This is a genomic window from Enterococcus sp. AZ163, from assembly GCF_050498925.1.
Classification (GTDB): Bacteria; Bacillota; Bacilli; order Lactobacillales; family Enterococcaceae; genus Enterococcus_A; species Enterococcus_A ferrettii.
Genome location: NZ_JBIPAO010000001.1, coordinates 332,672 through 448,014, shown reverse-complemented (window position 1 = coordinate 448,014; position 115,343 = coordinate 332,672). Strand labels below are relative to the sequence as shown.

Here is a 115,343-nt window from a genome sequence, read left to right as displayed (position 1 = left end):
AAATGGCTTCAAGGTGCAAAATCTCGATGGAGCGTTTTCTCTTTACAAAACGGTTCGGCCAGAGGAGTTAGTGTATGTATAGATCAATAATTATGGATGAGTTTTATAGTAGCGATGGACCGATTATTGATGTTCGCGAAGCACATGAATATCAGATGGGCCATGTTCCTGAAGCAGTTAACCTACCGTTAAGCGATCTTGGGAAAAATTTTCAGCAGCTGGATTCAACAAAAGAATATTATGTGATTTGCCAATCAGGTGCGCGTTCTGAAATGGCGTGTGAATTTTTGAGTACCAAGGGATATCAGGTAGTGAATGTTATGGGCGGAACCTCAGCTTGGAAGGGGAAGCTGGTTTTATAGAAGGAACAGTCTAGTTAGAGAGCAATCATCTAACTAGGCTGTTTTTATTTTGAAGGCAAGACTAAGTCCTCTCAAACATCCTTCAACAGAGTTAGTTTTTCCAAATTTACGTATTCAAGAAAACGTTCAACAGCAGGTGATTTGTACCGTGAAGGGTTTTGCGCCAAATAAATAGTTTGAAAAAGAAAAGGTTCATTAATGCTGATTTCTTTAATTCCAAAATTATTAAGAATACTTGATTTAGGAAAAATTCCAATGCCCAGGTTCTTGCTGGCAAAGCTGAGCAGCGTCAAGTCATCCAATACTTCATAAGTCATTTTGGGTGTTAGGTTTTTTGAGGCAAAGTAAGTATTTATTAATGGACGAAGGGTACTAGGTTTTTGAAAAGTAATAAAATCATAAGCCATCAAGTCCTCAATCGCATAGCTTTGGTTGCTTGAAAGAGGGTGATCCATCCCGACAACAAAAATGACTGGTTGTGTATGGAAAGGAGTAATTTCCACATCAGGGAATTGTTCCATATCGGGAAAAGAATCATTACCTGCAAAAAAAACGACATCGTATTTACCATCCTGCAGCTGAGACAGCAGATTAACTGTATTATTTTGATTTCCTCTAATTTTTACGGGACTGATTTTTGAATACTCTGCCAGCAGATTGGTAATAAAGATTGGTCCTAAAGAATACACAAAACCTAAATCAATCCGGCCGCTTAAAGCATTAGTAAGGGCATAAATTTCTTCCTTCCCCACCTCCAGCTCGTTTAGTGATCGATAGGCTCTTTTTTGAAACAGTGCGCCATATTTATTCAGCTGAACCCTTCTGCCAATTCGATCGAAAAGCTGAACCTCTAGTTCTTTTTCCAAATTATTGATTGATTTGCTTAATGCTGGCTGACTAATAAATAAATCCTCTGCGGTCTGCTGCATATTTTGGGTCTCTGCTAAATGCAAAAAATAGTGCAACTGTTGGATATTCATTAAATCCCTCCTCGCTTCTAGTATAACTCAACCGATAACTTGAAGTTATTAAAATCAGAAAAAGTGCTATTGGATTATATGAAAACGCTCGCTTATGATAAATAAAAAAGGATACCCGTTCTATTTTTTGAAGTATATAAACGTCCAACGAGGAATGAAATGAAGCCTATGAGCTACTAAGTAGAAGGGAATACGGCGTTAAAATCAGAATCATTTCTCAAAAAGGAAGACCAATAGATTAATAAGGAGGAAGCAGATTGGGTAAAACAAGCAAGTCAAAGATTATGACAGCAGAGGCAGCTGCTCAATTGGTTAAGGATGGTGATGTAGTTGGCTTCTGTGGTGCCGGTGGGGGAATTACGGAACCAACCACAGTCATCACAACCTTAGCAGAACGGTTTAAAGCAGAACAGCATCCGCAAGATTTAACCTTGATCCATACAACGGGGTTAGGGGATCGAAATGATCGAGGGATGTCACCATTGGCTCAGTCAGGTATGGTTAAGCGCATCATTGGCGGCCATTGGGCTCAGTCGCCTAGATTAGCTGAAATGGCTGAAAGGAATGAAGTCGAGGCTTACAATTTCCCTCAAGGAGTCATTTGCCAGTTAACGAGAGCAGCGGTTTCCAAGCAACCAGGGATTTATACTCATGTAGGTTTGGGAACCTTTATTGATCCAGATCAGGCTGGCGGCAAGCTAAACGAAAAGACACAAGAGGAATTAGTAAAAAAAGATACCATTGATGGCAAAGAGTATCTGTTTTATAAAGCAACGCCGATTGATGTTGCAATCATTCGTGGAACCACAGCCGACAGTGACGGCTATATTTCGATGGAGGATGAAATCATTTATGCGGATGCCTTAGTTTTGGCACAGGCTGCTCACAATAATGGAGGAAAAGTTATTGTTCAGGTTCAAAAGGTAGTGAAGGCTGGAACATTGCATCCGCGACAGGTGAAGATTCCTGGTTTTTATGTAGATGCATTGGTAGTAGACGAAAATCAAACGCAGCTGTACAGTGGCGGCGTAAATCGGTTTTTGTCTGGTGATTATACAGCTTGTACCGATTCAACCGAGCTGATTGCCTTGAATCAACGAAAGGTTATCGGACGCCGAGCGCTGTTCGAAATCTCTGCTGGCAATGTTGGCAACGTCGGTGTCGGAATTGCGGACGGGATCGGTATTATTGCTCGTGAAGAAGGACTGCAGGATGAATTTACCTTAACCGTTGAAACCGGGGCAGTTGGTGGCGAATCGGCGCAAGGAATCTTCTTTGGAGCGACTTTAAATAGCCGGGCATTGATGGAAATGCCTGCTCAATTCGATTTTTATGATGGCGGCGGCTTGGACGCCTGCTTCTTAAGCTTCGCCGAGGTAGACGCTAAAGGAAACGTTAACGTGCATCGCTTCAATGGCAAAATTGTCGGTACCGGCGGTTTTGTCGATATTTGTCAAAATACTCAGAAGGTGGTCTTCTGCGGCACTTTAACGGCTGGCGGCTTAAAAACTGAAATTAGTGAAGAAAAAATTGAGATTCAACAGGAAGGCCGCTTCAAGAAGTTTATTGAAGAAGTTCCAGAAATTACCTTTAACGGAACCGATGCGATTGCTCGGGGACAGGAAGTCTATTATGTGACTGAACGAGCAGTCTTCAAATTGACGGAGAAGGGTTTAGAGCTGATTGAGATTGCTCCAGGAGTGGATCTTGAAAAAGATATTATGCAGCAAATGGCTTTCCGACCAAACATTGCGGAAAATCTGCAAGTGATGGACGGGCGCCTATTTAATCCAAGGGTTATGGGAATTCAAGAAGAATGGTTAAACAACCAATTAGGAGGAAAATAAAATGACAGAACTACCATTGAAAGTCGGCGATACGTATTCTTACACTAAAACGATTAGCGAGTCGGATGTTTACATGTATGCAGGGATTACTGGTGACTTCAGCCAAATGCATATGAATGCGGAGTTTATGAAAACAACGCCTTACAAAGAAAGGATTGTTCATGGGGTACTAACCTTTTCCTTTGGCTGCACCGCCTCAACCATGATTCAACAACAGGCAAAAGCTGATATACCAAGTGTTTCCTATGGCTATGACAAATTGCGCTTCATCAAGCCAGTCTTTTTTGGCGATACGGTTACGGCGAAATATACGGTGAAGGAAGTCGATACTGAAGCAATGAAGACCTATGCTGATGTGGAAATTTTTAACCAGCATGATGAGATATGTGTCTATGCACTGCACATTTTGAAATTCATTCCTGAAGAGGAGCTGGATCGATGAGAATTTGTTTTTTAGGCGCAGGAGCCTTAGGCAGCTCGATTGGCGGAACCCTCGCTAGAAATGGCAAGGAAGTCTATCTGGTTGACCAATGGCAGGAGCACGTGGATCAAATCAATCAGCATGGCTTAATCTTTCTTGAAGACGACCAGGAAGTCAGCATTCCGATTAAAGCAGTCACTGATCCCTCTACATTAGAGGAGATGGATATTGTAGTTGTTCTTGTAAAATCCTTTGCAACTGAACAGGCAATGAAGCAGGCTATCCCTTTAATTGGAGAGCAAACGGTCGTTTTGTCGCTGCAAAACGGGTTAGGCAATGAAGAAATCATTGAACAACAGGTAGGCAGGGAAAAGATTATTGGCGGCAAAGCCTACGTTGGCGGCGTATTAGTTGCTCCTGGCAAAGTCATTCCAGGGGTGGTAGGTAAAGAGATCTGTATCGGTGAGATGGATGGTCAACAGACCGAACGGATTCAAAAAATTGCCAATGAATTGAACGACGGCGGCATCATCACCAAAATCAGTGAAAATATCAAAGGCATGATTTGGGATAAATTGCTGATCAATGTTGCTACTGGGGCTGTGGCTGGGATTACAGGTCTGCCCTATGGGGATCTCTATCAAGTTCCAGAGATTGAAGAGACAGCGTTTGCGGCAATTGAAGAAGCCATTGCGGTGGCTAAAGCTAATAATATTACTCTTTCAACGGAAAATCCACGAACGGTTTGGGAAAAGGCAGCAGTCGGCTTGCCGTATGGCTTCAAGACGTCCATTTTACAAAGTCTTGAAAAGAAACAAAGATCCGAAATTGATTTTATCAATGGTGCCGTTGTACGCTGGGGTAAAAAAATGAGTATTCCAACTCCGTTTAATCAAGCGCTAACTGCTTGTGTGAAGGGAATTGAAGTGAGAAATGAGGGCGGTTTTCATGAATAAAGCATACATTGAACACGTGGCCGTTTACGTCACTGATATCGACTGGTACATTGAATTTTTTGCGAATACTCTGAACTTCACCGAACGCATGCGCAAAGAAGAAGCCGGACAACCAAGACAGGTTTGGTTGTATGGCGGCATTCAACTAATTGAAGTTCCGGAAAATCATACTGCTGGCAAGCTGGGACATTTAGGTATTATGGCTGAAGATCAGCAGACTGCCTTGGAAAAAATTCGCACTTATGAAGTGAAAACCTTGCCTCAAGGTGAAAATTGGTTAGAGCTGCCAGATGGTCTATGTCTGGAGATTCTGCAGGCAAAAACAGGAACTGTAGAAAAAGCCTTGCAGGTGGCTCCTTGGCAATAATTATTGAAGGAGAAAGAACATGAAAAAGATTTTAATGCTGCATGGAGTAAATCACAACATGTTTGGCCAACGTAATCCGAAACATTATGGAACCGTGACTCTAGATGAAATTAACCATAACATGGCCAGCTTAGCCAAGGAGCTGCAGGTTGACATTGCACACTACCAAACTAATAATGAAGGCCAGATGGTAGAACGAATCCACCAAGGCTATCAAGAAAAGGTTGACGCGGTGATTATCAATGCAGGAGCTTGGACTCATTATAGCTACGCAATTCGCGATGCGTTGGAAATATTAGAGGTGCCGTTCATAGAAATGCACATGTCCAATGTGCATGCTCGAGAAGAGTTTCGGCATCATTCAGTCCTTGCCGAAAAAGCAGCAGGCGTCATCTGCGGCTTTGGCTTTGAAACCTACCAGCTAGCTTTGCGAGCAGCTGTGTCGATTAGTCATTAGAGCCTTTTTAAAGCAAGTTAGAAATACTGATTAACAAAAGCGCATCGGTTAAATAACCTGCTGAAGAGGTAGGAAATCGCCATACAGTTTTCAGCCGTGTACAGATATTTCATCAAATTATTAAAATTTTGTTCTTAAAGATGCATTTTTGCTATACTGTATGCATAAGAGAGGTGCAATTTTTTGGATAAATTATTTATGACGTTTATTGTGTATGCCTTTATCGGCTGGCTATGGGAAAGTATTTACTGTTCGATTAAAGCTCGGCATTTTGTCTATCGCGGCTTTTTGCTTGGACCCTATTGTCCCGTATATGGCTTTGGTGTTTCTGCTGTGCTGCTGCTAGTTCCTAGCAATGCAGGGACACTGCTTAATCTGTATTTCAATATTGTAGTAATTGTGACCATCATCGAATTTGTCACCAGCTGGCTCTTGGAAAAGCTGTTCAATATGAAATTGTGGGATTATACTCACGTTCCGCTGAATATTGAAGGTCGAGTAGCTGTGCCAGTTTCCCTGTTTTGGGGTGTTGGCTGCTTATTGCTGATTAAAATTATCAATCCAATGATTCAAGATGCAATTCATGATTTTATTACTGCTACCAACCATCTAGGTCCCATTATTTTGGCTGCTTTGTTCGCTAGTGATGTCCTTTCCACACTCTTTTTCACTCTTACGACGAAAAAAGAAGTGGAAACTGTGGTGGATACCTCTGATCCTGAAAATGCCGCAATAAAAGAGTTCCGCTTGAAGCATTTGGTGACCAATCACAAATCTTCTGCTGGCCGAAATAAAGTGTTGAAACTGTTGGAGAGCAGACCAAAACAGCTCAAGCACCATAACTTGAGTCGAATCATCAAAAACTACCCGAACTTGAAGTTCCACAAATAAACGCAGGATGACCTAAAGTCAATGAATACCCAATACAAAGGGGTTCATTGGCTTTTTTTAGGCGCCTTCCAAAAGACTATTTCCGTTTATTCCGTTTGCGATTCTTTTTCTTACCGGTTTTCTTTCGTACCACCTTTTCTATTTCAAGGTCCTTTTCTTCTTTTGGTTTTTTACCATAGGCAGTTGAATTTTTCCAGCTGGGCATTCGATCCGTCGGTGTCTTGCCAGTCTTTTTCTTCTTCGACTTGTCTGAAGGTTGTCTCTGCTCCAGCTGATCAGCAGGCGGTTGAGCGGACGTAGTTGACTGAGCGGTATTCGAGTTTTCTTTGACACCATTCTTCGGCACGGATTTTTTTGTTGATTGTTTGTTAACTGGAGCTTCTTTCGGTTGGTTTTGGGCTGATTCTTTTGGTTTATGGAAGGGATCTTCTTCGTTTCGAACGTCAAAGTCGCGGAAGCGTTCATCAATGGCAAAATCCACCCAAACGACTTCGGTAAACTGGCGCAGGCCGTCCTTTTGGAAAATGGTCAACTCGCCAAAAATATTTAAAAGATCGATGCGTTCCTTGGTTGTAAGACAAGCGACGACATTGCTCAGACTCCAGGTGTGCATTTTATTCTTTTCGTCCAGGAAAGAGGCCTTCAAGTTTAACTTTCTTTCACCGATTTGTACGCCAGAAGTAAGTGCTGGGCGCAGAGGTTTTATGTGTAGACGAGTTTCCTCGGTAAGCTGGTGGTATTCTTTTTGGTTTTTATATAAATGGCTGATAACCAGTTGCCACTCTTCTTGTGTAAAATAATCCTCAAAATAAATGCATAGATGGCGAACGGAAGCCGGAACTTCTCCCTCTAAAAATATCTTACGAATCAAATTCTTCGCCAAATAAGAAAAATCACCCACATAAAAAGCATTGCGAACCATAACGACTACAGCCGCTTGGATTAGATGCGCCACATTTTTTGAATGATGCGTCGCCTCCTCTTTTGAAGCTTGATAAGCTTGTTCAAATTTTAATTCAAGATTTTCCCGTTTTCGAGTGCTAAAGATCGTCCGTTTTTGAAGTTCAGTTGTTTTCATAGGTAAGGCTCCTCTTTTTAAGTAATTATTTTTTAGTAGACAAAATGAATAGTTGCTTCTTATCAAGTTTACTATATGAAAAGTCTCTGAATTAGCAAATATTTTTAAAAAAATTAAACGAAAAAAATAAAAAACGATTGACTGATTTTTCAAATATCCTTTTGCACGAAATAAAGGGTTTTCGGTAGTTTTAAAATAACGATTTCAGAATAATTCGGTTAAGGTAATTATTTTTATTTCAAGAAAAAATAGATATGTTCTGAATGGATAGCCTATTTTCACCTATAATCAAAGAAGAATATTTAGAGGAGGAGACTTATGAAGTGGATCAAACGAGTGTCAGCTGGCTTATTAATAGCACTGACTACAAGCATTCTTCTTTATATTGTTAGCTTTATACTGATCTGTCCTACAATAAACGATGCCAGAGCAAAAAAATTCGAAAAAAGCTATGCCTCAATAGCATTGCCTCCCGAAACAGAACGGATTGAAACCTACAGCTTTTGCGGGAATACAACTGGAACCGGCAATCACGTGGAAATTTGGGCTGGAGTTCTAGTCAAATCAGAGCTTTCTGTCCCAGAGATAAATCGGTGGTTTGAGACGACGGCACTTCCTGAGCCAGCTTATGAGCGATTGGTTTGGTCTGTGGCAGAGGATCTGTCTGCTAACTATCCAGCAATGAATAGTTTGATCAAATTTTCTCAACTGGAACAGCTGGAAAAAGCAGAAGGGTATTACATCCTCGGGAGTTTTCATGACGCAGCCACACAACATGACAGCAGAGGACATTGAGTATGGTTTTGCTAGAGGGTATCAAGAGCGCATTTAAGTATTTAGACAAACTTTGGATCTTAAATAACAAATGATATAATAATTGCAATTAAGAACTGGAGGGGTCTAAGCATGAGCAAGAACCGAACGTTCGAAAAAGTAGAGGAAGCTGCGTATTTAACTGGTGTCTAAGAAAGTGCGAAAAACGCAAAAGCACTTCAGACAATTAGGTTCAATTAAGGAACCACAGCTGTTGGGTGTTCGGGAGCTTGATTTAAGATCACGTGAAAAGGTGAGGGACGTATTAGGTGAGTGAGAAGAAAGAAGTCAAACGGATTGTTGAAAAATACCATAAAAGTATATTTGAGTTATCGGAAAATGCAACGATTGAAGAGTTTAAGACGGTGATGAAGTATGTAGTTGAGCAAACGAATTTAAAGCAAGAAGATTTAAGAGACATGGAAAAGTAAAGGATTCGCAACATCATACTTAGTTTGACAGGAAGAGCACACTGCTTTTTATTGAAAGGGAGATTTCTATATGAGAAGAATAACTTTATTATCTTCGGTCTTAATATCCATTTTCTTGCTGACCAGCTGTAGAAATGTGGATGAAAAGGATAGCAGCAGTTCGGATAGTCTGGTCTCTACTCAAGAAGTATCATCAATAAGCCAACATTCAAGCTCTAAAGAAACAGCGGCTGTTAGCACTACCAGCACCTCGGAGACAAGGGAGTCTGTCGTGGATACTAGCAATCTATCTGCTGATCAAATGAAGCAGTGGGTTGCAGCCATATGGCGTAAAAGGACCAACGTGGATCTTTTACAGGATTCGAAATACGAAATTATTTTAGAAACCAAAGAGGACCAGCTATTATATGCTAGAGTTGAAGCAGCAGATGTCCAGATCGACACACTAGATGTATTTAGAGTGAATAGTGACGGATTTTTGGAAGAAGCAGGATATTACTTGAGCCAACCGGACCAAGATTGGATTGTAGTATCCAAAAAATATTTAGATACCAGCATGGTGGAGCGGAAAGCACCGGCTGAAGAGACTAGTCAGCAGGGAGGACCATCTGATCATGAAAGAGCCGAAATGGTCAGAACAACAATGCAGCAAAATCAAGGCTTTGACGAAAATGTTTTGGCTGCCATCCCGGATGAAGAAATACTAGCTGCTAACGCTGGCAACGCAACGAACAGTCAAATTGCTCAAACTGCAGACAATTTACTAAAAAAATATCCTGAATTGCAGCAGCCTTAGGATAGAAAGTATAAATTAAACGGATTGTAGAGAAAGGGCGATAAAAGGATGACTGACCAACAGATATGATTGCAAAAAAATTTGAAATCTGTTGGTGAATAGGCTCTGTAGCAACGAAATTGGTTGAGATAGAAAATTAAGAGCAGCGAAAGCAGTTATTAACTATTTTTTGAAATAGATGCTTTTTGAAAAATCTTTTCCGGTTTTCGAGAAGCGTCTATTACGTTTATTTATGAAGTGATGTATTGATGTTGCTAGACGAAATCGTCTAAAAGCCAAGATGATTTTTGCTTCAGCAGCAAGAAAGAAGGAGAAAATGAAATATTTTATTGCGGATCTTCATTTTTATCATGAAGCTGTGATTACGTTTAGCGATCGTCCATTTCAGGATGTCACCGAGATGAATAAACAGTTGATTACTAATTGGAATAAGGTGGTGAAATCACCAAAGGATGAAGTTTATATTTTGGGCGATTTCGTTTACAGAGGAACGGGTGAACAAGCGAATCGAATCCTAAAAAAGCTGCGTGGCAGAAAATACCTGATTAAAGGAAACCACGAAAACTATTTAAAGGATGAGGATTTTGATTCTACGCTGTTTGAATGGGTGAAGGATTACTATTCGTTTAAATACAATAAAAGAAGATTCGTCTTATTTCACTATCCTATTTTGGAATGGGATGGCTTTTATCAAGGAGCCATTCACTTATATGGTCACGTTCATAATACGCGTGCGGCTTACTTCAAAGATATGTTAGGAGTAACTGCTATGAATGTCGGAGTAGATATGATTGGCTACAAACCCATCAGCATTGATGAGGTGGTACAGGTTGTGAGTCAAAGAGAACTGGCTTAGCAGCACATTTTGCAACCATCAATGATAGGAAAAAGTCATCGCACACCTTTTTGGTCTGCGATGATTTTTGTTTATGTAAATAGGTTTCTACTGTAAATTATCCACTGATTCCTCTAATGCTTGGAGATTCTAGAATAATTTCGCGGTTTTTTTAAAAGGAATTAGGAGGGAAATCCCAGGTAGCGGATGAGTATTCAATGAACCGAATAGTCCAGAACTATAAAAAAAATCCTTTACTTTTCTAATGTTACCGATTACAATTAACTTGTACCCGGTTGTACATGCTGTGATAGTCTTGTACACTGTTGATTATGCTTGTACATTTACAGCGGGAACAAAACGAATATCGGAGGTGATCAAATGATCATTAACAGAGAGGTTTCAAAGCCAGTTTATCTTCAAGTAGCAGATTATTTGCGAAACAATATTTATGCTGAAGAATGGGGGAAGGGAGAACAAATACCGTCTGAAAATCAAATAATGAAATCTTTAGAGGTTAGCAGGGGAACAGTAAAAAAAGCAGTGAATTTACTGGTAGAAGAAGGTTTGCTGTATCAGATTCAAGGAAAGGGCACGTATGTAACCGAGGACAATATTTCTTACTCTCTCGGCAAAGGATTGCTCTCATTCGCTGAATCCTTGGAGGGTCAAAAATTAGCTTATGAAACCGAGGTCATCACTTCTGAGTTTCGCAAAGCAACGAAAGAGATCGCTTCAAGGTTGAATCTTTCCGTCGGAGAAGAGTATTTGTACATGAAACGAATTCGGTCTGTTGAAGGTGAAAAGGTAATGCTGATCGAAAACAGGATCAACAGCAAGCTGTGTCCTGGAGTGGAAAACCATGATTACAACAAAGAAAGTTTGTTTAAAGTGATGGAAGAGGTCAGCGGAAAGCACATTGCTTACTCTGAAAGTAGATATGCTGCCAGAGTGGTCGGGGAAAAAAGAGGCAAAGAGCTAGAGGTTGCTCCAGACTCACCGGTCCTACATCTGGAACAATTAGTCTATTTAGAAGGAGGATTGCCGGTAGAATTCGGAAATGTATGGCTGAAGGCGAACAAGTACTACCTTGGAACGGTACTTCAAAGGGAGGAAATGTAAGCATGCCGTTAGTAAATGGTTATACACTATTAGACATTATCAAAGAAAGAAAAGTGATCGCAGGTGCTTTTAATACCACGAATCTGGAAACAACAGTAGGAATTTTAAGAGCAGTTGAGGAAAGTGGCATCCCCACCTTCATTCAAGTGGCACCGACCAATATTAGCTTGGCTGGTTATGAATATATCGTGGATATGGTTGCTCGCTATGCTGAAGATATGGACACACCGGTGGCCTTGCATTTGGATCACGGGAAAAAATTTGAAGATGTTAAACGGGCAACTCGGGCTGGCTTTACATCGGTAATGATTGATGGTGCAGCCTATGATTTTGAAGAAAATATTGCATTTACCAAAAAAGCAGTCGATTTTGCCAAAGCCTATGGGATTCCGGTAGAAGCTGAGTTAGGTGCTATTCTTGGAAAAGAAGATGATCACGTCAGCGAGGCGGATTCGAAAACCGATCCGGCCCAAGTCAAAGAGTTCGTGGAACGAACTGGCTGTGATATGTTGGCTATTTCAGTAGGAAATGTCCATGGTTTGGAAGATGAACCGCGAATTGATTTCGCTTTACTAGAAGAAATCAATGAAGTTTCACCAGTACCGTTAGTCATCCATGGTGGATCAGGGATTCCTGACGAACATATTCAGCAAATGGTTCATTTCAATGTTGCCAAGATCAACATTGCCAGCGACTTGCGGCAAAGTTATATTAAAAGCGTTGGAAGAGCGTACGAAGAAAACAATCAGGAAGCGAACTTAATCAAAGTCCTTCAAAACGCAGAGGATGCGGTATTTGAAACTGTGTATGCCAAAATTTTGAGCATGAATGCCGTGGAGGTTTGCCAATGAGTGAAGCACTAACTAATGTAAAAAATATTTTTGTGAACATTGAAGCGAAGGATTTTCCTGAGTTAATCAACATCATTTCTCAACCATTGATTGATGATCAAGATGTTGTGACAGAGTATCCAGAACAGGTAATTAAGCGAGAAGAAGGCTTTCCGACCGGCTTGCCAACTGAACCGATCGGCGTGGCAATCCCACATACCGATGCCAAATTTGTTCATAACAATCGCGTAACAATTGCTACCTTAAAAACCCCAATACAAATGGAAGTTATGGGCGGGATGGATGACACAAAGATTGAGGTATCAATTGTCTTTTTATTGGCGTTGGGTCAGTCAAATAAGCAGTTAAATATTTTGCAAAAGCTGATGGCTATTTTACCAAAAGCTGAATTATTGGAGCGGATTAAACAAGGAACAAAAGAAGAAATTTATCAAATAGCAAGAGAAGAAATCAACCTTTAGGAGGAAAAAAGATGGCTAAAAATTTATTGTTTGTGTGTGCAACAGGTATCGCAACGTCAACCGCGGTAACGGAAAAGGTAATGGAGTTCTTGAATGAAAAAGGAATGAATGATGTGAACTATTCTCAAACAAATGTAGCTTCTGTACAGCAAAATTCAGATGATGCGGATTTGATTGTTTCAACTACGAAAATTCCATATGAATTAGAAACACCAGTGATCAATGGTTTGGCGCTAATTACAGGTGTGGGTGAAGAGAAGGTATTAAACGCAATTTACGCTCAATTAAAAGGAGAATAGTATGGAGAATATCTCGCAAACTTTATATGATGTGGTACAGTACATTCTGGGGTTTGGACCGACTGTAATGCTGCCTCTCGTTTTGTTTATCTTAGCACTAGTTTTCAAAATAAAACCAGCGAAGGCATTGCGTTCATCCTTAACTGTGGGAATTGGTTTTGTCGGTATTTATGCAATTTTTGATATTTTGACCAATAATGTAGGTCCTGCAGCGCAAGCCATGGTTGAGCAAACAGGAATCAATCTTCCAGTAGTTGACTTAGGTTGGCCGCCTTTATCAGCAATTACTTGGGGATCTCCTATTGCACCATTTGTTATTCCGTTAACCATGCTGATCAATATTATCATGCTGGCAATTAACCAAACGAAAACTGTTGACGTGGACATGTGGAATTACTGGCACTTTGCGCTTGCAGGAACACTTGTCTATTATAGCACAGGAAGTTTCTGGTTGGGAATCCTAGCGTCAGCAGTGATTGCGATTATTGTCTTGAAAATGGCTGACTGGGCAGCTCCTATGGGGGAAGAATATTTTGGACTGGAGGGCATTTCGATGCCAACCGTTTCTTCTATTACATTCTTTCCGATCGGTTTGCTGGGCAATCGGATCATCGATATGATTCCAGGAATCAGAAAAATTGATATTAATCCGATTAGTATCCAAAAGCGTTTTGGTATTTTTGGCGAACCGATGATGGTTGGTACCATTTTGGGACTATTACTGGGTGTAGCAGCAGGATATGATTTGAAAGATATTTTATCAACAGGGATCAGTATCGGAGCAGTTATGTTTATTTTACCGCGGATGGTCCGTATCTTAATGGAAGGCTTGCTTCCAATTTCTGAAGCTATCAAAAAATTCTTAAACAGTCGCTATCCAGATCGTGACGATTTGTATATTGGATTAGATATTGCTGTCGCAGTAGGAAATCCAGCGATTATTTCAACAGCTTTGTTATTGACACCTATTGCAGTAGTATTGGCCTTCATTTTACCGGGAAATACCGTGTTGCCATTGGGTGATTTGGCGAATTTGGCGGTTATGGCTTCGATGGTGGTTCTTTCTACTAAAGGAAACGTGTTCCGTGCCGTTTTAATTGCTATTCCAATCATGATTGGCGATTTGTATATTGCTTCGGCGATCGCACCATTTATCACAGGGATGGCTAAAGATGTGAATTTCAGTTTTCCAGAAGGTTCCAGTGGTTTGGTTTCCAGTTTCCTGGATGGCGGAAATCCCTTGCGCTTCTGGCTGATGCAGATATTTAATGGCAACATACTTGCTCTGATTTTAATTCCGGTTGTTGGCATTGCTTTGTTCTGGTTGTACAAAATTACCTACAAGCAAACGCATATGGTGGAAGAGCCTTCAGCAGCAGAAGGGAAGTCAATAAATGGCTAAAAAGTTTTCCATAACAATTGATATCGGAACGACTAATTCTAAAGTCTCCCTTTTTGAGATCGCCACTGGTAGATTGGTTTCTCGTGAAAGCTTTCAAACAAGTAAACAACAGGATCAGTTTGGTGAATTATTTGATTTAGACAAAATTTGGCATCAATTGTTGGAAATCTTGACGACTTTTGTAGCAAACAACACTGGAGACATTGATTCGATCAATATCTCCAGTGTCGGTGAAGCTGGTGTATTGGTGAATTCACAGGGGCAGGTAGTGACACCGCTAATCGCTTGGTATGACAAGCGTGCTGCGGAGTATGTAAATGCCCTGACCGAAAAGCAAAAGCAGCGTATCTATGAAATTACTGGATTGCCGGCCCACACGAATTATAGTCTGCCTAAAATCAAGTGGTTAGTGGATCATTTCGCCCTTTCTGAGGAGCAAGCTTTGACCTGGTTAAACATTCCCGACTTGTTTTGCTTCTATTTGACAGGAGAAATGAAGACGGAATTTTCGATGGCTAGTCGAACGATGTGCTTTGATTTGCAGCAGCGATGTTGGTCCCAAGAAATTTTGGCCATTTATCAGCTGCAGGAGCAGATTTGTTTTCCGCAGGTGATTGGTTCAGGAGAGATTGTTGGCTGGACTTCTACAGGGCAATCTGATTTATTGAAAGAAGAACGCATATCGGTACGAATTGCGGGCCATGACCATATGGTAGGGGCTTTGGGAATCGATATTCACGAGAAGGATTTGCTGAATTCCACTGGAACGACTGAGGGATTACTGTTGATCAACAACCAACCGTATTTAGAATTAAAATCGTTTCAGGAATCGTTGTCGAATGGTATTTTTACCGATCCGCATTATTATACGCTGTTCTCTTCGATGCCGACCGGCGGCAATGCCTTTGAATGGTATCAAAACTTTTTCAACATTAATCAGGCTGACTTTGAACAGGACTGCAAGGAGTTGTATCAGCAGTATTTGCAGGACCAAATTTCATTGGAGGATCCTGTGATCTTGATTCCTCATTTGAATGGGTCAGGTGCCCCTTTTAAAAATGGTCGATCTCGTGGGTTAATGTATGGGATTAGTTTGGAGACCCGCAGAGAAGATGTCTTGTTGGGGATTATTTTAGGGCTGTGTCTGGAGATGAAGCAGGTCGCTTCTTGTTTCCAAATGGAGCAGGTTAATCGGGTAATCGCCATTGGTCCGGTAATAAAAAATCCTTTGTGGGTTCAATTAAAGGCCGATGCCTTGAATAAGGAAATCAGTGTTACCAAGATGGAAGAAGCAGTTTCCTTTGGGGCTTTGAAAGCAGCATACCCAGACTTCAGCTATCCAACGGATTATCAAGTTATAAAGCCTAATGCCAAGCAAGTTGAGTCCTTTAATAAATTATTGGACAAGTATTCCTACTTGTATGAGTCTAAACGATTTTTAGTAGAAGAAAATTTTCACCAAGGGTCTTTGGATGAACAAACAGCTCTTGGGAAAAGTTTATAAATCAAACAGTTTTTTCAAGCTTTCTCAAAAACGAAAATAGTGTAAACTAAGTCAGCCATAAGAAATGTTTTCTTTTGGCTGACTTTTTATGTACAAAGGTTTTAAAATTCTACTGCGTCGAATGACTTAAATTATCCGCTAATTCCTCTAACGCTTGGCGATCACGTATAAGGTAATAATTTTTTTGTTTCTCTAAAATCTGTGCATCACGAAAATTAGTGATTGTTCGTAAAAGGTGGCGATAGCTGACATTTAAAATGGACGCGCAGGTAGTCAGGCGGGTTGAAAATTTCCCATTGTCATGATGGGCTAAGATAAATTTTGCAAGCCGAGTTTCGACTGGCTCAGTTAACGAATTAGCTAGATTAATGCCTGAATTTAGACGGTAGCTCAGCAGTTGGCAAATATTTTGTAAAAAACAAACATCCTGCTGCAAGGCACTGCGGTACTTATTCAAAGGAATGGAGACACAAATACATTTAGTGACTGCTTTGACACTGCTTTTCGGTAAAAGCCCCCATAAAGAAGACGCTTCTCCCAAGGGTGTAGCTGGTGTGGCAAAATCAATACAAATATTTTGAGTGTCGGAAGGATAGGAATAGACCATCACACTGCCTTCCACTAAAAAGTATAAAAAGTCCGAGGTGGTTCCTGTTTGAATTAAGTGCTCATCCTTTTCAAAGGACTGCAGAGAAGCCATCGCTAAAATGTCTGAATCCATATAATTTTGCAGGTCATGCAGCTTTACGTAGGCAGTCAGCTGCTGAACGTCGCGAATCTTCTTCATGAAAAACCACTCCTAAAGCATTCTTTTCCTCATTATAGCTTAGAATAGATAAGGGCTCAACACGAACGATTATTCTTATTCCTTTGTAAATTGTATGTAAAAATCGTGTAAAATAGGACGCATGTCACTTCTTTATTTTTGAGAACTTGCTATGATTTAGAAGTAATAGAAATTATTTCCAACAGGGGGAGAAAAAATGCAGTTCAAACAGTTAGCAAAAGGCTTCATGGGTGTGATGTTACTAGCAGCTTTATCTGGTTGTGGTTCAGGAAATACAAGTGACAGCTCAGAGGATGCAAGCAAAGAAAAACTGGTTGTCCAGTTCGTACCAACCAATAATGATGGCAGTATGGAGGCAAAAGCAAAACCCTTTGCTAAATATTTATCGAAAAAGTTGGATCGTGATGTAGAGGTAACTTTGGCGACGGATTATTCAACCATTGTTGAAGCCATGTCCTCAGGTCAAGTAGACGTAGGTATCATGCCGCCAGCGGCCTATGTACAAGCGAAAGATATGGATGCAGCTGAAGCAATTTTGACTTCACAGCTAGGTGATTATGACCAAGAAACGGGCTTGCCGTTAAAAGATAAGCTAACCAACACCTTTAAGGGAGAAGTACTGGTTAAAGCAGACAGCGATATGAACAAGCTGACGGATCTAAAAGGAAAAAATATTGCCACACTGAGCCCGAATTCAGCCAGCGGCTACATTTATCCCGTGGCAGAATTAAAGGATGCTGGAGTTGATCCAACCACTGATGCCAAAATGACAACTGTTAATGATATTCCAAGTGAAATCACCGCTGTTCTAAATGGACAAATGGACGCGGCGTTCGTATTTGAAGGAGCCCGTAATATTTTTGGTTCAAGCTTTTCTGACAATGATCTAATGAAGGATTTGAAAGTATTGTATTTGACTGAAGGCGATATTCCCAACGATGCAATTGCCGTTCAGCCGGATATGGACAAAAAATTAAAAGATGAAATCAAAAAAGTTTTCTTGAGTATGAAGGATGACGAAGAAGGAAAAGAAGCGATGTCTTTATGGAGTCATCAAGGCTATGAAGAGGCTGCTGATTCAGCCTACGATACCATCCGGGAATACACTAAAAAAGCGGCAGAATAAAAGAGCAGCGAGTGTCGACGAACTTGTCGACACTCGTTTAAAAATGGAGAACGAGCATGATTATTTTTGAAAATGTTTCAAAGGTTTATCCCAATGGGGTGGTTGGCCTGCAAGATATTCATTTAACCATTGAAGATGGTGAGTTTGTTTCAATCATCGGGCTAAGTGGCGCGGGAAAGAGTACCTTACTGCGGTCAATTAATCGGTTAGTCCCGATTACGGATGGCAATATTCAAATTAATGGAACATCCATTACTAAAGCCAACAAGCGTGAGCTGCGAATGATTCGCCGTCAGATCGGTTTGATCTCTCAGAGCTTTAATCTGGTGAAACGCAGTACGGTTCAGAAGAATGTTCTATCTGGCAGATTGGGCTATTATTCCACTTGGAAAAGTATCATCGGGTTGTTTACGCAAGAGGATTATCAGCGAACAAAGGAAGCGCTGGAAACGGTCGGTCTATCGGATAAGCTGCAAACTCGGAGTGATGAACTTAGCGGTGGACAGCAGCAAAGAGTTTCGATAGCCAGGGCGTTGGTTCAACAGGCGCCGATTATTTTAGCAGATGAACCGGTGGCCTCTCTAGATCCTATCACCACTCAAAAGGTAATGGAGGATTTGAAAAAAATTAATCAAACGATGGCGAAAACGGTCATTGTCAATCTTCATTCGGTGCCCTTAGCTCGTGAGTTTTCCACCCGGGTGATTGCTTTAAAAGCAGGACAGGTAGTGTTTGACGGCTCACCAGAAGCTTTGACGGATGAACAATTAACGCAAATTTACGGCAAAGCAATTTTTGAAGAAAAGGCAGGAGAAAGCGATGAGATTGAAAGAGACCGTTCACTTTAATTGGTACAAGCATCTGCTGGTTCTGCTATTTTTAGTCCTTTGTTTTTCAGCAAGTGTCCATCTGACCTCAGCTGATTTTTCAGTGGTAGTTACTAATTCCAGCCAAATGACTGCTTTTTTGGCTCGGTTCATTCATCCTGATTTTAGTTATTTACCAAAGCTGGTGAGTCCGATGCTTAAGACTTTGCAGATGTCTTTAGTAGGAACAGTGATCGGAGTAGTTCTAGCTATCCCGATTAGTTTTTTAGCGACTACTGTAGCGACTGAAAATCGGTGGTTGTCAACGGTTTTTCGCTTCCTGTTAGGGTTAATCCGAACGATTCCGAACTTATTATTAGCAGCACTTTTTGTGGCGATTTTTGGGATCGGAGAAGCAACTGGGGTACTAACAATTGCTGTGTTTACCTTTGGGATGGTCTCTCAGCTGATGTTTCAAGCGATTGAAACAATCGACTTTGGCCCAATTGAATCGGCTGCTGCAGTAGGAGCGACTAAACTGCAAATCGCAGTCTGGTCAATTGCACCACAGGTTTTGAGTCAATTTGCCAGTTATGCATTTTATGCTTTTGAAGTGAATGTGCGGGCATCGACTGTGCTGGGTTATGTAGGAGCTGGCGGTATCGGAGTGATTTTGAATTCCTCGCTGGCCTTGTTGAATTATGAACGAGTGTCGATCATTATCCTAACAATCTTAGTGACAGTAACCTTAGTGGACAAATTGAGTGAAAGAGTAAGGAGGTCGTTACTATGATGATTCGCGAGATGAATAGAAAACCCCTGCTTTCTTTCGCCGTTTTACTGCTTCTGATTGTATTATCAGCATTCAATTTAGACTATTCTGGCTTAAGTACCTTTTCTCTTTCAATGGGGATGGATGTGTTGCGAGGACTTGCTCAACCGGATTGGCATTTTCTATACGATGGCAGCGGGGAGGATTTAGTGAGTTTGCTGCTGCTGACGATTGGCATTGCCTGTCTGGGTACGATGATTGCGACCGTTTTAGCCATTCCGCTGACGTTGCTAAGTGCTGTGAACTTATGGAAGGCCCATCCTTTGGTAACTAAAATCGGAAAATTTGTTTGCAATGTACTGCGGGCTTTTCCTGAATTAGTCTTTGCAATTATCTTTGTTAAAGTGGTTGGACCGGGTCCTTTTGCTGGTGTAATGGCAATCGGCGTCCATCAAATTGGGATGCTGGGCAAGCTGTTCACCGAAGAAATGGAAGCGATGGATGAACGTTTAACCGAAGAGGTGGAAGCTGTCGGAGCAAACTTCTGGCAGACGATTTTCTTTGTGCGGGTTCCTTATTTAATGCCGATCTACAGCTCTTTAGCTTTAAACCATTTTGAAATTGCGGTCAGAAGTGCAGCGACTCTTGGTTTAGTTGGAGCTGGGGGGATTGGGGCACCGTTGATTTTCGCAATTCAAACCCGATCTTGGAGCAAGGTTAGTATTATTTTGATCGGTGTAGTTGTCACCGTGTTTATTTTAGACCAAATAACCGGAATTATAAGAAAGAAATTGAGATAAGCTATGAACATATTGCATATATCAGATATACATTTTCGCAGAGAATACGAAGCCAGTGAAGAAGGCTATAAGGGGATGCTGGCAACTATGCAAAGTCCGCTTATTCCGCTGGGCGAGTGTTTGAAGCACCTGAAAAAGCACACAACCCTCGATTTGGTAATCATTAGCGGGGATTTGACTGAGGATGGCGAGATTGAAGACTATCGCTATTTGAAGGAATGGCTGCAGGGGGCTCTAGGCGAGACCAAGATGATTGTAACTTTAGGCAACCATGATATTAAGGAAAACTTTTGGGTTGGCTGGTTTGAGGAAGCAGCAACTTCCAAGCCCTACAATCAAGTAGTGGCGTATCCAGAGTTCACGGTGATTTCCTTTGATAATTCCAGCTATGGTTATGCGGATGGGATTGTTGATGAGCAACAGTTTCAATGGCTGGAAAAGACCTTAGACGAATGGAAGGATCAGCCGATTATTTTAGTGACGCATCACCATTTATTGCCGCAGCAAAGCAATATGCCTAAATGGCCGGGAACGGAACGGTTTTTATCCTTGATTGAATCCTACGATATTCGCTGCATTTTAAACGGACATACGCATCATTTTTTTATCGATGAAATTAATGGGATTCCTTATTTTACTGTAGCCAGCATGTCCTTTGTTGGAGAAGATGTAGGGGAAGGGCTAGTACGTTTTGAAGAGCGGCATGGCTACAATCTCTATCAGTTGGAGCAGGGTAGAGTGACTCGGCAAACTTCAGAGAATTTTTTGTCCGGCCATGTCTTAAAAATTCTCGATATGCGTCAATAAGAAATGAACGTCAAGAGACCGAATCGTTTGTCCTTCGGTCTCTTCAGCATGAAAAATGAATAGGAGCGATACGATTGAAGATAACCTTTCTTGAGACCAGTGATATGCACGGCTATGTCTATCCCACCAATTATGCTGGCGAGCGTGATCTAGCCTTTGGTGCAGCCAAGGCAGCAATGAGATTGAAGGAATTGCGGTCACAAGCTGAGGGACCCGTTATTACGATTGAGAACGGCGACTTTATTCAAGGCTCACCGTTAAGCTATTACATTGCCCAAGGAGAGCACTCAGTAAGTGCTTTGACCAAAGTCATCAACTTAATGGATTACGATGTTCAAGTTATCGGTAATCATGAGTTCAATTATGGTCGAGACTATTTGCAGTCGGCTATTACCAGCTACAAAGCACCGATATTAGCAGCCAATATTTTGAATGAAGCGGGAGAGCCCTACTTTGGCAAAGCTTATACTATTATTGAAAAATCCGGAATAAAGATTGCTGTTTTAGGATTGGTCACCCAATACATTCCGCATTGGGAGAAGCCTGCCACCCTCGAAGGAATTACCTTCGAAAGCATTGTTGAAACAGCTAAAAAGTATGTGCCAATGTTAAGGCAGCAAGCAGATCTGGTGGTAGTCAGTTATCACGGTGGTTTTGAAAGAGATTTGTCGACTGGTGAACCAACAGAAGCGTTGACTGGAGAAAACGAAGGGTATCGATTAGTGAAGGAAGTATCAGGTATTGATGCTCTTTTCACGGGGCATCAGCATCGAACCATCGCTGCAACGGTTAAGGGTGTGCCGGTAGTACAGCCAGGATATCGAGGAAGTCAGATTGGCGAAATCCAATTAACTGTTGAAAAAAAAGCTGGAAAGGTAATCGTTACGGATAGTTATACTACTTTGCATTCGCTTGAAGAGGTCACAGCAGATCCGCAAATTCTTGCTGCTGTAGAGCCAGTCGAGGCGGAATTAGAAAACTGGCTGGATCAAACCTTAGGACGAGTTGAAGGGAATATGCAAATTGTTGATCCAATGGGGGCGCGTTTAGTAGAGCATCCCTATATCGAATTTATCAATCGGGTACAGCTGTCCGCCAGTGGTGCACAAATTTCTGGGACCGCCCTGTTCAACAATGAAGGAAAAGGCTTCGGCCAAACAATTACCATGCGAGATGTCATTACGAACTATATCTATCCTAATACCTTGGCTGTAATTAAGGTCAGTGGAGCAGATCTGCGCGCAGCATTGGAGCAAACTGCCAATTACTTAGCTGTTGAAAATGGAAAAATCGTCTTCAATCCAGCTTTTATCAAACCGAAGCCACAATACTATAACTATGATATGTATGAAGGGATTAACTATACGATTGACATGAAACAACCGGCTGGTCAGCGAATTACTCATCTGACATTCCAAGGCCAGCCAATCACGCCTGAACAAGAGCTGGAAGTAGTCATGAATCAGTATCGGGCCATCGGTGGTGGCAATTATGCCATGTTTGCTGCTGAGAAGATCGTACGAGAGATTCAAGTAGATATGACAGAACTTATCGCCGATTATTTGAAACAGCATCCAGTGATTAAGGCTGAGACCAACCAGAACTTTCAGGTAGTTTTGTAAAAAAAGAAAAACAAGTTATATGTACAGCAAAGGGGAAGCGAACGAATGCTTCCTCTTTTTTATGGCAGAACTACATTAGGAAAATAGATACGAAGTTCTTTTTTTTGTAGTTTGTTGTCAGTATTCAGTACAATAAATACAAAATATTGAAATGTAAACGGTTTTATTGTATCCTTAGGGAAAGAAAAATTGTAGGAGTAATTGATATGAATAAAGAACATATGAAGTATTTTGATGACATAGACTATCACATCATCAAACTACTTAAGGATGACGCACGAATGTCTTCATCGAAAATTGCGAATAAGCTGGGAATCAATGAACGAACAGCACGAAGAAGAGTCGATCGTCTGCTTGAAACAGGGGCTATGCGAATCACAGCAATACTAGATCCTAATGACTTTGGCTATACAAACATAGTGGACATGTATATGCATGTCGAAGAGGAAAAGTATGAACAGACCCTTACGCAGTTTAAAGCGAACTCTTCCGTTGCTTATGTGGCAAAAGGGTGGGGAGACGACAATCTAATCATTCAATCACGATTCAAAAGCAGCGAGGAAATGAATTCATTCTTGAATGAATTTGTCGCAAACCTGGAAGGGGTGAAGCTGTCTCATTACGTTATGGTACCTAAAATTCTATCCAATATTGATTCCTGGATGCCGAATGAAGAAGATTTTAAACAAACCAATAAATTGGATCAAAAATAGTTTAATGAGTGGAAATAGAGCTGGCGTATACCGTCAGCTTTTTTTATTTACCCTTTTTTATTTAAATAATGAAATGGGGATATTTTATATATTTTTCTGACAACTCACGTCTAACTCTTATTGACAGCGTTTGCAAACGTATGTATAATACGTAATATATTAACAAAAGTACATATATGTATCTATATCATGTCCGATTCGGACATTAGGTATTTTGATCAAATACCTAAAAAATTTGGAATGAATGGGGAAGGGGTAAAAAGAAATGGTAAGACACTTTTTGGATTTAATGGATTTTTCGAATGAGGAAGTTTACAAAATGATTGATCTTTCTCGCAAGCTTAAACGTGCAGACAAGCTGGGTGCTTGTCCTAAGATTCTTGAAGACATGAGTTTAGGAATGATTTTTGCTGAATCATCGACACGCACACGGATATCCTTTGAGGTTGCGATGACAAAGCTTGGTGGTCATGGACTGTACCTGCGACCAGGAGAAATTCATCTGGGTAAATCTGAAACAGTTAAGGATACAGCTTTGGTTATGTCGCGATTGCTGGATGCGGTAGAAATCAGAACCTGCGAGGATGAGGATATTGCTGAGCTGGCTGAGCATGCAGATGTTCCGATTATTAACGGAATGGGAACGTATTTACATCCTGTCCAATGTCTTTGCGATCTAGTGACAATGAGTGAACACCTGCCAGAGGGCAAAGAACTTTCTGATATTACTTTGACGTTTATTGGCGATGCAACTATTTATGAAAATGTGGGTACAGCGCTCTCTCATATTTTGCCGCGATTGGGTGCGAATTTTATCTACGCGGTTCCAGAAGGCTATGAAGCAGAAGAAAGCTTTTATGCACCTGTCCAAAAAGCAATTGAAGAAGGCGGAGGCACCTTCAGCATTATGCATGATCCAGTTGAAGCAGTAAAGAATGCTGACTACATCTATTCTTCTGTTATGTGGTACGAAGGCTTTGATTCGGATCGAGAAAAACGGACAAAAGATTTTCTGCCAAAATATCAAATAAACGAGGAGCTGGCTGCACAGGCCCCAGATCACGCGATGTTTATGCATTATCTACCTGCACAACGAGGCTATGAAATGACTGATGCGATCATGGATCATGAACGCTCACTACTTTGGGATCAGGCAGAGAATAGATTGTACGGGGAAATGGGCTTGCTGGTTTATTTGTTGGAGCCTCTGAAGAAAAAGGCTTCCGCGGAAGTGAAGGCGCAAGAAACTGCACGAATAGAAACATGGATCGCCGAAAACATGTAACGATCCGGAAAGGATTAAAAAAATGGAACAGGAAAATAGTACAAAAGCGTTAGGAAAAGTAGACGTGTACTTAGGGATTATTTGCGCAATACTTTTCGCGGATGTTATCGTCTCGAATACGTCGCTGGGTCCTTCTGTAATAGCTTGGTGGCTTATTATCGGTATTCTATTTTTTATCCCCAATGGCTTGGTAACCGCCGAATTAACTGGAACCTATCCAGACAAGGGAGGAATTTACGGCTGGATTAAAAAGGCATTCGGCTCGAAATGGGCTGCCCGGACCTCCTGGTTTTATTGGATTAATTGTGCTCTTTGGATGCCTTCCGCTTTCATTTGGGTTAGCGGTGCATTATGCAATACATTTTTCCCAAATGCCGGCTATTTTGTAGAGGTACTAATTAGTATTGTGATCACTTGGGTGGTGATCTGGCTGGCAACACGACGGATGTCGGAAAGCAAGTGGATTGTAAATCTGGGTGGTGTTAGTAAAATACTGATTTTCTCATTAGTTATTCTTGCTGGAATTTTCTATTTAGTTAATGGAAATGCAAGTCAAAATGTTGTTACTGCACAAACGATGATGCCGACAGTCGGCGATGGACTAGTTTATCTGCCGGTCATTTTGTATTGCTGCTGTGGAATGGAGATATTGGCGGCCAATGCGCATGAAATGCAAAACCCAAGGAAGGATTTGCCTAAAGCTGTTATGCTTGTGGTTATCCTTACCATTGTGTTTAATATGTTTGCTTCATGGTCTATTCTGCAGGTAGTCCCAGTTGGTGAGTTGGATCTAGTCACTGGTTTGAATCAGGTGTTGCGGGTTGCTTTTCAGGCGGATTGGATTGTCATGTTAAGTTCACTAGTTCTTCTATTTAGTGTAAGCGTCCAGATTATTACTTGGTCGCAAGGAGGAGCTAGAGGGGCATCGGAGGCTGCACAGGAAGGTGAGCTTCCGGCTTCCATGGGGAAAGATAGTCCGAAAACGGGGGCACCAACAGGAGCATTGATTGTCACAGGAATTGTCTCAACGGTAGTAATTGTTATCTATGGCTTTATGGCAAGCAGCGCAGCAGATTTGTTCTTTACACTTCTGGCGTTCAGCTCTATTCTGTTTTTTGTCCCTTATGCAATCATGTTTCCGGCTTATATGAAGCTGAAAAAGATTGATGCCCATGCTGACCGTCCTTTTACGGCTCCGGCCGGTCCGGTTCTTGCCGTGATTTGCGAAGTTGTTTTGATTATTGGAATGGTCCTGTTTGTTTGGGTACCCGGACAACCCTTTGATACAGCTTATTCTTTGCCGATTATTATTGGCTTGATTATCACGGTATTGATTGGCGAGTATATTGTAAACAGACAAATTAAAAAGAATACTAAACAAACCGACATGCTTAAGGAGGTAGAATAACAATGGCGAAAACAATCAGTAGTACACCCCAAAAAGATGGATTCCGAATGCCCGGTGAATTCGAGCCGCAAGCAGGAATTTGGACAGGCTGGCCCCTGCGGCCGGATGTCTGGCGTGCCAATGCGCGACCTGCGCAGCAAACCATGCTGGAGGTCATCAAAGCAATCGCAAAATTCGAACAGGTTACCGTTATCTGCACCGAGGCATATTATGACTATGCTCGAACAGCCTTGCCTGAAGATGAAAACATACGTCTGATAGAAATGTCCTATGATGACTGTTGGCTTAGAGATTGTGGGACTACCTTTGTGGTGAACGACAAAGGAGCCTTGCGAGGTGTAGACTGGGATTTCAATGCATGGGGCGGGTTAGAAGAAGGCTTTTACTTTCCATGGGACAAAGATGACAAAGTAGCGAAAAAAATGTTGGAGATCGAAAACAAGGATAGATACAAAGCGCCATTTGTTCTTGAAGGAGGCTCTATTCACAGTGATGGCGAAGGAACCATTTTAACTACTGAGGAGTGTTTGCTGGAGCACAACAGCAATCCAGAAATGGGAAAAGAAGAATACACGGAAGCCTTAAAAGACTATTTAGGAGCCGAAAAGGTAATTTGGATTCCTAAAGGGATTGCTTATGATTCTGTTTATGGTCATGTAGACAATATTGCTTGTTTTGCAAAGCCTGGTGTAATCTTGATGAGCTGGACAGATGATGAAGCAGATGAACAATATGCCATTTCGCGAGAGGTATATGAATTTTTGTCAAAACAGACAGATGCAAAGGGAAGAAATTTCGAGATTCATAAAATTACGCAGCCAAATCCAATCTTTTATACAAAGGAAGAAGCGGAAAGCTACAATTTCACAGATACAACCACTTCTTATGTAGAAGGGGATCGAATTGCTGCCTCGTATATTAATTTCTTAATTGTGAATGGGGGAATTATTTATCCGACCTTTGATGACGAAGAACAGGATGCAGAGGCCAAACGAAAGTTAGAAGAAGTTTTTCCGGGTCGAGAAGTAGTTGGAGTGATGTCGCGGGAACTGATTATGGGTGGCGGAAACATCCATTGTATGACCCAGCAACAGCCTAAAGTCTAAAGCTGGAGGGAGAAGCAATGTCTAGAATTGTTGTCGCTTTGGGAGGCAATGCGTTAGGAAACACACCTAAGGAGCAGGAACAGCGAATTAAAAAAGCAGCGGCTGCATTAATTGGCTTGATTGGTTCAGAAAATGAGATCATCGTCAGCCATGGAAACGGTCCTCAAGTAGGAATGATCCATTCGGCTTTTGATCTAGCCAGTAGGCAAGATGACAGTATTCCAACCATCGATTTGCCAGAATGTACAGCGATGAGTCAAGGCTACATCGGCTATCATTTACAACAAGGACTAAAAATGGAGTTGCAGCGCCAAGGGATGCCCTGGAATGTAGCAACAGTTGTAACTCAGATCGAAGTTTATAAAGACGATCCTGCTTTTAAACATCCAACAAAGCCAATTGGACGTTTTTACGATCAAGCAACCGCCGAGAAAATAATGAGCAAAGATCCGCAGCAACGATTGGTTGAAGACTCTGGACGAGGGTGGCGCAGAGTCGTCGCCTCTCCTAAGCCCATTGATATTGTTGAAAAGGATTCCATTCTAAATTTGCTTAACAATGAGTATATCGTCATTGCTTGCGGTGGAGGAGGGATTCCAGTTATCGAAGAACAGAATCAGCTGGTTGGAATTCCAGCCGTAATCGATAAAGATTTTGCGTCAGCTAAGCTAGCAGAGTTAGTAGCTGCTGATTGCTTGATCATTCTTACCGCAGTTGATCAGGTAGCTATTCATTTTGGAAAACCAGAGCAAGAAAATATTGGTGAAATGTCGGTTGCCCAAGCCAAAAAATATTGCGAAGCAGGCCATTTTGCAGCAGGCAGCATGCTGCCCAAAATTCAAGCAGCCATCGAATTTGTCGAAACTGCGCCAAGACGAAAAGCTATCATTGCTTCATTGGAAAAAGCGCCATTGGCAGTAAAAGGAGAATCCGGTACCTTGATTTATCACTGACGCCGGACCTCTATCAAGACGGAATTTTGGTAGAGCAGACTATTCGTTTATGGGTCATTCGGATACTGACAGACAAGCAGTCTCCGAATTTATAGAATAATTTGAAAGAGGGAACGATCTTCTGTTCCTTCTTTTTTTGTTTTCTTTTTGCTGGCAAAAGAGTACTCTATAGTCAAAGAAACGCATTGTTTTCTTAATTTTGTCATCATAAGGAGTGGTAGAATGTGCACAAGTCTCACTTTAACCAGTCATGCAGAACATCATTTTTTAGCTAGAACAATGGATTTTGGGTTCCAGCTTGACGGCAGACCGGTTGTAATTCCTCGAAATTATGAATGGAAATCTCAGCAGGGAATACAAAAAACAAAGTATGGCTTCGCTGGTACAGGTAGAAATTTGGAAGAATACTTTTTAGCAGAGGGTGTTAACGAAAAAGGCTTCGCTGTGGCAGAGCTGTATTTTCCAAATGAAGCGAAGTACAATACAACGACTCAGAAGGAAAAAGTAAATTTAGCTCCCCATGAATTTATTATGTGGTTATTAGGTCAGATAGGAAGTATCTCTGAACTAAGAGAAAGAATTACGGAAATTAATTTAGTGGAAGAAGCCATCCCGATGCTGGGCTTTATCCCGCCGCTGCATTTCATTGTTACAGATAAAACGGGAGAGACAGTGGTTCTCGAATCCGATAGTGGGGAGATGGTGGTTAAAAGTAATCCAGTGGGAGTCATGACCAACAGTCCTGATCTTAGCTGGCATTTGAAAAATTTGAATAATTACTTGAATATTCAACCCACTAATTTTCCAGCCAAGAAAATTGACGAGTATGTGATTCAACCTTTCGGGCAAGGATCAGGAACCTTTGGCTTGCCAGGAGGCTATACATCGCCTGAACGTTTTGCTCGAGCAACCTTTTTACGAGCGTTGACCGATACGGGCGAAACGATCGAAGAAGGAGTAAACGCAATTTTCAAAATACTTAACAACGTGACGATTCCTAAAGGTGTGGATATTAAGGACGATGGTTCCAGTGATTACACGCAATATCGAGCGGCGCTTGATGTGACTGAGTTAACCTACTATTTTAACCCTTATGAATCTCCAGAAGTATTCAAGCTTACTTTAGATGAAACGTTGCTAGCTAAGAAGGAACCGACAGAATTTGCTTATGCTGCGACCTTCAAGACGACCGACTTAAATACAAAGAATACTTGAGTTAAATAAGAACGAAAATCAATATAGACTAACAAACAAGCGACTTACTCGTAAGAAGAGCAGGTCGCTTGTTGTTGTTACTCGTTTGAATTTGCAAAAAGAATCTATGCTCTAAAACTTTTACAAAATTGGAATATAAATGTCTGTAAGACTTTTGTCCCTCATATTTTTAGGCGGCTCAGTAATGTACATTTCAAAGGGTACGGCATCTCGTGGTTTAGCCTTGTCTTTAAACAGCCATTCTTGATACATATATTGCCATGCCTCGCCGTACTGAGCGGCTGACAGCTCAAAGTGTCCCACACCAAATTTACCAGAAATACTGGATTCGCAAATCGATCCACTTTCGGTTACTTCAGCATCAACTGAAATCGTCATTGCGACACTTGTGCGCAGATTTTTACCATCTGTAATAAAAGGATTGTCGTCATAAATGGTTAAAACCTTTGTTTCGTCAGGAATAATTAGATTCTGAGCAGTTGCAAAGTCAAATAGTTCTTTGAATAGCTTTCTACTCTGCTTTCTAAATTCAGCATAGCTTCCTCTAAAACGAACGTAGATAATTCTTTGGTCGGTTAATTCTTCGGTAGTAATAGTGATTGGTTCAAGCATAATCATTGTCCTCCTTGTATTTACTCTGTCTTACAAAGACTATTATTCCACGAACCAGTGAGCAGTTCTTGACGATTCTTGCTGTTTTCGATAGTTTAAGGGGCTTACGCCAAAATGTCTTTTAAACGTTCGGCTGAAGGAACTGGAATCATTATACCCATAGTCCAGCGCAACAGTTGTTATGGAAGTCTTCGGGCTGACACATAAAAAAATTGCAGCCCGCTCTATTTTGAAACGGGTAACAAATTCGTTCACAGTTTCCGTGGAATACAGTTTAAAAATCCGATGAAAATGAAATTCAGACAAATGAGCATTGTTTGCTAAATCCTTTAAGGATAAAGGTTCCTTTAAGTGCTGTTCAATGTAATCCTCGGTTTTATTGATGAGTCGAATGTAGGTCTGTTTAGAAATTGCTTCGTTCGTTTGTTTCGTCATTTCACTAGTTCCTTATCTATTCATTCGGCAGGTGGGTTACCCACTCTAGATGATTATAGCAAATTCATTAACTTGATTAAATTTGGAAAGGACTCCTTTTCGCTGTTGCTGTTTAGCTAAGGGGATTGACTTAAACGAAATATACTATAAAGTTTAAGCTATTAAACTACCTGATTTGAGAGGAGTGAACGTTATGACACCTACTGGAAATTTTCCCTTTGCCATTCATGGCATCATTGGTCAGCACTGGACTTCCAGCAGCGACAGTAATTTGCGTATTTTATTTGGCATTCGCGGCAGCTGGCAAATTCTAACCGAAGAGTCTGTTTATGAGATGTCAGCAGAAGATGTGCTGGTTTTAAATGCTTTTCAGGCAGCGCAGGTTACGGCAACCAGCGTAGACTCGGCCCTTTTTTTAATCGAAATTTACCGAGAAGAAATAGAAAATCAGTTAAATATTCAGTGGACTCCGGTTTTTGATTGCAATTCAATGGCCGAAAAACAGTTTGCCTACCAGGAAAAAGAATTCAGCCAGCTTAGGGAAAAACTGCTGGCCTGTCTCGCCACCTTTTATGATTTAAAGGAGCAGAATCAGTTTGCTGTTTACGAAAAATTCTTCAGCATGCTGAGCTTTCTTAAAAGCCATTTTCAGAGATCCGATTTCCAGATTCCGGCAGCTTATGATGAAAAAATTCAACAGGTCTTAACCACTATTCATTTAAATTACATGAAGCCGCTGACCCTGCAGCAAATCGCCGAGGAGACTTTCTTGTCTTACCATTACTTATCTCGCAAGTTCAAAGAAGAGGTGGGTGTTTCGTTTAAAGAATATCTGACGACCTATCGGTTAAAAAAATCGGCAACTGCTTTGCGAATTTCGGAGCAGTCGATTTTAAAGATTGCACTGGAAAATGGCTTCACCAATAGCAAAGCCTTTCATTTAGCATTCAAAAACTATTACGGAATCACTCCCAATGACTATCGCCATCAGCAAGCTTCTGAGATGCTCGAAGTTGGCGATGGAAAGAAAGTAAAGGCAGATAATTTTGAGCTGTTGGAGATTGAAGCAGCCATGCTGGTATTATCCAATTTTATGGTACAAAAGGATCCAGAGGAGTTTCTAGAGCCGAAGCAGCTGGAACGACAGATTCCCTTAACTAAACCATTAAAACCGCGGAGCACCCTGCCGAAAATTTTAAATATCGGCCATTGCAGCAATTGGTTGCGAGGGGATGCTCAACAGGCGCTGTTAGAAACCTGTCAGGGAATCAGTTTTGACTACCTGCGTTTTAACGATGTACTGATTGAAAATCAGCTGATCATCGATACCTTTGACATTTTACCGAACCATGCACAAATGAGCCGTTTAATCAGCTTTGCGATGGAAAATCACTTGACTCCAATCATCCACTTTAAGATACCTAAAGACAATCAGATTGAATTTTCGAGTTGGCTGGAACCTCGTTTGAAGGTACTTCAGCGATTGGTGGATGAGTTTGGCGACAGTTCGAATACGTGGCATCTGGAATTTGATCTTGATCCGCTGCCAGTCAATTTAAAGGAAAATTTCTTATTCTTTTACCAGCAGATGCAACGTATTTTTGATCAGCCGACGATTGGTTTAAATGTAGGGGCTTTGTATCGGTCACCAGTCGTTGATCAGTTAGAAGAATTTTTAGCGGATCTGAATGAACAGCACCTAACGATTGCGTTTGTTGATTACCGCAGTGACCCTAGTGATGACTATTTATGGGATGAGCTTCCCAAAAATTTATTGAAGGATTACCAGGAATACAATTTGACAACGTTAAAGGCTTTGCTGGAAAAATACCATTGCGGTGGAAAAGTTTTCCTCAGTGAATGGAACACCTTAATTGGTAAAGGGACTACGCTGAGAGGAACCTTCTTCCGATCTGCTATCATGCTTAAAGATATTCTTTATTTAGCGGAAGAAATTGAAGGGATCGGTTTTTGGCTAAACAATAGTATTCAGTCAAATAGTCCGGAACAACCTCTTACTGGGCAAAATCGCTTAACCTTATATGTGGGCCATCAATTGAAACGGCCGGTCTTTTTCGTTCTTCAAATGTTTGATCGAATCAAAGGATCGGTTTTGTATCAGGAGGAATCCATTTACTTGACGCAGCAAGGACGGACACGCTATTTATTGTTACTGAACCCTACGTATTTTAACCCGGCGATGAGTATCGATGAGACGTACATGATGTATCAATCGCAGCTGATCAAGCTAGAGCTGCAGCACCTGGAGTCAGGACTGTATCAAATCAATACCTATACGTTAGATAAGGATCATGGTGGGATTTATAATGAAGTTTTAAAAACCAGTGGGCTGGAATTAGTGGATCAGGAAGCAACCGATTATTTAAAACAAGCAATCCTGCCTCAATTGGAAATTTCTTGTATCGAGGTGGAGGAACAGTTGACGTTCAAAGAGCTTCTCAGCTTCAACGCCTGTCGCCTTATTCAAATAAAGCCGTTGCACAATTAAAAGTGTAACGGCATTTTTTGTCTTCGAGAATATTTTTGTCAAATTCCAGCAAATAAATCTTATTTATGAGACAAAATGTGCAACTCTTTGTGAATCCGCTTTCTTTATACTTTAGATATACCAAACGGGGCCCTAAAAAAATAAAGAGGTGTAGTAGATGGACAGAAAGGTTCAAGAAACAACTGAAGTATCCGCCGTCTCCAAAAAAAGCAGTGTAGGCATTGTGTTTGCATTAATGGCAGGCTATTCCATGGTTTATATGGATAAGTCGATGGTTTCCACAGCAATTATTCCCATTTCACAACAGTTTAATTTAGATTCTGGTCAAACAGGATTGATTATGTCGTTCTTCTTCTTAGGTTATTCCTTAATGCAAATTCCTGGTGGCTGGCTAGCGGATAAGATAGGTGCCAAAAAAGTGTTGATGCTGTCGTTAGCGATTATTTCTTTCTTTTCCTTTGCTTTTGGCATGGTCAGCGGCTTGATGCTGTTTATGATGATTCGCTTTTTTGCTGGTGTCGGTCATGGCGGCTATCCGCCAAGTGTTTCTAAAGCCGTTGCCAATAATTTTCCGCAGGAACGACGGACATTTATTCAATCCATGATTTTATCAACTTCAGGGATCGGCGGCATATTAGCCTTCACTCTAGGTGCGAATTTAATTAGTCAAAGCTGGCGCTTAGGCTATATCGTTTTGGGGAGTCTATTTGCAGCAGCGTTTATCTTAGTCGGCATTTTTGTGCCAAAGGATCTTCAGCTATCTAAGAAGGAACAGGCCGCTAAAATTCCATTTAAAGAAGTCATTGCTAATCGGAATGTGTTGACGTTGTTTGTTGCGATGCTTTTATTGAACTTCCTGCTTTACGGAAATATTTCCTGGCTGCCAACGGTCTTAGCCCAAAAATTTAGCTTAGAAATCACGCAAGTGGGTTATTTACTGGCGGTTAATGCAATTTTCCAAACGATCGCTACTATGTTTGCTGGAGTCCTGCTGTCGAAATTATTCTTAGGCAAAGAAAAAATCTTCATTCTTGGGGCAACCATTATCTCAGCGATCTTTGTCGTAGTGTTTGTTTTATCTAGTAATTTAATAGTAGCGATGGTGGCGTTGATTCTGTTAAGCATGATTTCAGTTTCTGCCTTTACCGCTATCTTTACTCTGCCGCATAAAATCATGGATGGTTCAATTATCGGCTCGGCCATTGGCATCATTAATACTGGCGGAACATTGGGCGGCTTTTTGGCACCAATGATTCTAGGTCAATTGATTAATCTAGGCGGCGGTTCGTTCACTATTCCATTCGGTTTTATGGCATTGGCAAGTATATTGTGCGGATTAACGGTATTAACATTAAAAGATAGGAGTCAAGAATAATGACAAATCCCAAAGAACAAATTTCCCAAATGATTGAAGCAAAACGTGACAAATTTATTGCAGCAGCTGACCGTATTTGGAGCACGCCAGAGACGCGTTTTGCCACTGAAAAATCAGTTCAGCCCTTCTACGAAATTTTAGAAGAAGAAGGCTTCGAAGTTGAAAAAGGCTTAGCCGATATGGATCATTCCTTTGTTGCAACATATGGCTCTGGCAAACCGATTATTGGTATTTTGGCTGAATATGATGCACTTAGTAACTTAAGCCAAGTTGCTGATTTGGGTGAACAAAAAGCAGAAGTACCCGGCGGCAATGGTCATGGCTGCGGCCATAACTTATTGGGAACAGGTGCGCTAGCAGGAGCAGTCGGCATCAAAGACTATATTGCGGCCAACCAGCTGGAGGGGACTATCAAATTGTTTGGTTGTCCAGCAGAAGAAAGCGGCTATGGGAAGGCTTATATGGCTAGAGCAGGTTTATTCGATGAATTAGATGTGGCTCTATCCTGGCATCCTTGGGATATTAGCGGGGCATGGTCCATTAGCAGTCTGGCAGTTTATCAAGTGTATTACCATTTCAAAGGAATTTCAGCTCACGCAGCAGCTGCACCAGAACAGGGCCGTAGTGCGTTAGATGCAGCAGAGTTGATGAATGTCGGTGTACAATTCCTAAGAGAACATATCATTGATGATGGTCGTGTACATTATGCCTTTACAGATGCTGGCGGAGAATCAGCGAATGTCGTGCAGCCAACGGCAAGCTTGTATTACTTTATTCGGGCACCTAAGATTGAACAGGTGGAAGAAATTTATCAACGGGTAAACAAAATTGCGCGAGGCGCAGCGATGATGACCGAAACAGAAGTAACGATTGATTTTGATTCTGCCTGCTACAACTATTTACCAAATCATGCAGTAACCACAGCGATGTACGAAAATCTTTTAACTGAAGGAAAAATGAACATAGGCCAAGAAGACCAGGATTATGCACAGCGCTATTACGACAGTTTAACCGATGCAGCAAGACAGTCCTTAGTCACTCGCGCAAAACAATTTGCACCTGAAGCAGATGAGGCGGAAATCCAACGCTTGGGGTCATTACCAATCGCTGAACAAATTCAGCCCCTCGTTTTCTCTAGTGCGACTGCCGGATCAACGGATGTGGGGGATGTCAGCTGGGTTTGTCCAACTGCTCAAATCTTTGTCGGCTGCGAACCGCAAGGAACACCTGCTCACAGCTGGCAATGGGTAGCAAATGGCACATCTTCAGTGGCTCATGAGGGCTTATTAGCTGCAGGGAAAACGATTGCCGCAACAGCCTATGACTTGCTGACCAAACCGGAATTAGTTCAACAGGCTAAAGAAGAACATCAAAAAACATTGGATGGTGAAGTTTACAAATCGGCCATTCCAGCTGAGGTTTTACCAAGATAAACAAAAAGGGGCTATTCAATGGAACAATTAAAGTATTCAAGTATTTTTGATATCATAGGCCCCATCATGATCGGTCCCAGCAGTTCGCATACTGCTGGGGCTGCTCGTATTGGGAAGGTTGTACGTAAAATTTTTGGCGAACGACCAGATACGGTCGATATTTATTTGTACGAGTCCTTCGCCAAAACCTATCGCGGGCATGGCACTGATATCGCACTAGTGGGTGGTCTATTGGGAATGGAGCCCGAAGATCCGCGCCTCAGTGATTCCTTAAAAATTGCTCATGAAGAAGGCATGGAAATTCTATTTGTACCGAAGCAGGAAAAAGCTGAACATCCTAATATGGTGCAGCTAAAGCTCACTCGAGGGACTCACGTCTTAACTGTTACCGGTATTTCCATCGGCGGCGGAAACATCCAAATTTCTGAAGTGAACGGCTTTAAGCTATCTTTATCCTTAGGAATGCCGACCTTTGTTATTGTGCATCAAGATGTACCAGGGATGATTGCTCATATCAGTCAGCTCTTTTTTGATGCCGAGGTCAATATCGGTACGATGTCCGTTTCCCGCGAAGCAGTCGGGGAGAAGGCTATCACAGTTATCGAAACCGATGAACGCAACGAAGCAGTCCAAAATAAAATAAAAGCGATCGATTCAGTATTCAGTGTTTCTTATTTCGAATAAAGGAGGCTTTCGATGTTTTACAGTATTGAAGAGCTGGTGGAAAAAAGTCAGGACTATGAGAATATCAGCGAGCTGATGATTGCTACCGAAATCCAATTAAGCGGCCGTACACGGGAAGAAATTATTCGTTTGATGGAGAAAAACCTGATAGTCATGGAACAGTCCATTGACGAAGGTGTAGCCGGGGTTAAGTCAGTGACCGGACTAACTGGCGGCGATGCGACTAAATTGAACAGCTACCTTGATTCAGGAAATTTTCTAAGTGGTGAAACGATCTTGACTGCGGTTAGAAATGCGGTTGCTGTCAACGAAGTGAATGCAAAGATGGGCTTAATCTGTGCCACGCCAACTGCTGGCAGTGCTGGAGTGGTTCCCGGTGTTTTGATGGCCTGCCGCAAGCGTTTAAATTTGAGTCACAGCCAACAACTCGAATTCCTGTTTACTGCTGGTGCATTTGGTTTAGTCATTGCCAATAATGCCTCAATTTCCGGCGCAGAAGGCGGTTGCCAGGCAGAGGTTGGTTCAGCCAGCGCGATGGCTGCAGCAGCCTTGGTTCAAGCCAATGGCGGCACAGCCCACCAAGCGGCCCAAGCTGTCGCAATTACTCTGAAAAATATGATGGGCTTGATCTGTGATCCAGTCGCGGGTCTCGTTGAAGTTCCTTGTGTGAAGCGAAATGCTTTAGGCTCCTCACAGGCCTTTATTTCAGCCGATATGGCCTTAGCTGGGATCGAAAGCGTTATTCCTCCCGATGAAGTCGTTGAGGCGATGTATCGGGTGGGGCGCCAAATGCCTAGTATCTTCAAAGAAACCGCAGAAGGTGGGTTAGCAATGACACCAACCGGTCAAAGACTGGCCAAAGAACTGATGGTCAAGGATTAAAAAATGAAAGCATCGAAGTTTATTGTTTCGGACAATGGACTTTGGTGCTTTTTTTAGATTCTTTTAAATGAATTATTCTATCATTCTTCAGTTTTTTTATGGTGCGATTAATCAAACAAAATAATTGCAAGCCTTATCATTGCTGAGGTATCAGCTCTCGTCTGAATTACCAAAAAAAACCTCGACAGATAGCTAAAGTTTTTCAAAAATTATCAGACAAAACACTTGCATCCGAAAGGAAAGAGCGTATAATGACAAGTTGTCACATGACAAGGTGTCATTTGTCATTTAAAAGAATTTTTTTAAAGGGAGGAGGGAAAGATCGTGCCTAAAGAAACCTTTTATCATCTGTCGGAAAAAAAGCAGCAGCGGATCATGACTGCCGCTAAAAAGGAATTCTCTAGAGTACCGATGGGTGAAGCTTCGATTGCACAGATTATCAAGGATGCAGAGATTCCTAGAGGCAGCTTTTATCAGTACTTTGAAGACAAGGAAGATTTGTATTTCTACTATTTTCAAAGTATGCGCAGAAATTTTCAGCAGGAATTGAATCTGGCGATTGAACAAGCAGAAGGAAGTTTGTTTGATGGATTTGAGATTTATTTCTCGAAAATGGTCCGGGAAGTTCTTCAAGGAACGAATGCAGCTTTTTACAAAAATATGTTCATGAGCATGGACTATCGCTCGTTTCATAAAGTTGCACCACATTTTGGAAAAAAGCCCCATGCCGCATGTCCTCCAGATCAGCGTCATAAAGAAAATCTTCAGGAGTTTTACGACAGAGTGGATCTGTCCCTTTTAAAAGTAGCCAATCAGGAAGAACTGAAGCTTTTAGTCAAAATGCTGATGCATCTAGTTTTTTCGACGATTGCAGAGGGCTATCGGCAAATGAAGGAAAATGGTGACCACTCCATTGAAGAAGTCATGGCAGAGTTCACCTTGAAATTAAATTGGTTAAAAAGCGGCGCCACAAAAGAAAGCCGGTAAATGAATAGACAAGGAAGGTAATAAACGTGAAACTATTTAATTATTTACGCAAATACTGGTATGCCATCCTCGCGGCGCTGATTCTGTTAGTTGTCCAAGCGCACAGTGATTTGACATTACCAGGTATTACATCAGACATCGTGGATGTAGGGATTCAACAAGGTGGATTAGAGACAGCTACTCCAGATACCATCCGAGAATCAACCCTTTCAGCGATCGAGCTCTTCATGACCGATGCTGAAAAAGAAACAATCAAAGAAAACTACAAAAAGACGACAGAAACAGTTAAAGGAAAAGACATTCCTGTCTATGAGCTCCATTTAAAAGATGGTATGACTAAAGAAAAGCTAGCTAAAATTTTTGAATTGCCAATGTTTATGCTGGCTACGTCCCAATCAAAAGAGTCAAAGGATGGACAGGAAGCTAAAGAAATTTTAGACGAATACAAACAATTAGGGACAGAGGGCAAGCAAGCCCAAGAATTGGGAAAAGAAGCCCAAGAGTTAGCGCAAGAAGCCCAAGAAGCTGGAGCAGCAGCACAAACGGCAGCAGCCTCTGGTGATCTGGCAACCGCACAGGCAAAGGGTGCTGAAGCAACTCAAAAAGGTGAACAAGCGCAAGAAAAAGGCGAGCAAGCCAAATCGATTGGTGATTCTATCACCCAAACACAAAAGGAATTACCTGCAAAAGTCGAAGCTGCTCGAAAGGAAACGAAAAAGGGCTTAGGCGATGTCGGGCAAGATTCTTTGAAGACGGTTGGGGTTCAAGTAACCTTAGCTGAATACAAAGCACTCGACAAGGACACCAAACAAATTCAAATGGATTATATGATCAAACGAGGAACAGAAATGCTGATTCTGACGTTGATTTCAGCAGTCGCAGCCATTTTGGTTGGTTTAATCGCTTCGCTGGTTTCTTCTTCAGTCGGTAAGAGACTTCGGGTGGGGCAATTTGACAGAATCCTGCAATTCTCAAACACGGAAATGGAGAAATTTTCTCCAGCATCCTTGATTACACGTAGTACAAACGATATTCAACAAATTCAAATGGGTCTGGTAATGACGATTCGGCTGGTTCTGTATGCTCCTATTTTAGGAATTGGCGGTGTTTACGAAGTCTATAAAACCGGAACAGGCATGGGTTGGATTATCGCATTAGCTGTCGGATTAGTTTTGATTTTAGTGTTAACTCTATTAGGCTTTACTATGCCAAAATTCAAGAGTTTGCAAAAATTAGTCGACCGAGTGAACTTGGTTTCTCGGGAAATCATTACTGGCTTACCAGTTATTCGGGCCTTTTCTCGTGAAAAATACGAAGAAAACCGGTTCGACGTTGCCAATACAAACCTTATGAAAACCCAAATGTTTGTGAACCGCAGCATGTCAATCATGATGCCAATTATGATGCTGTTAATGAACGGGATTTCTGTATTGATTGTCTGGGTCGGTGGTCACAATATTGATTCTGGTCAATTACAAGTTGGGGATATGATGGCATTCATTACCTACACGATGCAAATTGTTATGGCCTTTATGATGCTTTCAATGGTTTCAATTATCTTACCTCGTGCCAACGTTTCTGCAGGGCGTGTAGATGAAGTCTTAGCAACAGAACCAACAATCATTAATCCAGAACAACCGCAAGACGACCATGATTTCAAAGGCCAAGTGAAATTTGAAGGAGTAACCTTCCGTTATCCAGATGCAAATGAAGATGTGCTGCATCATATCAATTTTACTGCTAAACCGGGAGAAACCACGGCCATAATCGGTTCCACTGGTTCAGGGAAATCGACAGTGGTCAACTTGATTCCAAGACTATTTGATGTAAGCAGCGGCAGAATCACTATTGATGGTGTCGACATTCGTCAAATGAGCTTGCATAAGCTGCATGACCTGATCGGCTTTGTTCCACAAAAAGGGGTTCTATTCTCTGGAGATATTGAATCCAACATCAAGTTTGGGAACATCGAAGGTATATCCGATGAACAAATGAAAAAAGCGGCTCAAATTGCTCAAGCAGAAGAATTTATTAATGACAATGAAGCTGGCTATGAACGCCACATCTCTCAAGGCGGGACCAATGTCTCCGGGGGACAAAAGCAACGTTTGTCTATTGCACGGGCATTAGCAAAAGATCCTAAAATTTTAATCTTCGATGATTCACTTTCAGCTCTAGACAACAAGACCGACATTGCTTTGCGTCGTGCTCTAGCTGAAAACGTCAAAGGCATCACACAAATCATCGTTGCACAAAAAATTTCAACCATCCTTCATGCGGATAATATTATCGTTCTAAATGAAGGTCGTATCGTGGCGCAAGGAACCCACGATGAACTGATGGAAACATCACCTGTATACCAAGAAATCGCTTCTTCACAGTTGAGTAATGCCGAATTAGGCTTGGAAGCAGAATAGGAGGGGAAGGAAATGGCAGAAAATAAACAGCAAAGCCCGCAAGGCGGACGCGGGCCAATGGGCGGCGGCCGAGGAATAGCTCCTGGCGAAAAAGCCAAGGATTTCAAAGGCACCATCAAAAAATTAGTTTCCTATATAGCAAGTTATAAGATCCCCGTCTTCTTCGTCATGATTTTTGCGGCGGCATCGACTATTTTCAATATTTGGGGACCAAAAATTCTATCAAAAGCAATTACCGAATTATTCAATGGCTTGATTAAAAAATATCAAGGCACCGGAAGTATCAATTTTGATAAGATTGGACATATCTTACTCTTCATGCTGGGACTTTACTTAGTCGCTTCCGTTTTCGGAATCATGCAAGGTTGGATTATGTCCACCATTACACAAAAAATCACGTACCGTATGCGGAAAGAAATTTCAGAAAAAATCAACCGCATGCCAATGAACTACTTTGAAAGCCGGACAACCGGTGAAGTCTTATCACGTATCACGAATGATGTGGATACCTTAGGACAATCCTTGAACCAATCAGTTACTCAGTTGATAACATCCGTCTTCACCATTGTCGGAGTCATTGTCATGATGTTATCAATCTCCGTACAGATGACCGGGATTTCCATTTTAATCGTACCGATCTCCTTGCTTTTGATTACAGTAGTCATTAAGTTCTCACAAAAGCATTTCAAAACCCAACAAAAATACTTGGGGATTATTAATGGTCAAGTCGAAGAAACAGTTGGCGGCTACAACATTGTGCATCTCTTCAATGAAGAAGAAAATGCCCTAGCTGAATTCAAAAAGCAAAATGAAGTCCTGTTTAAATCCGCTTGGAAATCTCAATTCCTTTCTGGATTGATGCAGCCAATCATGAACTTTGTTGGTAACCTAGGGTATGTAGCCGTAGCGATTATCGGTGGGATTTTAGCCTACAATGGAACCATCACAGTTGGTGATATCCAAGCCTTTATCCAATATGTACGTAACCTAACACAACCAATTGCTCAGCTGGCACAAGTATCAAACATGCTGCAATCCATGGCAGCAGCAGCTGAACGTGTTTTTGAATTCTTAGGTGAAGAAGAAGAAGCTCAAACCGTCGAAAACCCAGTCAAAATCGGCAAGGTTAAAGGTATGGTTGACTTCGATCACGTTAAATTTGGTTATACACCAGATAAAATTATTATTAACGATTTCAGCAGTCACGTCGATCCAGGACAAACCGTTGCAATTGTTGGACCAACCGGTGCTGGTAAAACCACGATGGTTAAACTGCTGATGCGCTTTTACGATGTTAATTCAGGAGCAATCAAAATCGATGGGCACGACATTAGAGACTTCAACCGCGCAGATCTACGCGAAAATATCGGGATGGTTCTCCAAGATACTTGGTTATTCAAGGGAACTATCATGGACAACCTGCGCTACGGAAGACTTGATGCGACGGATGAAGAAGTATACGCAGCAGCCAAAGCCGCTCACGTAAACCACTTCATCGAAACCTTGCCTGGCGGCTACAACATGGAATTGAACGAAGAATCATCCAATATCTCTCAAGGGCAAAAACAATTGCTGACGATTGCACGTGCTATCTTAGCAGATAAACCAATCCTGATCTTGGATGAAGCAACCTCTTCAGTCGATACCAGAACCGAAGTATTAATCCAAAACGCCATGAACAACCTAATGGCCGGCCGGACGTCCTTCGTTATCGCTCACCGTCTATCGACGATTAAAGATGCAGATAAGATCCTTTATATGCAAGACGGCGATATCAAGGAACAAGGAACACACGAAGAACTACTAGCCAAAGGCGGCTATTACGCTGCGCTTTACAATTCACAGTTTGATGAGTTGGCTGGATAGAGAATAGTAAATAGAAGCCAGTGAAATGACGCAAGCCGTTCATTTCACTGGCTTTTTTTATAAGCATTTTTGGAATAGGATAGATTCAAATCTGAGCACAGAATTTTACTTACTAATAGTAAGATGTTATGGTGGACTTAAGAAACGAATAACGACATTCGATGGCGTTATTTCATATAGGAGGTTTTCAACATGACAGTTATTATTCCTACTTTTCAACTAAGTGCTACTGCACACATTGGTCGGGTGGCTTTGAAAGTAGCCAATTTAGAAAAAATGACTCGATTTTATCAAGAAGTGATTGGACTGCAGGTCTTAGAACAAAACCCAAGCAAAAGTATGTTAGGCGTTGATAATACAATATTACTAGAATTATCTAAGGTGCAGGAACCGATGCCTGTGACTCCTAAAACAGGGCTGTATCATGTGGCTTTTTTATTACCAACTCGAAAAGATTTAGGGAATGCGCTGCTGCACTATTTAACGATCGAGGCACCTTTGATTGGTGCGAGTGATCATGGCTACAGCGAAGCCCTCTATCTAAATGATCCCGAAGGTAACGGAATTGAAGTCTATTATGACAAGCCACAAAGCGAATGGGATATCCGTGACGATGGTGAAATCGTTGGCGTGACTCTCGAGATGGATGCTGCAGGGGTTATCGCTGCCAATGATGGCAGCCGAGATGGTTTTCCAACGGGAACGACGGTTGGTCATGTTCATTTGAAAGTAGCAGATCTGATGCAGACAGAAAACTATTTTACTGAGGTTCTAGGATTATCCTTGAAAAATAATTTTGGCAATCAAGCTAAATTCTTCGCTGCGGGTGATTACCATCACCATATCGGATCCAATATTTGGTTAGGAAAACATATTCCAGCGATGACAGAGAAGGATCTGGGATTGGATTATTTCAGCTTCGTCGTACCAGACCAAGCAGAGTTGGATCGTCTGGAAAATCACTGGAAGACACAGATCGATTATAGTAAAGACGAAAGCGGCAATTTAACAATCGTCGATCCAAATGGCATTACCATGAAGTTTGAAAGATAGAACAGGTATAAAGCTGACGGATAGCCAGGAGAAAAGTATTAAAAGAAGAAGTGGTTGCAGATTTATGGCAGCTGCTTTTTTCGTTAGTAGGCTAGAAAATGAAATTACCAGCGGAATGCTGAGAGGACATTCTGCTGGTAATTTTTGGTGAGCTAATATTCTTCCTCTTCCTTTAGACCGAATACAAAGCTCTCAAAATCCTTGGCTAGAAAAGTAATCGTATAATCAAATTCTTGATCAATATGAACGACCGCAGGCTGTTCCTGAGTGCCATATTTTTTGTAATCTAAGAAAACCATGTCGTGACCAGCAGAAGGACAGTCACAGATGGCAATGCCAATATCTGGATACCCCCATTCCTCGATCCAAAAGCGACTGCCAAATTCTCCCAGCAAGGCATTTTCCCCGGCCAATCCAATGTTCAAAAAACCATTAATCGCAATTCCTGCATCGGACCAGCTTGTCGGTGTCTTTGTTTCAAATTCTGTCCTAGTTGGGATTCCCCCATTATGTTTTTGCATGAAAGCAACATAGGAATCTGGTAATTTATAACCTAACTGGTCCTCAATAATTTGTCTATCAGATACAGTGAAGTCGCCTCCTTCATAATGTTCTTTTGCATAAGTTGATTCTTCCCAAAAGGATTGAAAGTCGAAATTTGCCCAAACGTCCATGGGTGAAGCCTCCTTAATTAATTATTTTTATTGCTAGTAAAAGACAATGGATTCAGCATCTTATCCACGGATATCAATTTGACGCTTCGTTTTCGATAAAAGCACAGGTGAAGGAGATAAAAGAATGGATCATATTCTTATCATTGTTTTTCAAAGAAGCAAATCCATAAACTAGATCGGTTTTATAATCAAATGGAATTATCGACAGATCTGTGTAATGCTGGTAGCCTGAAAAATTAGTGATAAAGTTTGGCATGACAGAAATCCCCAGTCCGCTTTGTACCATTGTGTGGGATAAAAGAATGGAATCTGCATAGCAAAATATTCCTTCAGGACAATTTTCTTTGATCAACCGTTGAACCTCCGCTTGCTTTGGCGGGCACTGATAAGAATTGAATAGAATAATATTTTCATTGGCTAAATCAGCAAATGAAATCATTGCTCGAGTTGAAAGCGAGTGTTTTTCTGGAAGTACACAAACAAATTCACCTGACATTAAAGGAGTGAATTGTACATTAGAAAGAGTTTCTACGCTATCCAATGTTTGAAAGATAATATCGCAGCTTTTAGAGACAAGGTCCTTTTTCAAAATGTTGTGGTTGAAGTTTTCTAGATGTATATGAATAGCTGGATACTTTTTTTTGAATTTACTGATTATCTTCGGAAGAATATTCATCTCGAAAGCGGTACCAGAAAAACCGATAGTAAACGTATGGTTAGCTTGCTGGGCGATCTCTTTGACCTGTTCGACAGAAGAATCAAATTTTTTTAGTAGCAGCTTCGTATCATTATAAAAAACAATTCCAGCCTGAGTAAGCCGAACGCGTTGTTTTGTGCGATTGAAGAGCTCAACGTTTATTTGAACTTCCAATGATTTAATTATCTGTGTCACAGCAGGCTGAGTCAAGTTCATATTTTCAGAGGTTTGTCTAAAATTGAGCGTCTCAGCTAAATCAACAAATGTTCTTAGGTGTTCAATTTGCATTAAAAGGTCCTCCCTCATTTGCGTAATAAGTAATGCTTATTAAATATAATAACAAGTGATTTCAAGAAGATCAAATATTGTGATAAATTGAACATGCAGTAAATAATAGTTAGGAGTGTGAAAAATATGCGTTATATTGTTACAGGTGCAGATGGAAAATTAGCTGGTCGAGTTGCGGAAAACATGTTAAAAGAAGTGGGTGGAGAAAACTTAACCTTCACTGTTTGGAACATGAAATTTGTTCCCGACGAAAAATTGAAACGGTGGAAAGATGCTGGCGTACAGGTTTTTGAAGCCAATTATGACGATACAGAAGCCTTGAATAGAGCATTCAAGGGAGGCGATAGAATTTATGTTGTTTCTGGTTTACAAGTTGGAAAACGTGTTCAGCAACACAAAAATGCAATTGATGCAGCTATTAACCAAGGCGTAAGTCATGTGACTTATAGTTCAGGGTACGGAGCAACGGATCCTAAATATGCACATTTGGATGTAACTCCGGATCACACCGCTACTGAAGTATATTTAAAAGAAACCGGACATCCCTATACTACTGTAAGAAATAGCTTATACATTGAAAATTATCTTACGATGTATCCAATGCTAGCTATGATGGCAGATAACGTTTGGGCAAGTACGGCAATGGAAGGCAGAGGGGCATTGATTGCCAAAGATGATGCAGCAGCTGCGGCAACAGCTTCTTTACTTGGAAAGGGAGAAGACTATCGGGGATATAACATCTACGGTGGAGAATCAATTTCTGTACGAGAATTATGCGAACTGGTGAATGAAGTGTCTGGTATGAATTTAGTTTATGATCCGGTAGATGAAGAAAGTTATTATCAGTATCTGGAAAAATTACACGTCCCTCGTCATATTACCGGAGACTTTTCAAAATCTCCAGTTCCATTTTCTGGAGATGACATTGTGACAAATGATGCAGCCATTCGTGATGGATTACTGGATGTTGTTTCTCCTGATTTCGAACTCTTGACTGGTCAGAAGCAAAAAACAGCTAGAGACATTATTCATGAATCCAGTTATGTATGGGAGGAACGAATCAATAATTGGTCAGGGATGCGCTAAACAAAATAAATAGATAAAAAGAAGCCGAACAACTGACTCTTATCATTAGTGATGAGAGGATAGCGTGTTCGGTTTTTTGTCTTAGAAAAAATCAAACAATCAGCCCTTTTACCAAACTTTATAACACTGCCTTAACACTTTCATGATTAATGATGAAAAAAGGCGGCCTTTTATCAAAGATAGAAATCTACTATGATAAATATAAGAGATAGTGAGAATGTCAGTTTAACATTCGAATCAAACGATTTTTTTCTCTTAAGGAAAATTATTACGTTAAGCCGAGGAGGTGAAAAAATGGAAAAAAGTATGCGACGACGAAATCAATTACTCTCCTTATTGCTTTCGGAAAGCGAATATAGAGCAACAGATTATTTTAGTGATAAGCTGGAAGTTTCAACTCGAACAATTTTGAACGATGTTAATTTTTTGAATAAGGAATTAGCCAAAAAAGAGATCGAGATCGTCAAAGTCCCTCGACATGGAATTAAGCTAGTTGGGATTGATGGAAATATCAGCCATATCTGGGACATTTCTTTAGAGAACGAGGGAGACGTTTATGATGTTTTAGGCAGGAGAGAAGCAATTCTGCGGCAATTATTTATGCGTCCGACAGGGCAATTTCTCGAAGTGATGGAAAAGCATTTCTTTATCTCTGATTCGACGCTAAAAAAAGATTTGGATTATTTACAACATTATCTGCGCCACTTTGAGGTAAAAATTTGCCAAAACAAAGGAAAAGCGTTCCTTAAAGGGCCCGAAGCCAATATCCAACAGTCTTACCAGAACTTTTTGATGACAAAATTCCCCGATACCTTGCTGGTAAACAACGATGAGTTGATCGTTCAATTAAGCAATTATTTCTCGAAGAACTTGATTCAGTTAGTCAAAGATACGTTAGAAAAATTTTCGGATATCTTTTACAGCGACATTTCAAATAAATATTTTTCAGCAATTTTTCTTACACTTTTATGTTTGCTTACTCGCGCAGAAAAGGGCTGCCACATGACGATCGAAGAGAAGAAGAAGAATGAACTGGAGGATTTGGCACTTTATACTCAATCCTATGAAATTTGTTCCTTCATTTCTGCGAATAGTTCAATTGAGCTTTGGTATCCTGATATTTACCATTTGTCTGAAACGTTGTATGCCATGAACGTCAAGCCGTACCATAAATCAACGAAAAGTTATGACAGCTGCTATCAGGAAGTTGTAGAAGAATTGACGTCTGACTTGGGCAATTTATTAAATATCGATTTTTCTGGCGACCAAGAATTACATGATTCATTGATGAGTCATATTGTTCCGATGATTTATCGTTTGCGTCGCAACATATTGATCAAAAATCCTTTTATGGAGGAAATAAAAAATCGGTACCTACTATTATATTCCATGATGTGTTATGCCACGAGTAGTTTAGCTCAGCGCTTTTCGATTGAAATTACAGGTGATGAGATTTCTTTTTTAGTAATTTATTTTCAAGTTTCCTTGGAACGAAAGTATGGGGTGAGTTTTCGCAATATCTATGTGATTCTTTCGCGAGGCTTGATCACAAGTGATTTGATTTATACGAAAATTCGTCGAATCATTCCTCATACCGACAAAGTGATTCAACTAACTACGAAAGAATTTGAGCAGGTGACCTTGAATTTTCATGATGTTGTCGTTACTACGGACAATACCTTAAAAGCAAGAAACATCGTATACATCTCTCCAATGATCAAGGACGAAGAGATCAGTCGAATCGTTCATACTTACTATAAACGTTACAACGCAACCGCAAAAGAAAATTCTCACGTTCAGCACCAATGGATCAATCCAGAGCTTATTTTCCTCCGGCAGCATGTGGAGAATAAGGAAAAATGTTTGAACTTTATGATTGAAAAATATCAGGAGCTGGGAATTGCGAAAGAAAATTTTGGTGAATCCGTTTGGGTTCGCGAAAAATTAGGAGATACCAGTTTTTCTGTCAGCGTTGCTATTCCCCATGCAGATCCTAGTGAAGTCAATCAAACATCAATTGGAATCATGACGTTAGATAAGAAAATAAATTGGGGAATCAACAATGTTAATGTGATTCTGTTTTTCGCTATTTCGGATACGGATATTGATACGGCGAAGAGTAAAATCACCGGTTTGCTTGAATTTATCGAGAAGGAGGAAAATGTTGAAAAGCTGATTCAAGTAACGGATAAGCAGACTCTTTTAGAATTAGTGATGGGTGAAGGGAGTGCGATCTAGGTGGCTGATTTTTGGGATGAAATGTACTTAGATGAACATTTAGTAGATTTAGAAATAAACGAAGCAGACAATTTTTCTTCATTGGCGGCATTAGCCAATCGTCTTGAAAAAAATCAGTGTGTGAATGGAGAGTTTAGTCGAGCAATTCAGGACCGGGAAAAAGAATTTTCGACGGGTTTGCCCCTAGAAAATGTCGGGGTTGCGATTCCTCATACTGATTCGGAGTATGTTTTTAAGCAATCGATGGCCATTGGTATTCTGAAGAATCCAGTGATGTTTGAAATGATGGGCTCACCGGAAGTCTTAGTTCCAGTAAAGATCATTTTTATGCTGGCGATCAAAGAGCCTAAGAAACAACTGGAATTTTTACAGGCATTGATTGATATGTTTCAAAAAGATGAAAAAGTCTTAGCAATTGTTCAAGCCAAAACGGCAACGGAAGCCGTCAAAAAAATGAAGCAGAATTTAAAATGAGGACGTGGAAAAGATGAAAAATATTCTATTAGCTTGTGGTTCAGGCATTGCAACATCAACGGCAGTAAACGGAAAAATTTCAAAAATTTTGGATGAAAATGGGTATAAAGGAAAGTATAAAATTACCCAATGCAAAATTTCAGAGGCACCAAATAAAGCAGCAAATTATGATTTTTTGATTTCTACAACCGTGATACCTAAAGGCTTGGACTGTAAATCTGTTTCGGGTGTGTGTTTTTTAACGGGGGTCAATACGAAACCAACGATTGACAGAATTATTGAATTAATGGAAATGTAATTGGTAGTTAAGAATACGAGTACGAGGGGGAATAGTCATGGATGCTATTATCAATGTGTTTCAATTTATTCAGGGCCTGGGTGTATCTGTTGTAATGCCCGTTGTAATCTTTATCATTGGTTGTGCCTTCAGAACAGGTGTGGGTCAGAGTCTTCGCGCAGGTTTGACGGTAGGGGTAGGTTTCATTGGTTTGAACTTGGTCATCAACTCGTTATTAGGAACCAGTCTTTCGCCAGCGGTGCAGGCGATGGTGGATCGTTATGGATTAAGTTTATCGACGATTGATGTGGGATGGCCGGCCTCTGCGGCGATTGCAATGGGCTCAACGGTGGGACTGATCATCATTCCATTAGGCTTATTGGTAAATATTGTGATGCTGTTGACAAATACAACGCAAACAGTGGATGTGGATATTTGGGATTACTGGCATTTTGCTTTTACTGGTGCTTTGGTAGCCATTATCACCGATACTTTGTGGTTGGGAATTTTTGCGGCAGTTGTCAACATGGTCATCATTATGGTTTTGGGCGATGTTACCGCTCCAGAGGTGGAAAAATCGCTAGATCTGCCAGGGGTTTCGCTACCTCACGGATTTACAACTGCCTATGCTCCGATCGCGATGGTAATTAACAAATTGATCGATATGATTCCGGGCGTAAGAAATATCAATATCAACATGGATACAGTGCAACGAAGATTCGGTGTATTTGGTGAACCAATCTTAGTAGGTACCTTTTTAGGAATAATTATTGGGATCATTGCAGGGTATGATGTGACACAAGTATTGACACTAGGAGTTTCATTAGGAGCCGTTCTGGTTTTGATCCCTAAAATGGCTGCTTTGCTGATGGAGGGCTTGATGCCGATTAGTGACGCTGCCAGCGAATTCATCCAAAATCGATTCCAAAACCGCGGGAAAATTTATATTGGCTTAGATTCTGCGGTTGGCGTAGGACATCCGGTAACGTTAGCGATCTCATTCATTTTAGTCCCCTTGTTGATTTTCTTAGCAGTTGTCTTGCCAGGAAATACGGTCATGCCATTTGCTGATTTAGCTGTTATACCATGGATGTTTGTGTTAATCACACCTATCGTAAAGGAAAACGGATTTAGAGGATTAATCGTTGGTTTGATTGTCTTGATTTTCGGGTTGTGGATCGCTACAGACTTAGCGCCAATGATTACGACTGCTGCGAACAACGTGAATTTCCAAATGCCAGAAGGCGCATCGCAAATTTCATCTATTTGTGACGGTGCGAACCCATTGACTTGGGCGTTGGTTCGCTTAAATGGTCTCGGCTATATTGGTACGGGAGCTGGGGCCTTTGTTGCTTTGGCAATGGCTATCTGGAACCGTAACCGAATCAAAAAAGAAGCTTCGCAGTTCCACGATGGAGGAGAAGCTGCGTAATTCTTTTGTATGGAAAAGGGGAAAGAACATATGAAACGGTTCGAGTATGATAAAACATTGTACTTTATCGATGTCCCTGTTACAGGAGTAGTCTCATTAATTGTTTTTCTCATCGCAGTTGGCTCAATCATCACCAATCACATACCAGAGCTAATGTTCCTAATTGGAATCGTTGCTTTTTACAGCTTTTGGAACGCACTTGTGGCAAAAGTTACGCCAAGAGAGATAAACGTTGATGGAGAAACGCTGACTTTGCGTTCATTTAACCGAGTAGATGCCTACGATTTAACCCTGTTGAAAAGCTTTAAAATTCGTGAGTTCCCAACGGCAGGAAAAATGTTTCTGCGAATGGATGGCGGTGGAGTGCTAAAAGGACGTTATTGGTTGAATACGAAAAATTATAGTGAGGGTCAAGAGCTGTTTCGATTATTACTGGATATGGAGTATGAAAAACATCCAGAGTCGTTGAAAGCTCGTGCTAGAAGAGTAAATACGGAGTATATTGCTCTTGCCAAAAAGAAAAAAGAGGCTAGATGATGTTAGAAAAAGAAAAAGCAGAAATGATCGCTGCAGGAATAAAATTGGATCGCTACGGCTTGATTTCCTTATCGGGAGGAAACGTAAGTGTACGAGTGAACCCAGAGACGTTACTAGTTACGCCTAGCGGAATGATGTACGAAGAGATGGTTCCCGAAGATGTTTTAGTAGTGACTATGGATGGTAAGGTAATTGAAGGAGAACGCCGTCCGAGTGTTGATACGGTTGCTATTCGCTATATTTTCCAACAGATGCCTGCTGTTAACGCCGTCATTCACACCCATCAACCCTATGCTACGGGAATTGGTTTGGTGGTGGATCAGATCGATTGCGACGTTACAACACTTGCGAATACAGCAAAAGGTCCAGTAAATGTGGCTCCTTATAGCTCAGCAGCCAGTATTGATATGGGTTATGCAGTGGTTGACCATATTGGAGATCAATTAGCCGTAGTGCTAAAAAATCACGGGGTCGTCACTGTGGGTAAAAACCTGAAAGAAGCCTTATACGCTGCCGTATATCTAGAAGAAGCTGCCAAGACATTATATGTAGCGCACTCTTACGGAGGCGATATCGCTAAACTGAACGAAGAACAGATTCAAACCGCTGTTGAAGTATTTAAAGAGTATGGTCAAGTTAAACAGTAAGTGGTGTAAGCTTGAGATAAATGATTAAAGCCTATCTACCGTTTTTTGGTAGATGGGTATTTTTGTGTTTGTAGGGAAAGAGGATAGATTTGTATTAATTTGATGTTCTTTAGCAATTTTTTTATAAATAGTCTCCCCTTCCAAAATTAAACTATATCAAATGAGGTTGCATATTATGACTATCAAAGTTACATATTCGTGGTTTATTAGAAAGGTGACGGCTTTTCATTATTACACAAACTATTGGAAATATCTAATAACTTTTATAAATAAATATGTAGTTAAGGTTTTCTATATGCAAGATTGCGACATCAAGGAATAAGAGATACACGAAAAACTATTAGCCAGAGGTAGCTATTATGCTGTTCTTTACAAATCACAACTTGATGAAGTTGGTGGGTGTGATTTCGTTTAAAAAGATAAGTTTATTCTGCTTGTAAGTGTGGAGGGGGAGTCAGGTAAATAAAAGATGTTTTGTAGCTGTTGAAACAAATATGAATATATCTTATAATGGAAGGGAACGTACGTTCTTTTTGTGAACTGTGATTTACTTGCCACATAAATCTCTTGTATAATAAAGAAAAAATAAGAGGTGTTATATATGAAAAATCTGAAAATATACCATTTTAAAAAGAAATATGGTCAAACTCATTATGATGATGGAAACTTGTATGTTTCGGACGAAAATGATGAATACCCGGTTCTACCATCCGAGATTATCGATTTTTTTGATAGACATTCATATAAAGTTAGTGATTCAAAAAGAACCCAAAATATTCGATTTAGATCGCCCTATGTCCAATTCTTGCAACACTTTGAAGAAATCTTTAACTCGATAGAGGATTTTGACAGACATAGCGATCTTTTGGCTGAAAAATTTAAGAATTCGCTCAAGCAACCTCCTGTTAAAAACTTCTATTTGATTTTTTACATCACTATTATTGGTAGAGATGAATGTTTGTCTGTCTTAACCATGGAAGCGAGAAAAGGTGTCCAAGTTAGTGGTAAAAATTTCAACATACTAGAGGAAATTCTTCCAGATAGAGATTCGCGGTTAAAAAAAGCAGCTATTGTATATAAAAAAGAAAGTATAGATTTTAAAAAAGAAAAAAGCACTAAAAGGCAATCAGTATTTATAAGACATGCTACTTTGATTGATAGTCGTTCCACTAGTAATGATGTTGCTTTACCTGAATATTTCTTTGATACATTCTTAGATGGTGAAGTTGTTGCGGATAATCCATCAGCTGTATCTAAGATTATCTTAGAGGCAATTCCCGATACGTTAAGCCCTTTTTTGGGAAATAACTTTACAAAAAAGGATGTAAAGAAGCATCTTAAAACCAAATTTTCAAATGAAACAAAATCTTCTTTTATGGACGTTGTAAATGGGTTGGAGAAGCTTTTATCGAAGGAAAAGATGGAAGAGGCTAATTATGATTTAGAAGGTCTGAGTAAGTTGGCCTTCAGAAATGCTAAAAATATCAATAAGACAATAACTAAAACTTTTACTGCAAAAGTCACTCGTTCGCCTAAAACAATTATTAAAGACAAAAAAGATGATGGTAAGAGCATAAAGATGGCACTATCAAAAAAAAGTTTGGATAATAGAGATGTATTGATAGACCAAAAAAGTAGCAAAACCTATCATATTATAAAAGTCAAAAAATCATTGGTAGAAATCTCAGAAACCAATTAACCTTTGGGAGGGGAAAGTCATTGAAGTATGAAGAATTGTTTGATTATGTTGCTTCAAAGCCAAACTTTACCTCTTATTACAATGAAGGCGATGAGAATCTTCAACTATTCCAAATAGTATCATTTGAAATAGTTGAAGATGATCTAGATGTAATAAAAAATATAGTTCAAGAAATAATTGATAGTGATTCTCAAATTTCTTTTTATGTCGATGATATAGAAATGACTATAAAGAATATAGAATTATTGGAGGAAAACATTGGCGAATATCTCGAGTTTAGGGTTAGGCATGATTTAACTGATTTAGATTACTCTCTCATATTTGCAAATGTTAAGGAATTTAAATGTTTCGTAGATGAATGCATTTCGCCACTTACTATCTCTAGAATTCGTAAAATAAAAAATAAAATCGGCATTACAATCAAAAAAGATACAACTACTAATGCAATCGGTTCTAAACTATTTTGTGATGGGCAAAGAGCCAATGAATATTTTATTGGAGAACCTTCCGCCCTCATAAATGAGGAAGAATTTCAATTTAATCATTGTTTAGCTGTGCCAGGCTTATTGCCAGAATTTTTGTTAGCTGATAACTCGAGAGATTTATTAATGGCTTTTTTTGAATGTATATCTGAAAAAGAAATATCCGAAAATGAATTTATGCTGAGTATTGGAGATATAAACTCTATTGTCATAGAAGAAGACTGTAAATTATCTCCAAACCAATTAAGAGATATATTTTCGATAACTAATTATATTTTCCAAGATAGTAAAAGTTATTTGGAAAAACTATGGATTTTACGAAAAAAATTATTTGACTGCATACTGGAAGGCTATTCAATATTGGAGATACCATGGAAAAGAATACTTTTATCAGTCAAAAATACTTATCATCTCCTAGTAAACGAAAGAGTAACTGATTTTTTTGATAAAAAAGAAAAATATGATAAAGCAATCACAGATTTAGTAAACAGTATTTCAATAGAGATCAATAAGAATATCGAGGAAACTATAAAAGAGCTTTTGACTATTGTGGGTACTATATTAGCTTCTTTTGCATTAAAAATCGATATGAATCAGCAAGCTTTTTTTGTTAGTGCAGCTCTTCTATATTGTGTTTTCTTATACATAATCTATTCTATTAGGGGATTTAATCATGCGTCTGAAGTTTTGGAAGATAGAATAAAGGATTTGAAGCAGAACTTTGAAAAAATGTTTTTATTAGAAGAAAGCTTTGAAGAAGTGTATGATAAACGAATATCTCAAACATTAGAATCACTTAGAAGCATTGAGGAAATCAGGAAGATTTTTTTACTGCTCATTATGTTTATTTTGGTATTAATACTTATGCTATCAGCAAATGTTGTTACTGTGGGAATAAGTTGCTAATTGGCGTTGGTGATTTTTATTAGGAAAACAGGTAAATGACCACTAAAATAAATATTTTAAGGTGAAGCATCTTAGTCATAACTCTAGAAAAAGCCTATAAACGCTGTTAAAACAACGTTTATAGGCTTTTTTAGGCTATTCCCATTCAACCGTAGCCGGTGGCTTACTCGTAATATCATACACAATCCGATTCACATGATCCACTTCATTCACGATCCGAACAGAAATCTTTTGCAAGACATCCCATGGAATACGAGCGAAGTCGGCAGTCATACCATCAATTGAGGTTACTGCACGGATACCGATTGTATAATCGTAAGTACGACCGTCACCCATAACACCAACTGAACGAATGCCTGGCAGGACAGTGAAATATTGCCAGATGTCGCGGTCTAAGCCGGCATTTGTAATTTCTTCTCTTAAGATCGCATCTGATTCGCGCACGATTTCTAGTTTTTCTTCAGTAATTTCGCCAAGGACACGGATACCTAAGCCTGGTCCTGGGAAAGGCTGGCGCCATACGATAGAGTCTGGCATGCCAAGCTGAGTTCCTAGTTCACGGACTTCATCCTTGAATAGAGTGTTTAATGGTTCGATCAGCTCAAATTGCATATCTTCTGGCAATCCACCTACGTTGTGGTGAGATTTGATGGTTTGAGCTGTTTCAGTACCGGATTCGATTACGTCGGTATAAAGGGTTCCTTGAGCTAAGAAGGAAATGCCTTCTTTACCAGCGAGTTTCGTTGCTTCATCATCAAATAGGTAAACAAATTCGTTCCCAATGATTTTGCGTTTTTGTTCTGGATCAGAAACACCAGCTAGTTTGTCTAAGAAACGGTCTTTGGCATCAACACGGATAATGTTCAGGCCGAATTTTCCACCTAAAGCTTCCATTACCTGTTCGCCTTCGTTTTTACGTAATAAGCCGTGGTCAACAAAAATTGATGTCAATTGGTCACCGATGGCTTTTTGCAGCAATACACCAACAACAGATGAGTCTACGCCGCCGGATAAGCCGAGTAAAACTTTCTTATCACCAACTTGTTCGCGGATTTTTGCGACTTGCATCTCAATAAAGTTGTCCATGCTCCAGTCACCTTTACAATGACAAACTTCGTAAGCAAAGTGGCGCAGCAAATCGTTTCCGTATTCGGAGTGACGCACTTCCGCATGGTATTGGATACCATAGAAGTTGCGGTTCGTATCTTGAATTGAGGCAATTGGACAGTCAGCAGAGGTTGCAACTGTTTCAAAGCCTTCTGGTACTTGGGTAACAAGGTCGCCGTGGCTCATCCAGACTGTTTGTTCTTTCGGTGTGCCTTCGAATAAGACAGCATCATCAGAAGTAACTTCCAGTAATGCTTTTCCGTATTCACGATTTTGAGCTGGTTCAACTTTTCCGCCTAGGTTGTAAGTAATCAACTGCATGCCGTAACAGATTCCCAAGATTGGAATACCCAGTTCAAAAATTGCTGGATCAATCGAGAAGGCACCTTCATCATAGACACTGTTCGGTCCACCGGAAAGGATAATTCCTTTTGGCTTCATAGCTTTTACTTCTTCAGCAGTGATGCGGTGGCTCATTAGTTCTGAGAAAACACCGAATTCACGGATACGACGAGTGATCAATTGGTTGTACTGGCTACCGTAGTCCAGCACAATGATTTTTTCAACGTCAGTCATTTCGTTGGCAACGTTTGTCACAATTATTCCCTCTATTCTTATAGTTTTATTTCAAAAGCAGAGCAAGCTCGGCTTTTTTTGCATGAATTAATGAGGCGGTCTAATACTTGCGTAAATAGACTTCATCAATTTTATGATGCTTAGCCTTGTGCATGATAATATCAGCTCGGCCGCGTGTTGGCAAGATATACTCTTCTAAATTAACCAAATTCACTTTTTGCCATACATCTTCTGCCATTTCGAGAGCGGCTTTACGATCACCGATGGCATATTGATAATAGTAATTGTCTGGGTCCTGGAAGGCCGTGTCCAACAAAGCTTCAAAACGTTCCAAATACCATTTCTCAATCAGAGTGGAATCAGCATCGACAAAGACTGAAAAGTCAAAAAAGTCGCTGATATAAATTTGCTGATTAGCTGGCAGCTGCAAGGTATTGATTCCTTCAACAATTAGAATATCCGGCTGATGAATGGTTTCGTACGACCCCTCAACAATATCGTAAACATTATGGGAATAAATCGGAATTTGAATGTTTTCCTGCCCTGATTTAACTTCGTTCAAGAAAGTAATCAGCTTTTCCATGTCATAGCTTTCAGGAAAGCCTTTGCGATCCATAATCCCCCGGTCCTCTAAGACCTTGTTGGGATAAAGAAATCCATCCGTAGTGATTAGCTGGACTCGTTGATGCTTGAACAAACGACCTAAAAGGGTTTGTAGCAGTCGAGCAGTGGTACTTTTTCCGACGGCAACACTTCCAGCGATGCCGATGATAAATGGCGGCATTTTCACGTATTTATGCAGGAAAAGTCCTTTACTCAAACTCAAGGATTCCGCCTCTTTTTTGTATAAGTGAATCAAATGGCACAATGGAATATAAACATCTTCCACATCCTGCATGGAGATGCGGTCATTTAAGCTTCGAATACTTTCCAATTCTTCTTCGGTCAAAGGGGTATGTCCGCTGGTATAAAAATCTTGCCACTGTTCCCGCGGAATACGATAGTAATTGATCTTGTCCTTCATGACGGCCTCCTTTGATAACTGCGCTTAATTTTATCACAAAAAGGCGGTTTTCTGGTGGGTTTTACTGGAAAACCGCCTTTTTTTCTTCTATAAAAGGATGTATACGTCATTTTAACGGAAAAAAACGCCGAAAAGCTATGGAAAATCAGGGAGTTTCATCTATTTTTTAGAATTGGTCACCAGAAGAGTAGGATTGGCGACTTCGTGCTATCATAGTAGAAAAGAGGAGGCACACGTGATGAAAACAATTGCTTTATATGGCGACAGCTTAATGACAGGCTTGATGAATGGTGAAACTAGTGATATTCTCAATCAGTACGTGGTCAACGAACTGGCAGACATGGGATTTCCTGGTTATGAGATTTTGGAGTTTGGCAAACGAGGAGAAGGCTCCGCTGAGGGGTTGGAACGTTTAGACGAAGTAGTGACAGCCAATGCTGACTTTGTTGTGATTTGTTTTGGCACGAATGATTCGGTTAAACACAAAGACCCGATTGACGTTTATGGCGACAATCTACGTAAATTGATTGGTGCTTTTTCCACAGAGAAGGTGATCGTGCTAACTCCTGGCTATGTGAACACAGAAATCCGCACCGAAGCTAGCAATGATCGCCAGCAGGAATATGCTGAAATGGCAAAACAAGCAGCGAAAGACATGGGTGTTAGTGTGATTGATTTGTATCATCACATGACAATTTATCCCGCTCCGAAGGAATTCCTTCAGGATGACGGCTTGCATCCATCTGATGAAGGGTACCACTTCTTAGGTGCCTTAATTGCCAGAGATATCAAAAATAAATTATTGACTATGTAAATGCTGAACGTTGATGTTGATGTGGATCAGCCAGAATGGTCGGACATCAAACGAGTAAAAATTTTAATTATTAAGGAGAAACAATGAGCAATCACTATTATTCAGAAAATCCTGAGACCTCTCACGATCTGGAGCAGTGGTCCTTTGAGCTGCTGGGTAGGAACTTTCACTTTGTAACAGACAGTGGTGTGTTTTCCCGTCAAACAGTTGATTACGGTTCGCGAGTATTAATTGAGCAATTCGACAATAACGAGTTGCCGGAAGGATCGATTCTAGATGTTGGCTGCGGTTATGGTCCAATTGGTCTGGCTTTGGCCTATGGAACAGGGCGTAAGGTGGAAATGATTGATGTTAATAATCGTGCAGTAGCTTTAGCTCAGGATAACGCCAAGCGCAACGGGCTAGAAGAGCAGACGGACATTCATCAGTCCAACATTTATGAAGAACTGCATCAGGATGCTTATGCAGCGATTGTCACCAATCCACCGATTCGTGCAGGTAAAAAGGTCGTGCATCAGATTTTGGCAGATGCAGAACCATTGCTGAAAATCGGTGGTACTTTAACAGCCGTGATCCAAAAGAAACAGGGCGCGCCAAGTGCCAAGAAGAAAATGGAAGAGATTTTCGGTAATGCCGAGATTGTTTCCAAGGATAAAGGGTATTATATTTTAAAAAGTAGGAAAGAATAACTAGAGTTGCCGTAAATGGAGAAAATTTACGGCAGCTTTTTTTATCAGTCGTACTTTTCGCAGTTAAGTTAAAATAGAAATGGGTTGTCGATTAAGAACAGATAATCCAATAGAGAAGTTTAGTACGATGATATGCGTGAGAGGATCAGACCCATTTTTCCGCTCTTTGGAAAAATGGTCCCTTAAAGAGGAACTAGCTATCAGTCGTACTTTTCGCAGTTAAGTTAAAACAGAAATGGGCTGTTCTCAAGCACACAGCAGTGAAATTTCTTTTTACCAATTAGTGAGAAAGGCTTGCAGGATTAGAAGGAATAACGGTATAATCACATTAAATCAAGCTATTTCACAAATGTGATTGTTAGGCTGTTTAGATTTGGGGGAAACGAACGATGTATAAAGATGAAGATAAACTGCTGGTTCGAATTGCCGAGATGTACTACCAGGAGGACAAGAATCAAAGTCAGATTTCCAAGGAATTGAATATTCACCGCAGTACCATCAGCCGTCTGCTAAAGCGCTCCAGAAATGAAGGGATCGTTACGATTTCCATTAATTATGATAAAGCAGGCACCTATGATTTAGAAAAGCAGCTGCAGGAGAAGTACGGGTTAAAAAAAGCAGTCATTGTACCCTCTGCACCGGAGTTAAATCGGACCCAAAAGGACAAGCTCTTAGCCAGTGGTGTTGGGGAGTACTTAACAGAGATTTTAGCAGATGACATGATAATTGGTTTTTCCTGGGGAGAAACCATGTCAGCAATTCCCGAAGGCTTAGGAAGTTACACAGTGAAAAATATTACTTGTATTCCAATGATTGGTGGGCCATCAGGTCGGCTAATCAGTGACTATCATGTGAACACCATTTCTTACGAAGCGTCGAAAAAAATGAATGGTCGAGCTCTGCTGATTGATTCGCCTGCCTTTCCAGAAACGATCGCCTTGAAAAAGGCTTTAATGGAAAATGAGTTCAACCAAGAGTTGATTGATTATTGGCGCAAGCTGGATATTGCCATTTTAGGTATTGGCAGTCCTAACTTGAAGGCCAGCGAAAGCTGGAAACAATTCTATGGTGAAGATGTTTTGGCTTATTTGGAGGGTAAAAAAGTTATTGGGGACGTGGTTTCCCGCTTCTACAATTCAGAAGGCCAGCACATTGAAAACGAATTGGATGATCGCTTAATTGGTATTGACATCAGTGATCTGAAACGGACGCCGTACCGCATTGGGATTGCTTCGATGGTGGACAAAGCGCCAGCAATCGCCAGTGCCCTGAAGGGTGAATACATTAATGTTTTAGTTACGACAGAGGAAACAGCGAAGAAAGTACTTGAGGGGTAGGAAAATCCTACCCTTTCTTTTTAAGGAGGAACGGCGATGCAGGTGATTCGGCTGCTGCAAACAACGTTGATTTTGCTTAATCGCAAAAAAGTTACTGCTAACGAGCTGGCAGAACGATTCCAAGTGACGCCGCGGACAGTCTATCGAGATATTGATGCCTTGAGCTTGGCCGGTGTACCGGTCTATTCGATCAAGGGACGCAACGGCGGGATTTTTTTGGATGAATCTTTTCATGTAGATAATACGTTGATGGAAGAGGAACAGGATGACCTGCTTTTAGCCTTGCATTTACTGCAATCGATCGGTTTGGCTGATACCGAAGAGCTAATGGAGAAGCTGGGAAGTGTTTACGATTGGAGCAATTGGCTTTCGGTGGACTTGAGTCAAGAAGGCTCGGTTCACAGTGAGACCTTTGCGAAATTGAAGCACGCCTTATTTAATGAGCAGGAAATTCAATTTACCTATTACACTGAATACGGTCAGACCCGCTTGATTCGGGCAGCGCCAAAACGTATTTTGTATAAATATCAAACCTGGTATTTGTTAGCCTATCATTTTTCTAAAGACGCTTGGGAGGTTTATCCTTTACGAAGGGTAAAACAAGTGGTTTTTGGGCCTAGGCTCGTATCTCCACTACCGCCAGAAGAATTAGACTTTCCCAAAATTACGGTTAAGCTGCGCTTCAGTAAACGGATTGCCTACAAACGTTACGATGAATTTTCCGAGCTTGTGTTGGTGGATAATCCTGATAGCAGCTTCGAAACAACGATGGATTTTGCCATTTTCGATGATTTATACCGCTTTTTGCTGCCACTGGGTAAAAATGTCCAGATTCTAGAGCCGCAATGGGTAAAGGAGAAGGTCGTAGCATATACACAGTCTTTTTTAGAAAATCAACTTTAATATGACAGGTTCTGGCACTTTGATCCGTTATGATTAAGCAAAAGGAGGCGCTAGCTATGACATTTGAACAAATTGCTAAACCGGATCAATGGATTGTCTCACAAACCTTTACGGTACGAGTTGAGGAAATCCCCAAAATTATCGGCCCCACCTTCATGAAATTAGGTGGTTTGTTGCAGGAAGAAGAAATAAGAATTCTAAGTACACCATTTGTCTCTTATAAGAATATGGAGGACGAAGGAAAGCTTGATGAAAATGCGATTGAGATGGAGGTTGGGTTTCCAATTGCGGAAAAAGTAGAAGTTCCTAGTGAAGTAGATTGCTATTACTTGCCATCTTATCAAGCTTTATCTGCACTGTATGTTGGCCGCTATGAAGATATGACTGGGATCTACTTGGAGATGCTTCAGGAAATCAAAAACATCGGCGGGAAATTTTTAGGGATTTCCTACGAATATTATTTGAGCGATGAAGAGATTCCGCCGGAAAAACAGGAAACAATTTTAGAATTAGTGTATGAATCTAAGTAAAAATAGAACAGTGACAACTTTCGTTGGTTAACAATAAAGACAAGAAATTTTGGTTTTACAGCAAAATTTCTTGTCTTTAAATTTGTTCTTCCGTGTTTAGGATTTCTAGTTAACCATTGGTGGAGTTCCTTCGGCATTGCCAACAATCGCATCCATTTGAATCAACGCGCCTTTTGGCAGCTCGCTGACACCGACGACGCGACGGGCAGGCGTACCTTCTGGGAAAAATGTCCGATATACTTCGTCTACCGCAGTCATATCTGACATGTTTTTCACAAAAATATTGACCTTCACTACATCTTCCATTACATGGTCGACGCTCTCGATTACGGCTTTGATATTCTTTAAACATTGCTCTGCTTGTGCTTTTACATCATCAGCAACGATCTCATTAGTAGCTGGTGCAATCGGTAATTGCGCCGAAAGATTATTATAATGAGAAAAGGCGACGGTTTGTGTGCCCAATGAACATTTCCAAGCAGCAGAAGTATTGTTCGCTTCAAGGATTAATCCGTGACGATCCTCTACGGCTTGCGGCGGCGTGCCGTCGCCATAAGACACCACGGCTTCAATCTGCACATCTGCCCCTAGCGGCAAATCTTTAACTGCCACGACAGTCCGTGCCGGAAGATAACCCACCGTTCTTGCGATTCCAGAGTCAGGGAAAAACGTACGATAGGCATCGTTAACCGCTTTCATTTCGCTCAAATTTTTAACAAAAATAGTTGTTTTAACGATATCATCCAATGGAACATCAACACTTGTTAAAATTGCTTTGATATTTTTTAAGCATTGTACAGTCTGTACCTTGATATCACCGGCTACCATTCGACCAGTTTGTGGATCAATCGGTAATTGTGCGGACAGGTTTGTGTAGTGAGAAAAAGCGACAATTTGACTAGATAAAGCACAATGAGGTGCTGTCTCAGTGTGATTGGTCAGCTTAATTAAATCACCTGCCTGTGGTGCTTCTGGAATCGTTCCTTCACCATTTGAGAGCAAGGCTTCTACTTGAATCAGTGCATCCATCGGCAAAGAGTCGACTGCAACGACTGTTTTTGTTGGAAAATAGTTTGTAAAATACGTTTGGTATACTTCGTCCGCAGCATCTAAATCGCGAAAATCCTTGATAAAGATCGTCAATCGTACGACATCGTTCATAACATGATCGATACTTTCGACGATGGCTGCCACATTTTTAAAAGCTTGCTCAGCTTGTGCTTTGAAGCCGCCATCAACTAATTTTCCAGTTTGCGGGTCAATCGGCAATTGTGCTGCAAAATTATTGTAATGGGAAAAAGCGACAGTCTGTGAACTTAACTCATCCATTGGTGCATTTTTTGTGTTTCTTGCTAAAACTACGTTGTCTTTACTCATAATTACTTCCTTTCTGGATCTGTGATGTGTGGATGAGCCCTCAGTGTAGCCGTGCCTAGGGTCAATCCTAAAAACCTTAATAGAATAGGCATGATGAATCAAATTCTCTTTTTTAATACAAGGGCTCCTTTCATTTAACCACCATTATAAATAGCCTCTTTACCATAGTAAAACGAATGATTATAATACATCCATAAGCAATTCTAATGGAGGATAAAAAATGATCTCAAAATACAGTGTGTTTTGCCAAGTGATCGAAACTGGGAGTTTTACAAAGGCCGCGCAAAAATTAGGCTATTCTCAAAGTGCGGTCAGTCAGATTATCAAATCGTTGGAACGGGAATTAGGCACCCTTCTGGTTAATCGAGGAAAAGACGGTATCCTCTTGACGAGCGACGGAGAACAATTTTTTCCCTATTTGCAAGCGATCGAAGTTGCTGAAAAACAGTTGGCAAAAAAGCAGCGGGAGCTGCATGGCTTAGAAGCCAGTACAATCCGTATTGGTGCATTTAACAGTGTCAGTAAAAATTTCCTGCCACAGCTGATGGGAATGTTCAAGCAGGAGTATCCGCAGGTCAGCTTTGAGCTTTTTCAAGGAGAGTCCTCCAGTATTGGCAGCTGGATCAAGAATGATCAGGTTGATTTCGGGTTTTTAAATCACCATAGTGTCGAAGGGGTAGAGACACAGCCGATTTATCACGATGAGATGTTGGCGGTTTTGCCTAAGGATCACCCATTATCTGCTGAAAATAAAATTAGTTTAAAGCAGCTGGCACAGGAGACCTTTATCCTTTTAGACGAAGGAGAGTTTAGCGTTGCATTGAAGTCCTTTTCTCAAAAACAGCTTGAACCCAACATTCAGTACACAATCTATGATGACTCTGCAATTCTGGAGATGATCCAGCGGCGTATGGGGGTGTCAATTATGTATAGTTTGACATTGGCTGGCTTGCAGGATAAGGTAGCGATTCTTGAGATCACAGAACAACCAGAGCGAACGGTTGCTCTTGGCTGGCGCAACTGGCAAACGATGTCTCTGGCTTCACGCCGATTCGCAGAATTTATTTTAGAGAATATATCCAAGCTTCAGCCAGAGGGAATTCATGGAGTAAGATTTGTGGAGCGATAGGTTGCGAAGGAAGCGATCATTCTCCGAAAAATAAGCTGGATCATCATAAAAGGACAATGCCTGTTTTTACGATGATCCAGCTTCATTCGAAAGTTTCTTACTAATGAGAGCGATACAAAGTGCAGCTATAGCTGCGAAGGCTAGTTATTCTACGCTTATACAACTGTAGCTCTGCTTCAATCAAGTCCCCCAAAAAAGCGTCAGGATTAATCAGTTAGCACATTTTTTGCTACTAAATGAGGAAATTTTTCTAACAGCAGTTGAATTAGATAATACCGCTCCTGTAGATTGACTGAAAGCTGCAGCAAATCCTCCATCGGTTTCAATGCTTCCTGCAGCAAGACATCCAGAGCACGTCCTTGCGTTTTTACCCAGTCCTCATCCTCTGGCGTAATGGCCAGCGGCTGCTCCTTGAAAAGAATTCGTTCCAGTAAACACCCTGTATGAATAAACAGCTTAGTCAGAAGATTGTTGCTGAAGTTTTCCTCCAGCTGTTTTTCCAGCTCTTCGATAAAATGCATCAGCATAGGTGTAATCTTGTTGGCTGACAAGTACATCAGATATTTATCTAAGGTTTCTTGACACAGCTGCAGAACTAAACTTTGAGTCGCTTTCTCGATGGAATGTTCCTTCTGTGCTGGGGCTCGTTCTTCTCCTAAAAGATACAGCAGCTGATTCAGCCCTTGTCCCATTAAAATATCATTCAAGGAGAGGAACGGCGAGGTTAGATTCTTGGGTTCAATACTGCCGATGACACTAACCACTTCTTTGTCCTGAGAAGTGGAACGAATTAATTGACCAACTTCCTGCTGGGTTCCGTTCAATGGAATGATCTGTACATCATAAATGTGGTTCTCACGCAAAAAGTCGCCGATGATTTTTTCCAGAAACAGGGCTACCCCTTCGCCAGAAGAGCAGACCGTATAAATGACCCGATTCATCCGAATCGACAGGTACTCCTTGATTTTCCGCTGCAGCTTGTCGTTTTGCAGTTCGGACATTTTGGCGATATCTGCGACAATGTGTTCTGCAGTTCGCGAAGTGAACAGGACCTTTCGGACACTTTCCAGAATAATCAAAATATCTGTTGTTTCCATTACATAGAAATTCTGATCCTCTGATTGCTTGATTTGCTTGTCCAGCTGAATCAAGGAACCCATATCCACAAAGAGAATCCACGAGTGAGTGGAAGGGAAGCTTTTGACCACCTTTTCAATCTCTACCACTGTTTCAGTTGGACTCATTGTCAAAGGCATATCTAATCCTAAAACAATATCCGTATTCAACAAATGGTTGATCGTATTGGCCAAGCTAGTAGCGGTAGCTTCACCATGGGCCACCACTAAAAAACGAATCTCCTGGTTTTGCCGTCCTTCAATCAACGTATGAATGATGGTAGCTAAAACGGTCAGCTCATTGGTATCACAGACGATATTGAAGCGTTTCTCAATGATTTCAACCATTTTTTTGGCGGTTTTAACTGCCTGATCGGATAAATGAATTTCATCCTCAGGGAACACTGTATTCACTCGTTTACCATTGGACTGCTGAATATTTCGGATAAACAACGCCAAAGACAAATAAATATTTTCCTCAAAATTCAGCTTATATTCCTCGACTAAAAGCTCTGCCAGCACTGCTGATATCTCTTGGGTCAGAGGATCGAACAATACTGAGTAGCTGTCTTCGTATAAGGTGTTTTTACTAATTTCCAAGGTATATTCATGGAACAACTGCTCTAAATCAACACTGCCTTTAGAGGTCAGTAGCTGATTCAAATAGTAATTAACAAAATCATGTTCAATGACTAGTTGGTCAGAAGGTTTTTCCTTCGGAGTAGGATAAATCACCAGCTTATCCGTTGGCAGCAGCTTTTCTACTAGGTTTCTTTTTTCTTGGGATAAGGCTTCCTTGCGCTGCACAATGTACGTTGGCAGCATTTTACTAGTGACATGAACCCGGGAAGAATTATTTTGCCGAGTTTCTAAATAAGCCCGGGCAATTGTCAATTGCAGATCGCTGCGCAGCTGGCCTAAGTTGCCCTTTGCTGGGTAACAGCTCAGCAGGAACAAAGCATTGCGAGAAAATTCCACCGGAGAATGCAGCTTTTCCGCTTCCTGTCGACTGTAAAATTCAAGCAATTCCAAACGTTCCTTGGCTCCCCGTTCTTCCAGATTCGGCAACCAAATTGTCGCGGGAATTCGTCTTAAAAAGGTAGTTAACAAGTGGTTGCTGACGGTTTCGGTGGTTGCACCAATGATCAATACCTTGGAGGTTCGTTCATTGGTCGTTTCTCCCATCCGGCGATAGGTGTGCTGATCCATGAAATGAAACAGCATCTCCTGTCCCTCTGGAGGCAACCGATGAATCTCGTCTAAAAACAACACCCCGCCATCTGCAGCCTCAATCAATCCCGCCCGTTCCTCATCCGCACCGGTGTAAGCACCTTTGCGGGTACCAAATAGCATACTCATTAAAAACTGAGGATTGGTAGCATAATCGGCACAATTGAAACGAATGAAGGCACTATCCTCTTTAAACACGCCCTCGGTTTGTCCATAGTGATACATCACTTCCGCAAATAGGCTCTTACCGGTACCAGATTCTCCCAGCAAAAGGGTATGCAGCCCAAAAGGTGGATACAGAATCGAGGCCTTCGCTGACTGAATAATTGGGGATAAGCTGCCAGCGGCCCCAATCAATGAACGGAAGGGGTCGCCTTGATCGTTTGCTTGGACTGGAGCCTCCAGTAATTCGGCCGCCGACTGGAACAATAGATCCTTGGACTGGATTTTTCCACCCAGCAGGACAGCGATTTGTTCCGCATCCAAATAGCGTACGGGCTTGCCTTTAATTTTGATCAGTTTCAATTCCCTATGAAGCTGATTTAAATCCTGAGAAACGTTGTTCCGCAAGATATCTGTTTGCTCCGCCAGATCCACCGAAGTAATTCCGACTTTTTTATCCGATAAATCACTGCGCTGAATGTTTTTCGTATATTCTTTTACAAGCGTATGAATTTTATTGATCCGTTTCATTATTTCCTCCTATCCGTATTCATAAATCGTGTTATCCGTCTTATTTTTTTCATTCTAACGGAAAGCGTATTGATTATCAATCAGCTACCGGCTTTTTTTATCATCTGAGTCGAGGGAATACGGTTCTTAATCCGTATTGGCACGGCACTTGCTTTATAGTAAAGCGAAGAGGAGGGATCAGCTGTGAAGGAAGTTGCAGTCGTATTAATGAGTCATGGTTATTATGCGCAGGAGGCACTAAAAAGCGCTGAAATGATTATTGGAGAATTAGATAATGTCGCCACTATCGCGGTGACACCGGAGAAAGATTTGGATGCTGTAGTAAGTGAATTACAGGAAGTATTAGAAACGGTGGATGATTCAAATGGGGTGCTGTTGCTTTCTGATATTTTAGGTGGAACCCCAAGCAATGTTGCTGGAACAATCGTTATGACAAAGGAAAATGTTTTAGGCATTACCGGCTTCAATCTGCCAATGCTGCTGGAATTATTTGTGAATCGACAAAAGACATTGGAAGAAATCAAGGAGATTCTTTGTCAGTCGCATCAAAACAGCTTCAACGTATTGAACGATATTTTATCACGAAAGGAAGACGAAGAAGATGAGTATACAATTAGTTAGAATTGATGATCGCTTGATTCATGGTCAGGTAGTGACAGGTTGGGTGAATGAATATGGAATTGAACAGATTATTATTGTGAATGATAAGTTAGTAAACGACTCGGTTCAAAAATCCGTTTTGATGATGACCGCACCAGCCAATGTAAAGGTTCATGTATTTGGAGTAAGCCAATTCAATACCATTGTTAAGAAAAATCCAATCAAAAAGAAAACCATGCTGCTGTTCAGCAATCCGATTGATGTTCAGGATGTTCACCAAAACGGCTTGTCATTAGAATCAGTCAACGTCGGTGGTATTCGATACAACGAAGAACGCAACAACCGCCTGTCAAAAGCAGTATCAGTGACAGATCAGGAAAAAGCTGCTTTGGATGCGATGATTGCAGATGGGGTAGATGTATTTATTCAAATGGTACCAAAAGACAAAAAAGAAACATTAAGCTAAGGGGGAAATGGGATGTTACAATCGGCTATTCTTGTTGCAATCTGGGCTGGGATTTGTTCCTTGGATGATAAGGGGCCACAGTTTGGGTTGCGCAGACCGTTGCCATGTGGGGCAGTTGTAGGGTTATTATTAGGAGATTTAGGCCAAGGCTTAGTAATTGGTGCAACACTTGAGTTAATGTGGATGGGCGTCGGAAACGTTGGGGCATACAGTTCACCGGATGTAGTGTCGGGTGCAGTTGTAGGAACAGCTATGGGAATCCTGACTGGCGGGGGCGTAGCTGCCGGAGTCACCATCGCGGTTCCAGCCTCAATTCTTTGTCAGCAATTATTAGTTTTATGGAATACCGCTGCCAGCTTTATTATTCACCAAGCCGATCGAGCAGCTGAAAATGGCGACTTCGGTAAAATCAAGTTTATTCAATATGAAGGAGTACCATTTCTCTTCTTGATCCGTGCAGTGCCAGTATTTATGGCAATCTATTTAGGATCAGACACAGTCGAAAATATTTTGAATGCTTTACCAGAATCAATTATTAATGGATTGAGTACCGCCTCCAGCATGATTCCAGCAGTTGGGATTGCTATGCTGTTGACTATGATGTTAAAAGGCCGGATGTGGGTTTTCGTTTTGCTAGGCTTTACGCTAGTTGCTTATTTGGATCTACCACTTTTAGCTGTTTCTTTCATCGGAATTGCGGCAGCTGCGGTCTATGATTTGGCAGCCAATCAGAAAAATAGTGCTCCAGAAGAACAAACGGTTAATCAAGTATCAGAGGATGAGGAAGGGAGCTATGATCTCTAATGATGGAAGAAAGTAAAATTACTAAAAGAGAATTGAATAAAGCCTTTTGGCGAACAAATGTTGGTTCGATTTCTTTTGGCTATGAGCGTATGCAGACATTAGGGATGCTTTACAGCATTCTTCCCAGCTTAGAAAAGCTCTATCCTGAAGAGGATAGTGAAGGTAGAAAACGGGCAATGAAACGGCATTTGGAATTCTTCAACGGCATGACTACTATGAATGGCTTAATCGCAGGTGTAGTAATTGCCATGGAAGAGAAAACCAGTGAGGATGAGAAGGAATCAGTTATTGCCTTGAAAACAGGAATGATGGGACCATTAGCCGGTTTAGGGGACAGTTTAATGAAGTTCACTTGGCTGCCAATCTGTGGCAGTATCGGTGCTTCCTTAGCCTTGGAGAAAAATGCTTTAGGTCCGATTTTGATGCTGGTAATGTTTGCCTCAGTCAACATTTTGATGCGCTATTATGGTGTTCACTATGGTTATAAAAAAGGTATTGACTTGCTGACTACGGGCGGTAGTGCTATGATTCAACGAATTTCTACGATGGCAAATGTTTTAGGTTGTACTGTCGTAGGCGGTTTGCTGGTGAATACAGTTAAAATGAGTGTCGGTATCAGTTATAAAATTGGTGAAAATGAAATTGTTGTTCAGGAAATGCTGGATAAAATCATGCCGAACCTTTTACCAATGCTTTTAACAGTGGGCTTTATCCTAGCCTTGAAAAAGACTAAAGGGAAACATGCCGTTTCTTTCATCGTTGGCACCTTGGTCTTTGGTGTGCTGCTTTCAGTATTAGGAATTCTTGCATAAAATTGGAGGACGATCAGTGATAAAACAACCATATACCTTACCAGATATTGATTTTTATCGGGAAGGCGACCAGTGTGAAGTAACCTTTTTGAATCCTGACCAGCAAGCTTGTCAGCTGCTAGTGGGTAAATCACCCGAAGAAGTAACGCAAGTATTAACGGAAACATCGTCAGCTTCATTTTCTTTTGAATTAAAGAAGGAACAGGGGCCTTATTATTACCAAATAGAAGGAGCCGTGAATAGTCCGATCTTTGGTGAACGATTGCTGCCTTTAACGGGTGCAATTAATGTTCGAGACATGGGTGGTTACCGTACTAAAGATGGCCAACAGGTGAAATGGGGGCTGTTGTACCGTGGCGATCAGCTGAGTCAATTGACGGAAGCCGACATTACTTACCTGAAACGAATAAATTTCCATAGTATTATTGATTTCCGCAACGACCAGGAAAGGGAGTTGAATCCTAATTATTCCTTTGCCAGTGTCAAAAACTATTACAAGTGTGATCCTAATTCAACTGTTTCCGAAGCGGCTGGGGCAGTCGTCAGCTTTGAAGAAGAAAATAAATTGATTGTTAAGAATTTAGAGAATGGCGCGGTACCACCAGAGGAATTAAATGGTTCTGGCATTATTTTCCATAAAAATTATCGTGAATTTGTGACTTCTGATCATGCTAAGGAGTCTTTTCGGGAGATGCTGAAGGCATTGCTGAAGGAAGAAAATTTGCCAGCCTTTATGCATTGTCGCGGTGGTAAGGATCGAACTGGTTTTGGTGCTGCGTTAATTTTAGCCATTATTGGTGTTGAACGTGAAGAGATTATCAAGGATTATTTGATTACTCAAGATGTTCGAGAAGAACGTACCAAATTCAAGATGGCACAATATGCCAAGTATACAGATAATCAGGATGTCTTAGATTATTTAGAAGCGATGATCGATACTCGAAGAGATTATTTAGAATCTAGCTTCGCAACAATTGATGAGAAGTATGATTCAGTGGAAGACTACGTAAAATCAGCACTGGGAATTACTTCAGAAGAAGTTCAAGCATTGAAAAACCTGTATTTAACCGCATAAAAAAGCCGATGACTAAGCAAATAGCTTGGTCATTTTTTTAGCTTCTTTCAGCACAAATGTGAATTACAATTAAATAAATTGCAAAAAGTTGTTGACAACGTTTTCTTAAGAGGCTAGAATACAAAGTGTAACAAACGTTAAATGTAAATCACAAATGTGTAAAAGAGGTGCGAAAATGGATTGGCTAGAAATAGAAGGTAAAACAGTGATTGTAACAGGCGGATCTTCAGGGATTGGGGCAGCAATTGTCAAGACGTTGTGTGAGTTAGGTGTACAGGTGGTTAATGCCGATCTGCGAGAAGGCAGCTTCCAGCACGAAAATCTTCTGTTTAGCACCACAAATGTGACAGATCCTGAATCCGTCCAGCAAACTGTTGAAAAGACAGTAGCAACCTTTGGTAAAATCGATGGCTTGGTTAATAATGCCGGTATTAACATTCCAGCATTGTTAGTAGATGAGAAACAAACCGAAGCTGGAAAATTTGAAATCAACGAGGCGATCTTCAGCAAAATGATCGACATCAATCAAAAAGGTGTTTATTTAATGGGACAGGCTGTTGGACGAGAACTGGTCAAACAAGGCACAGGTGTAATAATCAATATGTCCTCCGAGTGCGGCTTAGAAGGTTCCGAAGGTCAAAGCGTTTATGCAGCAACGAAAGCCGCTGTGAACAGCTTTACACGATCATGGGCCAAAGAGCTAGGTAAAAAAGGAGTTCGTGTGGTGGGAATCGCTCCAGGAATCATGGAAGAAACGGGACTGCGAACGATTGAATATGAAACAGCGTTGGCTTATACGCGGGGCATTACTGTTGAACAACTTCGAGCAGGGTATACCAACACCAAAACAATTCCCTTGGGACGCGATGGAAAATTAACTGAAGTGGCTGACTTAGTGGCCTATTTCCTTTCTGATCGCTCAGGCTATGTAGATGGTGTAACCGTAAATGTAGCTGGCGGCAAAACGAGAGGCTAGGTGAAGAAGATGAACAAAGTAATTTTAGTGGCTCATGGCCAACTAGCTCATGAGATGAAACGCTCGGCCGAAATGATTTTCGGTGAGCTCTCGGATTTCCAGTCAGTGGAATTTTTGAAGGAGGAAGGCTTGGACTCAATCCAGCAGAAAATCAGCCAAGCTATGACAGATGAAACAGCCGATTATTTAGTTTTAGCTGATTTATTTTGTGGGACTCCTTACAATGCAAGTTGTGCAGTTGCCATGAAAAATACGCAACAGACTATTGAAGTTGTTTCAGGAATGTCTCTGCCATTAGTATTAGAGGCAGCTAGTATGCTTCAAGGAAATAATTTATCTAGCATTGTGAAACATATTACAAGTGTTGCTGGCGATACAGTCAAATCTTTTAGCGAACAATTAATTGAAGAAGAGGAGGATTTCTAAATGCAAATCAAGTTAGCACGTATTGATGACCGATTGATTCATGGACAGGTGGCAACTGTTTGGGCCAAAGAGGCTGGTGCGGAACGAATCATCGTAGTTAGTGAAGAGGTAGCCAATGATGAGGTACGTCGTACACTGGTAAAACAAGCGGCACCTCCAGGAATCAAAGCCAATATCGTCAATGTCGAAAAAGCAGTCAAGGTTTACAACAATCCTAAATATGCCGATGAAACAGTCTTTTATCTGTTTACCAATCCAGGAGAAGTACAGGCAATGGTGGAGAGTGGCGTGCCTATTCAATCAATTAACATTGGCGGTATGCACTTTAAGAATGGCCGGACTCAGGTAACGAAGGCTGTCTCAATCGATCAAAAGGATGCAGTGGCGTTTAGAAAGCTGACTGAAATGGGTGTGGAGTTGGATTTACGCGTCGTAGCGACCGATGCAAAAGGTGACTTTGAAGCGAAATTAAAAGAAGCTGGTTTTTAAAGAGAGGGGTTAAGTACCAATGGAATTATCAATGATTCAAATTGTTCTTATTTTTCTTTTTTCATGTATTTGCGGGATGGGCAGTGTATTAGATGAATTTCAAACCCATCGTCCATTGATTGCCTGTACCGTAGTAGGGTTAATCTTAGGCGACGTAACTACAGGAATTATTCTAGGCGGAACCTTAGAACTGATTGCATTAGGCTGGATGAACATTGGGGCAGCTCAATCTCCAGACTCAGCTTTGGCCAGCGTCATTTCAACGATTCTCGTTATAGTTGGTCATCAGGATATCCAAGCAGGGATTGCGATTGCCTTGCCAGTTGCGGCAGCCGGACAAGTTTTGACGGTCTTTGCTCGAACGATTACGGTGGCCTTCCAGCATGCAGCGGATCGTGAGGCTGAGAAAGCGAACTTTAACAAGATTATCTTTATACACTTTAGTGCCTTGTTCGTTCAGGCTTTGCGGGTAGCTATTCCGGCAACAATTGTCGCAGCTTTTGTTAGTGCTGAAATGGTAACAAACATGTTGAATATGATTCCAGACGTTGTAACTGGTGGTTTGGCAGTGGCGGGTGGCTTTATCGTAGTAGTCGGTTATGCGATGGTCTTGAACATGATGAGCGTAAAATATCTGATGCCATTTTTCTTCTTAGGCTTTGTTTTAGGCGGATACTTGGATTTCAGTTTATTATCCTTCGGGATTGTCGGATTAATCATTGCGTTAATCTATGTACAATTGAATCCGAATTTTAAAAAGCAGGAAGCTGCTGGCGGAATGGTAGCAGCAGTAGCCGGCGGCGATTTAGCAGACGATGAACTAGAGGACTAGGAGGAGTTAACGATATGGAAACTACGGTAACAGAAACTAAAGCGCCCGTGCAGTCAAAAATTACTAAGCAGGACTTAATGCGTACGTTCTTTTTTTCAAACTTTCAACAGGCATCCTTTAATTACGAACGAATTCATGCCTTAGCATTTTGTGTGGACATGATTCCAACAATTAAAAGAGTTTATCATACAAAAGAAGAACAAGCTGAAGCACTGAAACGCAACATGACATTCTTCAATGTAACACCAGCGGTTTGTGGACCGGTTATTGGTGTGACCATGGCGATGGAGGAAGCAAAAGCCTCTGGGGCAGATATTGACGAAGGAACCATCAACAGCTTAAAGATCGGATTAATGGGACCACTTTGTGGCGTAGGTGATCCACTAGTTTGGGGAACCTTACGTCCGATAACCGCAGCGATGGGTGCGTCCCTGGCATTAAGTGGCAATATTCTTGGACCACTATTGTTTTTCTTTGCTTTTAATGCGGTGCGGATCTCCATGAAATGGTTTGGATTAACTTACGGCTTCAGAAAAGGAATGGATATTGTTTCGGATCTGTCAGGCAACTTGCTGCAAAAATTAACCGAGGGTGCCACAATCTTAGGCTTATTCATTATGGGCGTACTGGTTACCAAGTGGACCACTATTAATATACCGCTGGTTGTTTCCAGAACTGCGGGTGCCGATGGTCAAGAAGTTATTACAACGGTGCAAAATGTATTGGATGATTTAGTTCCAGGTCTTTTAGCACTAGGCTTAACACTATTAATGATGCGCTTATTGAAGAAAAAAGTCAGCCCCATTGTATTGATCTTTGTCTTGTTTGCGGTGGGGATTATCGGCTACGGATTAGGAATTTTAGCGTAAATATTGGAGGATAATGATGAAAACGAAAGCAGTTCGATTGTATGGCAAAAAAGATTTGCGTTTGGAAGAATTTGAATTACCAGAAATCAAAGACAATGAAATTTTAGCATCAGTTATTACTGACAGTATCTGCATGTCTACCTGGAAGCTGGCCAATCAGGGCGGCGATCACAAGAAAGCACCAGACAATGTAGCAGATAATCCGATCATTGTCGGTCATGAATTTTGTGGTGAACTGCTGGAAGTCGGCGGCAAATGGGCCCACAAATACAAAAAAGGCGAACGGTATGTTGTACAGGCCAACCTGCAATTAACAGATCGTCCTGATTGCCCAGGGTACTCGTATGCTTATACCGGTGGCGATGCTACCTACATTATTATTTCAGAAGATGTAATGAATCAGGATTGCTTGATTCCTTACAAGGGGGAGACGTATTTTGAAGGATCACTGATTGAACCCTTGTCTTGTGTGATTGGTGCTTTTGAAGCAAATTATCATTTAAAAGACGGCAGCTATGAACACCAAATGGGGATTAAACCAGATGGGAATTTGTTAATCATGGGCGGTACTGGTCCAATGGGTCTGTTGGCTATTGATTATGCTTTGCATGGACCGATTCGTCCGAAGCAATTGATTGTTACCGACCGCGATCCTGAAAAATTGGCTCGGGCGGAAAAACTATACCCAAGTCAAGACGGTATTACAGTTCAATACGTAAATGTTGGTGCAGTAGAAGATCAGGTAGCTTTACTTAAAGAAAAAATTGACGGTGGCTTTGATGATATCTTTGTAATGGTACCAGCGGAACAGGTTGTAACTGATGCGGCAGATATGCTAAATCCAGATGGTTGTTTGAATTTCTTTGCTGGTCCACAAAATAAAGAATTTTCAGCCAAAGTGAATTTCTACGATGTACATTATTCATTTACTCATTTTGTAGGAACTTCAGGCGGTAATACTGAAGACATGCGTAAAGCGGTGAAGTTGATTGAAGATAAACAGGTTAAGGTAGCGAACGTGGTTACCCACATTTTAGGGCTGGATGCAGTGGCTGAAACGACATTGAATCAACCAGCAATTGGTGGTGGTAAAAAATTGGTTTACACTCATAAACAAAGTGACTTAACCAAACTGTCGGAAATTGATCCAGACTCTGAGTTAGGAGAAATTCTAGCTGAAACTGACGGAATTTGGAGTAAGAAAGCAGAAGAGTATTTACTGAAAAGTTATCCTGAAATATAAACATGAAAGACTAGCCGATCAATTTCATAAGGGATCGGCCAGTCTTCTTTTTTTGTTTATAAAGAGCTTTTAAGAAATTGTACCGTATTAGTGTACGCTTCCTCAGCATAACCTTCGCCGTGGACAGTTCCTTTGATTAGTTTAATTTCAGAGGGAACACCTTGTTCTGCCAAAGATTTCTGCAGCTTGTAAACTCCTGATAATGGTACCAGCTCACTCAAGGAGTTGGCCAAGAAAAGCGGCCCACTATTGGCGGAAACTCGTGATAAAGGATCGGCCTGCTTCAGTAAGTCCAGATCCTGATTAACATAGTTTAGAATGAACCATTTGTAGAATGGATCGTTAGAGCCGTCCTGATCGATTTTGGAACTATCCTGTTGATCAAAATGAGGCTTCTGATTTTGGGAGGCAACCACTTCAGGGTGTTCAACTACCCAATCATACAAGTCAATAATTCCTGACCAAGATGCTGCTGGAATACCTTTAGATAAAGCTAATTCAATCGCCAAATTGCCACCAGCTGATGAACCCAATGCAGTTATTTTATTTGCAATATGATAGTCACTTCCAGCCAACCAATCATAGACTGCCAGAAGGTCCTTTCGAGCAGCCGGGAAAAGATGATCTGGTGCTAGACGATAATTAGATACAATTACTAGAAAATTGTCAGCAGCCAGTCTTTCTGCCAAAGTTGTTTCCTTGCTTTTATCGCCTCGGAACCAGCCGCCACCGTGGATTAAAATAATCGCTGAATCGATTTTATCAGGCTCATAAATATCTAAAGTTAGTTGATTCTTTTGATCATAAACAACATCTTTCTTCATTCCAATGCCCTCCCTAAATTAGATCGTTCTCAGGTGTTCTTTCTGGTTGCAATTCTGCTATTTTTTGTAAAATTGCCAATAACTCTTGATGAGCATGATCGTATGAATCAATTTGATCACCAAATTCTTGGTTGAATCCATCCAAACCACCTTTTACAAAAGAGTATTCATATTGATAAACAGCGTCATATGCCTGAGTAAATTGCTTCAGTAAATCGGTTTGCTGATCCAGTTGTAAAGTTAATTGGATGGTCCGGAAATCCGTGTAGCCTAGTTCAAATTGAACAGCCCAAATCCGTATGAATTCATGCTGATTTTTGATATGCAGGAAATGATGTTCCGTATTCCAACTTAAGTTTTTAATAGCTCCTAAAACATCTAACATTTTTCTGCCTACTTTCTGTGAGTGCCTAGAGTATTGTTTGTTTTAAATGTTACCAATTTCTATTATCTAACTTACGCCTATTTTCTTTTTTTATAAAACATTTTTACCTGTTAAGGATAGTCTTTAATAAAAGTAAAGATTAGGATTCTGAGTTTCTGATTTCTTTAAATATAGGATTTTTTGAAAAATGCTTTCTTTCTAAATATCTCTTTGCTAAACTGAGGGAAAACAGGTGAAAGGAAATGCTGGATGAAAATCACAATAAAAGAGATTGCAGAGATGGCTGGTGTTTCAGTAACGACAGTTTCACAAATTTTGAATAATAAAGGCAGTCGCTTCAGTGAGCAGACGCGAAAGAAAGTCTTATCGATTGTAGAGGAATACCAATACAAACCGGACTTTTTTGCAGCAAATTTAATTAACAGACATTCCAAAACTATCGGAATGATTGTTCCAGATGTAACAGATTTCTTTTTCTCTAAGATTATTGAAGGGGTGGAAAGCTACCTAAATCCGCTAGGCTATATGATTATCCTATGCAATTCAAGACATGATAAGGAGCAAGAAATTCGTTATCTAAATGAATTGTCTCACCGTTCAGTAGATGGTATTTTGCTAGCAACGCCAAGCCATCTATCCCCCGAACAGTCATTGGAAAGTGATTTTTATTGTGATCGTCCGATCGTGTTGATTGACCGTGGACTAAACGAACGTGACTGGGGCCAGCTTTTGGTAGAGGAGTATGCGGGAGCACAAGAAGTTGTTCGGATGCTGGTGAATAATGGCCATCGTCATATTGGGATGCTTAAGGAAACAGAAGGTTACTATCAATTGTCTGAACGAGTAAATGCTTATCGGCAGGTTATCTTTGAATATCAGCTTCCCTTTGATGAGAACTACATTAGTAAAGGAGATATGACAATTGCTGGAGGCTATAAAGCCGCGAAAGAATTGCTAAAAAATGATAAAATTACTGCTATTTTTTGTGGAAATGACGAAATGGCGATTGGCTGTTATCAGGCAATTTACGAAAGCGGACGTAAAATTCCCGACGATATTTCGGTTGTGGGGTTTGATGGATTAGAAGTCAGTCAATACATGGTACCGCCGTTGACAACAGTGTTCCAGCCGAGTTTTGAAATAGGATTTTCAGCAGCTAAATTTCTAGTGGACGCAATCAATTTTCCTTCTCAGAGAATCCCGAATAAAATCTTCCAAACTAAATTAATTATTCGTGAGAGTGTGGAAAGAATAGTTGAGGCTTGACAATTTAGCTTCTTCTCGTTATAGTAACGATGGTAGCGTTTCCTAAAAGCGTTTCCGTTTTGAGTAAACTGTTTTACTAAAGTGGTTTACCTTTTGGTTTTTTAATGTATAATTAGTTTGAAGTTTGGAGGCAATGCTATGAGAATGGTGGACTTGATCGAGAAGAAACGTGATGGAAAAACCTTAACGAAAGATGAAATTGAATTTATTGTTAACGGCTACACAGCCAAAGAAATCCCTGATTATCAGATGAGTGCCTTATTGATGGCCATTTTTTATCAGGATATGACAGATGAAGAAATTTCCAACTTAACCTTAGCAATGGCAAACTCTGGAGAAATTATTGATCTTTCCTCCATTGAGGGAATTAAGGTGGATAAACATTCTACCGGCGGTGTAGGAGATACAACGACATTGGTTTTAGCACCTTTAGTAGCTAGTGTGGGTGTACCTGTTGCTAAAATGTCTGGACGAGGCCTTGGCTTTACCGGTGGTACATTAGACAAATTTGAATCCATTCCTGGTTTTCGTATCGAGTTATCCGATCAAGAATTCATTGACATTGTCAACAAGAGTAAGGTTGCTGTGATTGGTCAATCGGGGAACTTAGCACCGGCTGACAAAATGCTGTATGCACTGCGGGATGTAACTGGAACAGTTGGATCTATTCCATTGATTGCCAGTTCTATCATGAGTAAGAAGATCGCTGCTGGCGCGGATGCTATTGTGTTGGATGTGACTACTGGCGAAGGTGCATTCATGAAGAACTTGGATGACGCAAAACGATTGGCGCAGACGATGGTGCGTATCGGCAAACTGGCAGGTCGGCAAACAATGGCTGTTATTTCTGATATGTCGGAGCCTTTAGGTGAGGCAGTAGGGAATAGTTTGGAAATTGTTGAAGCAATTGATACACTTAAAGGTGAGGGCCCAGAGGACTTAACTGAAATGTGTTATGTTTTGGGCAGTCAAATGGTAGTATTAGCAGGCAAAGCAGAAACATTAGATGAGGCACGACAACTGTTGAAGAAAGCACTGGATTCTGGTAAGGCACTAGAAAAATTCCGCGAAATGATTGAAGACCAAGGCGGTGATAGCTCAGTAGTGGATCATCCTGAAAAATTGTTGACAGCCCGTTATCAAAGCGAGCTGCCAGCCAAAGAAACTGGCTATGTAACCAAACTGGTGGCAAATGAAATTGGAATTGCAGCAATGCTGCTAGGTGCCGGACGCAAAACTAAGGAAGATGCTGTTGATCATGCAGTTGGTATCAAGCTTCACAAAAAGATCGGTGAAGAGGTAGTGGCCGGTGAATCGCTGTTAACTATTTATGCTAACACTGAAGATATTCAAGAGGTAGAAAAACTACTTTACGAAAATATTGAAATTGGCAGCCAAGCGGTTGAACCAACATTAATACACGGTATTGTTACCGAATGAGAGGATGGAACACATGGAATTAAATCGAATGATTGATCACACGATCTTAAAGGCAGATGCAACGAAGGATGATGTGATGAAAATTATCGAAGAAGCAAAAAAATATCATTTTTATTCAGTCTGCATTAATCCTACTTGGGTAAGCATGGCAGCTAAGGAACTAAAAGGTGCACCGGTTGCAGTCTGTACCGTTATTGGTTTCCCTCTAGGGGCTAACACTTCTGAAGTGAAGGCTTTTGAAGTCAAAAATGCAATTGAAAATGGTGCAGATGAAGTAGACATGGTGATCAACATCGGCGAATTGAAAGATGGTAATTACGGTAAGGTGCAAAAAGATATCGAAGCCGTTGTAAATGCTGCGAAGGATCAAGCTTTAGTAAAAGTGATTATTGAAACTTCTCTGTTAGACCGCGATGAAAAAATCAAAGCCTGTGAATTAGCAAAAGCAGCAGGTGCAGATTTTGTTAAAACATCGACTGGTTTTTCAACTGGAGGAGCAACTATTGAAGATGTGAAGCTGATGCGGGAAACTGTGGGTCCAGAAATGGGTGTGAAAGCTTCTGGTGGTATTCACAACGCAAAAGAAGCAATGGCAATGATCGAAGCCGGTGCGACTCGTTTGGGTGCCAGCTCGGGCGTAGCGATCATGAACGGTTTATCTGGAACAGGCTACTAATTTCAAATTCAGCAATTAGGAGACAACATGACAGCAAAAAAGGAATGGATCGATGTAGCAGTCGACGCTTTAAACAAGGCTTATGTACCTTACTCACATTTTCCAGTAGGTGCTTGTCTAGTTACAAAAGATGGTAAAATTTATCAAGGTTTAAATATTGAAAATGCTTCTTACGGCTTAAGCAATTGTGCAGAAAGAACAGCTTTTTTCAAGGCTGTATCTGAAGGGGAAAGGGAATTCAGCCATTTAGTGATTGCGGGGCATACGCCCCAACCAATTTCTCCCTGCGGAGCTTGTCGTCAAGTCATGGCAGAATTTTGTGAACCAAGCATGCCAGTAACCTTAGTCGGTGACAACGGTGTTCAAAAAGAAATAACCGTTGAAGGATTACTGCCATATATGTTTACCGACAAAGATTTATAAACTTGTTCATTCAGTCATCTGACTGTTGAAAAAATACCATACTTTAGGGGGCTTTACAGAAATGAAAAAAGCAAAATTATTTGGTCTAGGCGCAGTGGCGTTGGCTTCAGTGCTATTACTAGGTGCATGTGGCGGCGGTGGCGGCACAACTGACTCATCAGGCGGCGGTTCAGCTTCAGGCGGCGATGCAGATCACAGTGTTGCAATCGTAACAGACATCGGCGGGGTAGATGACCGTTCATTTAACCAATCAGCTTGGGAAGGTTTACAAGCCTGGGGTAAAGAACACAAAATTGAACGCGGTACTGGCGGATATGATTATATCCAATCAGACAATGCATCACAATACACGACCAACATTGATTCAGCAGTTTCTAACGGATTCAAAACAATTTTTGGTGTAGGTTACCTATTGGCTGATCCAATTTCAGCAGCAGCAGACACAAATCCAGACACAAACTTCGTAATTATTGACTCTGTTATTGAAGACAAAGATAACGTTGTTTCAGCAACCTTTAAAGACAATGAAGCAGCTTACCTTGCAGGTGTAGCAGCAGCTCATACAACTAAGACTGACAAAGTTGGTTTCATCGGTGGAGAAGAAGGCGTCGTTATTGACCGTTTCGAAGCTGGTTTCGTTAAAGGTGTAGAAGACACTGCTAAAGAAATGGGCAAAGAAATTCCTGTAGATGTTCAATACGCAGCATCATTTGGTGACCCTGCAAAAGGGAAAGCTTTGGCAGCAAACATGTTTGATAATGATATTGACGTAATTTACCATGCTTCAGGCGGTACTGGTAATGGTGTATTCTCAGAAGCAAAAGCTCGTAACGAAAAAGTTGCAGCAGATGACAAAGTTTGGGTTATCGGTGTAGATAGCGACCAACAAAATGAAGGTAAATACAAGGACAAAGATGATAAAGAAAGCAACTTCTGTTTAACTTCAACACTTAAAGGTGTGGGTGCAGCAGTACAAGATATCTCCACTCGTGCGTTGAACGACAAATTCCCTAGTGGCGAACACTTAGTATTTGGTTTGAAAGACGGCGGCGTTTCATTAACAGATGGTTTCTTATCTGATGAAGCAAAAACTGCAGTGAACGAAGCTAAAGAAAAAGTCAGCGATGGCGATGTAAAAGTTCCAGAAAAACCATAAATAAATAGTTTTACCATAACCTCTTTTTAGAGGTTATGGTATCCTTCTTTGTTTAATTAAGCTGCACAGAGTGCGCGGTTTAATTAAGGGAAGAACCCCTTTGATAGTTAATGGATGTCTAGGTCTTAAAAAGTGATAGGATGTGAAAAAAGAGTGGCAGAAGAACAATATGTCATTGAAATGCGCAACATCACCAAACAATTTGGCACCTTTAAAGCCAATGACAATATCAATCTGCAGATCCGCAAAGGCGAGATTCACGCGCTTTTAGGGGAAAACGGTGCCGGAAAATCGACACTGATGAATGTTTTGTCAGGGTTATTGCAACCCACTTCTGGTGAGATTTTAATGGACGGACAAAAGGTCGATATCTCCAGTCCCACTAGAGCCAACCAACTGGGAATTGGAATGGTCCATCAGCATTTCATGTTGGTAGATGCATTTACCGTTACCGAGAACATCATTTTAGGCAGTGAGCCTACCAGCGGAATTACATTGGACAAGAAGAAAGCTGCTGAAGAAATCCAGCGATTGTCGCAGGAATATAAGCTGCAGGTTGATCCAAGTGCATATGTCCGGGATATTTCAGTAGGGATGCAGCAGCGGGTCGAGATCTTGAAAACCTTATACCGTGGCGCAAACGTACTGATCTTTGATGAACCAACAGCCGTATTAACACCACAGGAAATTGATGAATTAATTGAAATCATGGACGGGCTGGTTAAGGAAGGCAAATCAATTATCTTGATTACTCACAAATTGGATGAAATTAAGAAGGTAGCTGATCGTTGTTCTGTTATCCGACGCGGGCAATACATCGGAACTGTTGACGTAGCAGATGTCAGCTCACAGCAATTAGCTGATATGATGGTAGGTCGTTCGGTTTCCTTTAAAACTGACAAGAAACCGGCAACTCCAGGAGAAGTAGTTTTATCAGTCAAGGAGTTAGTCGTTAAAGAAAGTCGTGGACTGGAAGCTGTTAAAAAACTTAGTTTAGATGTGCATCGCGGGGAAGTTCTGGGAATCGCCGGAATTGATGGCAATGGACAATCGGAATTAATTCAGGCATTAACGGGTTTGCGTAAGGTGGAAAGTGGTTCCGTTACACTTAACGGTGCGGACATCACAGGTAAGAAGCCTCGTCAGATCACTGAATCTGGAGTGGGGCATGTGCCAGAAGACCGTCACAAGTACGGATTGATTTTGCAATTATCTTTATCAGAAAACATCGCTTTACAAACTTATTATCGTACACCTTTAAGCAAGTCGGGTGTCTTGAATTACAGCGAAATGGACAAATATGCAACTCGGTTAATTGAAGAATACGATGTACGTACAACAAGTGAAAAAGCTCCTGCTGGTTCACTATCAGGTGGTAACCAGCAAAAGGCGATCATCGCTCGTGAAGTTGACCGCGATCCAGATTTGTTGATTGTCTCTCAGCCAACTCGTGGGCTGGACGTAGGGGCGATCGAATATATTCACAAACGTCTAGTAGAACAAAGAGATAAAAATAAAGGGGTTCTTTTAGTAAGTTTTGAATTAGATGAAATTTTGAATGTCTCTGATCGAATTGCCGTAATTCATGCAGGAGAAATCACTGGGATCGTTGATCCAAAAGAAACCTCTGAAAATGAATTAGGTCTGTTAATGGCTGGTTATAGCTTGGAAGAAGCAAGGGCAGAATTACAGAAGGCAGGTGAGGCAAATGAATGATCGTGCAGAGAGGATCAGAAATATACTAGTACCAATTATTTCAGTTGTTTTAGGCTTCGTTTTGGGCGCGTTATTGATGCTGATAACCGGTTATAATCCGATTGTTGGATACAATGCGATGTTTAGTGCGGCCTTTCAAAGTACGATGTCCGTAGGAGAAATCCTAGTTGGTGCAGCACCTTTAATATTCACTGCGTTAGGATTCTCGGTAGCGAACTCAGCAGGATTCTTTAATATCGGGCTTTCTGGACAAGCATTGTGCGGCTGGGTTGCTAGTGTTTGGGTTGCTTTAAGCATGCCAGATTCTCCTAAAATTGTAGTTGTAGGGCTGGCAATTATTGCTGGCGCCTTAGCCGGAGCGGCAGCTGCTGCAATTCCTGGGGTTTTACGAGCATTTTTTGGAACAAGTGAAGTTATTGTAACAATTATGATGAACTACGTACTACTCTATGTAGCCAATCATATTGTCAACAATGTCATGTCTGAGGATATTATCTCAAACAAAGGGGTAACCAAAATCGTTGGCATGAACGGAACACTCCGGGCACCATGGCTCACACAAATTTTTGGCGGCTCCCGAATCAATTTGGGTATCTTTTTGGCATTGATCTTTTTAGTAGTTGTTTGGTTCTTAATGAAGAAAACAACATTAGGTTTTGAAATTCGTTCGGTTGGTTTGAATCCATTTGCTTCTGAATATGCAGGGATGAGCAGCAAACGTACAATTATTGTTTCTATGATTATTTCAGGACTTTTGGCAGGTCTGGGTGGTGTTGTTCAAGGGATTGGTACCTTCAATAATTACTTTGTGCAGGGAGCATCAATCAGTATTGGGTTTGACGGAATGGCCGTCTCCTTGCTAGGAAACGGCAGCTCTATCGGAATATTATTGTCGGCCTTGCTATTCAGCGTACTGAAGCTTGGTGGACAAGGGATGCAGTTTGCCGGAATTCCAAGCGAACTAGCAAACAGTGTTATTCCATTAATTATCTTCTTTGTTGCCATTAACTATGTTGTTCGTTTAGGTTTGGCAAAGGTTTCTGGAAGTAAAAAACAGGTGGAAGTTGTTGAGGAAAAAAGTAAGCCAAATGAGGAAAATCAAGAAGGGGGCGAGTTGTAATGAATATGCAATTACTAAGTTCATTAATTACCCAAACGTTAGTGTATTCAGCGCCTCTGATCTTAACGGCTCTTGGTGGCGTATTTTCTGAACGAAGCGGGATTGTAAACGTTGGTTTGGAAGGAATCATGGTAATGGGTGCCTTCACTTCTGTGGTATTCAATTTAAGCTTCGCGGATCAGCTTGGAGCTATGACCCCATGGTTTGGAGTGCTGGCAGGTGGGATAGCCGGAGTAATCTTCTCCCTGTTGCACGCAGTAGCAACTGTTCATTTTCGAGCCGATCATATTATCAGTGGGACGGTAATGAATTTACTGGCACCTCCTTTAACGATCTTTTTAATCAAGGTTATTTATGGGAAGGGTCAAACGGATACCATTCAACAACAATTTGGGTATTTCAGTTTTCCTGGTCTTAGCAAAATTCCGGTAATTGGCGATCTGTTCTTTAACAATACAAGTTTACCGGCTTACTTTGCTATCTTGGTAGCAGTTATCTCTTGGTTCATTATCTTCAAGACAAAGTTTGGTTTGCGCCTGCGTTCAGTGGGTGAAAATCCATTGGCTGCAGATACGCTAGGAATTAATGTGTATGCTTTACGCTACTCAGGAGTTCTAATTTCAGGCTTCCTTGGTGGGATGGGTGGTGCGATTTTTGCTCAGTCAATCGCTGGACGTTTCGCTTCAACTACCATCGCCGGACAAGGTTTTATCTCAATGGCAGCGATGATTTTTGGTAAATGGAATCCATTAGGTGCAATGGGTGCGGCAATTTTCTTCGGATTTGCCCAAAACCTAAGTATTGCTGGAGCTAATTTACCATTGATCTCTGAAATTCCAGATGTCTATCTGCAAGCAGCACCATATGTATTAACAATTGTAGTTCTAGTGTTATTCCTAGGAAAAGCCGCTGCACCAAAAGCAGATGGTGTTAACTACATCAAGTCAAAATAAAAACTTTTTGTATCAAAGGGTGGGACTATGGGACACGTTTCTTAGTCGCGCCCTTTGCTAGTTCCACTTTTTGCAGTTTATTTAGCTAAAGTAGTTTTACATGAAGTATAGACTGTATAAAGCAAAAGTTCTTAGTGGAATAGTATACGTATGAAGATGAGACAATTTTCCTAAGAAAATTGTTACCTTACTAGTGAGTTAGTTTCTCAGTCCAACTTTTCGCAGTTTGGACATAGTTGATAATCATATTCATGACTATCAAATAAACTAAGCTGTTTAGTTGGATGAGATACGTACAAAAATAGCAGTTTTTTTTCTCAGAAAAATTACCACTTTACTAGTGAGTTAGTTCTCAGTCCAACTTTTCGTAGTTCTTATTTAGTTGGTAATCACCCTCACTTTACTTAGTCTGAGAAACAAAATATACTGTAACAACAAAAGTTGACCTTCGATTCTTAGATGAATAACGAATTTTGTCTAAGATTGGAAAGTGAATGATGAGTTAAGGTTTAATTTCGAAGACTTCTAACAAAAGTCTTTCGTTTTATCATTGGAACAAATCAATCAGAAAGAAGGAATTAGAAAATGTTTAAACGCATACATTTAGTTGTAATGGATTCAGTCGGGATTGGTGAAGCACCAGATGCAGATAAATTTAATGATGTAGGTTCAGATACCTTGGGACATATCGCAGAAGAAGCAGGATTGACTATTCCCCACTTGGAACAGCTGGGTCTTGGCAGTATTCGTCCGTTAAAAGGGGTAAAAGACGTAGAAAATCATGATGGTTATGCAACTAAATTGGAAGAAATTTCTGTAGGCAAAGATACCATGACTGGACATTGGGAAATTGCCGGTTTGAATATTCAAACGCCATTTCGTGTGTTTCCAGAAGGCTTCCCGCAAGAATTACTAGATAAGATTACTGAGTTTTCTGGCCGAGGAATTATTATGGGCGCAAATAAACCATACAGCGGGACCGAGGTTATTGCTGATTTTGGGGAAGAGCAAATGAAGACGGGTGATTTAATTATCTACACGTCAGCTGATCCGGTTCTGCAAATTGCTGCACATGAAGAAATCATTCCACTAGAAGAATTGTACCGTATTTGCGAATACACACGTGAAATTACTAAAGACGATCCTTACATGATTGGTCGGATTATTGCTCGACCTTACTTAGGCGAACCTGGGAACTTTACTCGGACGAGCAACCGTCACGACTATGCATTAGATCCTTTTGGTAAGACTGTTTTAGATTCTTTAAAAGAAAACGGCAAAGATGTGATTGCAGTTGGAAAAATCAACGATATTTTCAACGGACAAGGAATTACTGATTCAGTTCGTACCAAGAGCAATATGGACGGTGTTAATCAACTGCTGAACGTCATGAAAAAAGACTTTACCGGTTTAAGTTTTACTAACCTAGTTGATTTTGATGCCTTGTACGGTCATCGTCGTGATGTTGTAGGCTATGCTCATGCGATTGAAGATTTCGATTTGCGCATGCCAGAAATTTTAGATGCCATGGAGGAAGATGATTTATTACTGATCACCGCTGATCACGGGAATGATCCAACTTATCCAGGAACAGATCATACCCGGGAATATGTTCCTTTGTTGGTTTATAGCAAGCAATTAAAAGGAAAAGGCAAATTACCACAAGGATATTATTCAGATATCGCGGCAACGATTGCCGAAAATTTTGATGTACCAGCAACTGAAAATGGTGAAAGCTTCTTAAAATTATTAAAGTAAACACGAGTCAGTTAAAAGGTCAGAATTACTGTCTTCAAAAGATAAGCATAGGTAATTATAGGAGGATATTATGATTGAGTTACAAGAAAAGATTCAGCAAACAGCAGCATTTATCCAAGAACGAGGTGTTGAAGAGGTCGAGTTTGGTTTGATCTTAGGTTCAGGTTTAGGTGAACTGGCAGAAGAGATTGAGGATCCAGTGATTATTTCTTACAACGAAATTCCACATTTTCCAATTTCAACTGTAGTGGGACATGCAGGTCAATTGGTTTACGGCACACTGGCGGGAAAAAAAGTCTTAGCTATGCAAGGCCGCTTCCATTTTTATGAAGGCAATCCAATGGAAACTGTTACCTATCCGGTTCGTGTAATGGCCGCTTTAGGTATTCATTCAGTAATAGTAACCAATGCTGCTGGTGGAGTGAATGAACAATTTACTCCAGGCAATTTGATGCTGATCACGGATCATATTAACTTTATGGGAACCAATCCATTAATCGGGCCAAATGATGAAAATATGGGTCCACGTTTCCCGGATATGAGTTCGGCTTATAACAAAGAGTATCAAGAAAAAGCACGTGAAACTGCTGAGAAGCTTTCACTAGATTTAAAAGAAGGCGTCTATATGGGCTTCACTGGACCAACTTATGAAACACCAGCAGAGATCCGTATGGCTCGCGCAATGGGGGCAGATGCTGTTGGGATGTCCACTGTTCCAGAGGTTATTGTAGCAGTTCATAATGGTTTGAAGGTATTAGGAATTTCTTGTATCACCAACTTAGCAGCTGGTATGCAGGCTAACTTGAATCATGCGGAGGTCGTGGAAACAACTGAACGCGTCAAGGAAGACTTCAAAAAATTGGTAAAAGAAACTTTAGCCGTTTTATAGTAAAATTAACAGAGACTAAAAAACAGGAGTGAAGAAAAGAATGAGCGTCCATATCGAGGCCAAAGAAGGCGAAGTTGCTGACAAGATTTTATTACCAGGAGATCCATTGCGAGCGAAGTTCATCGCGGAAAATTTTTTAGAAGATGCAAAATGCTACAATAATGTTCGCGGCATGTTAGGATTTACTGGTACGTATAAAGGTGAACGTGTATCAGTTCAGGGAACGGGTATGGGAATGCCATCTGCTGGTATCTATGCCCAAGAGCTGATTCAATCCTATGGTGTGAAGAAATTAATTCGCGTGGGGACTTGCGGTGCTTTATCAGAAGATGTTCATGTTCGTGACTTGGTTTTGGCTCAAGGAGCAGTAACCAGCTCTTCAATGGTAGCGAAGCACTTCCCAGATTTTCATTTCCCACCAATTGCGGACTTTGCTATGTTGAAAAAAGCTTATGAAGTTGCGGCAGAGAAAGGCTTCACAACTCATGTAGGAAATGTTTTATCGGAAGATACTTTCTATAAAGATGATATGTCACCAACATTCCGCTTGGCAGAGTATGGTGTGATGGGTGTAGAAATGGAAGCGGCGATCCTTTATTACTTAGGTGCAAAATTCCATGTTCAAGCCTTGGCAATCATGACTGTAAGTGATCATATGATCACAGGGGAAGAAACTACTGCTGAGGAACGACAAAATACTTTCAAAGATATGATTCATGTTGGACTAGAAACAGCCATCGCAAAATAATTCAACGAGCCACTTCTGAATGCAGAGGTGGTTCTTTGTGCATAGGAGGATGCTTGTGAAAATGACAATTCGCAAACGTTCAGTTGGCAATATTCCATTATTGGAGGTTGTGGCTGAAGAACAAATTTATGAGCCGTTGCCATTAATCATATATTATCATGGCTGGCAAACAGCGAAGGAACTAGTGTTGACTCAAGGGCGTAAGTTAGCTGCCAAAGGATTTCGGGTATTATTGCCGGATGCTGCGAACCACGGTGAACGAAAGGTTCGCGTGTCGGAAATTCCTTCGTTAACTTTTTGGGATAGTATCCAAACCAATCTGTTTGAGTTTGGTTATTTGGTCGATTATTTTGAAAACCTAGGCTTAACTACCGGCAAAATTGGTGTGGGTGGGGTTTCAATGGGGGGGATTACTACCTGTATGCTGCTAACGGCCCATCCAGAAATTGATGTGGCGGCCTGTGTAATGGGGTCGCCCTCACCAATAAAATATCGGGATCGAATCATGCAGCATGCTACTGCTGCCGGTTATTTTTTGCCTAGGGATTATGAGCAGTTAACTTCATGGCTGGCGGCGTATGATTTATCGCTTCATCCTGATAAAACAACTGGCCGGCCATTACTGTTTTGGCATGGGATGCAGGATGAGAAGATCCCTTATCAGCATGTGTCAGACTTTGTTAGGTCTCAGTCAGATTCATTAAATATTACGTTTATTAGTGAAGAGGAACGTCATTTAGTTAAAGTTCCGACGATGGAAATGATCAGTGATTTTTTTGCTGAACAGTTTTATGGGGAATAAGCAGAGTGGCTTTAGCTTTTTGATTTTTTGGATTATCATAGACAACAGGGAGGGATTTTATGGATAACTTTAATTTTCATGTAACCACAGATATTCGCTTCGGAAAAGATCGCTTAGCAGAGTTGCCAGAAGTCATGAATCATTTTGGTAAAAATGTACTTTTAGTATACGGTGGCGGCAGTATCAAGAAAGTTGGTCTGTATGACAAAGTAATGGAACAGTTGACTGCCAATGGCAATCGTGTATTTGAATTAGCTGGGGTTGAACCTAACCCTCGAGTAGAAACAGTCCGCAAGGGTGCTGAAATTTGTCGTGAGGAAAACATCGACGTATTGTTGGCAGTTGGTGGGGGTTCGACAATTGATTGTGCAAAAGTAGTTGCTGCTGCGACCTTGTATGAGGGTGACGCGTGGGATATGGTGCTGCAGCGCCGTAAGTTTAGTGGTCCAGCTTTACCATTGGTGACGATTTTGACGCTGTCGGCAACCGGCAGTGAAATGAATAGTGGTGCTGTGATCTCCAATATAAACACCAATCAGAAATTAGGTTTAGGTAGTCCAGCGATGTTGCCGAAGGTTTCTTTCTTAGACCCGACCAATACCTTTACAGTAAACAAATACCAAACAGCGGCAGGTTCTGCTGATATTTTCAGTCATTTAATTGAGAACTATTTCAAACGGACAGAAGGAACGGATGTTCAAGACTCAGTTTCTGAAGGGTTAATGCGCTCAGTAATCAAAAACTGTCCGATTGCATTGCAGTATCCAGAGGATTATGACGCACGCGCCAATCTAATGTGGGCTAGCACGCTGGCTTTGAATGGCTTAACTGGCAACGGAAAAACTGGCTCTTGGTCATGTCATCCGATGGAACATGAGTTAAGTGCTTTCTACGATATTACGCATGGAATTGGGTTAGCGATTTTAACTCCTCGCTGGATGGAATATGTACTAAATGATGAAACTGTTGCTAAGTTTGCCCAGTTCGCCTGGAATGTCTGGGGTGTGGAAGAACGAGTACCAATGCTGGCAGCTCGAATAGGTATTCAAAAGACCTATGACTATTTCAAGTCTTGCGGTATTCCTATGACCTTGCCAGAAGTGGGAATCACTGATGACAAGTTTGCGATTATGGCACAACAGGCAGTTGATCATAATGCGATCAAAACAAGCGCCTATGTTCCATTGGATGTGAAAGATGTGGAAAATATTTTTGAGGCGTGCTTGACTGAAAGCAGCTTCGTTTAATTGAGAACAGTTATTTTATCTGAATAAGGATAAAATGACTGTTTTTTCACAAAAATTATGGATGAAATTTATGAAGAATCGAGAAACAAAATTTTGGCTCATAAAATCATCTTCACAAACTATTATCTAGGCTTTCATAGTGGGTGCTTAGTCAGTTAATGCACAGTGATTGAAGAATAGGTTTTTCAAGTGAACAAAAAACAAACCAGTAGATACCTTATAAAGTATCCGCTGGTTTGTTTGTGCAGCTTGGGTTAGATGCTTGAGCCACCGCCACCGGAAGAACCGCCTCCGCCAGAGAAACCGCCGCCTCCACCGAAGCCACCGCCACTAGAGCCGCCGCCAAAACCGCCGCCACCCCAGCCAATGAATGGAGGACCACCGCGATAACGGCCATTTCTTCCACCACGACCACCACCGCCGAATAAGATGAAGATAACTGCGATAAAGATAATCGGTCCAATAATCTCGAGCAGACCACCTGAGTCATCCTCTTCAATTGCTGCCAATTCGTTGTCACTTAAAGCATGTTCATCCGCGGGATAATCATAGTTTTTATCAATTAGCGTAGTAACACTGTTAAACACTTTCTGCAGTCCACGATTGATGCGGACAGAATCGTCAGATTTTAAATCATCCTTCGCCTGCTGCAAAATATTTCCAGAAATACTGTCAGTAATGACACCTTCTAAACCGTAGCCGACTTCAATCCGCACATTGCGGGCGCCATCGTTTAAGGCATAAAGAATTAGAATTCCATTGTCTTCCTTAGCATTTCCGATCTTCCATTTCTCAAACAGGTCGGGGGCATAGCTGTCAATATCGTCACCACCAGTTGACTTGATTGTTGCCAATACTACCTGTGGTTGTTCCTTTTTTTCTTTATAAACCAACCCTTTATTCTCAACTAAGTCCTTGGTTTGATTGGATAAAATATTTAGCTGATCATAATAAAAATGAGTAGGGGCAGCTGGCAATGTTTCAGCTTCACTTGATATTGGAAGCCAAAACAGCAGCAATGCTAACAAAGGCAACAGCCATAAAAGCCATTTTTTCATGGTTATTCACCAGAATTTCCGAAATCAACTTCGGGTACATTTTCAGCGCCTGGTTGCGCTTCAAAATAAGGCTTTTTACCTAACCCCATTATATTAGCAAAAATATTTTTGGGGAAAGAAACCACTTTTTGGTTATAGGTTTGAACAGCCTCGTTATACCGTTTGCGTTCGACTGAGATTCGGTTTTCAGAACCTTCCAATTGCGTCATTAACGTTTGAACATTGTCATTTGATTTTAGTTCTGGATAATTTTCATTTATGACGTTGACTAAAGTTCCAACGGATTGATCTAAGGCTTGACTAGTTTCAATTTTTTCTTTATCCGTTGACGCATTGCCGTAAGCCTTGCGAGCTTCGGCGATGTCGCCAAAAACTTTCTGTTCTTGACCCATGCTGCCCTTAACTGAATTTACTAGGTTTGGGATCAAATCTGCCCGTCGTTGCATGACATTATCCACTTGACTTAGTTGCGCTTCTACCGCTTGTTCTTCTTTGGCAAGACTGTTATATTGTGTGATGCCAAAAACGGCTAAAAGTCCCACAATGACTAAGACGATTATGCCGCCGCTTACACCTTTTTTCATAGTATATTCCTCCTTGTAGTAACAATATTTTATCACGAAACTGGGCAAAAGACCTAAGGCTAAGGATGTATCTTAAAAGACGACTCACGAGGAGTCGTCTTTTTTTTCGGGCATAATAAAATGGAGAATCCTCGCCAACGTTTTTTGCAAAGTTGTAGCAACTTTTGGACGAGACAGCAGATACAAAATCAGCAGAGAACCACCGATTAAAACCATCAGCTGAATAACTGGATTTTCAATATATTCGGTTCCTTGAACTAAAGGGGCCACCAAGTAAATATGCAGTAGGTAGATGGCTAAGGTACGTTGTCCCCAAGTGGAAAAGAGATGTGGTTTGTTATTAGCCAAGGTAATAAAGACGAAGACGAAGGCAAAGCCCATCCCGTAAAGGAAAATAATCGTCAACAGATTCTGCAGCAGCGGCACTGAAAAGGCATTATACGCTCGGTCCCGCCAAAGCAGTTCCGGCGGCAAGTTATTACGAGTCCATAGGTAGGCAGTTAGGACAGCAAAGACGATGATACCTATACTAATCGCCTTACTATAAGGGATCCGCCGCAGGTTTTTAATCAGCTTTTGATCCGTATAATAGCCAACTAGGAAGAAGGGGAAAAAACCTAGCGTACGGGCCATGGCCATATAGGTTCCAAATTCGGTTAGAAAACCCGAAAAAATTCCGACAATAAAACTAAGCAGCAGTACATAACGAATTTTTACTAAATCCGGCAGCATCAAACGCCAAATGAACATACAATATAAAAACCACAGCGTCCAACCGGGGGAAAGAATGGAAATCTCTTCAATTTTCCCTAAGGCCAGCATAATCACACTTAAAAATAGATTCAGTAGCAAATAGGGAATCAAGAAGGTCTCTACCGCTGTTCGTCGTCCTTTTTCTAAGTTTTTTGAGAAATAGCCGGAAATAAAAATAAAGACCGGCATGTGGAATAAGTAAATAAAGACGTACAAAAATTGCCCTACTTTGTTTTCCAGTCGAAAATATTCTAATGCGTGCCCCAAAACCACTAATAAAATTAAAATACCCCGAATGTTGTCGAAAAGAAATTCGCGATTCGGTTTTGTGATCGTGGACACCTCCTTTGTTTATGCTAAAATGAAGCAAAGACTATTTTTAACTATTGTAGCACCTACCAAGAAAAAAATCTTCTTTATTGAAGGATCGAAAAGGAGAAAGCCGATGCGCTATTCAGCGAAATTTGTGAAGACAGTCTTTAAAGTGATTAATATGAAAAAGCTAGTGGGCTTCACGATGGTGGACCCGCCAAAACGTCGAAATTTGAATGCGAGACAATTAAGCCGTACTGATATTCCACAGGTTATTAATCAGGTGGACGGTCATGAAGTAGTGACGCTGTTTCCAGCTCATCCTACTAATTTGCATGTTTTCTATCTGCATGGTGGAGGATATGCCTTAGAGGCTTCTCCTTTTCATAAAGATATACAAGAGCGTTTTGTTAAACGCTACAATTTGAAGGTTAGCTACTTTGACTATCCGCTGGCACCTGAGAATACAGCAGAGAAAACTTTGCCAATCACAGAAGCCGCTTTACGTCATTTGGCGAATCTTTATCCGGATGATCACTTTCGGTTGTTCGGTGATTCTGCCGGAGGCGGTTTGGCAATGAGCCTAGCGCAACGCCTGCGGGATGTGAAGTATGAAAAGCGTCCTAAGAAGGTGGCGTTGGCTTCACCTTGGTTGGACGCTACCTTGAGTGATCCACGCACCGATGCACTGCAGGAAAAAGACGTGGTTTTAGAGAAAGATTTGTTAAGCGAAGCTGGTGAGAACTACGCTGGTGAACTGCCTTTGGATGATCCGATCGTTTCACCGATTTATGGTCGGTTTGATAATCTTGGTGAGCTGCTGGTGATTGCTGGTACCGATGAAATTTTATATCCGGATGTCTTGCGTTTGCAGGATCGAGTAGCTCAAAGTAAGAATACAACGATGACTCTGGAAATTGTTCCGGGGATGATGCATGATTTTGTTGTTTACCCTTTGAAGGAATCGCTGCGTTATATTGATCAAATGGGCGAATTTTTTCAATAGGATAGGAAGGAGTTATTGAACCAAAAGTGAGAGACAGATGTAAATTTGTTTTCCGTCAAAAACTGATTCAGCTGGCACCAGTTTTTGGTTTGGCAGCTTTGATTTTGCTGACAATCCACTTGCGGCGCATGGGTGTCTTTGCTTCTCCTCAGGATTTGCAGGCCTTCATTAAACAGTTCGGCAGCTTTGCGGTCGTTGTGTTTATTATTGTTCAAGGGATTCAGCCGATTATTCCTTTTATACCTGGAGGCATTGCTACGGTTGTGGGCATGCTGATGTTTGGTAATATCCCTGGCATCCTATACAGTTATGTCGGTCTAGTAATTGGCGAGTTTGGTTTGTTTCTATTGTCTCGCCGCTATGGGCCACGCTTTGCCCGGTTAATCTTATCAGTAAAAAATTATCAAACCTTTGAAAATGCTTTGCAGAGCCACACCAAGAAAATTCGATGGCTGTTGATTGTCTGTTTTATTTTTCCATTCTTACCAGATGACATTGTTTGTCTAGTTGCTGGTATGACGGATTTAACCTTTAGGGAATATGCCAAAATTGTTCTAGTGTTCAAACTATGGTCAGTCGCAAGCTATGGATATTTAATTGTATTTGTATTAGATAAAACGATTCTTTTTTAGGAGGACGATCATGACGATACGCTATGGGATTATTAGTACAGCTCAAGTGGTTCCACGCTTTGTGGCAGGGGTAAAGGAAAGTATGGATGGAGAGGTAACAGCGATTGCTTCCCGGCAGCTAGCTAAAGCAGAAAAAATGGCACAGGAATTGGTGATCCCTAACGCCTATGGCAGCTATGAAGAACTCTGTCAAAGCGACGAGGTTGATATTGTCTATGTGGCAGTTTACAACAAAGGGCATTTTGATGCAGCCAAGCTGGCATTGGAGCATGACAAGCATGTTTTGTTGGAAAAGCCTTTTACGATGACCCGTCGCCAGGCGGAAGAATTATTCGCGATGGCTGAAGAAAAGCATCTGTTTTTAATGGAAGCACAGAAGTCTGTTTTCCTGCCGATTACTGAGCAAGTAGTAGAGCTGTTGGCGAAAGATACAATCGGCAAAGTACATTGGATGAAGGCTGTCATGGCTTATCCTAATATTTACCATATTAACTGGTTTAGTTCTTTGGATTCTGGCGGTGGTATTTTACGAGGAGCTGGGACATATCCTTTGGAGTACATGCAGTTTTTAATGCAGCAAGCCCCTAATGAAGTGACGGGTACAATGGTTTTTCCGCCAGAAAAATCTGATACACAAGCTAGTCTTTCGGTAACCTTCTCCGATAACACCATCGGTTCTTTATTTATGACGGTGGACCTGGATCTGCCAGCCGGGATTACTTTATATGGAGAAAAAGGTCAGATTTACATACCAAATTTTTGGAAAACGAAAGAAGCCGAAGTTACTTATCCCGATGGACGGATAGAAAAAATTATTGCACCTTTCCAAAGTGAATTTGTTTTTGAAGTAGAGCATGTAAATGAATGCCTTAAGCAAAAGAGGTTGACCAGTCCAGTAGTTACAAAGGAAATGACCGTGCAAACAGTAAGAATCATTGAAGAAATGTATCAGCACTACCAAAAATGATTGGCAACAGACTAAATTGTATGCTATAGTCTGTCTTATGCGACGAGTCGAGTGGATCAATTACTGATCCTTCGATCCAGAGGCACATGAGTTTTCTCACCTGTCGGATTTTACAGGGTGTCGGAAAGAAGCTTAGTGGACGAAGACTCTTTCTATCGTTTCGGCGATACTGGGAAGTCTTGGATATCTTTCGGGATATTCAAGGCTTTTTTTGTTTTCTGGGAAATTCAATATTTTTTTATAGATGCCATTCAAAACAACTAGTAGACTAACGAGGATGCAAGCGAGAAGCTTGATGTCATAGCTACTTATCTCATATTATCGAGCAATCAATCTGTTCAATGGAAAGTTGAACAATTATATCTAAATTATTTTGTTTCTAGTGAACTTACGAGGAGAGACTGACATGGGGATTTCTTCTGAGTCATTAGCATCACTTGAAAAAGCAAAAATTCAGGCAATCTTTGCTTGGATTAACGAAAAATTTCCACAATTAGAACCAATCATTAAATAGAAAACAGCGATCACTGATTTTTCGATGTTTTAAAACCAAGTCGTTCTATTTCCATCACACTACCCTCCTTGTTACAATTGAGAAAATAAGGAGGTGCTTGTATGAAAGCATTGGTACTAACGGAGATTGAAAAGATGGAAGTTCAGGATATTAAAGAACCAAAGCCTTTGCCTAAAGAAGTGAAAATCCAAATGAAATATGTAGGAATTTGCGGTACTGATAAACATTTGTATCAGGGGTTGCCGGGATCAGCCACTGCGACACCACCTATTGTTTTAGGTCATGAAAATTCAGGTATTGTTGTTGAGGCAGGTCATTTAGTCGATAGCTTGAGAGTGGGGGATCGGGTAACGATTGACCCTAATATTCCTTGTCTGCATTGTCGCTATTGTCATGAAGGCAGAATTCATTTATGTAAAAATTTAGAGGCTGTAGGAGTCACACGCAATGGCGGGATGGAAGAATTTGTAACCGTTCCGGAACGCTGTGTCTATAAAATTCCAGATACTTTATCTTACAAAGCAGCTGCTATGACTGAACCGGTCAGCTGTGTGGTTCATGGCTTCCAAGAATTGGAGATAAAGCAGCACTACAAAACCTTAGTTATTGGTGATGGTTTTGTAGGACAATTGTTTATTAGTCTGCTAAAAGCCCGTAATGTAGGTGAAATCTATGTCAGTGGTCACAATGAGAAAAAAATTCCTTTATTGAAGGAAATCGGAGCAGATGTGGTCTTCGATCCCGAAAAGGAACAACTTAACGAGACTTTTGATGTAATTATCGAGTGTGTTGGTCGTTCTAACACGCAAGAGCAGGCTATCCAAATGGCTGCCCGTGGGGGGCAAATTCTTATGTTTGGCGTAGGAGATCCGAAAACTGAAATTAAAGTCAATGCCTATGATATTTACTTCAAGGAATTAATTATTAAGGGCGCCTTCATCAATCCTCATGTCATGGAGGATGCAATTAGTATTTTAGATCATCAAGTAATTAACGTAGAAAAATTGATTACCCATGAACTAACTTTGGAGGAAGTCGAAGCCGTTCTCTCAGGAGAAAATCAGGAAAAAATCACTAAGGCAGTTGTAAAAATTTCTGAATAAAAAATACCTTTGATGACTCATCCTTACGAAGTAGCAGTCATCAAAGGTATTTTTTAAACGATAAACAAGAATTTGTACAAAGCAATCGCAACAATCGAAGCGGTAATTGGTGCCAAGACAGGGACCCAAGCATAGCTCCATTGAGAGCTGCCTTTATATTTTAAGGGCAACAATGCGTGTACAACTCTTGGCCCAAAATCTCGAGCAGGATTCAAACCTGGTCCGGTTGGTCCACCCAGAGAAGCCACTAAGGTCCAGACTAAGAAGCCCAATGCAAAGTGAGCAGTTCCTAAATTATCTTGAAAGAAAGGGGCTTTGGTGATCCCAATTGCTCCTAGGAATAAAATAAATGAACCAAAGAATTCATTAACAAAACCGTTGAATTTTGAACCTACGCTGTTAATTGTTGAAAAGGTTCCTAATACGTGAGCAGTGTCTTCGGTTTGATCGTAATACGGTTTGTAACATGCTACGACAATTAATTGACCAACCATTGCTCCTAAAATCTGTACTACGATATAAGGAACTACTTCCGTCCAAGGGAACATCCCGTTCATGGCTAAACCAATTGTAAATGCTGGGTTAATATGGTTTCCGCTGATAGAACCAAACATCATTGCGGGAATCATAACCCCACAACCATAACCGACAGCAATCAGCATCCAGTCGCTACCGTATCCTTTGGTTCCTTTCAAATCAACATTGGCAACTGCACCATTACCTAACATAATCAATAATGCCGTACCGATAAATTCAGCAGCTAAACGCTGAACTAATGAATAATCCATGATAACCTCCTATGAAATTTTTGTAAAAGAATTCAGTAAAAAATCCATTCTATATGTTAATCCCTTTTTTTGTCTGTGACAAATGATAACCCTTGTAAAAAGAAGAGTGGTCAAAATAAGGTGTTTTTTCTCCTATTATTGAAAGTATTTAGGGTGAAAAATAAACGATAGATGCTCAATAAGTTGGAAGCAACCTCCTTTTACCCTCCAATTTCAAAATGTTGATCAGTCATCTATAGGTTAAATGAAAAATTTGCTATACTAGCTTTAAAAAGGGAGCTGGAAGTATGGGGTATCAAGTCATCGATGAAGAAAAATGGAAACGCAGGATTCATTGTGCTGTATTTCGTGATAGTGTGGAGCCGTCATTTTGTGTATCTTTTGAGTTGGATATTACTAATTTTTTACAGAAAACGAAGCAGCAGCAACTGTCTTTCACTTTTGCTTTAATTTATGCAGCAACAAAATGTGGAAATCAAATTGAAGAATTTCGCTATCGTTTTCTGGGTGAAAAAGTTGTTTTATACGATCAAATCCATACCGCTTTTACTTGTTTGAATCCTGAGACAGAATTGTTCAAGGTCGTAAACGTACCGATGACTGAATCAATGGAGAAATATGTAACCTTAGCTAAAAAAACAGCTGAGGAACAAAAAGATTATTTCACTGGACCTTTAGGTAATGATATTTTTCAGTTTTCGCCTTTACCTTGGATCAGCTTTACCCATATTTCCCACACAAACTCTGGCAAAAAAGATAATGCTACACCGCTGATCGATTGGGGAAAATATTTTGAACGGCAGGACAGAATTCTGCTGCCATTTTCAATTCAGGCGCATCATTCCTTTGTGGATGGTCTGCATATGGGGAAATTCGCCAAGGCATTGCAGGAATATTTGGATACGTATTAAGTGATAACCAGACTAGGGTTCAATTACTAGAAGCCTAGTCTTTTTCTTTGTCCACAAAACAGGTACACTAGTTGTGTACTGAATTTTAGCAGGAGGAAAAAGCATGTTTAGTGAAGAGAGCTTCAAGGTATTTGAAATAGATGGCTTAGAGAATCGGATGACGGCGATTCGCTCTGAGATTCAACCCGTTTTTCAGGAGCTGAACGAATATTTTCAGGAGAAGTTATCCCCAATCGCTGGGGAAGAATTCTTTATCCACATTGCTCAGCACCGTCGACGAACGACCAATGCTCCAGAAAACACTTGGTCTGCTTTAAGTCGCAAAAAGCGCGGCTATAAAATGGAACCTCATTTTCAGCTGGGGATTTGGCCTGAGTATGTATTTATGTGGCTGTCGTGTATTGATCAGCCGAAGAATGAACAAGCGATTGCTGAAAAAATGTTGGATAATCTGCAACTATTCAGCGAGTTATCCTCAGATTTTAAAGTATCAGGGGATCATACGAAAGTCGAAGTTCAAGATCTGTCAACAGAAACAGTGGAAAAGCTGTTAATAAGATTCCGTGATGTGAAAAAGGGAGAATTCCAAATTGGCCGAATTATTTCAAAAGACAGTTCATTGTGGAAAAATCCCGCTAAAGCAAAAAGCTACATGTTAGAAACTTATCAACAAGTAATGCCAATCTATCAGGCAATTATTCAGGAGGCAGCAGAATGACATTTGAAGAAATTTTACCGCAGTTGAAAAAGGGCAAGAAAATTATTCGCAAAGGCTGGGGCGGGTTTGAGTTGTATGTGACCTTGGTCGAAGGCGAAAGGTATGAAGAGGCACCGGTAACCCCATATTTTTTGATCAAAACAGCCGATGAGGGCTTTTCCAGCTTTGCTCCAACTGTATGCGACATTTTGGCTGAGGACTGGGAGACTGTGGAATGATTCGCTATTCAGAATTCGCCGGCAAGGTCGTAGTAATTTCTGGGGCTGCTTCAGGGATTGGGCAAGCCCAAGCCAAGGCTTTTCTAGCACAGGGAGCAACAGTTGTCGGTTTAGATCGACAGCCAATGGAGGAAACTGCCGATTTTTTTCCTTATCAAGTAGACCTTAGTGAGAAAGCACAGGTGGAAAACACCGCCAAGAAAATTTTAAAAAGATATCCCCATGTGGATATTCTGATTAATACAGCGGGGATTTTAGATGACTATTTACCGACGTTATCCACACCAGAAGAATTGTGGATGAAGGTGTTTCAAACCAATGTCACTAGTATCTATCGGCTAACCAATTTGTTTTTACCACAAATGTTGGAACGTAAATCTGGAGTCATTGTGAATATGGCTTCGATTGCCGGACTGATTGCCGGAGGTGGTGGTGCGGCTTATACAATGGCTAAGCACGCAGTTGTAGGATACACGAAGCAGCTGGCCTTGGATTATGCACAGGAGGGTATCCGGGTAAATGCGCTGGCGCCAGGCGCAATCAAGACTCCGATGAATGCGGCTGATTTTGCAGGGGATGGCGCAATGGCTGAATGGGTGGCGAAGGAAACGCCGATGAAACGCTGGGCTGAACCGCAAGAAGTAGCAAATGCCGCATTATTTTTGGCTAGTGAAGGAGCAAGTTATCTACAGGGGATTGTTTTACCTGTGGATGGCGGATGGACACTTAAGTAAGTTGCTTTTTTTCGTTGGTAGCTTATCAAAAAAAGCTATAACAGATGCCGTTGACAGTCTATCAAGTTTGCCGTAAAGTATTCTTCAAGAGAAATAATCCTTCCATTGAAGAGAAGAGTAGTCTTGGAAAACGTTGTAGAGAGGTTCTGACTGGTGAAAAGAACCACGGAAACAAGATGAAGATGGTCTCTGAGGAAAAGTCGCCGATAGATAGGCGTCTTCGGTTTAGTCAATCGGTATTTTGACTGCCAATGACTATTTGTTGTTGGCGAAAGGAGAGCTTGGCTCTCGAAAAAAAGGTGGTACCACGTGCAATCGTCCTTTTATCAGTCGTAACTGGTAAAAGGACTTTTTTATTTAAGAAAATAGGAGGAATCAACATGGCAGAAGTAGAAAGTTTTACCCTGGATCACACGAAGGTAAAGGCACCCTATGTTCGATTAATTGCAGAGGAATCTGGGGCAAAGGGCGATGTGATCGCCAATTATGACCTGCGATTTTTGCAGCCAAATGAAAAAGAAATACCAACTGGAGCCATTCATACCTTGGAACATCTATTGGCTGATTTATTGCGAGACCGCTTAGACGGCATTATTGATATTTCACCATTTGGTTGCCGTACTGGCTTCCATCTAATTACTTGGGGCGTGCCAAGTTCCACTGAAGTAGCGAAAGCCTTAACGGATGTACTAACAACTATTGCCGATGAAACTAAATGGGGAGATGTCCAAGGTGTGGATATCGAGAGCTGTGGCAATTATCGCGACCATTCACTGTTTGGCGCAAAGGAATACGCGAAGCTGGTGTTAGCTGAGGGTATCAGTGATGATGCGTTTGAACGACATGTGGTGTAAATGAATAAAAATTATTCCCTAAAAGACTTGTCTTAACAAAGAAATTTTCTTTGTCTAAGACAAGTCTTTTTTTGTTCTGTAATTTGAAATTTCCTCATAGCAACATTGACATCCCTTGTTAACCATGGTTATTTTAAACACACAACTCTAATCACATTTGTAAGCGATTGCTTTCTTGTGTCCACTTAAATGGACATAAGAAAATGTTTGCGGTTCCAAAAAAAACTTATAGTAAAAGACAAGGAGGTTGACAATATGCAGCTAAGTAAACGAGAAACACAATTGATTGAGTTGTTTATCAAATATGGAATGACATTAACCGGTCAAGAATTAGCTGAGTTTGCCAATGTTTCGACCAAAACGATTTATCGTACCATCAAAAAAATCAATGAAGCTTCAGAAATTGGTGAAATTATTGTTTCAGAAGTTGGTAAAGGATTTCGTTTAGATTATGAAAAATATTTAAACGAAAGCGTCCAAAAGCGCAATGATAATCAGGCTCAGGGACCCAGAGAACGGCGAAATGCAATTTTATTAACACTGCTGTTTAAATCACCCCGCAAAGTGCTAATTCAAGAAATATTTTTTCCCTACTACGTAAGCGATACGGTCATAAGCAGCGATCTAACTCGTATCACAGAGTTTCTCAGAGAATACCAACTGAAACTAGTTAAGAAAGGGCAACGGATTGCGATTGAAGGAAATGAGAAAAATATCCGCAAAGTGGTCAATGGATTGCTGAGTACCAACACCTTATGGGATGCTGATTTTACAACTCAAAAGCATAAAATCAGCGCTTACGACATCAATTTTATCACCTCGCTGCTAGAATTTATTGAGAGTGAGTTGAAAAGCGGCATTGTTTATCCCTATAACATGAACATTTTTTCTCATATTTATATTCTGATCAAACGGGTGCGAGAAGGTGAGATTCGTGGCGATCAATCCTTTGAACTATTGGATAAAGAAGAAGAGAAACTGATTGAACGTCACCATGAATTGTATCGTTTATCAGAAAAAGTTATTAGTAAAATGAATGACTACTTGAATTTAGTTCTACCTGAAAGTGAGACTTTTTATCTCTTTCAATATTTAATTTCGTCGCGTATTGAAAATGAAGTAGTTAAGGTTACGTATAAATCGCAAACAGCACTGAAAATGACGGATTATTTTTCCAAGCGAATGAGTGAGCTGATGGGGATTCGTATCGACCAGCAGCCTAATCAGCAAGACCTCTACGAACATGTAGAGCCAATGCTGTATCGCTTAAAGAACGAGATTATTGTCAAAAATGATTTGTTGAATGATATTAAGCTGGAATACAGCGAAGTTTTTAACCAGGTGAAGCAGGTTAGCCAAGAAGTTCAAGAGATTTTTCAGGTTAATGAAATATCGGGAGACGAGATTGGCTTTCTAACTCTTTATTTTGTGAAATACAAAGAAATGATCCATGCTAAGAAACGAGTGCTGATCATGTGCAGCAGTGGTGTAGGAACATCTGAGCTTTTAAAGGTAAAGGTCCGCAAAGCCTTTCCTGAATTGGAAATTGTCGATGTATTGTCATTACGACAGTATCAAAAGAAGGCCCATGAATACCAGAACATTGATTTAGTATTAACCACGGTCCATTTAAATGCAGACATACAGGTACCAACTATTTTAGTGAATTCTGTATTTACCAAGCAGGACGAAAAACGAGTGAAGGAAATGTTAGGAGAGATTGACTAATGACAAAAAACATGATGGAAGATTTCAGTATCGCAGATGTAATTACTGAAGATTTAATTACTTTAGAAATGGCAGCGAAGGATAAAAGAGAGGCGATTATCGAGCTGACTGAACTATTAGCTGAAAAAGGAATTGTTACCGATGTGGCAGGATTTTCTGAAGATGTATTCAAACGTGAAACTGAAGGTATGACCGGTATTGGAAATGGAATTGCCATCCCTCATGGTAAGTCAGACAGTGTTCGTCAAACCTCATTGGTGGTAGGCAAAACCAAACAACCGATTGAATGGGAATCTTTGGATGAAGAGCCAGTTCAGGTGATTATCCTATTTGCAGTGAGGAATACCGATGCTAACACGATGCACATAAAATTGTTGCAAAAGGTAGCAATGTTGTTAGCAGATGAAGAATTTATTGAAAATATGATCTCCACAGAAACTAAGGATAAGATGCTGGAGTTGCTGTCCAAAGAACCAGAAGAATAGAAACAAAAGAACAGTCATCTTACTTGTAGCATCAAAGAGGAAATAGGAAAAACTCGAATAGTCAATAGGGAAATCTGATTATTATCTTTGGTTCTGCAAGTCGCTAATAAAAAGGAGGAATTTTTATTATGAAAATTGTTGGAGTAGCTGCTTGTACTTCGGGGATTGCCCATACGTACATTGCTAAGAAGAAATTGGAAACGGCCGCTAAGAGTTTAGGACACCAAATACACATCGAAACGCAAGGAACAATTGGAACGGAGGATGAACTGACTGCTCAGGAAATCAGAGAAGCTGATGTTGTAATTATTGCCGCTGATATCAAGATTGGAGGAAGAGATCGTTTTACCGGTAAAACGATTGTTGACATACCTACCAGCATGGTAATCAAAGCACCAAAAGGTTTGATTAACAAGATTGAAGAGGAAGTAATGAAGGCATAAAAATAAGGGGGACAAAAAAATGATGAAAAAGCTTCAACTAAAGAAACATGCGTTAACGGCAATTTCCTACATGTTGCCTGTCGTTGTCACAGCGGGGTTGTTGATTGCTATCGGGAATTTAACCGGTGGAGCGGTGATTGAAAACTACAAGACTGCTTATTCTGTACCTGATGCACTAGTTTCACTGGGGGTTTTAGGCATGGGTCTGCTGGCTCCGGTTATCTCAGGAGCGATTGCTTACTCCATCGCCGATCGTCCAGGAATTGGACCTGGATTGTTTATGGGATTAATTGCTAATTCCATTGGTGCTGGCTTCTTGGGTGGAATGTTAGGCGGTTACCTAGTTGGTTTCTTCGTACTGTTTTTGGTCAAAAATCTAAAGGTTCCAGTTTGGGCACAAGGTTTGATGCCAATGATGATTGTTCCGCTATTATCTACCTTAATTATCGGATTATTAATGTTCTTTGTCATTGGTGTACCAATTGTTTGGGCAACAGAAGCATTGACTGAATTCTTAGTTGGGTTACAAGGCTCTGGTAAATTTTTGTTTGGTTCTATTGTCGGTGGAATGGCTGCCTTTGACTTTGGGGGTCCAGTAAATAAAGTAGCTTCTTTATTTGCGGACGGTATGTTGCTGGAAGGTATTCAAGAGCCGGAAGCGGTGAAGGTGTTAGCTTCGATGGTACCGCCATTTGGTGTAACGATTTCTTGGGTCTTATCTCGAGTGTTCCGCAAACCAAAATATTCTAAAGAAGAACAAGACAATATAAAAATTGCCTTCCCAATGGGCTTATGTATGATCACTGAAGGGGTTATTCCTATTGCAGCGGTTGATCCAATTCGAGTAATTGTATCCTGTGTCGCTGGGGCAGCCATCGGCGGCGGACTAAGTATGAGCTGGGGTGTTGGCTCACCCGTTCCATCTGGTGGGGTATTCATTATTCCAGCTATGACTGATCCATTAAAATTTACCTTAGCGTTATTAATCGGTTCGGCGGTTACCGGTATCCTGCTGTTTGTCTTAAAGAAAGAGCCAGTCGAAACACGTGTAGTTGATGAAGAAGAGGAAGATGTTGATTTTTCTTCTATTAAATTAAGCTAAAAAAGGGGATCAAAACCTATGTATGTCTCAATGAAGGAAATGCTGCAAAAAGCCAATCGAGAGAAATATGCTGTTTTGGCTATTAATTGCTTCAATCTAGAAACAGCCAAAGCGGTGATTGAAGCCGCCGAAGAGCTGCATGCACCAATCATTATTGACCTGCTACAGGACCATTTGAAGGAGCATCTGGATCAGCGCTATTTGACACAGCCGATCATTCGTATGGCTAATAATGCCAAAGTAGAGGTAGCGATCAATTTGGATCATGGACAGGATGTTGCATTTGTGAAGCAATGTCTTCATGAAGGTTTTTCCAGTGTCATGATGGACGCTTCCATGTATCCATTAGATGAAAATATTCGCATTACCAAAGCGATAGTAGAATTGGCCGAGGTATACAATGCTAGTGTTGAAGCAGAGGTCGGCGATATGGGAGCTGTGGCCGGCGACCATTTTACCAATGATGAAATGTATACCAATCCTGACGAGGCCATTCGTTTTATTAAGGAAACGGGAGTGGATTGCCTTGCACTATCTTATGGCTCCAGCCACGGAAATTATCCGGAAGGCTACGTTCCAGAATTCCGTTTTGACATTGTTGATAAGATCAAATCTGCGACTAATCTGCCGCTGGTTCTTCATGGTGGTTCGGGTGCCGGCACCGAAAATATTTTGAAATCGATCGAACTGGGTATTAATAAAATCAATGTTGGTTCCGACTTTATGAAGGGACAACTGCAGGATGTTAGAGAGCAGCTGGCTAATAACCCAGAAATCGATTATCCAACCTTAGTCCATCATACGATGGCTGCCGGACAAGCAGTAGTTAAACAGTATATAGAACTTTCGGGTTCTAAAAATAAATCACTATAGAGGAGTCTATGCCAAATGTTAATCAATATGAATCAAATGCTGGAAATTGCTAAAGAGGAAAAATTTGCCGTCGGTGCCTTCAACGTTGCGGACAGCAACTTTTTGAGAGTTGTAATCGAAGCCGCTGAAGAAAATGATGCGCCAGCAATCATTGCGGTGCATCCTACTGAGTTGGATTTTACCAAAGATGAGTTTTTCCAGTATGCCGTATCACGAGCAAAAAATAGTTCCGTACCTTTTGTCATCCATATGGATCATGGCGATAGTTTAGCAAGTATTATGCGAGCTATTCACTGTGGTTTCAGCTCGGTTATGATTGACGGTTCGTTGCTGCCATTTGAAGAAAATATTACTATTACAAAAGAAGTTGTAGAGGTTTGTCACAAGATTGGTGTGTCCGTAGAGGGTGAACTAGGAACAATTGGTAATACTGGAACAACTATCGAAGGCGGCGTGTCTGAAGTCATTTACACTAAACCAGAAGATGCGGAAGAATTTATTGAAAAAACCGGGATTGATACTTTGGCTGTAGCAATCGGAACAGCTCATGGAATTTATCCGAAAGATATTAAGCCTAAGTTGAAAATGGATGTTTTAGAAGACATCAAAAATCGTGTAGATATTCCCTTAGTATTGCACGGTGGCTCAGCCAACCCAGATGAAGAGATTGCCAAAGCAGTGCAAATTGGCATACAAAAGGTCAATATCTCTTCTGATTATAAATATGCCTTCTACAAAAAATGTCGTGAAATTCTTTCGACTACGGAATTATGGGATGCAAATGCAATTTATCCAGAATGCATTGATGCAGCGAAAGCAGTCGTTAAACAAAAAATGGAATTGTTTAATTCAATTGGACAAGCCAAGGTGTACCGAGATAAAAATATTCAACCTTGGAGACAAGGCCAAGCATAAAAAACAAAGCCAAGGAGCAGTCCTTGGTTTTTTTGAGGGGATAAAAAATGATGAATGGCAGTATTTAACCTAACAAGTTTAGGTGTTTTGAAGTGACGTTATGAAATCATAGTAGCCTGGCTGACTACCGTAATGCAGTCTATGATGAATCGAGTAAGGAGCAGGTTAAGTGAATTAAAGTTGTATCTATATTAACGGTAGGGACTGGTGGCAATGTAAGAATTGAGCAAAAAGTTTTTAAAGGCAAGAGTCATCTAGAAATGAGTCCTTTTTTTGCTAAAAGATATGCGGAAGATACTTACTGACAAAAATTAATCAACAATTTTTGAGATATTGAATGGATACGTGATAATTAGGAAAGTTGAAGAATATATTGTAAAGTGGGGCATACTTGAAATGAGGGGATGAATGGGGCATTGCAGCTGGTGAAACAAGAGCTAGATTAACACTGCTGTTCTCATGTTTTTCCTGAAAATACAAAAGATGTAGACTTAAAAACATGCTACAATGAGAAATAGTAAAAAATGAAGGAGTGTACGAATGAAAATTTTAAAATCTATCGGTGCTATCCTTAGCGTTTTCATATTTTTTATTGGAGGCATGGTTTTTAGCAGTCTTGTTACAAGTGTTTTGGGAGACTTTAACGTGTTTATTCGCTACACGATTGGCTTGCTTGTACAGATTACTATCTGTATTTTAGGTATTTTTCTAGCAAGCAAAATCCAACGAGAATCGCTAAGTGATTATGGGATTGAGTGGAGAAAAAGTGATATGCCTAAGTTGTTACTAGGTTTAGCAATTGGGATTATCGCTTTTCTGATTGTATGTGCTCCGCTATATTTAACCGGCGCCTATTCATTGAAAACTGGCAGTTACTCCACTAAAGATATTGCTTTGGATTTTCTGATGTTTATCGCGGTTGGCTTTTCAGAAGAATTTTTGTGTCGGGGCTTTCTACTGCACCGTTTCCTGCGATTTGGTCCTTTTAAGGCACTGGCTTTATCAGCTGCGATTTTTTCTTTGTTGCATTTAGCTAATCCAGGAGTTACCGTATTGTCATTGCTTAATATTTTTCTGGCAGGTATTTTTATGGGGGCAACGATGTTTGCGACTAACAGCATCTATACGGCTGTAGGTGTTCATATTACGTGGAACTGGGTACAAGGAGCCATCATGGGAATTCCAGTCAGCGGGACTACCAGTGATGGGTATTTCGTAACAAACATTGTTAGCAATAATACCTTAATAACCGGTGGTGTATTTGGAGCAGAAGGATCACTTTCTTGTACGATTATTTTAACGCTTTTGAGCCTGTTGCTGTTAGGCTATGCTCAAAGAGCCAACAAGCTGAAATATTTTCAACCAGCAATGTAAAGGAAAACATCAAACCGGCTCGCAGATAAGATTTCTGCGGGTTTTTATTATGAAATTCGATAGTAGAAATTAGGGACCTGTTTTCCCTAGATAGTAAAACATTTCTCGGTTAAAAAGTTCAGCTAACGATGCAATTCGCTATTGATTTCCTCTAGCTATAATTGTTTCTCCTATTTTGTAATTTTGCAGAAAGGTAATGATTTTTTTGTTTTTATCACAAGCTTCGCGATTGCCTCGGCAATAAAGTTGAATCTGGATTTTCTCAACAGCTGAAGCAGTTATTGACTGTCTTATAGAAAAAAGCTAAATCCGATGCTTTTTACTAGTTTGCAAGCTTTTCTACAGCAAGGGGGGTAAGAATTACAAAAATGGTAGTCACTTTTCATAGGTTAAATCAATCATTCCCATCTTATTTTATGCTAGAATAGCGTGAATCAATTGTATTGTAAAGGAGCTATTATGACCTATAAACGAATCAAACCGATTGGAGCCTACTGTCCAAACTGTCAACGTCGATTAGACATTCTCTTGAGCAATAACAGACAAAGCAATCTCTGTCTCTGTTTTCGTTGCCAGACAGTTTACGAAATAAATGACTCTACTTTGCAAAAATTAATAGTCAGCAAACAAGTTTCGAAATCTGAAAAACAGCAGCTTATGAACGTGATACAAACTTTACCAGAAAAATATCAGTATAAAGGCCAAGGTAGTCAGTTACGAAAAACGGATGCAGGATTTCAACGGAGCTGGCTCAGCTTAGCAGCTTATGAGCAGCAATTTGGCGAACCGTTAGGCTACAACCATTGTGATTTGCGGAAATCTTCTAATAGCTGCAAATGGTGTGGATCGGATTTGCCTAAGGGACGTCGTTCTTTCTGCAAAGACAGCTGTTCCCGTAATTATTCTAAGACCACGTTCACCAAGCGGCATATGGCTAGCCTCCCCTATAGAATTGCCTGTCGTGACCGCTTTTATTGTCAGATTAGTGGTGAAGATCTTGCACAAAATAATCGCTATAACCAGCGCATTCCAGCTAGTAACGGAAATTTGGCGATTCATCATTTAATATTTGTGTCAGAAAACGGAACGGATTATGAACAGAATTTGTTGACTCTTTCGGCAGAGGTCCACCGAGACTATCATGCTGGCGATACAGTAATCGCCGCAAAGATTCATGAAATTCGAGATCAACGATCAAGAGAATATTCAGCAAAAATGTTTTTTAGCTAGATAGTTAAGCAAAATAAATGCCTCCTCCTAAAGTCCTACAAAAATCTTATACTTGCGCATGACGCATGGAATCACATTTCATCTTACAATTTTCTTAACAGAAAATTAGAGGAGGATAAGAATGAAGAAACTATTGATTGGATTAGGTGTTGTTTTATTAGCAGGGAGCAGTTTCTTTTTGTATCAAAGTACGCAAGCAAAGGCCAATGAAGATACTAAATATGTTGAACTGTACAAGGTAGAAAAACAAACACCTCTACATTTAAAAGGTCAAGTTCAGCCAACAAAAAAACAAACAGTGCTGATTGCGGAAGATAAAGGGAAAGTTCGTACTATTCACGTCAATGAAGGGGATCACGTCTTGAAAGGAACAATTTTGGTGACTTACGAATGGGGCGAACAAATCCGAGCAGCATATGATTCTGTTGTCACTTCTATTAATGAAGATGCTAAAAATGATCCTCAGCAATCTTTGATGGTTTTAAAAAGCGAAGAATCAGCTATCAAGGGAACAGTTACCGAATACGATAAGGAAAAAGTTGCTTTGAATGAGCCAATTGAAATTCAATGTACTAACAATGATCGTATTGTAACTGGACGCGTGACGAATATTGCTGAAATTAACAATGAACCTTCTGATGAAACGACTACTTCAATTGTAACTTATAACTTCTCGGCAGTTCCCGATGAAACGATTCCAGTGGGTTATTCAGTAGAATTGCTGATTCCGAGAAATGAATTGCATTTACCAATAAAAAGTGTTGTTGAAAAAGATGGTAGTTACCGTGTTTATAGTGTGAAAGATGGTAAGGCAGTAGAGAAATCAATTACAGCGGTCAAGGGAAATGGTTATTATATTTTGCAATCAGGGATCAATGTCGACGAAAAAATTGTTAAGGATGCAACCAACATCAAGGATGGGATGGATGTGACTGTTCAATGATTGTCATGAAGGATATCAACAAATTTTACACGGCTGACCAAGAAAAAATCCACGTATTAAAAAACATCTCTTTAACGATTGATGAACACGAATTTGTCGCTGTTATGGGTCCATCTGGCTCAGGTAAGTCCACTTTGATTAACACTATCAGCTTTTTAGATGGTGATTTTGAAGGAAGTTACACTTTTAATGACGAAAATGCCTATCGCTACAAAGATGAACGATTATCAGCCTTACGAAATAAGTCGGTAGGTTTCGTTTTTCAGGCTTTTCAACTAATTGAAAACAATACAGTTATGGAAAATGTCGCCTTGCCTCTATTATACGGTGGGATGAAATCACGACAAACTAAGCCACTGGTAATGGAGGCGTTGAAAAAAGTCGGGATTGCGGATAAATACAATAAATTACCAAAGCAGCTTTCAGGAGGTCAACAGCAGCGAGTAGCGATTGCCCGTGCGATTGTCGGCAATCCGAAATTTATTGTTGCGGACGAACCGACGGGTGCTTTAGACAGCCATACTTCTGAAGAAATTATGCACTTATTCAAACATCTGAATGAAGAGGAAAAAGTAACAATCTTAATGGTAACTCACGATCCAGATGCCGCAGCTTACTGTCAGCGAGTGATTACTGTAAAAGACGGCGAAATTTTGGAAGAGGGTGTGGCCCATGCGGTTTAGCGAAGTATGGAAAACCTCATTGAAAGCCATTGGTAAAAATAAACGTCGCAGCTTTTTAACAATGATCGGTTTGGTCATCGGCGTCTCAGCTGTAATTACTGTCTTTTCAATTGGGCGAGCTTTTGAAAATTATGCTTCTGAATTTATTGGATTGGATCAATTTGACGGCAGTGTGGGGCTAACCTTTAGTCCAACTGATGAAGCTTTTGCCGCAAATCATCTAGACGGATTCACAGAGGAAGATATCACTCGTATTGAAGCGTTACCCGGTGTAGAGAATGCAACATATTACACGGGGCAGCGAAATGGAGTGAAATATGGTGAACAGACAATTGATGATGCAGTGAATGACAAACGCTGGAGCTGTTTCAAGTTGTTGAAGGATCAAGGAACAGCGGTTCTCTATGGGCGAGCGATTCAAGCTAGCGACGACATTAATGAAAATTCCGTAGTAGTAATTGATGAAGTAGCTGCTGAAGCGATTAATCAAGAAGAGCCAGCTGCCTTAATTGGTCAGTCTGTTCAAATTGGTGGACATCTATTTGAAGTAGTAGGAATCATGCCGGAACGAGAGAGCAATGGTATTATCTCAACTGAAGAAGACAACGTGGTGGCAGAAATACCAGAAAATGTGTATCAAAAATACTTTGATATAGAAGATCGATCGATGGTACAGGTTAAAATGACCCCTGCTGCTAATGTAGAAACGGTGACCAAAGAGACAGAAACAATGTTGAAAAAGTACGGATCACAAAAGGATTTAGGCAGCTATACTAGTCAGGATTTAGCCGGACAGGTAGACACATTGCGTACGTTGCTAACGAGTATCACTTTACTAATTTCAGTGGTCGGCGGGATATCGCTCTTCATTTCCGGTATCGGAGTGATGAACATGATTTATATCTCCGTTTCAGAACGGACCAAAGAAATTGGCGTTCGACGAGCGATGGGGAGCACAAAAGGCAATATTATGATGCAATTTTTATTAGAAGGGATTTCTTTAACTTTAATTGGCGGAACGATTGGGTATCTATTAGGAATGGTATTTTCTTACTTAATCAGCTTGTTCACGCCGTTAAGTGTTCAGCCAGATTTATTTACTGTTTTATTGGCCTTTGGTTTGTCAGTGATAATTGGGATTATTTTCAGTTGGCTTCCAGCGAAAAGCGCTGCCAGCAAAGATATTGTTTCCTTGTTGCGTTAAATGTAAGAAACCGATAAGCTGTACTAAAAATAAAAAAGGAAGGTGAAGTGGATGTTTTGTCGAGCCCCCAACTAACCAGCAGCTCGTGATCCTCCAGCAATAATTTCAAAAAAATAAAAAATTGGAGGAAAAACAAATGAAAGAACAGGATGTAGACGAAAAATTAGCCAGCTCGTTAACTGCTGAAACAACTGATCTCTTGCCTTATCTAGGCTATTTATTGCAGGATTTATGGGAGTTGGGCAGTGTTCCGGGCATCATGCAAGCCTTAATCGAAGAGAATATTAGAACCACACCTCAAACAAAAGTTATTGACCTCGGCTGTGGCAAAGGTGCAGTAGCGATTACTTTAGCTGAGGCCTTGAATCTTCAGGTAAAGGGGATTGACTTGTTGCCGGAGTTTGTTAAGGATGCGAAAGAGAAAGCAGCAGAGTATCAAGTAGCTGACCGCTGTGAATTCACTGTGGGCGATTTAAATGAAGTAGTGAAGAATGAGCGAGACTACGACATAGCTGTCTTTGGTGCTGTTGGTGATGTACTCGGTGAACCATTAGTCATGCTTCAACAATTAAAAAGAGTGATTAAGGATCAAGGCTTTCTTTTGATTGACGACGGATATTCAGTTGGAAATGCTGAAAATATTCGTTACCAAAACTACGAATACCTGACTTTAGTCCAATGGAAAGAGACATTCCGACAGGCAGGATTCAAGGTGGTAGCCATGCAGGTTGTTGATACAGATAATGAAAAAGAAATGAATGATCGCAACAATCAGTCCATTCGAAAACGTGCCGAAGAACTGAGCTGGAAATTACCTGAGAAGCGAAAACTTTTCATGTCCTATGTCCAAAGTCAGGAGAATGAAACAGAAGATATTGCAACAGATGTCGTAGGAGCTACATGGCTGCTGCAGGCAGAGTAGAAAAATGGGATACGGCCTATTATAGCCGTATCCTATTTATTTGGAGTAAGAAAATGAGCGAGGTAGCCGTTGAGAAATCAGGTGGCCTAAGTATCCGGCTGCCACAGCCTTAATTAATCCTGGAATCAAGAAAGGAATCATTCCTACAGAGAAAGCACTAGGCCAAGACATGCTGGCACCAAATTTTAGCCATAAGGCCCCGAAAAATAAGGTGACGAAAGCTCCTAAAATATTCGCTAAAATTGACCAGAAATAATTGGAAGAAGTCTTTTCAATCATCCATCCAGTGATCAATCCATTAAAAATGAATCCAACTAAAAAGCCGCCAGTAGGACCAAAAACTACCCCAATTCCAGCGCTGCCCCCAGCAAAAACCGGCAGCCCAATGAAACCCATCAACAAATAAATTAGAATAGCTAAGGTTCCTGTTTTCTTCCCCAATATTGTGACTACAAAACCGACTGCAAAAGTTTGCAAGGTTAAGGGGATCGGACCAAACGGAATGGTAAATTGTGATAATACTCCAATGGCAGCAGCGAACATTCCAGCTAAAACCATTTCACGACTAGATAATTTCATTATATACCTTCTTTCGTTAACTTGTAATCTTATTATGGTTAACGAAAGTATACCGAGGGTTCGGCAAAATGTAAAGGAAAAATTTGGTACAATTGAAAAAAAGAATTGTCGTGGAAAATCAACCGGTTAAAATCAGTAAGTATTTAAACACAATTGGTGTAATGTATGTTCAAAACTGAAGGAACAATTATCAGAAAATTGTGCTTGAAAATATTTTAAATAAACTCA

The 115,343-nt window shown here is 40.7% G+C and carries 118 protein-coding genes and 1 other annotated feature (1 of these 119 cut by a window edge); of the genes, 100 read left to right on the top strand and 18 right to left on the bottom strand.

Translation table 11 applies throughout. The features are described 5' to 3' along the window. Together IGI46_RS02325 and IGI46_RS02320 are read left to right on the top strand one after the other, a co-directional pair. Positions 1-82 carry the end of an FAD-dependent oxidoreductase gene (locus IGI46_RS02325; protein WP_429972735.1) on the top strand. 1,568 nt of this gene lie to the left of the window's left edge, so only the last 82 of its 1,650 coding nucleotides appear in the window; the start codon falls outside the window, past its left edge; the stop codon is at positions 80-82. Continuing rightward, complete coding sequence (locus IGI46_RS02320; RefSeq protein ID WP_429972734.1) at positions 75-362, top strand: rhodanese-like domain-containing protein; 288 nt, start codon at positions 75-77, stop codon at positions 360-362. Before IGI46_RS02325 ends, IGI46_RS02320 begins: the two co-directional genes overlap by 8 nt. Positions 363-433: 71 nt before the next feature. Here IGI46_RS02320 and IGI46_RS02315 read toward each other — a convergent pair whose 3' ends face one another. After that, positions 434-1,342, bottom strand: coding sequence for a LysR family transcriptional regulator (locus IGI46_RS02315; RefSeq protein WP_207700866.1), 909 nt, complete (start codon positions 1,340-1,342; stop codon positions 434-436). 257 nt (positions 1,343-1,599) lie between these two features. Here IGI46_RS02315 and IGI46_RS02310 point away from each other — a divergent pair, with 257 nt between their 5' ends. From IGI46_RS02310 to IGI46_RS02285, 6 genes are all read left to right on the top strand, one after another. After that, positions 1,600-3,189 (top strand): acyl CoA:acetate/3-ketoacid CoA transferase, encoded by a 1,590-nt coding sequence (locus IGI46_RS02310; protein ID WP_429972733.1) that lies wholly within the window; start codon positions 1,600-1,602, stop codon positions 3,187-3,189. A 1-nt stretch (position 3,190) separates the two neighbouring features. Beyond that, entirely contained in the window at positions 3,191-3,631 is a 441-nt protein-coding gene (locus tag IGI46_RS02305) for a MaoC family dehydratase (RefSeq protein ID WP_207700864.1), read from the top strand. Continuing rightward, on the top strand, positions 3,628-4,566 hold the full coding sequence (locus IGI46_RS02300) for a ketopantoate reductase family protein (RefSeq protein WP_207700863.1): 939 nt from the start codon (positions 3,628-3,630) through the stop codon (positions 4,564-4,566). Before IGI46_RS02305 ends, IGI46_RS02300 begins: the two co-directional genes overlap by 4 nt. Next, the gene (locus IGI46_RS02295; protein WP_207700862.1) at positions 4,559-4,933 is read left to right on the top strand and encodes a VOC family protein; all 375 of its coding nucleotides are present in this window, start codon (positions 4,559-4,561) and stop codon (positions 4,931-4,933) included. The genes IGI46_RS02300 and IGI46_RS02295 overlap by 8 nt, the downstream gene beginning before the upstream one ends. A gap of 19 nt (positions 4,934-4,952) precedes the next feature. Beyond that, positions 4,953-5,390, top strand: coding sequence for a type II 3-dehydroquinate dehydratase (aroQ, locus tag IGI46_RS02290; RefSeq protein ID WP_429964684.1), 438 nt, complete (start codon positions 4,953-4,955; stop codon positions 5,388-5,390). Positions 5,391-5,588: 198 nt separating this feature from the next. Beyond that, complete coding sequence (locus IGI46_RS02285; RefSeq protein WP_207700926.1) at positions 5,589-6,281, top strand: putative ABC transporter permease; 693 nt, start codon at positions 5,589-5,591, stop codon at positions 6,279-6,281. A 76-nt stretch (positions 6,282-6,357) separates the two neighbouring features. Here IGI46_RS02285 and IGI46_RS02280 read toward each other — a convergent pair whose 3' ends face one another. Continuing rightward, a complete protein-coding gene (locus IGI46_RS02280; RefSeq protein ID WP_429972732.1) occupies positions 6,358-7,359 on the bottom strand; it encodes a hypothetical protein in 1,002 nt (333 codons plus the stop codon). 318 nt (positions 7,360-7,677) lie between these two features. On the opposite strand from IGI46_RS02280, the gene IGI46_RS02275 reads away from it, so the two are divergent. From IGI46_RS02275 to IGI46_RS02230, 10 genes are all read left to right on the top strand, one after another. Then, positions 7,678-8,154: a hypothetical protein gene (locus tag IGI46_RS02275; protein WP_429972731.1), complete on the top strand. Its 477-nt coding sequence runs from the start codon at positions 7,678-7,680 to the stop codon at positions 8,152-8,154. 287 nt (positions 8,155-8,441) lie between these two features. After that, positions 8,442-8,603, top strand: coding sequence for a hypothetical protein (locus tag IGI46_RS02270; RefSeq protein ID WP_207700858.1), 162 nt, complete (start codon positions 8,442-8,444; stop codon positions 8,601-8,603). A gap of 70 nt (positions 8,604-8,673) precedes the next feature. After that, positions 8,674-9,399, top strand: coding sequence for a hypothetical protein (locus IGI46_RS02265; RefSeq protein ID WP_429972730.1), 726 nt, complete (start codon positions 8,674-8,676; stop codon positions 9,397-9,399). Positions 9,400-9,715: 316 nt separating this feature from the next. Then, positions 9,716-10,255: a metallophosphoesterase gene (locus tag IGI46_RS02260; RefSeq protein WP_429964680.1), complete on the top strand. Its 540-nt coding sequence runs from the start codon at positions 9,716-9,718 to the stop codon at positions 10,253-10,255. A 360-nt stretch (positions 10,256-10,615) separates the two neighbouring features. After that, on the top strand, positions 10,616-11,356 hold the full coding sequence (locus tag IGI46_RS02255) for a GntR family transcriptional regulator (protein ID WP_207700855.1): 741 nt from the start codon (positions 10,616-10,618) through the stop codon (positions 11,354-11,356). 2 nt (positions 11,357-11,358) lie between these two features. Next, positions 11,359-12,207: a class II aldolase gene (locus tag IGI46_RS02250; RefSeq protein ID WP_207700854.1), complete on the top strand. Its 849-nt coding sequence runs from the start codon at positions 11,359-11,361 to the stop codon at positions 12,205-12,207. Continuing rightward, the gene (locus IGI46_RS02245; RefSeq protein WP_207700853.1) at positions 12,204-12,668 is read left to right on the top strand and encodes a PTS sugar transporter subunit IIA; all 465 of its coding nucleotides are present in this window, start codon (positions 12,204-12,206) and stop codon (positions 12,666-12,668) included. Before IGI46_RS02250 ends, IGI46_RS02245 begins: the two co-directional genes overlap by 4 nt. Before the next feature lie 11 nt (positions 12,669-12,679). Next, entirely contained in the window at positions 12,680-12,967 is a 288-nt protein-coding gene (locus IGI46_RS02240) for a PTS sugar transporter subunit IIB (protein ID WP_207700852.1), read from the top strand. Position 12,968: 1 nt separating this feature from the next. After that, positions 12,969-14,369, top strand: coding sequence for a PTS galactitol transporter subunit IIC (locus IGI46_RS02235; protein ID WP_429964679.1), 1,401 nt, complete (start codon positions 12,969-12,971; stop codon positions 14,367-14,369). Continuing rightward, positions 14,362-15,873, top strand: coding sequence for an FGGY-family carbohydrate kinase (locus tag IGI46_RS02230; protein ID WP_429964678.1), 1,512 nt, complete (start codon positions 14,362-14,364; stop codon positions 15,871-15,873). The genes IGI46_RS02235 and IGI46_RS02230 overlap by 8 nt, the downstream gene beginning before the upstream one ends. Before the next feature lie 109 nt (positions 15,874-15,982). On the opposite strand, the gene IGI46_RS02225 is transcribed toward IGI46_RS02230, so the two are convergent. Further along, positions 15,983-16,660, bottom strand: a complete 678-nt coding sequence (locus tag IGI46_RS02225) for a cyclic nucleotide-binding domain-containing protein (protein WP_207700849.1) — start codon at positions 16,658-16,660, stop codon at positions 15,983-15,985. Positions 16,661-16,856: 196 nt separating this feature from the next. On the opposite strand from IGI46_RS02225, the gene IGI46_RS02220 reads away from it, so the two are divergent. From IGI46_RS02220 to IGI46_RS02165, 12 genes are all read left to right on the top strand, one after another. Continuing rightward, on the top strand, positions 16,857-17,786 hold the full coding sequence (locus IGI46_RS02220; RefSeq protein WP_429972729.1) for a phosphate/phosphite/phosphonate ABC transporter substrate-binding protein: 930 nt from the start codon (positions 16,857-16,859) through the stop codon (positions 17,784-17,786). Positions 17,787-17,842: 56 nt separating this feature from the next. After that, positions 17,843-18,634: a phosphonate ABC transporter ATP-binding protein gene (phnC, locus tag IGI46_RS02215; RefSeq protein WP_429972728.1), complete on the top strand. Its 792-nt coding sequence runs from the start codon at positions 17,843-17,845 to the stop codon at positions 18,632-18,634. Then, positions 18,606-19,385 carry a phosphonate ABC transporter, permease protein PhnE gene (phnE, locus tag IGI46_RS02210; protein ID WP_429972727.1) on the top strand — a complete coding sequence of 260 codons (780 nt, stop codon included), beginning with the start codon at positions 18,606-18,608 and terminating at the stop codon, positions 19,383-19,385. The genes phnC and phnE (IGI46_RS02210) overlap by 29 nt, the downstream gene beginning before the upstream one ends. Then, the gene (phnE, locus tag IGI46_RS02205; RefSeq protein ID WP_429972726.1) at positions 19,382-20,164 is read left to right on the top strand and encodes a phosphonate ABC transporter, permease protein PhnE; all 783 of its coding nucleotides are present in this window, start codon (positions 19,382-19,384) and stop codon (positions 20,162-20,164) included. Before phnE (IGI46_RS02210) ends, phnE (IGI46_RS02205) begins: the two co-directional genes overlap by 4 nt. A gap of 3 nt (positions 20,165-20,167) precedes the next feature. Further along, positions 20,168-20,971, top strand: a complete 804-nt coding sequence (locus tag IGI46_RS02200; protein ID WP_429972725.1) for a metallophosphoesterase family protein — start codon at positions 20,168-20,170, stop codon at positions 20,969-20,971. Positions 20,972-21,045: 74 nt separating this feature from the next. Next, positions 21,046-22,593 (top strand): bifunctional metallophosphatase/5'-nucleotidase, encoded by a 1,548-nt coding sequence (locus tag IGI46_RS02195; RefSeq protein WP_429972724.1) that lies wholly within the window; start codon positions 21,046-21,048, stop codon positions 22,591-22,593. A gap of 206 nt (positions 22,594-22,799) precedes the next feature. After that, positions 22,800-23,306 carry an Lrp/AsnC family transcriptional regulator gene (locus IGI46_RS02190; RefSeq protein WP_207700842.1) on the top strand — a complete coding sequence of 169 codons (507 nt, stop codon included), beginning with the start codon at positions 22,800-22,802 and terminating at the stop codon, positions 23,304-23,306. Between the two features lie 265 nt (positions 23,307-23,571). After that, positions 23,572-24,591: an ornithine carbamoyltransferase gene (argF, locus tag IGI46_RS02185; RefSeq protein WP_207700841.1), complete on the top strand. Its 1,020-nt coding sequence runs from the start codon at positions 23,572-23,574 to the stop codon at positions 24,589-24,591. A 22-nt stretch (positions 24,592-24,613) separates the two neighbouring features. Continuing rightward, a complete protein-coding gene (locus tag IGI46_RS02180; protein ID WP_429972723.1) occupies positions 24,614-25,999 on the top strand; it encodes an APC family permease in 1,386 nt (461 codons plus the stop codon). A gap of 2 nt (positions 26,000-26,001) precedes the next feature. Beyond that, entirely contained in the window at positions 26,002-27,105 is a 1,104-nt protein-coding gene (gene aguA / locus IGI46_RS02175) for an agmatine deiminase (RefSeq protein WP_429972722.1), read from the top strand. A 17-nt stretch (positions 27,106-27,122) separates the two neighbouring features. Then, positions 27,123-28,058, top strand: coding sequence for a carbamate kinase (gene arcC, locus IGI46_RS02170; protein ID WP_429972721.1), 936 nt, complete (start codon positions 27,123-27,125; stop codon positions 28,056-28,058). Between the two features lie 222 nt (positions 28,059-28,280). Then, on the top strand, positions 28,281-29,273 hold the full coding sequence (locus IGI46_RS02165; RefSeq protein ID WP_429972720.1) for a choloylglycine hydrolase family protein: 993 nt from the start codon (positions 28,281-28,283) through the stop codon (positions 29,271-29,273). A 120-nt stretch (positions 29,274-29,393) separates the two neighbouring features. On the opposite strand, the gene IGI46_RS02160 is transcribed toward IGI46_RS02165, so the two are convergent. Both IGI46_RS02160 and IGI46_RS02155 read right to left on the bottom strand, forming a co-directional pair. Further along, positions 29,394-29,885 carry an AraC family transcriptional regulator gene (locus IGI46_RS02160; RefSeq protein ID WP_429972719.1) on the bottom strand — a complete coding sequence of 164 codons (492 nt, stop codon included), beginning with the start codon at positions 29,883-29,885 and terminating at the stop codon, positions 29,394-29,396. A 42-nt stretch (positions 29,886-29,927) separates the two neighbouring features. Then, complete coding sequence (locus tag IGI46_RS02155) at positions 29,928-30,320, bottom strand: helix-turn-helix domain-containing protein (protein WP_429972718.1); 393 nt, start codon at positions 30,318-30,320, stop codon at positions 29,928-29,930. A gap of 193 nt (positions 30,321-30,513) precedes the next feature. Here IGI46_RS02155 and IGI46_RS02150 point away from each other — a divergent pair, with 193 nt between their 5' ends. From IGI46_RS02150 to IGI46_RS02110, 9 genes are all read left to right on the top strand, one after another. After that, complete coding sequence (locus IGI46_RS02150; RefSeq protein ID WP_429972717.1) at positions 30,514-32,829, top strand: helix-turn-helix domain-containing protein; 2,316 nt, start codon at positions 30,514-30,516, stop codon at positions 32,827-32,829. A gap of 157 nt (positions 32,830-32,986) precedes the next feature. Next, positions 32,987-34,204 carry an MFS transporter gene (locus IGI46_RS02145; protein WP_429964664.1) on the top strand — a complete coding sequence of 406 codons (1,218 nt, stop codon included), beginning with the start codon at positions 32,987-32,989 and terminating at the stop codon, positions 34,202-34,204. Continuing rightward, on the top strand, positions 34,204-35,637 hold the full coding sequence (locus IGI46_RS02140) for an amidohydrolase (protein ID WP_429972716.1): 1,434 nt from the start codon (positions 34,204-34,206) through the stop codon (positions 35,635-35,637). Before IGI46_RS02145 ends, IGI46_RS02140 begins: the two co-directional genes overlap by 1 nt. Positions 35,638-35,655: 18 nt before the next feature. Then, positions 35,656-36,321, top strand: coding sequence for an L-serine ammonia-lyase, iron-sulfur-dependent subunit beta (sdaAB, locus tag IGI46_RS02135; protein ID WP_207700829.1), 666 nt, complete (start codon positions 35,656-35,658; stop codon positions 36,319-36,321). Between the two features lie 12 nt (positions 36,322-36,333). After that, on the top strand, positions 36,334-37,203 hold the full coding sequence (sdaAA, locus tag IGI46_RS02130; protein WP_429972715.1) for an L-serine ammonia-lyase, iron-sulfur-dependent, subunit alpha: 870 nt from the start codon (positions 36,334-36,336) through the stop codon (positions 37,201-37,203). 324 nt (positions 37,204-37,527) lie between these two features. Then, on the top strand, positions 37,528-38,190 hold the full coding sequence (locus tag IGI46_RS02125; RefSeq protein WP_207700827.1) for a TetR family transcriptional regulator: 663 nt from the start codon (positions 37,528-37,530) through the stop codon (positions 38,188-38,190). A gap of 26 nt (positions 38,191-38,216) precedes the next feature. Further along, the gene (locus IGI46_RS02120; RefSeq protein ID WP_207700826.1) at positions 38,217-40,607 is read left to right on the top strand and encodes an ABC transporter transmembrane domain-containing protein; all 2,391 of its coding nucleotides are present in this window, start codon (positions 38,217-38,219) and stop codon (positions 40,605-40,607) included. A 12-nt stretch (positions 40,608-40,619) separates the two neighbouring features. Beyond that, positions 40,620-42,473, top strand: a complete 1,854-nt coding sequence (locus IGI46_RS02115) for an ABC transporter ATP-binding protein (RefSeq protein WP_207700825.1) — start codon at positions 40,620-40,622, stop codon at positions 42,471-42,473. Positions 42,474-42,665: 192 nt separating this feature from the next. After that, complete coding sequence (locus IGI46_RS02110; protein WP_429972714.1) at positions 42,666-43,526, top strand: VOC family protein; 861 nt, start codon at positions 42,666-42,668, stop codon at positions 43,524-43,526. Positions 43,527-43,678: 152 nt separating this feature from the next. Here the strand turns inward: IGI46_RS02110 and IGI46_RS02105 are convergent, their stop codons facing one another. Together IGI46_RS02105 and IGI46_RS02100 are read right to left on the bottom strand one after the other, a co-directional pair. Beyond that, positions 43,679-44,200, bottom strand: a complete 522-nt coding sequence (locus tag IGI46_RS02105; RefSeq protein WP_429972713.1) for an SMI1/KNR4 family protein — start codon at positions 44,198-44,200, stop codon at positions 43,679-43,681. A gap of 73 nt (positions 44,201-44,273) precedes the next feature. Further along, entirely contained in the window at positions 44,274-45,185 is a 912-nt protein-coding gene (locus IGI46_RS02100) for a LysR family transcriptional regulator (RefSeq protein WP_429972712.1), read from the bottom strand. A 126-nt stretch (positions 45,186-45,311) separates the two neighbouring features. On the opposite strand from IGI46_RS02100, the gene IGI46_RS02095 reads away from it, so the two are divergent. The 9 genes from IGI46_RS02095 to IGI46_RS02055 all read left to right on the top strand — a co-directional run bounded on the left by IGI46_RS02095 (position 45,312) and on the right by IGI46_RS02055 (position 54,963). Next, the gene (locus tag IGI46_RS02095; RefSeq protein WP_429972711.1) at positions 45,312-46,271 is read left to right on the top strand and encodes an NmrA family NAD(P)-binding protein; all 960 of its coding nucleotides are present in this window, start codon (positions 45,312-45,314) and stop codon (positions 46,269-46,271) included. Positions 46,272-46,565: 294 nt separating this feature from the next. Further along, positions 46,566-48,509 (top strand): BglG family transcription antiterminator, encoded by a 1,944-nt coding sequence (locus IGI46_RS02090; protein ID WP_429972710.1) that lies wholly within the window; start codon positions 46,566-46,568, stop codon positions 48,507-48,509. Continuing rightward, the gene (locus tag IGI46_RS02085) at positions 48,510-48,983 is read left to right on the top strand and encodes a PTS sugar transporter subunit IIA (protein ID WP_207700820.1); all 474 of its coding nucleotides are present in this window, start codon (positions 48,510-48,512) and stop codon (positions 48,981-48,983) included. Positions 48,984-48,996: 13 nt separating this feature from the next. Next, positions 48,997-49,281 (top strand): PTS sugar transporter subunit IIB, encoded by a 285-nt coding sequence (locus tag IGI46_RS02080; protein WP_429972709.1) that lies wholly within the window; start codon positions 48,997-48,999, stop codon positions 49,279-49,281. A gap of 37 nt (positions 49,282-49,318) precedes the next feature. Then, a complete protein-coding gene (locus IGI46_RS02075) occupies positions 49,319-50,692 on the top strand; it encodes a PTS galactitol transporter subunit IIC (RefSeq protein WP_429972708.1) in 1,374 nt (457 codons plus the stop codon). Between the two features lie 30 nt (positions 50,693-50,722). Further along, complete coding sequence (locus tag IGI46_RS02070) at positions 50,723-51,229, top strand: hypothetical protein (RefSeq protein WP_429972707.1); 507 nt, start codon at positions 50,723-50,725, stop codon at positions 51,227-51,229. Next, positions 51,229-51,876 carry a class II aldolase/adducin family protein gene (locus IGI46_RS02065; protein ID WP_429972706.1) on the top strand — a complete coding sequence of 216 codons (648 nt, stop codon included), beginning with the start codon at positions 51,229-51,231 and terminating at the stop codon, positions 51,874-51,876. Before IGI46_RS02070 ends, IGI46_RS02065 begins: the two co-directional genes overlap by 1 nt. A gap of 601 nt (positions 51,877-52,477) precedes the next feature. After that, positions 52,478-53,575: a hypothetical protein gene (locus IGI46_RS02060; RefSeq protein ID WP_429972705.1), complete on the top strand. Its 1,098-nt coding sequence runs from the start codon at positions 52,478-52,480 to the stop codon at positions 53,573-53,575. A gap of 20 nt (positions 53,576-53,595) precedes the next feature. Next, a complete protein-coding gene (locus IGI46_RS02055; protein ID WP_429972704.1) occupies positions 53,596-54,963 on the top strand; it encodes a hypothetical protein in 1,368 nt (455 codons plus the stop codon). Positions 54,964-55,098: 135 nt separating this feature from the next. On the opposite strand, the gene guaA is transcribed toward IGI46_RS02055, so the two are convergent. Further along, positions 55,099-56,667, bottom strand: a complete 1,569-nt coding sequence (gene guaA / locus IGI46_RS02050) for a glutamine-hydrolyzing GMP synthase (RefSeq protein WP_429972703.1) — start codon at positions 56,665-56,667, stop codon at positions 55,099-55,101. Between the two features lie 79 nt (positions 56,668-56,746). Beyond that, positions 56,747-57,670: a type I pantothenate kinase gene (gene coaA, locus IGI46_RS02045; protein WP_429972702.1), complete on the bottom strand. Its 924-nt coding sequence runs from the start codon at positions 57,668-57,670 to the stop codon at positions 56,747-56,749. Positions 57,671-57,908: 238 nt separating this feature from the next. Between coaA and IGI46_RS02040 the strand changes: the two genes are divergently transcribed. From IGI46_RS02040 to IGI46_RS02020, 5 genes are all read left to right on the top strand, one after another. Further along, a complete protein-coding gene (locus IGI46_RS02040; protein ID WP_429972701.1) occupies positions 57,909-58,484 on the top strand; it encodes an SGNH/GDSL hydrolase family protein in 576 nt (191 codons plus the stop codon). Between the two features lie 83 nt (positions 58,485-58,567). Further along, positions 58,568-59,173, top strand: a complete 606-nt coding sequence (locus IGI46_RS02035; RefSeq protein ID WP_429972700.1) for a class I SAM-dependent methyltransferase — start codon at positions 58,568-58,570, stop codon at positions 59,171-59,173. 389 nt (positions 59,174-59,562) lie between these two features. Then, entirely contained in the window at positions 59,563-60,510 is a 948-nt protein-coding gene (locus tag IGI46_RS02030) for a sugar-binding transcriptional regulator (protein WP_429972699.1), read from the top strand. A 36-nt stretch (positions 60,511-60,546) separates the two neighbouring features. After that, complete coding sequence (locus IGI46_RS02025) at positions 60,547-61,413, top strand: helix-turn-helix transcriptional regulator (protein WP_429972698.1); 867 nt, start codon at positions 60,547-60,549, stop codon at positions 61,411-61,413. 56 nt (positions 61,414-61,469) lie between these two features. Continuing rightward, the gene (locus IGI46_RS02020) at positions 61,470-61,943 is read left to right on the top strand and encodes a GyrI-like domain-containing protein (protein ID WP_429964629.1); all 474 of its coding nucleotides are present in this window, start codon (positions 61,470-61,472) and stop codon (positions 61,941-61,943) included. Positions 61,944-62,048: 105 nt separating this feature from the next. Here IGI46_RS02020 and IGI46_RS02015 read toward each other — a convergent pair whose 3' ends face one another. After that, positions 62,049-63,320, bottom strand: a complete 1,272-nt coding sequence (locus IGI46_RS02015; protein WP_429972697.1) for a Rid family hydrolase — start codon at positions 63,318-63,320, stop codon at positions 62,049-62,051. 220 nt (positions 63,321-63,540) lie between these two features. Here IGI46_RS02015 and IGI46_RS02010 point away from each other — a divergent pair, with 220 nt between their 5' ends. Then, a complete protein-coding gene (locus tag IGI46_RS02010; protein WP_429964627.1) occupies positions 63,541-64,449 on the top strand; it encodes a LysR family transcriptional regulator in 909 nt (302 codons plus the stop codon). A 206-nt stretch (positions 64,450-64,655) separates the two neighbouring features. Here the strand turns inward: IGI46_RS02010 and IGI46_RS02005 are convergent, their stop codons facing one another. Beyond that, on the bottom strand, positions 64,656-67,487 hold the full coding sequence (locus IGI46_RS02005) for a sigma 54-interacting transcriptional regulator (RefSeq protein ID WP_429972696.1): 2,832 nt from the start codon (positions 67,485-67,487) through the stop codon (positions 64,656-64,658). A 183-nt stretch (positions 67,488-67,670) separates the two neighbouring features. On the opposite strand from IGI46_RS02005, the gene IGI46_RS02000 reads away from it, so the two are divergent. The 11 genes from IGI46_RS02000 to IGI46_RS01950 all read left to right on the top strand — a co-directional run bounded on the left by IGI46_RS02000 (position 67,671) and on the right by IGI46_RS01950 (position 76,079). Then, positions 67,671-68,108: a PTS sugar transporter subunit IIA gene (locus IGI46_RS02000; RefSeq protein WP_429964625.1), complete on the top strand. Its 438-nt coding sequence runs from the start codon at positions 67,671-67,673 to the stop codon at positions 68,106-68,108. Then, positions 68,089-68,553 (top strand): PTS system mannose/fructose/N-acetylgalactosamine-transporter subunit IIB, encoded by a 465-nt coding sequence (locus tag IGI46_RS01995; RefSeq protein WP_429964624.1) that lies wholly within the window; start codon positions 68,089-68,091, stop codon positions 68,551-68,553. The genes IGI46_RS02000 and IGI46_RS01995 overlap by 20 nt, the downstream gene beginning before the upstream one ends. Positions 68,554-68,565: 12 nt before the next feature. Next, positions 68,566-69,357: a PTS mannose/fructose/sorbose/N-acetylgalactosamine transporter subunit IIC gene (locus IGI46_RS01990; RefSeq protein ID WP_207700794.1), complete on the top strand. Its 792-nt coding sequence runs from the start codon at positions 68,566-68,568 to the stop codon at positions 69,355-69,357. Next, positions 69,357-70,169: a PTS system mannose/fructose/sorbose family transporter subunit IID gene (locus IGI46_RS01985; protein ID WP_207700793.1), complete on the top strand. Its 813-nt coding sequence runs from the start codon at positions 69,357-69,359 to the stop codon at positions 70,167-70,169. The genes IGI46_RS01990 and IGI46_RS01985 overlap by 1 nt, the downstream gene beginning before the upstream one ends. A 16-nt stretch (positions 70,170-70,185) precedes the next feature. Further along, positions 70,186-71,244, top strand: coding sequence for a tyrosine-protein phosphatase (locus tag IGI46_RS01980; protein WP_429964623.1), 1,059 nt, complete (start codon positions 70,186-70,188; stop codon positions 71,242-71,244). Between the two features lie 175 nt (positions 71,245-71,419). After that, positions 71,420-72,220 (top strand): SDR family oxidoreductase, encoded by an 801-nt coding sequence (locus IGI46_RS01975; protein WP_429964622.1) that lies wholly within the window; start codon positions 71,420-71,422, stop codon positions 72,218-72,220. A 9-nt stretch (positions 72,221-72,229) separates the two neighbouring features. Continuing rightward, a complete protein-coding gene (locus IGI46_RS01970) occupies positions 72,230-72,646 on the top strand; it encodes a PTS sugar transporter subunit IIA (RefSeq protein WP_207700790.1) in 417 nt (138 codons plus the stop codon). After that, positions 72,647-73,135: a mannose/fructose/sorbose PTS transporter subunit IIB gene (locus IGI46_RS01965; RefSeq protein ID WP_429964621.1), complete on the top strand. Its 489-nt coding sequence runs from the start codon at positions 72,647-72,649 to the stop codon at positions 73,133-73,135. A gap of 19 nt (positions 73,136-73,154) precedes the next feature. Continuing rightward, positions 73,155-73,967 (top strand): PTS mannose/fructose/sorbose transporter subunit IIC, encoded by an 813-nt coding sequence (locus IGI46_RS01960; protein WP_207700788.1) that lies wholly within the window; start codon positions 73,155-73,157, stop codon positions 73,965-73,967. A gap of 14 nt (positions 73,968-73,981) precedes the next feature. Beyond that, complete coding sequence (locus IGI46_RS01955; RefSeq protein WP_429964620.1) at positions 73,982-74,836, top strand: mannose/fructose/sorbose PTS transporter subunit IID; 855 nt, start codon at positions 73,982-73,984, stop codon at positions 74,834-74,836. A gap of 16 nt (positions 74,837-74,852) precedes the next feature. After that, entirely contained in the window at positions 74,853-76,079 is a 1,227-nt protein-coding gene (locus IGI46_RS01950) for a zinc-binding dehydrogenase (RefSeq protein WP_429964619.1), read from the top strand. Between the two features lie 56 nt (positions 76,080-76,135). Here the strand turns inward: IGI46_RS01950 and IGI46_RS01945 are convergent, their stop codons facing one another. Together IGI46_RS01945 and IGI46_RS01940 are read right to left on the bottom strand one after the other, a co-directional pair. Continuing rightward, positions 76,136-76,903 (bottom strand): alpha/beta hydrolase, encoded by a 768-nt coding sequence (locus IGI46_RS01945; protein WP_429964618.1) that lies wholly within the window; start codon positions 76,901-76,903, stop codon positions 76,136-76,138. A gap of 13 nt (positions 76,904-76,916) precedes the next feature. After that, positions 76,917-77,288, bottom strand: a complete 372-nt coding sequence (locus tag IGI46_RS01940; RefSeq protein WP_429964617.1) for a hypothetical protein — start codon at positions 77,286-77,288, stop codon at positions 76,917-76,919. A gap of 249 nt (positions 77,289-77,537) precedes the next feature. Here IGI46_RS01940 and IGI46_RS01935 point away from each other — a divergent pair, with 249 nt between their 5' ends. From IGI46_RS01935 to IGI46_RS01875, 13 genes are all read left to right on the top strand, one after another. Next, entirely contained in the window at positions 77,538-78,554 is a 1,017-nt protein-coding gene (locus IGI46_RS01935) for a LacI family DNA-binding transcriptional regulator (RefSeq protein WP_207700783.1), read from the top strand. Positions 78,555-78,692: 138 nt separating this feature from the next. Then, complete coding sequence (locus IGI46_RS01930; RefSeq protein WP_207700782.1) at positions 78,693-79,994, top strand: pyrimidine-nucleoside phosphorylase; 1,302 nt, start codon at positions 78,693-78,695, stop codon at positions 79,992-79,994. 13 nt (positions 79,995-80,007) lie between these two features. Further along, a complete protein-coding gene (deoC, locus tag IGI46_RS01925) occupies positions 80,008-80,670 on the top strand; it encodes a deoxyribose-phosphate aldolase (protein WP_429964616.1) in 663 nt (220 codons plus the stop codon). A gap of 27 nt (positions 80,671-80,697) precedes the next feature. After that, a complete protein-coding gene (locus IGI46_RS01920; RefSeq protein ID WP_207700780.1) occupies positions 80,698-81,093 on the top strand; it encodes a cytidine deaminase in 396 nt (131 codons plus the stop codon). A gap of 61 nt (positions 81,094-81,154) precedes the next feature. Beyond that, positions 81,155-82,249: a BMP family lipoprotein gene (locus tag IGI46_RS01915; protein ID WP_429964615.1), complete on the top strand. Its 1,095-nt coding sequence runs from the start codon at positions 81,155-81,157 to the stop codon at positions 82,247-82,249. 180 nt (positions 82,250-82,429) lie between these two features. Then, complete coding sequence (locus tag IGI46_RS01910) at positions 82,430-83,965, top strand: ABC transporter ATP-binding protein (protein ID WP_429964998.1); 1,536 nt, start codon at positions 82,430-82,432, stop codon at positions 83,963-83,965. Further along, positions 83,958-85,085, top strand: coding sequence for an ABC transporter permease (locus IGI46_RS01905; protein WP_207700777.1), 1,128 nt, complete (start codon positions 83,958-83,960; stop codon positions 85,083-85,085). Before IGI46_RS01910 ends, IGI46_RS01905 begins: the two co-directional genes overlap by 8 nt. After that, positions 85,085-86,038 (top strand): ABC transporter permease, encoded by a 954-nt coding sequence (locus IGI46_RS01900; RefSeq protein ID WP_207700776.1) that lies wholly within the window; start codon positions 85,085-85,087, stop codon positions 86,036-86,038. The genes IGI46_RS01905 and IGI46_RS01900 overlap by 1 nt, the downstream gene beginning before the upstream one ends. A gap of 585 nt (positions 86,039-86,623) precedes the next feature. Then, positions 86,624-87,796 (top strand): phosphopentomutase, encoded by a 1,173-nt coding sequence (gene deoB, locus IGI46_RS01895; RefSeq protein ID WP_429964614.1) that lies wholly within the window; start codon positions 86,624-86,626, stop codon positions 87,794-87,796. Between the two features lie 70 nt (positions 87,797-87,866). Next, positions 87,867-88,685 (top strand): purine-nucleoside phosphorylase, encoded by an 819-nt coding sequence (locus tag IGI46_RS01890; RefSeq protein WP_429964613.1) that lies wholly within the window; start codon positions 87,867-87,869, stop codon positions 88,683-88,685. A gap of 40 nt (positions 88,686-88,725) precedes the next feature. Further along, positions 88,726-89,433: a purine-nucleoside phosphorylase gene (gene deoD, locus IGI46_RS01885; RefSeq protein ID WP_207700773.1), complete on the top strand. Its 708-nt coding sequence runs from the start codon at positions 88,726-88,728 to the stop codon at positions 89,431-89,433. A gap of 55 nt (positions 89,434-89,488) precedes the next feature. Next, on the top strand, positions 89,489-90,235 hold the full coding sequence (locus IGI46_RS01880) for an alpha/beta fold hydrolase (RefSeq protein ID WP_429964612.1): 747 nt from the start codon (positions 89,489-89,491) through the stop codon (positions 90,233-90,235). 59 nt (positions 90,236-90,294) lie between these two features. Continuing rightward, positions 90,295-91,482, top strand: a complete 1,188-nt coding sequence (locus tag IGI46_RS01875) for an iron-containing alcohol dehydrogenase (RefSeq protein WP_429964611.1) — start codon at positions 90,295-90,297, stop codon at positions 91,480-91,482. A 254-nt stretch (positions 91,483-91,736) separates the two neighbouring features. Here the strand turns inward: IGI46_RS01875 and IGI46_RS01870 are convergent, their stop codons facing one another. The 3 genes from IGI46_RS01870 to IGI46_RS01860 form a co-directional block, all read right to left on the bottom strand. After that, positions 91,737-92,540: a TPM domain-containing protein gene (locus tag IGI46_RS01870; RefSeq protein WP_429964610.1), complete on the bottom strand. Its 804-nt coding sequence runs from the start codon at positions 92,538-92,540 to the stop codon at positions 91,737-91,739. Between the two features lie 2 nt (positions 92,541-92,542). Next, positions 92,543-93,124 (bottom strand): LemA family protein, encoded by a 582-nt coding sequence (locus IGI46_RS01865; protein ID WP_207700769.1) that lies wholly within the window; start codon positions 93,122-93,124, stop codon positions 92,543-92,545. Positions 93,125-93,208: 84 nt separating this feature from the next. Then, positions 93,209-94,219 carry an acyltransferase family protein gene (locus IGI46_RS01860; protein WP_429964609.1) on the bottom strand — a complete coding sequence of 337 codons (1,011 nt, stop codon included), beginning with the start codon at positions 94,217-94,219 and terminating at the stop codon, positions 93,209-93,211. Between the two features lie 103 nt (positions 94,220-94,322). Between IGI46_RS01860 and IGI46_RS01855 the strand changes: the two genes are divergently transcribed. The 5 genes from IGI46_RS01855 to IGI46_RS01835 all read left to right on the top strand — a co-directional run bounded on the left by IGI46_RS01855 (position 94,323) and on the right by IGI46_RS01835 (position 98,411). Continuing rightward, entirely contained in the window at positions 94,323-95,195 is an 873-nt protein-coding gene (locus IGI46_RS01855) for an alpha/beta hydrolase fold domain-containing protein (protein WP_429964608.1), read from the top strand. Positions 95,196-95,221: 26 nt separating this feature from the next. Then, positions 95,222-95,827, top strand: coding sequence for a TVP38/TMEM64 family protein (locus IGI46_RS01850; RefSeq protein WP_429964607.1), 606 nt, complete (start codon positions 95,222-95,224; stop codon positions 95,825-95,827). Positions 95,828-95,837: 10 nt separating this feature from the next. Next, positions 95,838-96,794: a Gfo/Idh/MocA family protein gene (locus IGI46_RS01845; RefSeq protein ID WP_429964606.1), complete on the top strand. Its 957-nt coding sequence runs from the start codon at positions 95,838-95,840 to the stop codon at positions 96,792-96,794. A 382-nt stretch (positions 96,795-97,176) separates the two neighbouring features. Further along, positions 97,177-97,308, top strand: coding sequence for a hypothetical protein (locus tag IGI46_RS01840; RefSeq protein WP_429972695.1), 132 nt, complete (start codon positions 97,177-97,179; stop codon positions 97,306-97,308). Between the two features lie 101 nt (positions 97,309-97,409). Further along, on the top strand, positions 97,410-98,411 hold the full coding sequence (locus tag IGI46_RS01835; RefSeq protein ID WP_429972694.1) for a zinc-dependent alcohol dehydrogenase family protein: 1,002 nt from the start codon (positions 97,410-97,412) through the stop codon (positions 98,409-98,411). 53 nt (positions 98,412-98,464) lie between these two features. Here the strand turns inward: IGI46_RS01835 and IGI46_RS01830 are convergent, their stop codons facing one another. Then, a complete protein-coding gene (locus IGI46_RS01830; protein WP_429964605.1) occupies positions 98,465-99,199 on the bottom strand; it encodes an MIP/aquaporin family protein in 735 nt (244 codons plus the stop codon). Positions 99,200-99,486: 287 nt separating this feature from the next. Here IGI46_RS01830 and IGI46_RS01825 point away from each other — a divergent pair, with 287 nt between their 5' ends. The 17 genes from IGI46_RS01825 to IGI46_RS01745 all read left to right on the top strand — a co-directional run bounded on the left by IGI46_RS01825 (position 99,487) and on the right by IGI46_RS01745 (position 114,536). Then, complete coding sequence (locus IGI46_RS01825) at positions 99,487-100,110, top strand: CatA-like O-acetyltransferase (protein ID WP_429964604.1); 624 nt, start codon at positions 99,487-99,489, stop codon at positions 100,108-100,110. Between the two features lie 103 nt (positions 100,111-100,213). Continuing rightward, complete coding sequence (locus tag IGI46_RS01820; protein WP_429972693.1) at positions 100,214-100,828, top strand: DUF1054 domain-containing protein; 615 nt, start codon at positions 100,214-100,216, stop codon at positions 100,826-100,828. Continuing rightward, entirely contained in the window at positions 100,825-101,046 is a 222-nt protein-coding gene (locus IGI46_RS01815; protein WP_429964602.1) for a DUF2829 domain-containing protein, read from the top strand. Before IGI46_RS01820 ends, IGI46_RS01815 begins: the two co-directional genes overlap by 4 nt. After that, complete coding sequence (locus IGI46_RS01810; protein ID WP_429964601.1) at positions 101,043-101,780, top strand: 3-oxoacyl-ACP reductase; 738 nt, start codon at positions 101,043-101,045, stop codon at positions 101,778-101,780. Before IGI46_RS01815 ends, IGI46_RS01810 begins: the two co-directional genes overlap by 4 nt. Before the next feature lie 96 nt (positions 101,781-101,876). Continuing rightward, positions 101,877-102,106 (top strand) — a binding site (T-box leader). Positions 102,107-102,160: 54 nt separating this feature from the next. Beyond that, positions 102,161-102,634, top strand: a complete 474-nt coding sequence (locus tag IGI46_RS01805; protein ID WP_429972691.1) for an S-ribosylhomocysteine lyase — start codon at positions 102,161-102,163, stop codon at positions 102,632-102,634. 255 nt (positions 102,635-102,889) lie between these two features. Continuing rightward, on the top strand, positions 102,890-104,362 hold the full coding sequence (locus IGI46_RS01800) for a BglG family transcription antiterminator (protein WP_429964599.1): 1,473 nt from the start codon (positions 102,890-102,892) through the stop codon (positions 104,360-104,362). Further along, positions 104,362-104,847, top strand: a complete 486-nt coding sequence (locus IGI46_RS01795) for a PTS sugar transporter subunit IIA (protein WP_429964598.1) — start codon at positions 104,362-104,364, stop codon at positions 104,845-104,847. Before IGI46_RS01800 ends, IGI46_RS01795 begins: the two co-directional genes overlap by 1 nt. A gap of 128 nt (positions 104,848-104,975) precedes the next feature. After that, positions 104,976-105,290 (top strand): PTS fructose transporter subunit IIB, encoded by a 315-nt coding sequence (locus IGI46_RS01790; protein ID WP_429964597.1) that lies wholly within the window; start codon positions 104,976-104,978, stop codon positions 105,288-105,290. 19 nt (positions 105,291-105,309) lie between these two features. Beyond that, positions 105,310-106,392 (top strand): PTS fructose transporter subunit IIC, encoded by a 1,083-nt coding sequence (locus IGI46_RS01785; protein WP_429964596.1) that lies wholly within the window; start codon positions 105,310-105,312, stop codon positions 106,390-106,392. Between the two features lie 18 nt (positions 106,393-106,410). Further along, positions 106,411-107,265, top strand: coding sequence for a class II fructose-bisphosphate aldolase (locus IGI46_RS01780; RefSeq protein WP_429964595.1), 855 nt, complete (start codon positions 106,411-106,413; stop codon positions 107,263-107,265). 15 nt (positions 107,266-107,280) lie between these two features. Then, entirely contained in the window at positions 107,281-108,180 is a 900-nt protein-coding gene (locus IGI46_RS01775; RefSeq protein ID WP_429964594.1) for a ketose-bisphosphate aldolase, read from the top strand. 540 nt (positions 108,181-108,720) lie between these two features. Continuing rightward, on the top strand, positions 108,721-109,554 hold the full coding sequence (locus IGI46_RS01770; protein WP_429972690.1) for a CPBP family intramembrane glutamic endopeptidase: 834 nt from the start codon (positions 108,721-108,723) through the stop codon (positions 109,552-109,554). 459 nt (positions 109,555-110,013) lie between these two features. Then, complete coding sequence (locus tag IGI46_RS01765; RefSeq protein WP_429964591.1) at positions 110,014-110,784, top strand: hypothetical protein; 771 nt, start codon at positions 110,014-110,016, stop codon at positions 110,782-110,784. Positions 110,785-110,905: 121 nt separating this feature from the next. Beyond that, positions 110,906-111,727, top strand: coding sequence for an efflux RND transporter periplasmic adaptor subunit (locus IGI46_RS01760; protein ID WP_429964590.1), 822 nt, complete (start codon positions 110,906-110,908; stop codon positions 111,725-111,727). Further along, positions 111,724-112,410, top strand: coding sequence for an ABC transporter ATP-binding protein (locus IGI46_RS01755; protein WP_207701579.1), 687 nt, complete (start codon positions 111,724-111,726; stop codon positions 112,408-112,410). Before IGI46_RS01760 ends, IGI46_RS01755 begins: the two co-directional genes overlap by 4 nt. Next, complete coding sequence (locus tag IGI46_RS01750) at positions 112,400-113,614, top strand: ABC transporter permease (protein ID WP_429964589.1); 1,215 nt, start codon at positions 112,400-112,402, stop codon at positions 113,612-113,614. The genes IGI46_RS01755 and IGI46_RS01750 overlap by 11 nt, the downstream gene beginning before the upstream one ends. 136 nt (positions 113,615-113,750) lie before the next feature. Further along, positions 113,751-114,536 (top strand): SAM-dependent methyltransferase, encoded by a 786-nt coding sequence (locus IGI46_RS01745; RefSeq protein ID WP_429972689.1) that lies wholly within the window; start codon positions 113,751-113,753, stop codon positions 114,534-114,536. A 36-nt stretch (positions 114,537-114,572) separates the two neighbouring features. Here the strand turns inward: IGI46_RS01745 and IGI46_RS01740 are convergent, their stop codons facing one another. Continuing rightward, positions 114,573-115,115: a biotin transporter BioY gene (locus tag IGI46_RS01740; RefSeq protein WP_207701576.1), complete on the bottom strand. Its 543-nt coding sequence runs from the start codon at positions 115,113-115,115 to the stop codon at positions 114,573-114,575. Positions 115,116-115,343: the final 228 nt, after the last annotated feature.

Excerpts from the sequence above, each read along its gene's own strand:
- IGI46_RS02025 (WP_429972698.1), top strand. The coding sequence starts at position 60,547 with ATGCAGGTGATTCGGCTGCTGCAAACAACGTTGATTTTGCTTAATCGC.
- IGI46_RS02100 (WP_429972712.1), bottom strand. The coding sequence starts at position 45,185 with ATGCAAATTGAACACCTAAGAACATTTGTTGATTTAGCTGAGACGCTC.
- IGI46_RS02300 (WP_207700863.1), top strand. The coding sequence starts at position 3,628 with ATGAGAATTTGTTTTTTAGGCGCAGGAGCCTTAGGCAGCTCGATTGGC.
- IGI46_RS02280 (WP_429972732.1), bottom strand. The coding sequence starts at position 7,359 with ATGAAAACAACTGAACTTCAAAAACGGACGATCTTTAGCACTCGAAAA.
- IGI46_RS01930 (WP_207700782.1), top strand. The coding sequence starts at position 78,693 with ATGAGAATGGTGGACTTGATCGAGAAGAAACGTGATGGAAAAACCTTA.
- IGI46_RS01905 (WP_207700777.1), top strand. The coding sequence starts at position 83,958 with ATGAATGATCGTGCAGAGAGGATCAGAAATATACTAGTACCAATTATT.
- IGI46_RS01935 (WP_207700783.1), top strand. The coding sequence starts at position 77,538 with ATGAAAATCACAATAAAAGAGATTGCAGAGATGGCTGGTGTTTCAGTA.
- IGI46_RS02075 (WP_429972708.1), top strand. The coding sequence starts at position 49,319 with ATGGATGCTATTATCAATGTGTTTCAATTTATTCAGGGCCTGGGTGTA.
- IGI46_RS02235 (WP_429964679.1), top strand. The coding sequence starts at position 12,969 with ATGGAGAATATCTCGCAAACTTTATATGATGTGGTACAGTACATTCTG.
- deoB (WP_429964614.1), top strand. The coding sequence starts at position 86,624 with ATGTTTAAACGCATACATTTAGTTGTAATGGATTCAGTCGGGATTGGT.
- IGI46_RS02155 (WP_429972718.1), bottom strand. The coding sequence starts at position 30,320 with ATGACGAAACAAACGAACGAAGCAATTTCTAAACAGACCTACATTCGA.
- IGI46_RS01805 (WP_429972691.1), top strand. The coding sequence starts at position 102,161 with ATGGCAGAAGTAGAAAGTTTTACCCTGGATCACACGAAGGTAAAGGCA.
- IGI46_RS01845 (WP_429964606.1), top strand. The coding sequence starts at position 95,838 with ATGACGATACGCTATGGGATTATTAGTACAGCTCAAGTGGTTCCACGC.
- deoD (WP_207700773.1), top strand. The coding sequence starts at position 88,726 with ATGAGCGTCCATATCGAGGCCAAAGAAGGCGAAGTTGCTGACAAGATT.
- deoC (WP_429964616.1), top strand. The coding sequence starts at position 80,008 with ATGGAATTAAATCGAATGATTGATCACACGATCTTAAAGGCAGATGCA.
- IGI46_RS02160 (WP_429972719.1), bottom strand. The coding sequence starts at position 29,885 with ATGCTTGAACCAATCACTATTACTACCGAAGAATTAACCGACCAAAGA.
- IGI46_RS01955 (WP_429964620.1), top strand. The coding sequence starts at position 73,982 with ATGGAAACTACGGTAACAGAAACTAAAGCGCCCGTGCAGTCAAAAATT.
- IGI46_RS02035 (WP_429972700.1), top strand. The coding sequence starts at position 58,568 with ATGAGCAATCACTATTATTCAGAAAATCCTGAGACCTCTCACGATCTG.
- IGI46_RS02285 (WP_207700926.1), top strand. The coding sequence starts at position 5,589 with ATGACGTTTATTGTGTATGCCTTTATCGGCTGGCTATGGGAAAGTATT.
- IGI46_RS02095 (WP_429972711.1), top strand. The coding sequence starts at position 45,312 with ATGCGTTATATTGTTACAGGTGCAGATGGAAAATTAGCTGGTCGAGTT.
- IGI46_RS02105 (WP_429972713.1), bottom strand. The coding sequence starts at position 44,200 with ATGGACGTTTGGGCAAATTTCGACTTTCAATCCTTTTGGGAAGAATCA.
- IGI46_RS01835 (WP_429972694.1), top strand. The coding sequence starts at position 97,410 with ATGAAAGCATTGGTACTAACGGAGATTGAAAAGATGGAAGTTCAGGAT.
- IGI46_RS01830 (WP_429964605.1), bottom strand. The coding sequence starts at position 99,199 with ATGGATTATTCATTAGTTCAGCGTTTAGCTGCTGAATTTATCGGTACG.
- IGI46_RS01970 (WP_207700790.1), top strand. The coding sequence starts at position 72,230 with ATGAACAAAGTAATTTTAGTGGCTCATGGCCAACTAGCTCATGAGATG.
- IGI46_RS01990 (WP_207700794.1), top strand. The coding sequence starts at position 68,566 with ATGTTACAATCGGCTATTCTTGTTGCAATCTGGGCTGGGATTTGTTCC.
- IGI46_RS01920 (WP_207700780.1), top strand. The coding sequence starts at position 80,698 with ATGACAGCAAAAAAGGAATGGATCGATGTAGCAGTCGACGCTTTAAAC.
- IGI46_RS01975 (WP_429964622.1), top strand. The coding sequence starts at position 71,420 with ATGGATTGGCTAGAAATAGAAGGTAAAACAGTGATTGTAACAGGCGGA.
- IGI46_RS02140 (WP_429972716.1), top strand. The coding sequence starts at position 34,204 with ATGACAAATCCCAAAGAACAAATTTCCCAAATGATTGAAGCAAAACGT.
- IGI46_RS02180 (WP_429972723.1), top strand. The coding sequence starts at position 24,614 with ATGGAACAGGAAAATAGTACAAAAGCGTTAGGAAAAGTAGACGTGTAC.
- IGI46_RS01790 (WP_429964597.1), top strand. The coding sequence starts at position 104,976 with ATGAAAATTGTTGGAGTAGCTGCTTGTACTTCGGGGATTGCCCATACG.
- IGI46_RS02275 (WP_429972731.1), top strand. The coding sequence starts at position 7,678 with ATGAAGTGGATCAAACGAGTGTCAGCTGGCTTATTAATAGCACTGACT.
- aguA (WP_429972722.1), top strand. The coding sequence starts at position 26,002 with ATGGCGAAAACAATCAGTAGTACACCCCAAAAAGATGGATTCCGAATG.
- IGI46_RS02240 (WP_207700852.1), top strand. The coding sequence starts at position 12,680 with ATGGCTAAAAATTTATTGTTTGTGTGTGCAACAGGTATCGCAACGTCA.
- IGI46_RS01865 (WP_207700769.1), bottom strand. The coding sequence starts at position 93,124 with ATGAAAAAAGGTGTAAGCGGCGGCATAATCGTCTTAGTCATTGTGGGA.
- IGI46_RS02295 (WP_207700862.1), top strand. The coding sequence starts at position 4,559 with ATGAATAAAGCATACATTGAACACGTGGCCGTTTACGTCACTGATATC.
- aroQ (WP_429964684.1), top strand. The coding sequence starts at position 4,953 with ATGAAAAAGATTTTAATGCTGCATGGAGTAAATCACAACATGTTTGGC.
- IGI46_RS02320 (WP_429972734.1), top strand. The coding sequence starts at position 75 with ATGTATAGATCAATAATTATGGATGAGTTTTATAGTAGCGATGGACCG.
- IGI46_RS01755 (WP_207701579.1), top strand. The coding sequence starts at position 111,724 with ATGATTGTCATGAAGGATATCAACAAATTTTACACGGCTGACCAAGAA.
- IGI46_RS02200 (WP_429972725.1), top strand. The coding sequence starts at position 20,168 with ATGAACATATTGCATATATCAGATATACATTTTCGCAGAGAATACGAA.
- IGI46_RS02255 (WP_207700855.1), top strand. The coding sequence starts at position 10,616 with ATGATCATTAACAGAGAGGTTTCAAAGCCAGTTTATCTTCAAGTAGCA.
- IGI46_RS02020 (WP_429964629.1), top strand. The coding sequence starts at position 61,470 with ATGACATTTGAACAAATTGCTAAACCGGATCAATGGATTGTCTCACAA.
- IGI46_RS01910 (WP_429964998.1), top strand. The coding sequence starts at position 82,430 with ATGCGCAACATCACCAAACAATTTGGCACCTTTAAAGCCAATGACAAT.
- IGI46_RS01950 (WP_429964619.1), top strand. The coding sequence starts at position 74,853 with ATGAAAACGAAAGCAGTTCGATTGTATGGCAAAAAAGATTTGCGTTTG.
- IGI46_RS01825 (WP_429964604.1), top strand. The coding sequence starts at position 99,487 with ATGGGGTATCAAGTCATCGATGAAGAAAAATGGAAACGCAGGATTCAT.
- IGI46_RS01820 (WP_429972693.1), top strand. The coding sequence starts at position 100,214 with ATGTTTAGTGAAGAGAGCTTCAAGGTATTTGAAATAGATGGCTTAGAG.
- IGI46_RS01945 (WP_429964618.1), bottom strand. The coding sequence starts at position 76,903 with ATGAAGAAAGATGTTGTTTATGATCAAAAGAATCAACTAACTTTAGAT.
- sdaAB (WP_207700829.1), top strand. The coding sequence starts at position 35,656 with ATGGAACAATTAAAGTATTCAAGTATTTTTGATATCATAGGCCCCATC.
- coaA (WP_429972702.1), bottom strand. The coding sequence starts at position 57,670 with ATGAAGGACAAGATCAATTACTATCGTATTCCGCGGGAACAGTGGCAA.
- IGI46_RS01960 (WP_207700788.1), top strand. The coding sequence starts at position 73,155 with ATGGAATTATCAATGATTCAAATTGTTCTTATTTTTCTTTTTTCATGT.
- IGI46_RS01785 (WP_429964596.1), top strand. The coding sequence starts at position 105,310 with ATGATGAAAAAGCTTCAACTAAAGAAACATGCGTTAACGGCAATTTCC.
- IGI46_RS01795 (WP_429964598.1), top strand. The coding sequence starts at position 104,362 with ATGACAAAAAACATGATGGAAGATTTCAGTATCGCAGATGTAATTACT.
- IGI46_RS02030 (WP_429972699.1), top strand. The coding sequence starts at position 59,563 with ATGTATAAAGATGAAGATAAACTGCTGGTTCGAATTGCCGAGATGTAC.
- IGI46_RS01855 (WP_429964608.1), top strand. The coding sequence starts at position 94,323 with ATGCGCTATTCAGCGAAATTTGTGAAGACAGTCTTTAAAGTGATTAAT.
- IGI46_RS02305 (WP_207700864.1), top strand. The coding sequence starts at position 3,191 with ATGACAGAACTACCATTGAAAGTCGGCGATACGTATTCTTACACTAAA.
- IGI46_RS02190 (WP_207700842.1), top strand. The coding sequence starts at position 22,800 with ATGAATAAAGAACATATGAAGTATTTTGATGACATAGACTATCACATC.
- IGI46_RS01815 (WP_429964602.1), top strand. The coding sequence starts at position 100,825 with ATGACATTTGAAGAAATTTTACCGCAGTTGAAAAAGGGCAAGAAAATT.
- IGI46_RS01745 (WP_429972689.1), top strand. The coding sequence starts at position 113,751 with ATGAAAGAACAGGATGTAGACGAAAAATTAGCCAGCTCGTTAACTGCT.
- arcC (WP_429972721.1), top strand. The coding sequence starts at position 27,123 with ATGTCTAGAATTGTTGTCGCTTTGGGAGGCAATGCGTTAGGAAACACA.
- IGI46_RS02070 (WP_429972707.1), top strand. The coding sequence starts at position 50,723 with ATGAAACGGTTCGAGTATGATAAAACATTGTACTTTATCGATGTCCCT.
- phnE (WP_429972727.1), top strand. The coding sequence starts at position 18,606 with ATGAGATTGAAAGAGACCGTTCACTTTAATTGGTACAAGCATCTGCTG.
- IGI46_RS01780 (WP_429964595.1), top strand. The coding sequence starts at position 106,411 with ATGTATGTCTCAATGAAGGAAATGCTGCAAAAAGCCAATCGAGAGAAA.
- IGI46_RS02165 (WP_429972720.1), top strand. The coding sequence starts at position 28,281 with ATGTGCACAAGTCTCACTTTAACCAGTCATGCAGAACATCATTTTTTA.
- IGI46_RS02145 (WP_429964664.1), top strand. The coding sequence starts at position 32,987 with ATGGACAGAAAGGTTCAAGAAACAACTGAAGTATCCGCCGTCTCCAAA.
- IGI46_RS01890 (WP_429964613.1), top strand. The coding sequence starts at position 87,867 with ATGATTGAGTTACAAGAAAAGATTCAGCAAACAGCAGCATTTATCCAA.
- IGI46_RS02220 (WP_429972729.1), top strand. The coding sequence starts at position 16,857 with ATGCAGTTCAAACAGTTAGCAAAAGGCTTCATGGGTGTGATGTTACTA.
- IGI46_RS01750 (WP_429964589.1), top strand. The coding sequence starts at position 112,400 with ATGCGGTTTAGCGAAGTATGGAAAACCTCATTGAAAGCCATTGGTAAA.
- IGI46_RS02005 (WP_429972696.1), bottom strand. The coding sequence starts at position 67,487 with ATGAAACGGATCAATAAAATTCATACGCTTGTAAAAGAATATACGAAA.
- IGI46_RS01900 (WP_207700776.1), top strand. The coding sequence starts at position 85,085 with ATGAATATGCAATTACTAAGTTCATTAATTACCCAAACGTTAGTGTAT.
- IGI46_RS01965 (WP_429964621.1), top strand. The coding sequence starts at position 72,647 with ATGCAAATCAAGTTAGCACGTATTGATGACCGATTGATTCATGGACAG.
- IGI46_RS01995 (WP_429964624.1), top strand. The coding sequence starts at position 68,089 with ATGAGTATACAATTAGTTAGAATTGATGATCGCTTGATTCATGGTCAG.
- IGI46_RS02315 (WP_207700866.1), bottom strand. The coding sequence starts at position 1,342 with ATGAATATCCAACAGTTGCACTATTTTTTGCATTTAGCAGAGACCCAA.
- IGI46_RS02250 (WP_207700854.1), top strand. The coding sequence starts at position 11,359 with ATGCCGTTAGTAAATGGTTATACACTATTAGACATTATCAAAGAAAGA.
- phnE (WP_429972726.1), top strand. The coding sequence starts at position 19,382 with ATGATGATTCGCGAGATGAATAGAAAACCCCTGCTTTCTTTCGCCGTT.
- IGI46_RS01810 (WP_429964601.1), top strand. The coding sequence starts at position 101,043 with ATGATTCGCTATTCAGAATTCGCCGGCAAGGTCGTAGTAATTTCTGGG.
- IGI46_RS01985 (WP_207700793.1), top strand. The coding sequence starts at position 69,357 with ATGATGGAAGAAAGTAAAATTACTAAAAGAGAATTGAATAAAGCCTTT.
- IGI46_RS01870 (WP_429964610.1), bottom strand. The coding sequence starts at position 92,540 with ATGAAAAAATGGCTTTTATGGCTGTTGCCTTTGTTAGCATTGCTGCTG.
- IGI46_RS01940 (WP_429964617.1), bottom strand. The coding sequence starts at position 77,288 with ATGTTAGATGTTTTAGGAGCTATTAAAAACTTAAGTTGGAATACGGAA.
- IGI46_RS02060 (WP_429972705.1), top strand. The coding sequence starts at position 52,478 with ATGAAAAATCTGAAAATATACCATTTTAAAAAGAAATATGGTCAAACT.
- IGI46_RS02265 (WP_429972730.1), top strand. The coding sequence starts at position 8,674 with ATGAGAAGAATAACTTTATTATCTTCGGTCTTAATATCCATTTTCTTG.
- IGI46_RS01770 (WP_429972690.1), top strand. The coding sequence starts at position 108,721 with ATGAAAATTTTAAAATCTATCGGTGCTATCCTTAGCGTTTTCATATTT.
- IGI46_RS01775 (WP_429964594.1), top strand. The coding sequence starts at position 107,281 with ATGTTAATCAATATGAATCAAATGCTGGAAATTGCTAAAGAGGAAAAA.
- IGI46_RS01915 (WP_429964615.1), top strand. The coding sequence starts at position 81,155 with ATGAAAAAAGCAAAATTATTTGGTCTAGGCGCAGTGGCGTTGGCTTCA.
- IGI46_RS01800 (WP_429964599.1), top strand. The coding sequence starts at position 102,890 with ATGCAGCTAAGTAAACGAGAAACACAATTGATTGAGTTGTTTATCAAA.
- IGI46_RS02230 (WP_429964678.1), top strand. The coding sequence starts at position 14,362 with ATGGCTAAAAAGTTTTCCATAACAATTGATATCGGAACGACTAATTCT.
- IGI46_RS02115 (WP_207700825.1), top strand. The coding sequence starts at position 40,620 with ATGGCAGAAAATAAACAGCAAAGCCCGCAAGGCGGACGCGGGCCAATG.
- IGI46_RS02245 (WP_207700853.1), top strand. The coding sequence starts at position 12,204 with ATGAGTGAAGCACTAACTAATGTAAAAAATATTTTTGTGAACATTGAA.
- IGI46_RS02065 (WP_429972706.1), top strand. The coding sequence starts at position 51,229 with ATGTTAGAAAAAGAAAAAGCAGAAATGATCGCTGCAGGAATAAAATTG.
- IGI46_RS02040 (WP_429972701.1), top strand. The coding sequence starts at position 57,909 with ATGAAAACAATTGCTTTATATGGCGACAGCTTAATGACAGGCTTGATG.
- sdaAA (WP_429972715.1), top strand. The coding sequence starts at position 36,334 with ATGTTTTACAGTATTGAAGAGCTGGTGGAAAAAAGTCAGGACTATGAG.
- IGI46_RS02015 (WP_429972697.1), bottom strand. The coding sequence starts at position 63,320 with ATGAGTAAAGACAACGTAGTTTTAGCAAGAAACACAAAAAATGCACCA.
- IGI46_RS01760 (WP_429964590.1), top strand. The coding sequence starts at position 110,906 with ATGAAGAAACTATTGATTGGATTAGGTGTTGTTTTATTAGCAGGGAGC.
- IGI46_RS02260 (WP_429964680.1), top strand. The coding sequence starts at position 9,716 with ATGAAATATTTTATTGCGGATCTTCATTTTTATCATGAAGCTGTGATT.
- IGI46_RS02010 (WP_429964627.1), top strand. The coding sequence starts at position 63,541 with ATGATCTCAAAATACAGTGTGTTTTGCCAAGTGATCGAAACTGGGAGT.
- IGI46_RS02090 (WP_429972710.1), top strand. The coding sequence starts at position 46,566 with ATGGAAAAAAGTATGCGACGACGAAATCAATTACTCTCCTTATTGCTT.
- IGI46_RS02110 (WP_429972714.1), top strand. The coding sequence starts at position 42,666 with ATGACAGTTATTATTCCTACTTTTCAACTAAGTGCTACTGCACACATT.
- IGI46_RS02150 (WP_429972717.1), top strand. The coding sequence starts at position 30,514 with ATGACACCTACTGGAAATTTTCCCTTTGCCATTCATGGCATCATTGGT.
- IGI46_RS01740 (WP_207701576.1), bottom strand. The coding sequence starts at position 115,115 with ATGAAATTATCTAGTCGTGAAATGGTTTTAGCTGGAATGTTCGCTGCT.
- phnC (WP_429972728.1), top strand. The coding sequence starts at position 17,843 with ATGATTATTTTTGAAAATGTTTCAAAGGTTTATCCCAATGGGGTGGTT.
- IGI46_RS02080 (WP_429972709.1), top strand. The coding sequence starts at position 48,997 with ATGAAAAATATTCTATTAGCTTGTGGTTCAGGCATTGCAACATCAACG.
- IGI46_RS01875 (WP_429964611.1), top strand. The coding sequence starts at position 90,295 with ATGGATAACTTTAATTTTCATGTAACCACAGATATTCGCTTCGGAAAA.
- IGI46_RS02225 (WP_207700849.1), bottom strand. The coding sequence starts at position 16,660 with ATGAAGAAGATTCGCGACGTTCAGCAGCTGACTGCCTACGTAAAGCTG.
- IGI46_RS01765 (WP_429964591.1), top strand. The coding sequence starts at position 110,014 with ATGACCTATAAACGAATCAAACCGATTGGAGCCTACTGTCCAAACTGT.
- argF (WP_207700841.1), top strand. The coding sequence starts at position 23,572 with ATGGTAAGACACTTTTTGGATTTAATGGATTTTTCGAATGAGGAAGTT.